Source organism: Rhodothalassium salexigens DSM 2132, assembly GCF_004341375.1.
Lineage (GTDB): Bacteria > Pseudomonadota > Alphaproteobacteria > Sphingomonadales > Rhodothalassiaceae > Rhodothalassium > Rhodothalassium salexigens.
The window spans coordinates 56,364-171,706 of the sequence record NZ_SLXO01000005.1 but is presented as its reverse complement, the minus strand read 5'-3'; the positions used below and the strand labels follow the sequence as shown (position 1 = coordinate 171,706).

Annotated in this window: 92 protein-coding genes, 2 tRNA genes, 1 other RNA gene and 1 pseudogene (1 of these 96 only partly in view); 43 read left to right on the top strand and 53 right to left on the bottom strand. The window is 67.7% G+C overall.

Going from position 1 to position 115,343, the window contains the following annotated elements; translation table 11 throughout:
• Window positions 1-7 precede the first annotated feature (7 nt).
• The gene (locus EV659_RS08515) at window positions 8-508 is read left to right on the top strand and encodes a SoxR reducing system RseC family protein (RefSeq protein WP_165878799.1); all 501 of its coding nucleotides are present in this window, start codon (window positions 8-10) and stop codon (window positions 506-508) included.
• The gene (locus EV659_RS08510) at window positions 505-1,755 is read left to right on the top strand and encodes an FAD:protein FMN transferase (protein ID WP_200287980.1); all 1,251 of its coding nucleotides are present in this window, start codon (window positions 505-507) and stop codon (window positions 1,753-1,755) included. The genes EV659_RS08515 and EV659_RS08510 overlap by 4 nt, the downstream gene beginning before the upstream one ends.
• A 57-nt stretch (window positions 1,756-1,812) precedes the next feature.
• Here EV659_RS08510 and EV659_RS08505 read toward each other — a convergent pair whose 3' ends face one another.
• The 12 genes from EV659_RS08505 to nifA all read right to left on the bottom strand — a co-directional run bounded on the left by EV659_RS08505 (window position 1,813) and on the right by nifA (window position 15,417).
• Window positions 1,813-2,286: a NifX-associated nitrogen fixation protein gene (locus EV659_RS08505; RefSeq protein WP_132708446.1), complete on the bottom strand. Its 474-nt coding sequence runs from the start codon at window positions 2,284-2,286 to the stop codon at window positions 1,813-1,815.
• Window positions 2,283-2,780, bottom strand: a complete 498-nt coding sequence (gene nifX / locus EV659_RS08500) for a nitrogen fixation protein NifX (RefSeq protein WP_132708445.1) — start codon at window positions 2,778-2,780, stop codon at window positions 2,283-2,285. The genes EV659_RS08505 and nifX overlap by 4 nt, the downstream gene beginning before the upstream one ends.
• A complete protein-coding gene (nifN, locus tag EV659_RS08495) occupies window positions 2,752-4,146 on the bottom strand; it encodes a nitrogenase iron-molybdenum cofactor biosynthesis protein NifN (protein ID WP_132708444.1) in 1,395 nt (464 codons plus the stop codon). The genes nifX and nifN overlap by 29 nt, the downstream gene beginning before the upstream one ends.
• Window position 4,147: 1 nt before the next feature.
• A complete protein-coding gene (nifE, locus tag EV659_RS08490; RefSeq protein ID WP_132708443.1) occupies window positions 4,148-5,704 on the bottom strand; it encodes a nitrogenase iron-molybdenum cofactor biosynthesis protein NifE in 1,557 nt (518 codons plus the stop codon).
• A 280-nt stretch (window positions 5,705-5,984) separates the two neighbouring features.
• Entirely contained in the window at window positions 5,985-7,523 is a 1,539-nt protein-coding gene (gene nifK / locus EV659_RS08485; RefSeq protein ID WP_132708442.1) for a nitrogenase molybdenum-iron protein subunit beta, read from the bottom strand.
• Between the two features lie 85 nt (window positions 7,524-7,608).
• A complete protein-coding gene (nifD, locus tag EV659_RS08480; protein ID WP_132708441.1) occupies window positions 7,609-9,081 on the bottom strand; it encodes a nitrogenase molybdenum-iron protein alpha chain in 1,473 nt (490 codons plus the stop codon).
• 61 nt (window positions 9,082-9,142) lie between these two features.
• On the bottom strand, window positions 9,143-10,027 hold the full coding sequence (gene nifH / locus EV659_RS08475; protein WP_132708440.1) for a nitrogenase iron protein: 885 nt from the start codon (window positions 10,025-10,027) through the stop codon (window positions 9,143-9,145).
• A gap of 396 nt (window positions 10,028-10,423) precedes the next feature.
• Entirely contained in the window at window positions 10,424-11,263 is an 840-nt protein-coding gene (locus tag EV659_RS08470) for an SIR2 family NAD-dependent protein deacylase (RefSeq protein ID WP_132708439.1), read from the bottom strand.
• Between the two features lie 5 nt (window positions 11,264-11,268).
• Entirely contained in the window at window positions 11,269-11,475 is a 207-nt protein-coding gene (gene nifT / locus EV659_RS08465) for a putative nitrogen fixation protein NifT (protein ID WP_132708438.1), read from the bottom strand.
• The gene (locus tag EV659_RS08460) at window positions 11,472-11,762 is read right to left on the bottom strand and encodes a nitrogen fixation protein NifZ (protein WP_132708437.1); all 291 of its coding nucleotides are present in this window, start codon (window positions 11,760-11,762) and stop codon (window positions 11,472-11,474) included. Before EV659_RS08460 ends, nifT begins: the two co-directional genes overlap by 4 nt.
• Before the next feature lie 40 nt (window positions 11,763-11,802).
• Window positions 11,803-13,269, bottom strand: coding sequence for a nitrogenase cofactor biosynthesis protein NifB (gene nifB / locus EV659_RS08455; protein WP_132708436.1), 1,467 nt, complete (start codon window positions 13,267-13,269; stop codon window positions 11,803-11,805).
• Window positions 13,270-13,677: 408 nt separating this feature from the next.
• The gene (nifA, locus tag EV659_RS08450; RefSeq protein ID WP_132708435.1) at window positions 13,678-15,417 is read right to left on the bottom strand and encodes a nif-specific transcriptional activator NifA; all 1,740 of its coding nucleotides are present in this window, start codon (window positions 15,415-15,417) and stop codon (window positions 13,678-13,680) included.
• 473 nt (window positions 15,418-15,890) lie between these two features.
• Here nifA and EV659_RS08445 point away from each other — a divergent pair, with 473 nt between their 5' ends.
• Window positions 15,891-16,367: a YbaK/EbsC family protein gene (locus tag EV659_RS08445; RefSeq protein WP_132708434.1), complete on the top strand. Its 477-nt coding sequence runs from the start codon at window positions 15,891-15,893 to the stop codon at window positions 16,365-16,367.
• 56 nt (window positions 16,368-16,423) lie between these two features.
• On the opposite strand, the gene EV659_RS08440 is transcribed toward EV659_RS08445, so the two are convergent.
• The 6 genes from EV659_RS08440 to EV659_RS08415 all read right to left on the bottom strand — a co-directional run bounded on the left by EV659_RS08440 (window position 16,424) and on the right by EV659_RS08415 (window position 23,307).
• A complete protein-coding gene (locus EV659_RS08440) occupies window positions 16,424-16,984 on the bottom strand; it encodes a GNAT family N-acetyltransferase (RefSeq protein WP_132708433.1) in 561 nt (186 codons plus the stop codon).
• Window positions 16,981-17,925 (bottom strand): GNAT family N-acetyltransferase, encoded by a 945-nt coding sequence (locus tag EV659_RS08435; RefSeq protein ID WP_132708432.1) that lies wholly within the window; start codon window positions 17,923-17,925, stop codon window positions 16,981-16,983. Before EV659_RS08435 ends, EV659_RS08440 begins: the two co-directional genes overlap by 4 nt.
• Window positions 17,926-17,984: 59 nt before the next feature.
• Window positions 17,985-18,956: a polysaccharide deacetylase family protein gene (locus EV659_RS08430; RefSeq protein ID WP_200287521.1), complete on the bottom strand. Its 972-nt coding sequence runs from the start codon at window positions 18,954-18,956 to the stop codon at window positions 17,985-17,987.
• Window positions 18,957-19,171: 215 nt separating this feature from the next.
• Window positions 19,172-20,179, bottom strand: coding sequence for a UDP-glucose 4-epimerase GalE (gene galE / locus EV659_RS08425; RefSeq protein WP_132708431.1), 1,008 nt, complete (start codon window positions 20,177-20,179; stop codon window positions 19,172-19,174).
• Window positions 20,180-20,445: 266 nt separating this feature from the next.
• A complete protein-coding gene (locus EV659_RS08420) occupies window positions 20,446-22,494 on the bottom strand; it encodes a ThiF family adenylyltransferase (protein WP_132708430.1) in 2,049 nt (682 codons plus the stop codon).
• Window positions 22,495-22,518: 24 nt separating this feature from the next.
• A complete protein-coding gene (locus EV659_RS08415) occupies window positions 22,519-23,307 on the bottom strand; it encodes a PEP-CTERM/exosortase system-associated acyltransferase (RefSeq protein WP_242463546.1) in 789 nt (262 codons plus the stop codon).
• 608 nt (window positions 23,308-23,915) lie between these two features.
• Here EV659_RS08415 and EV659_RS08410 point away from each other — a divergent pair.
• Window positions 23,916-24,602 (top strand): S1 family peptidase, encoded by a 687-nt coding sequence (locus EV659_RS08410; protein ID WP_132708428.1) that lies wholly within the window; start codon window positions 23,916-23,918, stop codon window positions 24,600-24,602.
• Here the strand turns inward: EV659_RS08410 and EV659_RS08405 are convergent.
• Window positions 24,580-25,803: a TIGR04063 family PEP-CTERM/XrtA system glycosyltransferase gene (locus EV659_RS08405; RefSeq protein WP_132708427.1), complete on the bottom strand. Its 1,224-nt coding sequence runs from the start codon at window positions 25,801-25,803 to the stop codon at window positions 24,580-24,582. The two genes, EV659_RS08410 and EV659_RS08405, sit on opposite strands and share 23 nt — an antisense overlap.
• A 134-nt stretch (window positions 25,804-25,937) precedes the next feature.
• On the bottom strand, window positions 25,938-27,743 hold the full coding sequence (locus EV659_RS08400; protein ID WP_132708426.1) for a Kelch repeat-containing protein: 1,806 nt from the start codon (window positions 27,741-27,743) through the stop codon (window positions 25,938-25,940).
• Window positions 27,744-28,822: 1,079 nt separating this feature from the next.
• On the opposite strand from EV659_RS08400, the gene EV659_RS08395 reads away from it, so the two are divergent.
• A complete protein-coding gene (locus tag EV659_RS08395; protein WP_165878797.1) occupies window positions 28,823-33,913 on the top strand; it encodes an Ig-like domain-containing protein in 5,091 nt (1,696 codons plus the stop codon).
• Window positions 33,914-34,014: 101 nt separating this feature from the next.
• Here EV659_RS08395 and EV659_RS08390 read toward each other — a convergent pair whose 3' ends face one another.
• Entirely contained in the window at window positions 34,015-36,069 is a 2,055-nt protein-coding gene (locus EV659_RS08390; RefSeq protein ID WP_132708424.1) for a polysaccharide biosynthesis/export family protein, read from the bottom strand.
• A gap of 215 nt (window positions 36,070-36,284) precedes the next feature.
• Between EV659_RS08390 and EV659_RS08385 the strand changes: the two genes are divergently transcribed.
• Window positions 36,285-37,514 carry a TIGR03087 family PEP-CTERM/XrtA system glycosyltransferase gene (locus EV659_RS08385; RefSeq protein WP_132708423.1) on the top strand — a complete coding sequence of 410 codons (1,230 nt, stop codon included), beginning with the start codon at window positions 36,285-36,287 and terminating at the stop codon, window positions 37,512-37,514.
• 45 nt (window positions 37,515-37,559) lie between these two features.
• On the opposite strand, the gene EV659_RS08380 is transcribed toward EV659_RS08385, so the two are convergent.
• Window positions 37,560-39,281, bottom strand: coding sequence for a hypothetical protein (locus EV659_RS08380; RefSeq protein ID WP_132708422.1), 1,722 nt, complete (start codon window positions 39,279-39,281; stop codon window positions 37,560-37,562).
• Window positions 39,282-39,531: 250 nt separating this feature from the next.
• Between EV659_RS08380 and EV659_RS08375 the strand changes: the two genes are divergently transcribed.
• The 7 genes from EV659_RS08375 to EV659_RS08345 all read left to right on the top strand — a co-directional run bounded on the left by EV659_RS08375 (window position 39,532) and on the right by EV659_RS08345 (window position 47,294).
• Window positions 39,532-40,512: a sulfotransferase family protein gene (locus tag EV659_RS08375; RefSeq protein ID WP_165878796.1), complete on the top strand. Its 981-nt coding sequence runs from the start codon at window positions 39,532-39,534 to the stop codon at window positions 40,510-40,512.
• A gap of 25 nt (window positions 40,513-40,537) precedes the next feature.
• Entirely contained in the window at window positions 40,538-42,019 is a 1,482-nt protein-coding gene (locus EV659_RS08370) for a lipopolysaccharide biosynthesis protein (protein ID WP_132708420.1), read from the top strand.
• 26 nt (window positions 42,020-42,045) lie between these two features.
• Window positions 42,046-42,924, top strand: coding sequence for a sulfotransferase family protein (locus tag EV659_RS08365; protein WP_132708419.1), 879 nt, complete (start codon window positions 42,046-42,048; stop codon window positions 42,922-42,924).
• Between the two features lie 357 nt (window positions 42,925-43,281).
• Window positions 43,282-44,247, top strand: a complete 966-nt coding sequence (locus EV659_RS08360) for an efflux RND transporter periplasmic adaptor subunit (protein WP_200287517.1) — start codon at window positions 43,282-43,284, stop codon at window positions 44,245-44,247.
• On the top strand, window positions 44,247-44,942 hold the full coding sequence (locus tag EV659_RS08355; RefSeq protein ID WP_132708417.1) for an ABC transporter ATP-binding protein: 696 nt from the start codon (window positions 44,247-44,249) through the stop codon (window positions 44,940-44,942). Before EV659_RS08360 ends, EV659_RS08355 begins: the two co-directional genes overlap by 1 nt.
• Entirely contained in the window at window positions 44,939-46,099 is a 1,161-nt protein-coding gene (locus EV659_RS08350; RefSeq protein WP_132708416.1) for an ABC transporter permease, read from the top strand. Before EV659_RS08355 ends, EV659_RS08350 begins: the two co-directional genes overlap by 4 nt.
• A gap of 4 nt (window positions 46,100-46,103) precedes the next feature.
• On the top strand, window positions 46,104-47,294 hold the full coding sequence (locus tag EV659_RS08345; RefSeq protein ID WP_200287515.1) for an ABC transporter permease: 1,191 nt from the start codon (window positions 46,104-46,106) through the stop codon (window positions 47,292-47,294).
• Between the two features lie 276 nt (window positions 47,295-47,570).
• Here the strand turns inward: EV659_RS08345 and EV659_RS08340 are convergent.
• Together EV659_RS08340 and EV659_RS08335 are read right to left on the bottom strand one after the other, a co-directional pair.
• A tRNA-Ala gene (locus tag EV659_RS08340) sits at window positions 47,571-47,646 on the bottom strand.
• 132 nt (window positions 47,647-47,778) lie between these two features.
• Window positions 47,779-48,123 carry a TIGR02300 family protein gene (locus EV659_RS08335; protein ID WP_132708415.1) on the bottom strand — a complete coding sequence of 115 codons (345 nt, stop codon included), beginning with the start codon at window positions 48,121-48,123 and terminating at the stop codon, window positions 47,779-47,781.
• A 247-nt stretch (window positions 48,124-48,370) separates the two neighbouring features.
• On the opposite strand from EV659_RS08335, the gene aroA reads away from it, so the two are divergent.
• The 11 genes from aroA (at window position 48,371) to EV659_RS08280 (ending at window position 59,744) form a co-directional block, all read left to right on the top strand.
• Complete coding sequence (gene aroA, locus EV659_RS08330) at window positions 48,371-49,714, top strand: 3-phosphoshikimate 1-carboxyvinyltransferase (protein ID WP_200287513.1); 1,344 nt, start codon at window positions 48,371-48,373, stop codon at window positions 49,712-49,714.
• Window positions 49,715-49,817: 103 nt separating this feature from the next.
• Window positions 49,818-50,459, top strand: coding sequence for a (d)CMP kinase (cmk, locus tag EV659_RS08325; RefSeq protein ID WP_132708413.1), 642 nt, complete (start codon window positions 49,818-49,820; stop codon window positions 50,457-50,459).
• 193 nt (window positions 50,460-50,652) lie between these two features.
• Window positions 50,653-52,371 carry a 30S ribosomal protein S1 gene (gene rpsA / locus EV659_RS08320; RefSeq protein WP_132708412.1) on the top strand — a complete coding sequence of 573 codons (1,719 nt, stop codon included), beginning with the start codon at window positions 50,653-50,655 and terminating at the stop codon, window positions 52,369-52,371.
• A gap of 243 nt (window positions 52,372-52,614) precedes the next feature.
• The gene (locus tag EV659_RS08315; protein WP_132708411.1) at window positions 52,615-52,908 is read left to right on the top strand and encodes an integration host factor subunit beta; all 294 of its coding nucleotides are present in this window, start codon (window positions 52,615-52,617) and stop codon (window positions 52,906-52,908) included.
• Between the two features lie 41 nt (window positions 52,909-52,949).
• Window positions 52,950-53,726, top strand: coding sequence for a LapA family protein (locus tag EV659_RS08310; RefSeq protein ID WP_132708410.1), 777 nt, complete (start codon window positions 52,950-52,952; stop codon window positions 53,724-53,726).
• Window positions 53,723-54,520: an orotidine-5'-phosphate decarboxylase gene (gene pyrF, locus EV659_RS08305; protein ID WP_165878795.1), complete on the top strand. Its 798-nt coding sequence runs from the start codon at window positions 53,723-53,725 to the stop codon at window positions 54,518-54,520. Before EV659_RS08310 ends, pyrF begins: the two co-directional genes overlap by 4 nt.
• Window positions 54,517-55,173, top strand: coding sequence for a phosphoribosylanthranilate isomerase (locus tag EV659_RS08300; RefSeq protein WP_132708409.1), 657 nt, complete (start codon window positions 54,517-54,519; stop codon window positions 55,171-55,173). Before pyrF ends, EV659_RS08300 begins: the two co-directional genes overlap by 4 nt.
• Entirely contained in the window at window positions 55,170-56,402 is a 1,233-nt protein-coding gene (gene trpB, locus EV659_RS08295; RefSeq protein WP_132708408.1) for a tryptophan synthase subunit beta, read from the top strand. Before EV659_RS08300 ends, trpB begins: the two co-directional genes overlap by 4 nt.
• Complete coding sequence (gene trpA, locus EV659_RS08290) at window positions 56,399-57,220, top strand: tryptophan synthase subunit alpha (RefSeq protein ID WP_132708407.1); 822 nt, start codon at window positions 56,399-56,401, stop codon at window positions 57,218-57,220. Before trpB ends, trpA begins: the two co-directional genes overlap by 4 nt.
• Entirely contained in the window at window positions 57,217-58,392 is a 1,176-nt protein-coding gene (gene accD, locus EV659_RS08285) for an acetyl-CoA carboxylase, carboxyltransferase subunit beta (RefSeq protein ID WP_132708406.1), read from the top strand. The genes trpA and accD overlap by 4 nt, the downstream gene beginning before the upstream one ends.
• 11 nt (window positions 58,393-58,403) lie before the next feature.
• On the top strand, window positions 58,404-59,744 hold the full coding sequence (locus EV659_RS08280; protein ID WP_200287511.1) for a bifunctional folylpolyglutamate synthase/dihydrofolate synthase: 1,341 nt from the start codon (window positions 58,404-58,406) through the stop codon (window positions 59,742-59,744).
• 110 nt (window positions 59,745-59,854) lie between these two features.
• Here EV659_RS08280 and EV659_RS08275 read toward each other — a convergent pair whose 3' ends face one another.
• From EV659_RS08275 to ffs, 6 genes are all read right to left on the bottom strand, one after another.
• The gene (locus tag EV659_RS08275; protein WP_132708404.1) at window positions 59,855-60,253 is read right to left on the bottom strand and encodes a hypothetical protein; all 399 of its coding nucleotides are present in this window, start codon (window positions 60,251-60,253) and stop codon (window positions 59,855-59,857) included.
• 72 nt (window positions 60,254-60,325) lie between these two features.
• The gene (recR, locus tag EV659_RS08270) at window positions 60,326-60,928 is read right to left on the bottom strand and encodes a recombination mediator RecR (protein WP_132708403.1); all 603 of its coding nucleotides are present in this window, start codon (window positions 60,926-60,928) and stop codon (window positions 60,326-60,328) included.
• A 167-nt stretch (window positions 60,929-61,095) separates the two neighbouring features.
• Window positions 61,096-61,599 carry a hypothetical protein gene (locus tag EV659_RS08265; RefSeq protein ID WP_132708402.1) on the bottom strand — a complete coding sequence of 168 codons (504 nt, stop codon included), beginning with the start codon at window positions 61,597-61,599 and terminating at the stop codon, window positions 61,096-61,098.
• 190 nt (window positions 61,600-61,789) lie between these two features.
• The gene (locus EV659_RS08260; protein ID WP_132708401.1) at window positions 61,790-62,116 is read right to left on the bottom strand and encodes a YbaB/EbfC family nucleoid-associated protein; all 327 of its coding nucleotides are present in this window, start codon (window positions 62,114-62,116) and stop codon (window positions 61,790-61,792) included.
• On the bottom strand, window positions 62,113-63,990 hold the full coding sequence (locus EV659_RS08255) for a DNA polymerase III subunit gamma/tau (RefSeq protein ID WP_132708400.1): 1,878 nt from the start codon (window positions 63,988-63,990) through the stop codon (window positions 62,113-62,115). Before EV659_RS08255 ends, EV659_RS08260 begins: the two co-directional genes overlap by 4 nt.
• 130 nt (window positions 63,991-64,120) lie before the next feature.
• An RNA gene (gene ffs, locus EV659_RS08250) (signal recognition particle sRNA small type) lies at window positions 64,121-64,216 on the bottom strand.
• Between the two features lie 193 nt (window positions 64,217-64,409).
• On the opposite strand from ffs, the gene EV659_RS08245 reads away from it, so the two are divergent.
• From EV659_RS08245 to argJ, 3 genes are all read left to right on the top strand, one after another.
• Window positions 64,410-65,747, top strand: a complete 1,338-nt coding sequence (locus tag EV659_RS08245) for an MgtC/SapB family protein (protein ID WP_132708399.1) — start codon at window positions 64,410-64,412, stop codon at window positions 65,745-65,747.
• A gap of 72 nt (window positions 65,748-65,819) precedes the next feature.
• Window positions 65,820-66,788, top strand: a complete 969-nt coding sequence (gene nudC / locus EV659_RS08240; protein WP_200287901.1) for an NAD(+) diphosphatase — start codon at window positions 65,820-65,822, stop codon at window positions 66,786-66,788.
• A gap of 1 nt (window position 66,789) precedes the next feature.
• Window positions 66,790-68,028: a bifunctional glutamate N-acetyltransferase/amino-acid acetyltransferase ArgJ gene (gene argJ / locus EV659_RS08235; protein WP_132708398.1), complete on the top strand. Its 1,239-nt coding sequence runs from the start codon at window positions 66,790-66,792 to the stop codon at window positions 68,026-68,028.
• Between the two features lie 6 nt (window positions 68,029-68,034).
• Here argJ and EV659_RS08230 read toward each other — a convergent pair whose 3' ends face one another.
• On the bottom strand, window positions 68,035-70,242 hold the full coding sequence (locus EV659_RS08230) for a hydantoinase/oxoprolinase family protein (RefSeq protein WP_132708397.1): 2,208 nt from the start codon (window positions 70,240-70,242) through the stop codon (window positions 68,035-68,037).
• A gap of 4 nt (window positions 70,243-70,246) precedes the next feature.
• Window positions 70,247-70,387 (bottom strand): annotated as a pseudogene (locus EV659_RS15040) (SDR family oxidoreductase); the annotation flags it as partial.
• 553 nt (window positions 70,388-70,940) lie between these two features.
• Here EV659_RS15040 and EV659_RS08220 point away from each other — a divergent pair.
• Window positions 70,941-74,291, top strand: a complete 3,351-nt coding sequence (locus EV659_RS08220) for a TonB-dependent receptor (RefSeq protein ID WP_132708396.1) — start codon at window positions 70,941-70,943, stop codon at window positions 74,289-74,291.
• Between the two features lie 143 nt (window positions 74,292-74,434).
• Here the strand turns inward: EV659_RS08220 and EV659_RS08215 are convergent, their stop codons facing one another.
• Both EV659_RS08215 and EV659_RS08210 read right to left on the bottom strand, forming a co-directional pair.
• Window positions 74,435-75,283, bottom strand: a complete 849-nt coding sequence (locus tag EV659_RS08215) for an SAM-dependent methyltransferase (protein ID WP_132708395.1) — start codon at window positions 75,281-75,283, stop codon at window positions 74,435-74,437.
• Entirely contained in the window at window positions 75,276-76,100 is an 825-nt protein-coding gene (locus EV659_RS08210; RefSeq protein WP_132708394.1) for a glycine/sarcosine N-methyltransferase, read from the bottom strand. Before EV659_RS08210 ends, EV659_RS08215 begins: the two co-directional genes overlap by 8 nt.
• 565 nt (window positions 76,101-76,665) lie before the next feature.
• Between EV659_RS08210 and EV659_RS08205 the strand changes: the two genes are divergently transcribed.
• Both EV659_RS08205 and EV659_RS08200 read left to right on the top strand, forming a co-directional pair.
• Window positions 76,666-77,253 (top strand): UbiX family flavin prenyltransferase, encoded by a 588-nt coding sequence (locus EV659_RS08205; RefSeq protein WP_132708393.1) that lies wholly within the window; start codon window positions 76,666-76,668, stop codon window positions 77,251-77,253.
• Window positions 77,254-77,256: 3 nt separating this feature from the next.
• Window positions 77,257-77,943, top strand: a complete 687-nt coding sequence (locus EV659_RS08200; RefSeq protein WP_132708392.1) for a TIGR02444 family protein — start codon at window positions 77,257-77,259, stop codon at window positions 77,941-77,943.
• 150 nt (window positions 77,944-78,093) lie between these two features.
• Here EV659_RS08200 and EV659_RS08195 read toward each other — a convergent pair whose 3' ends face one another.
• Together EV659_RS08195 and cysQ are read right to left on the bottom strand one after the other, a co-directional pair.
• On the bottom strand, window positions 78,094-78,723 hold the full coding sequence (locus EV659_RS08195) for a Tll0287-like domain-containing protein (RefSeq protein WP_132708391.1): 630 nt from the start codon (window positions 78,721-78,723) through the stop codon (window positions 78,094-78,096).
• A 255-nt stretch (window positions 78,724-78,978) separates the two neighbouring features.
• Window positions 78,979-79,815 (bottom strand): 3'(2'),5'-bisphosphate nucleotidase CysQ, encoded by an 837-nt coding sequence (gene cysQ / locus EV659_RS08190; protein ID WP_132708390.1) that lies wholly within the window; start codon window positions 79,813-79,815, stop codon window positions 78,979-78,981.
• A 181-nt stretch (window positions 79,816-79,996) separates the two neighbouring features.
• Between cysQ and EV659_RS08185 the strand changes: the two genes are divergently transcribed.
• The 6 genes from EV659_RS08185 to EV659_RS08155 all read left to right on the top strand — a co-directional run bounded on the left by EV659_RS08185 (window position 79,997) and on the right by EV659_RS08155 (window position 86,969).
• Window positions 79,997-80,623, top strand: coding sequence for a histidine phosphotransferase family protein (locus EV659_RS08185; RefSeq protein ID WP_132708389.1), 627 nt, complete (start codon window positions 79,997-79,999; stop codon window positions 80,621-80,623).
• Window positions 80,624-80,830: 207 nt separating this feature from the next.
• Window positions 80,831-83,944 carry a chemotaxis protein CheW gene (locus EV659_RS08175; RefSeq protein ID WP_200287903.1) on the top strand — a complete coding sequence of 1,038 codons (3,114 nt, stop codon included), beginning with the start codon at window positions 80,831-80,833 and terminating at the stop codon, window positions 83,942-83,944.
• Entirely contained in the window at window positions 83,941-84,444 is a 504-nt protein-coding gene (locus tag EV659_RS08170) for a chemotaxis protein CheW (protein WP_132708388.1), read from the top strand. The genes EV659_RS08175 and EV659_RS08170 overlap by 4 nt, the downstream gene beginning before the upstream one ends.
• A gap of 74 nt (window positions 84,445-84,518) precedes the next feature.
• Window positions 84,519-84,884 carry a response regulator gene (locus EV659_RS08165; protein ID WP_132708387.1) on the top strand — a complete coding sequence of 122 codons (366 nt, stop codon included), beginning with the start codon at window positions 84,519-84,521 and terminating at the stop codon, window positions 84,882-84,884.
• An 85-nt stretch (window positions 84,885-84,969) separates the two neighbouring features.
• Window positions 84,970-86,160, top strand: coding sequence for a protein-glutamate methylesterase/protein-glutamine glutaminase (locus EV659_RS08160; RefSeq protein ID WP_132708386.1), 1,191 nt, complete (start codon window positions 84,970-84,972; stop codon window positions 86,158-86,160).
• The gene (locus EV659_RS08155) at window positions 86,157-86,969 is read left to right on the top strand and encodes a CheR family methyltransferase (RefSeq protein WP_132708385.1); all 813 of its coding nucleotides are present in this window, start codon (window positions 86,157-86,159) and stop codon (window positions 86,967-86,969) included. The genes EV659_RS08160 and EV659_RS08155 overlap by 4 nt, the downstream gene beginning before the upstream one ends.
• A 392-nt stretch (window positions 86,970-87,361) precedes the next feature.
• Here the strand turns inward: EV659_RS08155 and ctrA are convergent, their stop codons facing one another.
• The gene (gene ctrA, locus EV659_RS08150) at window positions 87,362-88,081 is read right to left on the bottom strand and encodes a response regulator transcription factor CtrA (protein WP_132708384.1); all 720 of its coding nucleotides are present in this window, start codon (window positions 88,079-88,081) and stop codon (window positions 87,362-87,364) included.
• 246 nt (window positions 88,082-88,327) lie between these two features.
• Here ctrA and fliI point away from each other — a divergent pair, with 246 nt between their 5' ends.
• The 3 genes from fliI (at window position 88,328) to EV659_RS08135 (ending at window position 91,558) form a co-directional block, all read left to right on the top strand.
• Window positions 88,328-89,665, top strand: a complete 1,338-nt coding sequence (gene fliI, locus EV659_RS08145) for a flagellar protein export ATPase FliI (RefSeq protein ID WP_132708383.1) — start codon at window positions 88,328-88,330, stop codon at window positions 89,663-89,665.
• The gene (locus EV659_RS08140; protein WP_132708382.1) at window positions 89,662-90,099 is read left to right on the top strand and encodes a flagellar FliJ family protein; all 438 of its coding nucleotides are present in this window, start codon (window positions 89,662-89,664) and stop codon (window positions 90,097-90,099) included. Before fliI ends, EV659_RS08140 begins: the two co-directional genes overlap by 4 nt.
• Before the next feature lie 67 nt (window positions 90,100-90,166).
• Window positions 90,167-91,558 (top strand): aminotransferase, encoded by a 1,392-nt coding sequence (locus EV659_RS08135; RefSeq protein WP_132708381.1) that lies wholly within the window; start codon window positions 90,167-90,169, stop codon window positions 91,556-91,558.
• 51 nt (window positions 91,559-91,609) lie between these two features.
• Here EV659_RS08135 and EV659_RS08130 read toward each other — a convergent pair whose 3' ends face one another.
• The 15 genes from EV659_RS08130 to EV659_RS08060 form a co-directional block, all read right to left on the bottom strand.
• Window positions 91,610-92,614, bottom strand: a complete 1,005-nt coding sequence (locus tag EV659_RS08130) for a DMT family transporter (protein ID WP_165878794.1) — start codon at window positions 92,612-92,614, stop codon at window positions 91,610-91,612.
• Window positions 92,615-92,873: 259 nt separating this feature from the next.
• The gene (locus EV659_RS08125) at window positions 92,874-93,395 is read right to left on the bottom strand and encodes a hypothetical protein (RefSeq protein WP_132708379.1); all 522 of its coding nucleotides are present in this window, start codon (window positions 93,393-93,395) and stop codon (window positions 92,874-92,876) included.
• Between the two features lie 8 nt (window positions 93,396-93,403).
• The gene (locus EV659_RS08120) at window positions 93,404-94,201 is read right to left on the bottom strand and encodes a nucleotide-binding protein (protein WP_132708378.1); all 798 of its coding nucleotides are present in this window, start codon (window positions 94,199-94,201) and stop codon (window positions 93,404-93,406) included.
• Complete coding sequence (locus EV659_RS08115; RefSeq protein WP_132708377.1) at window positions 94,201-95,247, bottom strand: flagellar biosynthesis protein FlhF; 1,047 nt, start codon at window positions 95,245-95,247, stop codon at window positions 94,201-94,203. Before EV659_RS08115 ends, EV659_RS08120 begins: the two co-directional genes overlap by 1 nt.
• A 46-nt stretch (window positions 95,248-95,293) precedes the next feature.
• Window positions 95,294-97,444: a flagellar biosynthesis protein FlhA gene (gene flhA / locus EV659_RS08110; protein WP_132708376.1), complete on the bottom strand. Its 2,151-nt coding sequence runs from the start codon at window positions 97,442-97,444 to the stop codon at window positions 95,294-95,296.
• 65 nt (window positions 97,445-97,509) lie between these two features.
• The gene (gene flbD / locus EV659_RS08105; protein WP_132708375.1) at window positions 97,510-98,904 is read right to left on the bottom strand and encodes a sigma-54-dependent transcriptional regulator FlbD; all 1,395 of its coding nucleotides are present in this window, start codon (window positions 98,902-98,904) and stop codon (window positions 97,510-97,512) included.
• Between the two features lie 84 nt (window positions 98,905-98,988).
• Window positions 98,989-99,750 carry a motility protein A gene (locus tag EV659_RS08100; RefSeq protein ID WP_132708374.1) on the bottom strand — a complete coding sequence of 254 codons (762 nt, stop codon included), beginning with the start codon at window positions 99,748-99,750 and terminating at the stop codon, window positions 98,989-98,991.
• A 34-nt stretch (window positions 99,751-99,784) separates the two neighbouring features.
• Window positions 99,785-100,093, bottom strand: a complete 309-nt coding sequence (gene fliN, locus EV659_RS08095; RefSeq protein WP_420877598.1) for a flagellar motor switch protein FliN — start codon at window positions 100,091-100,093, stop codon at window positions 99,785-99,787.
• 65 nt (window positions 100,094-100,158) lie between these two features.
• Complete coding sequence (locus tag EV659_RS08090) at window positions 100,159-100,929, bottom strand: FliH/SctL family protein (protein WP_165878793.1); 771 nt, start codon at window positions 100,927-100,929, stop codon at window positions 100,159-100,161.
• The gene (gene fliG, locus EV659_RS08085; RefSeq protein ID WP_200287773.1) at window positions 100,919-101,932 is read right to left on the bottom strand and encodes a flagellar motor switch protein FliG; all 1,014 of its coding nucleotides are present in this window, start codon (window positions 101,930-101,932) and stop codon (window positions 100,919-100,921) included. Before fliG ends, EV659_RS08090 begins: the two co-directional genes overlap by 11 nt.
• A gap of 33 nt (window positions 101,933-101,965) precedes the next feature.
• Window positions 101,966-103,684, bottom strand: a complete 1,719-nt coding sequence (fliF, locus tag EV659_RS08080; RefSeq protein ID WP_132708370.1) for a flagellar basal-body MS-ring/collar protein FliF — start codon at window positions 103,682-103,684, stop codon at window positions 101,966-101,968.
• A gap of 228 nt (window positions 103,685-103,912) precedes the next feature.
• Window positions 103,913-104,206 (bottom strand): CtrA inhibitor SciP, encoded by a 294-nt coding sequence (sciP, locus tag EV659_RS08075; protein ID WP_132708369.1) that lies wholly within the window; start codon window positions 104,204-104,206, stop codon window positions 103,913-103,915.
• A 139-nt stretch (window positions 104,207-104,345) separates the two neighbouring features.
• Window positions 104,346-105,710 carry a flagellar hook protein FlgE gene (locus tag EV659_RS08070; protein ID WP_132708368.1) on the bottom strand — a complete coding sequence of 455 codons (1,365 nt, stop codon included), beginning with the start codon at window positions 105,708-105,710 and terminating at the stop codon, window positions 104,346-104,348.
• A gap of 91 nt (window positions 105,711-105,801) precedes the next feature.
• Window positions 105,802-106,515, bottom strand: coding sequence for a flagellar hook assembly protein FlgD (locus EV659_RS08065; RefSeq protein WP_132708367.1), 714 nt, complete (start codon window positions 106,513-106,515; stop codon window positions 105,802-105,804).
• A 15-nt stretch (window positions 106,516-106,530) separates the two neighbouring features.
• Window positions 106,531-108,297 carry a flagellar hook-length control protein FliK gene (locus EV659_RS08060; protein WP_132708366.1) on the bottom strand — a complete coding sequence of 589 codons (1,767 nt, stop codon included), beginning with the start codon at window positions 108,295-108,297 and terminating at the stop codon, window positions 106,531-106,533.
• Window positions 108,298-108,557: 260 nt separating this feature from the next.
• On the opposite strand from EV659_RS08060, the gene mnmA reads away from it, so the two are divergent.
• The 4 genes from mnmA (at window position 108,558) to EV659_RS08040 (ending at window position 113,697) form a co-directional block, all read left to right on the top strand.
• Window positions 108,558-109,739, top strand: a complete 1,182-nt coding sequence (mnmA, locus tag EV659_RS08055) for a tRNA 2-thiouridine(34) synthase MnmA (RefSeq protein WP_200287776.1) — start codon at window positions 108,558-108,560, stop codon at window positions 109,737-109,739.
• Between the two features lie 156 nt (window positions 109,740-109,895).
• A complete protein-coding gene (locus tag EV659_RS08050; RefSeq protein WP_132708365.1) occupies window positions 109,896-111,725 on the top strand; it encodes a sensor histidine kinase in 1,830 nt (609 codons plus the stop codon).
• 258 nt (window positions 111,726-111,983) lie between these two features.
• Window positions 111,984-112,060: transfer RNA gene (locus tag EV659_RS08045), tRNA-Met, on the top strand.
• A gap of 380 nt (window positions 112,061-112,440) precedes the next feature.
• A complete protein-coding gene (locus tag EV659_RS08040) occupies window positions 112,441-113,697 on the top strand; it encodes a sensor histidine kinase (RefSeq protein WP_132708364.1) in 1,257 nt (418 codons plus the stop codon).
• A 127-nt stretch (window positions 113,698-113,824) separates the two neighbouring features.
• Here the strand turns inward: EV659_RS08040 and EV659_RS08035 are convergent, their stop codons facing one another.
• Window positions 113,825-115,343, bottom strand: the 3' portion of a protein-coding gene (locus tag EV659_RS08035) for a BCCT family transporter (RefSeq protein WP_132708363.1). It continues 446 nt past the right edge of the window; only the last 1,519 of its 1,965 coding nucleotides appear in the window; its start codon lies off the right edge, out of view; it ends in the stop codon at window positions 113,825-113,827.

Genomic DNA, 115,343 nt, shown 5'->3' with positions numbered 1-115,343 from the left:
TCGCGCCATGTCCGAGCGGCCCGCCCCCTGCCCCGCACCGAGCGACGGCGACCCTCGCCGCGCGCTGCGCCAGACCCTGGCGGTGGTGGCGGTGGACGGCGACCGGGTGCGGCTGCGGGCCGAGCGGCTGACCGGCTGTGCGCAGTGTGCCGCGCGCGCCGGGTGCGGTGCCGGCGCGTGGGCGGCGGTGCTCGACAGCGCGCCGCTTGAAATCGCCCTGGCGTGCCCCGAACCGGTCGCGCCCGGCGACCGCGTCGTGGTCACCATGGCCGGCGGCCGGTTTCTCCGCGCCGCCGGCCTCGCCTATCTGGTGCCGCCTTTGGCGTTGGCGCTGACGGCGGGGCTGGCGGCCGCACTCGGCCTGTCGGACCTGACCATTGCCCTGCTCTGCGGGCCGGTTTTGGCGGCGTCCCTGCTGCCGGCGCGGCTGGCCGAGCGTCGCGGCCGGGCCGCCGCCGAACTGCGCGTCGAAGCGGTGTTCCGGCAACCGGCGGGCGATCCGCCATGACACGGGCCGGACGCCACCGGCGCACCCTCGCCGGCCTTGGCGCGCTTCTGGCGCTGGTGGGGCTGGCGATCGCGGCGCTGTGGGGCGGGCCGATCCCGGTCCACCGCGACACCTTCTATGTCTTCGGCACCCTGGTGGAGATCGAGATCCGGGGCGTGCCGAAGACCGACGCGCGCGCCGCGGCGACCCGCGTCGGCCGGCTGCTGCGCGAGGTGCACGACGACTGGCACGCCTGGCGCCCTGGCGGGGCGTTGAGCCGGCTCAACGCCGCGATCGCCGAGGGCCGGACCACCATTATGGTCGACCCTCGGCTGGCTGCGGTGCTGCACCGGGGGCAACACTTGTCGCGCGCCAGCGGCGGGCTGTTCGACCCGGCCATCGGCCGCCTCGTCGCGCTGTGGGGGTTTCACGCCGACACCCCGCCCACCGGCGCGCCGCCGGCGCCCGACCGGATCGCTGCGGTGCTCGCCGAACGGCCGCGCATGACCGACCTGAGCATTGAGGGCCTGGCGGTGACGTCGACCAACCCGGCGGTGCAGTTGGACCTGGGCGGGTTCGCCAAGGGCGCGGCGTTGGACCTGGCGGCGGCCGAGTTGCGCGCCATGGGCATCGCGGACGCGGTGCTCAATGCCGGCGGCGATGTGCACGTGCTCGGCCGCCATGCGGGGCGCCGGGGCGGCCGAACCGGGGGCCGGCCGTGGCGGGTGGCGATCCGCGACCCGTTCATGTGGGGGGCGGTCGCGGCGGTGTCGCTGCGCCCCGGCGAGGGGCTCTACACCTCGGGCAATTACGAACGCTATTTCGACCATGACGGCGAGCGGTTCGCCCATATCATCGACCCGCGCACCGGCACGCCGGTCCGCCATATCGTTTCGGTGTCGGTGCTCGACACCGACGGCGCGCGCGCCGACGCCGCCGCCACCGCGCTCAGCGTCGCCGACGCCGGCGATTGGGCCCGGGTGGCGGCGGCGATGGCGGTGGAAGCGGTGCTGATCATCACCGACCAGGGCGAGATCTGGGCGACCGAGGCAATGCGCAACCGCCTCGACCCTCAGATCGCCGCCACGGTGCGGGTATTTGGGCACCGCCATGGACCGGCATTCAGACCGGGCCCAGGAGCCGACGAAGGAGCCGACGCAGGGCCGGGCGCTGACGGGGCGCAGCAAGCCGCTGCCGCCGGCCCAAACGGTGCCGGTCCAGACGTCGCCCTGCCAACGCCGGCCATCCAGACGCCGCGCGGCGGCTGAACCGCGCCCAGGCGGCCCAAGCGCGCCCCAACCGCCCCAGCGCCGTCGCTGACCGGGTCAGGCTTGCGCGGCCTCGGGAAAGCGGGCGATGGTTTTCACCGCGTCCTGCACCGCCGCTTCGCCCGCTTCGGCGAGCTTGGCATAGCTCTCGAAGCCGAACCGGTTCAGGTCGCGCACATGCTTCGACAACACCACCAGCCGCCCGGCGATCAACACGATGCGGCCGAAGCCCTCATGGTGGATCTTCGACATCTGGGCGGCCATGACGCCGCTGTGGCGCTCGACCGCCAGGCCCACGGCATCGTAGAATTTCTCCACCCGCCACAACAGGTCGGGGTCGGGGTCGCCGATGATCGGCATGTCCCGGCGCTCCTGCCGGGTGACGATGAAATCGGCCAGCAAATCGGTGTCGGGCTTGTCGTCCCAGGAGCCATAGCCGTCCTCGGCCCGGATCACCGCGATCAGTTGGGCGAGGAACGCGCTGGCGGGCATGTCGCCGCCGCGTGGCAGAGACACGATCTCGGCGGTCATTGGGCGCCCTCCCCGGCATAGTCGATGCCGCCGGCATCGGCGTCGAAATCGCTCGGGCGGCGTCCGAGCGCCTTGCGCAGAAACGGCGGCGGCGTGCCGGCGAGCATCGCCTGGGTCTGGGCGATCAGGTCGGCGATCGGTTCGGGCGCCTTGCGCTTGATCGGGTGGATGCCGGCGCGCACCACCTTGGCCGCCGCCGGCCCGCCGATCGCCAGCACGAACAGCAAGGCGCAGCCGGCCAGCGCGTCGACCTTGGGCGTGATGCGGTCGTCCACCGGGTCGTGCTGTCCGTCCTGATCGGTGGCGTCGTCGAAGGCCAGCACCTCGACCATCCGGCTCGCCGTCGGCGTCACCTCATAGACGGCGAACGTCCGCGCCGAGCCGAAATGCGCGTCGAGGGTCTCGCGGTCGTTGGTGGCGATGGCGATCTTGAGAGGCGTTTCGCTGGTCATGGTCTCCTCCGGCTCAATGAGGCACAATCTGCGGGCCGTCATGCTCGAACTCCGGGCTGATGGGGGCGGCGCCGAATGCCTCGGGCCGCGGCTGGTGGGATTGGGCGAGCACCGCGTTGGCGACCTCGAACAGGAACGCGCGGGTGCCGCGATAGCCGACCCGGCAGGCGTCCTGGGCGCCGAGCCGGTCGTTGATCGGGAAGCCGGCGCGGAGCAGCGGCAGGCCGAGCGCCGCGGCCACATGGCGACCATGGGCGTGGGCGATCAGCAGCGTGGCACCGCCGGCCCGGGCGCCGGCTTCCAGGTCGCCCAGATCGCCCACCGTCGCTTCGTCGGCGGGGATCAGGTCGATGATCGGATTGGCCGCCGAGGTGGTCACGCAACACACCGCCTCGGCGCCCATGCTCTCCAAGGCGGTCGACAGCGCATAGGCCAGGTCGGGCTCGGCGGCGATGGCGTAGCGCAGCCCGCCGGTGTGGAAATGCGCGTCGAGCATGGCGTCCTGCAACCGCGCGCGCTCGCGCTTGATGGCCGCCGGGGCGTCGGTGACGCCGGCCAGCCCCATCAGTGCCGACACGAAAGCGTCGACCGCGGTCAGCCCGGTGAGTGCGGGGAACACCCGCACCGGCATGTGGCCGCGGTCGCCCAACAGCGTCGCCGCCTCGGCCATGCTTTCGCCGATCGCGAAGGTGGCTTTGGACCGCGCCATGGTCGGGATGATGTCGAGCGGCGTGCCGCCGAGCGACCGGCCCGACCAGTCCTCGGCCAGGTGCCCGTCGAGCGAGGTCGACAGGTCGGGCAGCATAATCGGCGTCAAGCCGAAGGCGCGGACCAGGCGCGCGATCTCCTCCACCTCGGCCGGGGTCAGGTAGGCGGCGGGCAGGATGTTGACCTGGTGTTGCTCGACCTCGCGGCGGCACGGCTCGGCCTGGGGCACCAGGGCGTCGACGATCGCGGTCACCGCCTTGGCCCATCCGTCCTCCAGCGCGCCCTCGAAATCCGGGGTCGAGGCGTAGACCAGGCGCACATCGTCGAAATCCGGGCGGCGCGCGCGGATGTCTTGCAGGTCGCCGGCGATGTCGTCGCCGCTGGTCTCGGTGAGCGCGGTGGACGCGATGCCGATGAATTTGGGCGCCGCTTTCTTTTTGAGGTTGGCGATCGCCTCCTCGATCTGGTCGGCGCCGCCGAGGATCGTCGAGACCTCGTTCATGGCGGTGGTCTGAAGCGGGATCGCCTCGCGGAAGTGGCGCACCATGTGGACCATCGCGAAGGCGGTGCAGCCCTGCGCACCGTGGAGCAGCGGCACCGCGCCCTCGATGCCCAGATAGGCCATCGCAGCACCAAGCGGCGCGCTGGATTTCAACGGGTTGGTCGACAGCGCGCGGCGCGGGCGGATCAGGCGGGCCATGTCAGCAATCCTCGAAATCGCTTGCGGGATCGGCGGGATCGGCGGGGTTGGCGGTGTCGGCGGGCTCACCGGGCGCGAGACGATCTTGCCCCGACGCGCAGTCGTTGGCCTGGGGCGCGCCGGGCCCGTCGGCCCCCTCTGCGGCGCCCAGACCGGGGGCGGCGGGGCGCGTCGTCTCCCAAGGCGCCGGGCGGTGCAGTTGCGCCCACATGGGGTTGTTCACCGACCGGTCGATGGCGCGGACCAGATCGACCATGCCCATATAGCCGGCATAGGGCTCGTGCTTTTCCTGGTTCACGTCGATCCAGGCGGTCCGCGCCTTGAGTGCCACGAACTGGCTGCGCGCCCCCGACATCAGGATATCGGCGCCCGACGCCTTGAGCGTCGCGTACATGTCGCGCGGCGCCATGTTCTCGTACATGTGCGCCTCGGTGCCCATCACCTGGATCACGCGCGCCTTGTCATTGTCGGTCGCCTTGCGCACCGAGGTGCCGACCACCTCGACGCCCAGTTCCTGGAGCGCCGAGACGATCGACCAGGTCTTGTGCCCGCCGGTGTAGAGCAGCACACGCTTGCCGGTGACGCGGGCGCGATAGGGCTCCAGGGCGGCGCGCACCTTGGCTTCTTCCTCGGCGATCAGGGCCTCGCACCGGTCGAGCAGATCGGCGGACGCGCCGCGCTTGACCAGCAGCGCGCACAAGCTCCGCAGCGCCGCCGAGGTGTCCGAGATGCCGTAGAACGAGCCCTCGAAATACGGTATGTCGTAGGTCTCTTCGAGCTTGCGGGCGAGCCCCTGGAGCGCGTGCGAACAGACCAGCATGGTCACCCGCGCCCGGTGCATCTGCGCCACCTGGCGATAGCGCGCGTCGGCCGACAGCGAGCCCAGGATGCGGATGCCGAGCCGGTCGAGCAGCGGCTTCACCTGCCACAATTCGCCCGACAGATTATAGTCGCCGATGATGTTGATGTCGGTATCGGTGGTGTGCGCGGGCTCGCGGGTGCCGATCACATGGCGGAACATCATCTCGCCGGCGAGCTTGCAGCCGAGATTCTTGGAGCCCGCAAAGCCCGGCACCTCGACCGGGATCACCGGGGTGGCAAAGGCTTGGGCGGCCGCCTTGCAGACCGCGACGATGTCGTCGCCGGTCATGGCGGTCACGCAGGTGGCGTAGACGAACACCGCCGGCGGCGCGTGCGCCTCGACGATCTCGCCGATGGCGCGGTAGAGCTTGCGCTCGCCCCGGCCCATGACGATGTCGAGTTCGGTCAGATCGGTGGTGAAGCCGGTCTTGTAGAGCATCGAGCCCGACGAGGCCGAGCCGCGATTGTCCCAGGAATTGCCGCCACAGGCGAGCGGCGCGTGGACCAGGTGCGCCACGTCGACGATCGGTTGCAGGGTGATCATCGCACCGTCGAAGGCGCAGCCGCCCGCCGCCGCCCCGGGCGTCAGCGGCTTGGCGCAACCGGCCTTGCGCGCGGTCGCCGATTTGGCGCGGTTGGTGGCACACGCCGGCTCGTCGAAGGCGTCCTGGACGGTGCGTTTCAAGGTGCCGGACATGCGCGCTGCCTCCCGCGGTTCGATAAGGGAAGAAGCAGCGAGCGTGCCAAGTGCGCGACGGCCCGGCATGGGCGCGGTTCGCCGCTTGGCGGTGGCCCGATTGGGCGGTTTGGCGCAGCGATTTGTCGGACCCGTGTCGGGTCCGCGACAATTTCGCAGCGCCCGCTGCCCGCGCCGCCCCCAGGCCCGCGCCGAGCCCGCCAGAACGGCAAACGGCGCGGCGGGAAAGCCCCTGCCGCGCCGTTGCCTGTCGTTGCGCGTGCGTGCGCCCGAAGGCGGTCTATCGGGTCAGGTCGAACGAGATATCGGTCTCGCCCAGGCTGCCGGTGTCGGTGTCGAGCTTGTCGAACACGGTGTCCAGGATCTTGACCAGCACCTGCAAGCCGCCCTGATAGCCCCAGGTGGGGAAGCGGTGGTGATGGTGCCGGTCGAAGATCGGGAAGGTCAGCCGGATCAGCGGGATCCCCAGATCGCGTTCAAGATACTTGCCATAGCTGTTGCCGATCAGCAGGTCGGTGGGCTCGGTGGCCAGGATCGAGCGCAGGTGCCACAGGTCGCGCCCGGCCCAGACCTGGGCGTTCTTGCCGAACGGCGACGACGCCAACAGCGCCTCCATCTGCGCCTGCCATTCCTTGCCGCCATTGGTGGCCAGGCAGTGGCTGGGCTCGCCGCCGGTCTCCATCACGAACCGGGCCATGGCATAGACGAAGTCCGGGTCGCCATAGATCGCATAGGTCTTGCCGTGCAGATAGGCCTGGCTGTCGGCCATGGCGTCGACCAGGCGGCCGCGCTCCAGGGTCAGGCTGTCGGGGATCGGCCGGCCCGACACCTCGCTGACCTTCATCAGCAACGCGTCGGTGCCCGCGACACCCATGGGATAGTGGAAGGCGGCGGTCTCCTGGCCCTGTTTTGCGCAATAGTCCAGGGTGCGCTTGGTGTTGTACTCCTGCATGGACAGCGTCGCCCGGGCGTTGAGCGCCGCCTTGACCGCATCGAGCCCGGTGCCGCCCGCATACATGCGGAAGGTGCCATCGGACGGCGTGTCGAAGACCTCCGAGACGTCCGACAACAGCGTGTACTCGACCCCCATCTCGCCCAGCATCCGGCGCAATTCGCGGTTGTTGCCCACCGCATAGCCGTCGAAACCGGGGATGATGTTGATCGAGGCGTTGGGCGTGCGCTCGGCGTCGTCCCAAAAATAGCTCAACACGCCCTTCATCATATTGTCGTAGCCGTCCACATGGCTGCCGACGAACGCCGGCGTGTGGGCGTAGGGGACGGGGAAGTCCTCGGGCACGCTTTCCTTGGCCTTGGCCTGAAGGATGAACGAGTTGAGGTCGTCGCCGATCACCTCGGCCATGCAGGTGGTCGACACCGCGATCATCTTGGGCTCGTAGAGCGCATGGGTGTTGGCCAGCCCGTCGACCATGTTGACCAGGCCGCCGAACACCGCCGCATCTTCGGTCATCGACGACGACACCGCCGAACAGGGCTCCTTGAAATGGCGCGACAGGTGCGAGCGGTAATAGGCCACGCAGCCCTGCGAGCCGTGCACGAAGCTCATGGTGTCTTCGAACCCGGCGGCGGCAAACACCGCGCCCAAGGGCTGGCAGGCCTTGGCCGGATTGATCACCAGCGCCTCGCGGGCCAGGTTTTTCTCGCGATAGTCCCAGGACTTGGTCCAGTCGAGGATTTCCGTCACCTGGGGCGCGGACGGGGCGTCTTCGTACCGCTCGCGCTTGGTCTTGAGCATCTGCTGATATTCGGGCTCGTGGAACAGTTTGTTGTGATCGAGCACCTGGTCTACCGATTGCGGCATTGGTTTGATCCTCTTCAAGGCCTGCGGCAATCCGGGCGCCGGCCGTCGGGGTGAGAAGGAGCGGGGGCGTCCCCCGCCCTGGCGGTCAGGCCGCTTGACGCCACGGCGCGTCGAACAGACCCCAGACCGGGTTGTTGATCGCCATGTCCATGTCGCGCGCGAAGATAGCGAAGCCGTCATAGCCGTGATACGGGCCCGAATAGTCCCAGCTGTGCATCTGGCGAAACGGAATGCCCATCTTCTGGGTCGAATACTTTTCCTTGATGCCCGAGCCGACCAGATCGGGGCGGATCGTCTCGATGAACTTTTCGAGCTCGTATCCGGTCACGTCGTCATAGATCAGCGTGCCGGTCTTGATGTATTCGCCGGTGCGCTTGTAGTCGTCGCCATGGGCGAATTCATAGCCGGTGCCGGCGATTTCCATACCCAGATCGTGATAGGCGGTGACCACGTGGCGCGGCCGCAGCCCGCCCACATAGAGCAACACCGACTTGCCTTCGAGGCGTGGGCGATACTTTTCCAGCACCGCGTCGACCAAGGGCTGATACTTGGCGATCACCGCTTCGGCGCGATCCTGGATGCTCTGGTCGAAGCGCGCGGCGATGGCGCGCAGGGACGCTGCGATCTGGCTCGGACCGAAGAAGTTGTACTCCATCCACGGCACGCCCTGGGTCTCTTCCATGTGGCGACAGATATAGTTCATCGACCGGTAGCAGTGGATGAGGTTAAGCCGTGCCTTGGGCGCGTTCTCCATTTCGGCCAGGGTCGCATCGCCCGACCAGCAACTGACCACATTGAGGCCGATTTCTTCGAGCAGGATGCGCGACGACCAGGCGTCGCCGCCGATATTGTAATCGCCGATGATGTTGATGTCATAAAGCCCGGGTTCGTAGTCCGAACCTTCGCCGCCCATCACCCAGTCGCGGATCGCGTCGTTGGCGATGTGGTGGCCGAGCGATTGCGAGACGCCGCGAAAGCCTTCGCAGCGCACCGGCACGATGGTCTTGTTCAGGTCCTTCTTCTTCTTGCGCGCCACCGCGTCGATATCGTCGCCGATCAAGCCGATCGGGCATTCCGACTGCACGGTCACGCCCTTGTTGAGCGGGAACAGCGTCTCGATCTCGTCGATGGTCTTCTCAAGCTTCTTGTCGCCGCCGAAGACGATGTCCTTTTCCTGGAAATCGGTGGTGAACTGGAAGGTCACGAAGCTGTCGACGCCGGTGGTGCCGGTGTAATAGTTGCGCCGCTGGGACCAGGAATAATGGCCGCAGCCCACCGGGCCGTGGCTGATATGCACCATGTCCTTGACCGGCCCCCAGACCACGCCCTTCGATCCGGCATAGGCGCAGCCGCGGATGGTCATCACGCCGGGCACCGACTTGATGTTGGATTTGACCGTGTCGCACTTGGACAGGATCTCGGTGTCGCCGTCTTGCGCCGGTTGGGCGGTCGACAGGTGCTTGGCGCGCTTCTTCTGCGCCTTTTTCGGATAGGCCGCGAGCACCTCTTCGATGAGAGCCTCGTGGTCCGGCCGGTCGTCCAGTGTTTTCGTTGCCATCTTGGCGGTCCTTGGCTGAAACGGGGCGGTTTGACGGGGCGGCCGAAGCGTGCCGGCGGCCTCAGGCCGTCTGCGCTTCGGCCTTGGCGATCGCGGCCAGGCGGTCTTCTTCCGACTGCATCAGGCCGAAGTCCAAGAGCATCTGTTCAAGCTCGTCCATCGACACCGGGGTGGGCACCACGCCCTTGCCGGAATTGTCGTGGATCTTGCGGGCGAGCTGGCGATACTCCTCGGCCTGCTGGCTTTGCGGATCGTATTCCAGCACCGTCTGGCGGCGCAGTTCGGCGTGTTGGACGATGTTGTCGCGCGGCACGAAGTGGATCAGCTTGGTGCCCAGCCGCTCGGCCAGCGCCTCGGCCAGTTCCAGCTCGCGATCGGTCTTGCGCTCGTTGCAGATCAGCCCGCCCAAGCGCACGCCGCCGGAATTGGCATACTTCAAGATGCCCTTGGAGATGTTGTTGGCGGCATAAAGCGCCATCATCTCGCCCGACATGACGATGTAGATTTCCTGCGCCTTGTTCTCGCGGATCGGCATGGCAAAGCCGCCGCAGACCACGTCGCCGAGCACGTCGTAGGAGACGTAGTCGACATCGTCATAGGCGCCGTTTTCTTCCAGGAAATTGATCGCGGTGATCACGCCGCGCCCGGCACAGCCGACCCCGGGTTCAGGGCCGCCGGACTCGGTGCACTTGATGCCCTTGTAGCCGACCTTGAGCACGTCTTCGAGTTCCAGGTCCTCGACCGAGCCCATTTCGGCGGCCAGGTGCAGCACCGTGTCCTGCATCTTGGTGTTGAGGATCAGGCGGGTGGAATCGGCCTTGGGGTCGCAGCCGACGATCAGAATCCGCTGGTCCATCTCGACCAGGGCGGCCAGGGTGTTCTGCGAGGTGGTCGACTTGCCGATGCCCCCCTTGCCGTAGAAGGCGATCTGTCTCAGCGCGCTCATGGGATTGTCCTTTGCAATTGTCTCGTGTCCGGTGTCGCGAGAAGGCGTCGCGCCCACTCTCGCCGGTTCTTCAGCAGCAAGCGTGCCAAGCGGGCGCTGGGCGAAAAGTGCTTTTCAGCCAACAGGTTTTGCGATTTCGGCTGGTCTGTGCCGGCTGTGACGAACCCGACAATGATCCGACAATTGGCGGATCGTGAGCGGCCGCACCGCGCTCAACAGCCTGGGCCCCCGGGCGGGGCGCGGCCCACGGTCGTGCCCACAGCAGGGCCAAGCGCCGGTACGAGCGGTCGCGACGCAAGAACGGCGGCGGGGCGGGGGTGGGCGTTCGATGCCGGCGCCGGCGGATGCCGGCGCCCGGATTGTGGCACCCGAACTCCGGCGTTCCGGGGCGGGCGGTCAGGCGGGCGTGGCGAGGGCGTCGGTGACCGCGGACAGCGGCAGGTCCAGGCGCTCGATGTCGAGTTCGTCCAGAAACCGCGCCTCCATCCGGGTCAGCGGTGCCTCGATCACCGCCGCGTGGCCGGGGCCTGAGCGTTTGGCGATCTGGCGCGCGAACAGGCGCAGCAACTGATCGTCGAACCGGCAGCCGAGGAACAGAAACGGCCGCCCGGTGCGGCGCGCCTGCACCTCGGCGGGGATCGGCGACTGGATGTCGATTTCGGTCAACACCTCCACATAGTCGCTGTCCGAGATCAGGAACGAATGACCCGGCCGGACCAGACCGTGGGGCTTGTAGATCAGCGTCTGCCAGGCGGGGTCGGGCGCGTCGCCGACCAGCGCGCCCCGGGCGTCATAGGCCCGCGTCCAAATCGGCTCCCAGGCGCCGTTGCGGCTGACGCCCTGGACCCAGCCCCACCGGTCGCCACCCTCACCCATCTCGGCGGCGGCGTCCAGCAGGGCGCTGTCGTACCAGGCATCGACGATCAGCGGCGGCCGGACCCGCGCCAGCCAGCGGTGCAGCGGCCCCGGCGGCGGCGCGGCGGCGAACGCCTCTTGAACGAGGCCATCCAATGTCTTGCGAAAGCGCCGACTTTCGACGAACTGCGCCACCGCCCACAGATTGCCCCGGGCGCGTTTGGGCGCAGTCACCCGGGCCTCGATCGCGGCGCAAAGGGCCGCCGGCGAGGCCGGTTGGCCGCTAGCCAAGGCGGCCGCGACGCCAGCCCCCAGATAGGGCACCCGCGCGCCCGCGGCGACCTGGTCGAGAAGCTGCGCCAGGCGTTGATGGGCGGTCATCGGCGTCACTCCACCGACAGGCGGCGCGCGTCCACCGTGATCGGCAGTTTCGGGGCGTCAAGGTCGGGCATGGCGAAGGTCCAGCCATTGGACAGCCGCGCCCAGCCGCCCCAGACGCCGGGCTTTTCCGACGCCACGATCAGCTCTTCCAGGTCCTTCTTGGCCACATAGACCTCCATGCCCTTGGGCGTGTCGCGCACGGTGATCTTCATGTCCCGGTCTCCTGGTCGAGGCTGACCAGTTCGTCGCGGCGCATGCCGACGACCGCCCGGCGGTCGATGAATTCCACCGCATAGACATAGAACCGGTTCAAAAAGGTGCCCACGTCGCGCACATAGCCGACCTCGCCCTTGGCCACCACGATGGCGCCGATATCGCTGCCCGGCACCGTGCCGTCATTGCGGATATATTTGCGCGACAGGACCTTTTCGCCGGGCTGGAAGACCGGCGGGCGGTAAAGCTCGATGTCGTGATCGTCCGTGGTTCTAAGGCTGGTCATGGGGCGGGGTCTCGCTTCGGTCATGGGGGGGGGAGTTGGGTCAGGCGCGTTGCGCGGTTTGGGCGGTGCGCGCTTGCACGACCGCGGCGATGGCGGTTTCGATATAGTCGCTGCCCAGATCGTCGATCGCCTCGATGCCGGCGCGGGCGAGCGTCTGGCGCGGCCGCTCGCCGATCTTCTGGCACAGCACATAGGCCACGCCGTCGAGCACTTGTACGATGTGCGCCATGCGCTCTTCGTCGCCGATGCCGCCGAGGCAGTAATTGTCGGCCCGGCGGTGGCCGACGAAGCGGATGCCATCGCCGTCGGCCTCATAGATCTGGAACTCGGTCGCCTTGCCGAAATGCTGGTTGATGCGCCCCGACCCGCGGGTGCAGACGGCAAACAGCACCCTGTCCGCGACCCCGGCGGCGGCGCGGTCGGCGCGCTCGGCGGCGGCGGCCCGGTCGGCCCGTTCCCCGGCCACCCAGGCGCGATAGGCGGCGCGCGCTTCCGGCGCGTCCTCGACCTCATCCGGCAGGCTGTCGAGGCTGAACTCGCCGCCCCGGTCTTCGCCCAACAGGCCCACCGCGTCGGCCCGGCACTGCCGGCAATGGCGCATCAACCGGGCGCCGCCGTCGCAGGCGTCCTGCACCTGCTTGAGTTCCGCAGGCGTCGGCCCGCGCTGCCCGGTCAGGCCGAAATGGGTGCCGTGGGCGGGGTCCGAAATCAGCGGCATGATGTTGTGCAGGAACGCACCGCGCGCCTTGACCGCCCGGTTGACCTCGATCAGATGGGCGTCGTTGATGCCCGGGATCAGCACCGAATTGACCTTCACCAGCACGCCGCGGTCGCGCAGCATATCCAGGCTTTGCAATTGCCGGTCGCGCAGGATCGTCGCCGCCTCGACGCCGGTGTAGCGCTTGCGGTTGTGGACGATCCAGCCGATGATCTCCGCGCCGATTTCGGGGTCGATGGTGTTGATGGTGACCGTCACATGGTCGACGTTCATCGCCACGATCTCGTCGATATGGTCGGGCAGCGCCAGGCCGTTCGACGACAGGCACAGTTTGATGTCGGGCAACCGCTCGGCAACCGCTTCGAAGGTGGCCTTGGTGCGACGCCAGTCGCACGCCGCGTCGCCCGGCCCGGCGACCCCCAGCACCGACAATTGCGGCACCTGTGCGGCCACCGCCAGCACCTTGTGCGCCGCCTGCTCCGGCGTCAGCCGCTCCGAGACCACGCCGGGGCGGCTTTCATTGGCGCAATCGAACTTCCGGTTGCAGTAATGGCACTGGATGTTGCACGCCGGCGCCACCGCCACGTGCATGCGGGCGAAATAGAGATGCGCCTCTTCGGAATAGCAGGGATGGTCCTTGACCTTGGCCCAGACGACCGGGTCCATGTCCGCCGGCCCGGCCGACGATCCGCAGGCGGACTTGGAACACCCCGCTTGGCCCAGGGTCGCGCTCATCTTCTGCCGGTTGGCAACCGTCAGGCCGGAAATCGGGATCAAGGGAGCGGACATGGGCTGTCTCCTTCGCCGGTGGCTGTCGAAGCGGAGAGAGCAGCAAGCATGCCAACCGGGAGACGCGGCCATGGCGCGAGTGCCGGGGCCGAGCCAAGGGCCGGCGCGGCGGGGCTTTGACGCGCCCAAGGCGGTGCGGCGCCCTGGCGCGCGCGATGCCGGTGGCTGTCGGGGCCGCGACAGGACGTCGGAAAGGCGACACTTGGCGTCGGGACGCGGTCGAAGGGGGCGGGGCGGTCATGGGCGCAGGCCGCGATGGTCTGGGCCGGTTTCAGGCGCTGGGTGCTCGCACCGCGGGGTGACGGCGACCCGATGGCGTGGCAGCGCTCGCCATTGTCTGGTGGCGCTGGTGAAGGCTGGGCGTCGCGGGCGGTGCCAAGGTGGTCGGGCGGGGCCGGTGGCCATGGCTTAGAACTTGCGCACCTCGATGCCGTGTTTCTTGAGCGCATAGCCGATCTGGCGCGGCGTGATGCCGAGCAGCCGTGCCGCCTTGGCCTGGACCCAGCCGGCGCGCTCCATGGCGTCGACCAGCCGCGCGCGGTCGTCTTGCGGCGCAACCGGGGCAGGGGGCACCGGGGCGTAGGCCGCCGGCGATGCGGGCTGGGGGAAGGGGGCCGGCGCGTCGCCGCTGCCTCGGCCATTGGGCTGGCTCAAGGGTGGGCGCTGGCCGGCGGCGCTGTCGACCACCGGCAGCGGCGTCGGGATCGCGGCCAGTCCGCCGATTGGCGAGTTGTCGCCGGTCTGCATCCGCCACAGTTCGGCCGACAGGCAGATCCCCTGATTGCAGGCGAGTTCCTTGGCGTCGATCACCTTGCCCGCGGACAGCGCGGCCACCCGGCTGATGCAGTTTTCAAGCTCGCGCACATTGCCGGGAAACTGACAGCGCGCCAGTTGCGCCAGGGCATCGGGCGTGATCGTCTTGTCCATGCCGTTCTGCCGGTTGAACCGGTCGAGGAACGTCCGCGCCAGCACCGGCACATCCTCCAGTCGCTCGCGCAAGGGGGGCAGGACGATGGGGACCACACAGATACGGAAATACAGATCAGCACGGAAATCGCCCCGCGCGACGGCGGCTTCCAGGTCCTTGTTGGTGGCGGTGACCAGCCGCACGTCAACCTTGAGCGTGCGCGTGCCGCCGACCCGTTCATATTCGCCCTCCTGCAGGATGCGCAGCAGCTTGGCCTGAAATTCGGGCCCGATCTCGCCGATTTCATCGAGGAACAGCGTGCCCTTGTCGGCCAGTTCGAAGCGGCCCTTCTTCTGCGCCACCGCGCCGGTGAACGAGCCTTTTTCATGGCCGAACAGTTCCGATTCCAGCAGGCTCTGGCTGAGCGCGGCGCAGTTCACCTTGACGAACGGCTGGTCGCGACGGTCCGATAAATCGTGCAGCGCGCGCGCGAACAACTCCTTGCCGGTGCCGCTTTCGCCGCGCAGCAGCACCGGCGTCACGGTCGGCGCCACCTTGTGGATCTGGGCGGTCACCGCCTTGATCGCCGGGCTGTCGCCGATGATGCCGTCGATCGGCGGCGCCGACGCCGCGGCGGTCTCGGCACTCTTTTCGTTGGCCTTGCGCAGCGCCATGCTGGCCTCTTCCATCAGCCGTTCGCGATCGCGGGCGACCAGGCGACGAAACTTGATCGATTGTTCGAGGATCGCGGCGATCATGGTCATGACCCGCTGGTCTTCGTCGAGCCGGCCGCGCTCGCCCTCGGCGAGGCCGCGCCAGGCGCCGAGCACGCCGATCACATAGGGCGAGTGCACCTGCTCGCGGATCGGCACGGCGATGAAGGCATAGCGGTCGTGGCCGGCGGCCTGGGGCACGGTCTCAGGCCCAAGGTCGGACGCCGCATCATGGGATACGATCGCCACCCCGGTGCGGAACACCTTGCGTGCCACGTCGACGGGCAACACCGCCGTCGCGTCGGCCTGCCCCAGCGGCCCGCGCGTCGAGGCGACGATCACAAACGGGTTGACCGTTCCCTTGTCCTTGCCGGTGTCGTCGAGCAAGGCCAGCGCGCCCATCTCCAGCCCCATGAACGAGGACAGCATCCTCAGCACCGAGGGCATGGCCGATACGGGATCGGCGGCGCCGGTCAGGATCTTCGCGGCCTCGCAAACGGTGACGAGTGGAAATCGTTCTATCTGCATTTTTGCGTCTTCGCACTTGCGAAAGCTCAAGTCAGGGTAGGTATAGCGACCGGCGCTGTCCAGTTTCCACCCGCGTGCGGCCCCGGGAGGTGCGTCTCGCTGCACGCGGGCAGGCCGTTTTGCTGCGACTGCACAAGACTTATGCCGGCGTACAAAACACCACCCGCCAACCCACGAACGCGCCGCACCGGGGCGTAATGGACGACCGGAGAGCGAATCGTGTCGTTGCGAGGGGGGATCGATGGCCCCTTGATCCTCTCTGCTGCCATGGCTTGGTAACGGGGAAGGCGACAGGCTGTATCGGGGGCGAAAAGTCTACCGTTGCCTCTATCCGAGCTGCCGCCTGCCCGGGCCAAAAATCGGGCCTGTTTCGCCGTCGCCCCGTCAGGCGCGCCGACGGCTTGACCGGTGGGCGCATCGGTCCGCACTCTCTCGGCGCGCGCCGCCGGCACGAATCGAAGGGGGAGAGGACAATGTCGAAAAGCGTCAAGCGGGTGGAGCAGGCGGCCGAGCGGGCCGGTCTTGAGATCGCGATCGTGCGGATGCCGGGGTCTACGCGTACCGCCGGGGAAGCAGCGGCCGCCTGTGGCTGTCTTGTAGCGCAGATCGCCAAATCGATGATCTTCGAGGGCCGGGTTTCAGGGGCCTTGAAGCTGCTGCTGGTCAGCGGCGCCCACCAGGTGGCGCTCGACCAGACTGAGACATTGTTCGGCGAACCGCTGGCGCGCGCGGACGCCAAGCGGGTGCGCAGCGAAACCGGTTTCGCCATCGGCGGGGTGGCGCCGATCGGTCATTTGGCCCCGATCGACACCTGGATGGATCGGCGCCTGTTGGCCCATGACACGATCTGGGTGGCGGCCGGGGCACCCGACGCCGTGTTCGCCGTCCGGCCCGATACCTTGCGGCGAGTTATCGACGCGCGGCTATTCGATGCGCCCGTTGACGGTTGAAGCCGCTGCGGACGCTCGGGTTTGTCCGGCGAGATGAGGAGGCTGCGCGGGTGCCGTCAGGGCCGCAGGCGTCCGAATGTCAGGCGCAGGCGCGGGGCGATGTTGAGAACGCGAAGGCCGACCACCCATGCGCACTGCTCCCAGCCGGCGGCGACAAAAGCCTTTTGGGAGGCTTGGTGGCCACGCCAGACACGGGCATAGAGTCGAACGAAGCCGCGTTTGGCCATGGCTGAGGATGCAGCGGCGATCAAGGTTCTGGCCGCGCCTTGGCCGCGGGCGGCCGGAGCGGTGGTGATCTGAACCAGCTTCGCCTCGCCATCCGCCAGAGGGATGAAACCGCGTTCGCGGGCGTATCGCCGGCCCCATTGGAACGCGCATGCGGCCACGTAATTCTTACCGACCCGAAGACCGAACAGGGCCGCCTCCGGCCCTGCATAGGCGGCCACCTCGGAGAGTTCGGCGGGCAGTTGCTCGGGCCCGTTCAACGGGACGAACATTGCCTGGCCGGGCGCGTCGCCGACCGGTCTGCGGCCCGGTGCGGTGTCGATGGCATAGATGGCGTACAACTCGTAGTCGCCGAACAGCGCGCGCCCGACCGCCCTGACGAGGGGGCTCACGCGTTCTGCTTTCGAACCAGTCGCTTGAGCGCCGTCTTGACGCCTAAGCGCGTCGCCACCTGGTCGGCGCGATCGGACAGCACCCGAACGGTGCGATGCGCAAACAGGAACAGCGATGTGGTCATCGTTCGCCGTAGATAGAGGACGTTCGCGCACGCCATGCTGTCCGTGCTGAACAGGCGTTTGTGCGCCCCCTCTCCCTCGGAGAAATCGAACAATCTGAACCGCTGCTCTTCAAACAGGTCCTCGAAGGCCAGCATCTGAAGGACGGTTCCTGGAGAAAGTTTATGGTATTCAGGTAAAAATCCGAGGAAGTCATAATTGAGCTTATCGCCCGTCGCTGAGCAATAGAGGTAGCTTATCGGCTTATTATCAAGGAATAATATCCAAGCTCGCACCCTGTCTTTCGCAGCCAAGGATTTCGCCTCATCAATGAACCGCCTGTCGCTTGGTAGGCCGGCGTCGTACAGGCGTTCCTGGTAGGTGTGTTGAGAAATCGTGCGGGCTTGGTGCCAGAATGTCTCGACCTGCTCTGGTTTGGTGAAGGCGCGCTTGTCGATCGTGCCTCCTGACGCTTTGGCGAATTTGCGCATCTTACGTCTTAGGGTCGAACGGGTTTTCGGTGAAAATCGTTCGAGATATGTTTCCATGGTGCCGGTGAGGGTGGCGAATTGGCGATCGTAACGGGATAATTCGTAGCGCACGAGACCGCCGGTATCCGCGTCTGCGGGAGCATCGCCGTCGGCCGGCAGGGGTTCGGACCGGCGCAATACGCCGTGGGCCGAGGCGGGCAGGCTGGTGTTCGTGGGCGGCGGCTTGTGCACGCGACGCGCGGGGTCGACGACGACCGTGTCGACCACGAGTTTCAGCGGCCAGCGCGCCAGCGGCACCGGGCCGAGCCACAGCGGTTCCCGGTGCGTGACAACCCGTGAATCATCCATGTTGCGCCCTTGATTGACCAGTGGAAGCGGCGTCGCGGCAGCCGCGCGGGAGGGCGACGCTAACGCACCCGGCCCAAACTCCGTTCGTAGACGACCGTGTCGACAGCTTGTTTGGCAAGCCGTGCGCCGGTTCTCAAGGGGTTGGCTGGGAGCCGCCGGGCGCTGCCCTGTGTGGCGAGAACCCGATCTGGCACCAGATCGTCAAAGCCGGCTGATGTGAGCCCGGGATCGTGGGCAATGCGCCGGCACAGCGCCTTGAACCGGCGCATGAGCGAATGGTTCGGACGTTCGCGGTCGCGGGAGAGCATTTCGAAACTGTGGGTCACGATCACAAACGGGGCTTCGCTGGATTTGGCGCGGTTCAATGCGGCGTCCATTTCCCACATTGATAGCGCGCAAACCTGCGCCGGCCGCACGTGCCCGGGTCGGTCGAACAGATCCGATACGGGCAGTTCGATGACGCCATGGCGGCGCACCGGCCCCACATGCGCCGGATCAAGGCCGATCCGGCTGGTGCTGGTCGCATAGGCGGCGTTAAAGCTGGAATCATACACGATGCCCAGGCTGTGGAGTGCCCGCAGCGTGTTGTCGTCTGCCCCGTAATTGCCGGCGCGAAAGGCCGTCGGCACAGGCGCTCCGGCGTCGACCAGCAGGCGTCGGGCCGCATCGATCAGTGCCGTCTGGTCGTTGACGTGGAAATCGCCGATGTTCGTCCCCCGGCGGTCGCCAACGGGTGACGTCGTCGCCGCGGCGAGCCATTCCGTGTGAATATGGAGTTGGACCTCATGGCCGCGCGCGACGATGGTCTCGACGATTTCCTCGACCACAAAGCGACCGTGAACCAACGCCGGCATGGGGTCGACGAAGAAGACGCCGGTCAGCCCGTAGCGGTCGAGTTGGTCCATCTGCCAGCCGATCCCGAAGGCGCCGGCGCGGCAGCGGCCATGGATTGAACTATCCAGGTTGGCCCGGGCTGTCAGACCCTGCTTGTGCAGGCTGTTCGACAACTCCGTATCGATGGTGATGAGCACCGGGGTCAAGGGCATGGCGAGAGCGGCGGCGACACGTCCAAAAGGGATCGGGCGCTGTAGGCCCCTATCCACAGGGTTCTATCGACGGAGGATAGCCTCCTCGTTTGTCGAATCGCTGTCAATCGCTTCGGCCGGGATAATGGCGGACCAAGGGGTGCCATTGTCGGGCGGAACCACACACGGCTTCCAGTGCATGCAACGGTGTCGGCGCGCCGCTAATCCGCGAAGCGTTCTTCCCAGGCGATCGACGAAGCGATGATCGTGTCCAGATCGGCCAGGCGCGGCGACCAGCCGGTCGCCCGGCGCAGTTGGCTGGAACAGGCGATCAACGCCGGCGGGTCGCCCGGGCGTCGCTGGCCGGTCTTGACCGGAATGCGCCGGTCGGTGACGCGCTCGGCCGCGCGCACCACATCGCGTACCGAATAGCCGTTGCCGTAGCCGCAATTGAAAACCCGGGCGCGCTGCGCGTCGTCGCTGAGGGTGTCCAGCATCATCGCATGGATATCGGCCAGATCCATCACATGGATGAAGTCGCGCACGCAGGTGCCGTCGGGGGTGTCATAGTCGGTGCCGAAAATTTCCAGATGGTCGCGCTTGCCGGTCGCCACTTGGCTGACCACGTGGATCAGGTGGGTGGCGTTGCGCGTGCGCTGGCCGGCGCGGCCCTGGCCCTCGGCGCCGGCGACGTTGAAATAGCGCAGGATCGCCACGTCGAACGCCGGCACCGCCTGGGCGGTATCCCGCAGCATCTGTTCGGTCATCAGCTTCGACCAGCCATAGGGGTTGATCGGCTGGACCGCCGCGCGCTCGTCGACCGGGATGTGCGCAGGGATGCCATAGGTCGCCGCGGTCGACGAAAAGATGAACCGCCGCACGCCGCCGGCCACGCACGCGGCGATGAAGCTGCGCGATTTGGCGGTGTTGTTCAGATAATATTTGAGCGGGTCGGCGACCGATTCTTCGACCCGGACGCTGCCGGCCAGGTGGATCACTTCGCGGACCCGGTGCTCGGTCACCAGTTTGGCAATGCGCTCCTGGTCGGCGATGTCGGCCACTTCCAGGTGCGCCGGCGCAGGCACCGCGTCGCGATGGCCGCTGTCCAGATTGTCGATCACGATCACATCGCGACCGCGATCCAGCAGCGACAGCACCACATGGCTGCCGATATATCCCGCCCCGCCTGTGACCAGAACCGGGGGAAGCGACGACGACTTATTCGACATGCTTGGCCTCACGCGGAAAGGACGACGGCGGACCGGTCGCGCGGCGCCGATGAACCGGCGCAGCGCGGCCTGCGGGGGCGTCGGTCCGACCGCTTGCGCAAGTTGGCCGGCCGGCGTTGACCGCCCGTGCGGGGACGCGACCCCTCAGGGTTTGGTTACACCATGTTTCGTTAACAAAGTCATGACCATATCCGTGCACTGGCGGCGCACCGTGTCGGTCGGGGGCCCAAGACGGGCCGGTCGGGCACGGCGCGATGCTGGATGGCTCAGGCCGTCAGCAGGTCGGACAGCGGCTTGCGCAGTGACCGCGAGGTGGACGGCGCCTTGGCGCGGCCGATGCGGCCGGTGAACACCACCGCGTCGCCCGGCGACACATCGCCCGCCAGCCCATGCAGGCGGCGCGTGTGTGCGAGCAGCGCGTCGGCGGCGGGCGCCATTTTGGGGTCTTGCCAGCGATGGTCGGGGTCGGCGGCGTGGCTGGAAAAGATGATCGGCGCATAGGCTGGCTGCATCACCAGTCCCTCGGCCTCGCCCACTAGCCAGAAGTCCTGGAGCACCCGGCCGGCCTTGAGCCAGTCTTCCAAGGGGCGGTCGGACGCCGGGTCGGGCCACTGGATCGAGAAGTGGCCGGCGCATTGCAGACCGGGGATCAGATCGAGTTGGATGCTGGCGGTCCAGGCGCCGCCGAGCGTCCGGTTGAGCAGACGCGAGCGGTCCCAGCGCGCCATCGCCCAGCGCATCAGCCGCCGGGTCGCCGGGTCGAGCCCGGTGGTTGCCACCGGCAGCCCGGTCTGCACATAGGGGCCATCGAACTTGAGTACCCGCTGGTGGGTCGGATGCGCCTCGGGCAGCCCCAGGCGCACATAGGTGGACCGGGCGTTGAGCCGCGCCATGGCCCAGCGCTCGGTGGGGCTCTCGTACCACTTGACCGCAAAGCCTGCGGCTTCGGCGCAGCGGGTCAGTCGGCTGCGCTGCCGGTGGGTCAGCGGCACGGCGCGGTATGGGCGCCGGTCGACCGACCGGGTGGTGATGAACGGCAACAGATCGTCGGGCTCGGCCGAGCCGTCCGCGCCCAGCCGGGCGGTCAGGACCAGCGGGTCGCGGCTGTCGATGGTCCAGGACACCGAGCGGTTGAAGCCCGACGCGGCGATCTCCAGCGTTCGCAACAGGCCGCCTGCCGCCAGCACGATCGGCCGACCGCCGGCATATTCATAGATGTTTTCGCCCGGTACGATGCGCACATGGATCCGCACGGTCCGGTCGTCGACGATCTCGAAGCGCCAGGGCTGTTCGTTGTCGCCTGACGGTGCCCAGCGGGTCAGGTCGAGAATACGGTGCACAAGCGGCGCATCGAGGGCCACGTCGCCGGTGTCGGGACGGCGGGTCTCGGCCATCTTCTGCGCCCAGCGTTCGGCGAGCGCGATCTTGAGCCGGCGCCAGGGATGGGCGTTGCCGCTGGGTAGCGCACCCGAGACGAAGCGGCCGGTGAACGGGTCGAACTGGTGATAAGCGGGCGCGGGCCGCACCTCGCCCCGGCCGGTCAGGATCTTCAGTGCCTCGGCGCCGACCACGGCGCTGGCCATCTGACAGCCCATGGGCGTCGACGGGCCTTGGCGGTCGCGCAAGTTGATGCGGCTGGGGTCGACTAGCGAGCGGCTGTGCAGCGCCTTGGGCGCCAGACCGACCATGAATTTGACCCGGCGGCGGGCTTCGCTTTCACCCTCGAAACGGAAATAGTCTTCGAACGTCATCGAGCCGGGCATGAAGGTGAGATAGGCGGTGCCGCTGCCCAGCGGGGCGGCGGTGATCGCCGGGATATGTGCCTCGGCGGCCTTGGCGAACAGTGCGGCGCGCTCGTCGAGGACGAAGAAGTCGAGCCCGTCCACATAAAGGTCGGCGTCGGCCAGGAACGCGTCCATGGTCGCGGCTGTGACACCGGCCTCGAACGTGTCGATCTCGGCCTCGGGATTGATGTCGCGGACCATGCGGGCGATCACGTCGAGCTTGGGCTGGCCCATGGTGCTCATGAACGCGCCGGCTTGGCGGTTCATGTTGGCCAGATCGAAGCGATCGAAATCGGCCAGGGCGAAACGCCCGATGCCGAGCCGTGCCAGGGTCAGGGCGTGCGAGCCGCCGACGCCGCCGAGCCCGGCGATCGCCACCTTGCGCCGGCGCAGCATGGCCAATTCGGCGGGGCTGACCCAGCCGAGCGTGCGCGCGAAGGCGGTGTCATAGTCGAACGGGCGCGCGGCGGGCGTCGTGGCTTCGGTCTCGCCCGGTCCGGCGGAGCCGTGGGCTTGGGCGTCGGTCTTCATCGGCGGATGTCCTGAGCCGGTCGGCTACTCGGTGTGGAGGGCAAGGCGGGCAGTGGGATTGTGGCGCTCGTGGGGCGCGCCGTCCAGCGGCCAGACCTGGCCGTATTCGGTGATCGTTTCCCACACGTCCGGCTGCTTGGCATGGGCGTCGTGCAGCAGGGTGGTGATGCCGCGATAATTGGGTATGCGCCGGCCATGATACTCGATGATTTCGCCGGTCTTGGTGAACACCAGGCCCAGCGACGACAAGCGGCGATACAGGAACGGCTCGATCACCGTGATGAGGTGGGTCTGTTCGGCCTCATAGGCCATTTGGAACACGCCGCGGATCAGCCCCAGCACCATGTTCGGGAGAACTCTTTTGTGGTTGTCGACCTCGTCGACCTCGCCGTTCAGCACCCGTTCGTTGTTGTCGGGGTAGAGCCCGTCGGCGAGTCTTTTGCGGAATTCCTTGGAGATTGCGAAGCGTGACGCCTCGGCCGAGGTGGCGCCGGGCAAAACCGCCTCGTCGATGTCACGCAACACCGGCGAGACCTGGCGCGCCGGCAGGGCATAGTCCGCTTGGTGCTCTTGGGGCAGGATCAGCCGCACGCAGCCGGCCACCGTGCCGCTCTGCCGATGGATCAGCAGGCTGTGCAGGGAGTGTTCGTCGAACGCGTCCCGTTCCATTTCGCCGGGGTTGGCGGCCGGATCTTCGAACCCGGTTTCAACGCAGTAGACCTGGTAGCGAAGACGAAACGCTTCTTTCAGCGTGGCGTCGCAGTTACACCGCACTACATCAAAATAATTATTATAAATCTCGCAAAGCCCCATAGGTCGAATCCCGTTCAATTTCAGCCCGATGCTGCGCGGCAAGAGCGATTTGAAGCGCGTGGCACGATCGTTTTGCGTGAAATATGGAGTGGTTTGTCCGCCCACAGCCTGCCCAGACTTAGCGGATAAAGCAACAAGTTTAATAAAATATAAATGGTTGTTTGGCGATTGGTGCCAAGTCTGCGAGCTTATCGGTTTTTTGGGCGAGGGTCGTGCGCCCGGTCTGATTGCGGTCTGGTCCGGTCGAACCGCCGGCCATGGACTTGTCGGGTTGGCTATGGCGCGTCAGAGTGGCGATGAGCCGTGGCTGATGAGGACGAGGGAGAGGTGGCGTGATCGGGGGCGGTCGGCGACGCTTGCGCGCAGACGGTGCGGACGATGCAGACGACGGTGGGCCTGCGTCCGGTGGCGGGCGCCGCGCTGCCCGGGCAACCGGCGCTCCGTGGTACTGGGTCGGTGCTGGCCTCGTTGCGCTGGTCGCGGCCAGCGCGCCGGCACGGGCGCAGCAGGGGGCGGTCGCCTGCTATGATCCCGACCGCCAAATCGTCCAACAGAAACTGGCCCACGAATGCAGCGGCCGCGTGTTGAGCCCGGCGGAGGCCGAGGCAATGCGTCGCCGCCTCCGGCGCGCCCGTGCGGAGCGGATCGCGCCGTCGCCGGACCGCAGGGGCGACGGCCCGCCCGATCGGCGCCACCCCCCCGCCAAACGTTATGGCTCGGCGTTCGCCTTCGGACCGGCCGGGCACTTCATCACTGCGGCCCATGTGGTGACGGGCTGTACGCGGATCGATTTGGAGACCGCGGCGGGCGACCGGTTCGCCGCCGATTTGCTCGCCGAGGCGATGGATATGGACGCGGCGTTGCTCCGCTCGGACTTGCAGGTGGTGCCGGCGCCGTCGGTGCGGGATGTTCTGACCAAGGATCGCCCGGTCAAAGCTGTCGGCTATCCCGAAGAGGGGTTGATGCGGCTTACCCCGCGTGTCCGTACCGGTCGCATCGCCGGGCACGGGCGGCTGGATGCCTATGGCCCCTTATACGCCGTTCGCATAGCCGTGCGGGGCGGCAATTCGGGCGGCCCCTTGTTCACCGACGACGGACGCCTGGCCGGCATGGTGGTCGCGAAGGTGGATCGCTCGATCGTCTTTCGCCGAACCGGGGAGCGCGTGCCCCAGGTCGGCTATGCGGTGCCGGTCCAGCGCTTGGCGTCGTTCCTGGCCCGCCATGACCTGGTCGCACCGACGGACAGCGACGGCCCCGCTGAGGCACAGCGGGTTATCTGTACGCCCTCCCCATGAGCCGTTCGTAGACCGGGGCGTAGTTGGCGGCGCTGCGGGCCCAGGTGCGTTCTTCCTCGACGAAGCGGCGGCCGGCCGCCTTCAGGCTGTCCCGGCGCGCCTCGGAGGCGCCGAACAGATCGGTGATGGTGTCGGCGAGCGCTTGGGCGTCGCCGGCCCGAAACAGCAGGCCCGTTTCTCCGTCGCGCACCAGTTCGCGGTGGCCGCCGACGTCGGAGGCCACAAACAGGCGGTGTTGCGCCATGGCCTCCAGGGGCTTGAGCGGTGTGACCAGATCGGTGATGCGCTGGGGCGTGCGCGGGTAGGCCAACACATCGATCACCGAATAGTAGCGTGCCACCTGGTCATGGGCCACGCGCCCGGTGAAGATGACCTTGTCCGCTACGCCGCGCGCCTCGGCCTGTGCTTTCAGGTCGGCCTCCATCGGTCCGCCGCCGACCAGAAGCCCCCGCACCTGGGGATCGGCATCCAGCATGGACGGCAGGGCGTCGACCAGGAGATCGAGGCCCTCGTAGCGATAGAAGGACCCGATGAAGCCCACGGTCTTGCAACCGGCGACACCGAGGGCGGCGGCGAGGGCATCGTCTCGGGTGTCGATGCGGTTGAAGCGGTCGGCGTCGACGGCGTTCGGGATCAGCGTGATCTTGTCGGCCGGCACGCCGCGGGCGATCAGGTCTCCCCGGATGCCGTCGCAGATGGCCATCACGGCGTCGGCGCGACGGACCGCCCAGGATTCCAGGCCGCGGGTCAGGCGATAGCGCAGATTGCCTTCGCGGGCGGTGCCGTGGCTGACCGCTGCGTCCTCCCAGAAGCCGCGGATTTCATAGACCACCGGCACGCCGCAGCGGCGTGCGGCGCGGATTGCCGCCACGCCGTTGAGGGCCGGCGAATGGGCGTGGACGATATCGGGCTTGAGCGACCCGATCAGGGCTGCCAGCCGGGCTTGCAGGCCGACGATGGTGCGCCATTGGTCGATGCCGGGGACGAAGCCCGGGCCGGCGGTCGACGGTGCGGTGCGGTGAAACAAGAGGCCGTCGGCTTCTTCGGTGCGCGGGGGGACGGTGTCGGGATTGTGTTTGGCACTGGTGACGTGGGACGTGGTCCAGCCCAACGCGCGCTGTTCGCGCAGCAGGGCGCGTGATCGAAACGCATAGCCGCTGTGCAGCGGCAACGAATGGTCATAGACGTGAAGGATATGCATGGCGTCGGCCCAGCGCCTCGTCGATCGGGAACGGCAAGGGATCTCTTGCACCTACGGGCAATTGTCGATCGATGCAATCGCCCACGCGGTGTGCGGCCACAACCCGAGGGCGGGCCGGCCGGGGTGCGGTGGGCTTATCGGCGTGGCACTCGGGGGCACCCGACCACGGCTTCGGGGCGCCAGTCCATCGCCGGGCGGCGCAGCCGGTCGGGCCAGGTGTGCACGGTGTGATAGGTCCGCCCGGCCGAACAATCGAGCACGCCGCCGTCGACCACCAGGCGGTTGTCGTCGAAGCGGGTCCGCATTTCGCCGCCATAACCGATCAAATCGCCATTGCCGCCATCGGCGCCGACCGTCAGGTCGGTGTCGCGCAGGATCAAGACGCCGCCATTGAACGCGTCGACGACCCGCGAATAGGCGCGCTCGCCGCCGGCAAGGTCGCTGTTTTCGACCACGGTGCGTTGCATGCCGGTCTTGAGCACATGCCCCTCGTTGCCCGGGTCGGCGATGCGGGTGTTGCGGATGACCGCTTCGCTGCCCGATACTAGATAGAGCACATGGCCGTAGTTCTTGCCGTGGTCGAGGGTCGATTCGAACACCGAGTCGGAAATTTCGATGCGATCGCCGCGACCCAGCAGGCCCATGTCGGCGCCGCGGCAGGTGACCCGGTTCACGCGCACCGATCCGCCGGCCCAACGGATGCAGGCACCGTTGATGCCGATCGTGATGTCCTGGATGTGGACGTTGCGGATATCGGCGCCGTCGCGCGCGATCAGCGCCGCCTTGCTGCCGCAGACCCGGTTTTCCAGGCGTGCGCCGTTGAACTCAACCGGCCCGTCGACGCGCGCGCACTGGCGATAGACGCCCTTGACGACGCGGCCTTGGGCGACTTGCTTTTGAAGGTTCGGGCAGGTCCAGCCATTGACCGTATCCGCACATTCGAAGCCTTGGGCCTGAAGAGCGCGTTTCTTGTCGGCCATGGTGTTGGCCAGGGTGTCCTCGTCGGGCAGGCGATAGACCCACAAGCCGTCTTCGGGGCGTGCCATGGCCACGAATGCGTTGACCTGGGGAATGTGGATGAATTTGGAAAACACCTTCGGCTTTTCGGGTAGCACCGATTGCGGCGCCGGGCCGTCGGTGTTGGGAAAGCGGGTCCAGTGGTCTTCGACCGGGTCCCAGGTCCAGGTGACCCGGCCACCGGGCCAGAATACCAGCCGCCGGCTCGTCGGGTCGTAGGCGACGCCGCTTTGGTCCATGATCTGGGTCGACCCGAACGCTGTGGGAACCTGCGCCACGCCCTCGCGAAAGTCGGTGCCGTCGGCGGCATAGCTGTCGATCCGGCCTTGTCGGAACGTGTAGGCGCGTCCGGTGACCGGCGCCCAGGCCAGGGACGTGTAGCTCGCATTGGTCGGCCCGGGGGCGGAATAGGTTTCCGTCTTGGGGTCGAAGATCATCGCGCCGCGACCGCGGCCCTGGCGGACGAGGAGGACGCGTCCGTCGGGCATCAGCGCCGTCATGTGCAGGTGTAGCCGTTGCGAGTCTTTGTTGGGTGGGTCGGGCAGGATCTGCCAAGCTTTCCAGGGGTCGCCGGTTGCCTCGAACAGGGCGATGTCGAACTTCCAGGCGTGGCGAGCATAGTGAGCCCACATGTAGAGCGCGTTCGTTGTGGGAACGTAGATGATGCCATCATAGGTGTGGAGCGATCTGGGGCCATGGCGGGGCACGTACCGTCGGGCAGCCACGAACGCCTCATCGGTCACGTAGGAAGGGTCATAAGGGCGCGACCAGGCGAAGGTCTTCAGGTCAAAGACCTTGAGGTCGTTGCCGCGATAGTGGTGATGGCCACCGCCGAAGAAATACAGGCGCCGGCCGTCGAAGGCGGCGCCGCTGAACGCTTCGAAGGTCTGACGCGGGCCGCCCCAGCCCCACAGGCGATCCATGGCGGCCTGATCGCCCTCCGATATCGCGAGCGCTTCTTTCTTGCTGATATAGGTTGCCGCCGGATCGCCGGGGATCTGTTGCCACTGACCCGGTGGCACTCGATCGACGAGGCGGGCGAGTTGCGGTAACTCGGGACGTGCCAACAACAGGTCCGGATCGGTGCCGGTCGTCGCAACGGCGTCGGCGGTGAGCGGCGGCGGCGGCGCTTCGATACCCGGGGCGCCCAATAATGGCGGCGGCGCCGGCCCGGTCTCCGGTGTGCTCGGCTCATTGCCGGGACCCGTCGGGCTCGACGGCGAAGAACCGCCGTCGGGCTCTGGCTGCCCCGCCGAACTCGGGCGGGCGATTTGGTCGACCAAGCGCTGTCGACGCAAGGCGCGTGACAGCGCTTCACCCCAGGACCTGAGATCCTGCTCGGTTGCGCTGTCCTTGGCTTCGAGTAATCGCTGTGCCGGCGGTGTGGCGTCCGTCTTGGCTGATTCGCTCGTCGGCGCAGGATCGGTCGCGGACTGCGCCGCGATGAGAAGAAAAGCGGCGGGGAAAACCGGCCACCCGGCCGAGCCTTTGGTGCCGCGGACCGGCGCCCGGCCTATGACGGAGCGGCATGATCGTGCCGTCGCTGCGAAACGAGCGCTCCTGAAAAATCTCATAACCCAAGGATACTTACCCATCTTGGCCTTGACAAGGCTTCCGGTATCCGGCGACCCGGCGACCGCTTTTCGCCTCGGGTGATCGCTATTCGAGCAATTCGATCTTAAATCCGCAAAGTCGTATTCCTTTTTTTAAGCGCCTCGCTGCTATCGGTGCCCACCAACGCGAAATAAGTCGGCGCAATTGTGGTCCTTTGGTAAGAAGGCGAGCAGTTAAAATGATGAATGAAACCGATCAGGCACCCGAAAACTTGTTCCGGCAAGTGAATGATCTCCGCCCGGGCGCGTGGGCTCAAATTGATGCATCCAATATGTTCTTCGATATATCCGTGACGCGGGAAGAACACGACCGGATTGTCGAGCGGGCCGGTGCAATCGAGGATATCTATCTGGGCAGTAATTTCTGGGGATGGGGTGGACCCAAAATTGTGTTCCAGTCATGGAATAGCGGCGCCTATGACACGGCCGAGAACCGGATGTTCTTTTTTGGTGGCGGGCGCAACAATTATGGCGGGAACGAGATCTATTCGTTCGATTTCGACACTCTGGAATGGGCCCGTCTGAGCGACCCGGTGCCTTATACGCTCGCTGACCAAAGCAGTGATGATACCAATGATCCCGGCGATGCCGGGCGCTCGGGCTTTGTTCCCGACCGGGATGGCGACGGTGTCCAGGATGCGCCCGGCGCGCCGCATACTTATGACGGCTTGGTGTGGAACCCGGTCACCGAGACGCTATGGCTGACCACCCAGGGGGGCACGACCTTTCCCTATAGCCGCGAGCCGTCGTTCAAGGCGGCCTGGGAGTTTGACCCCAAGACCGGTGAATGGACGGCCCACGAAGGGCCATACAACCATTATTTCGGCAGCACGACGTTTCTAGAAGAAACGGGTCAGATCCTGGCGATCCAGCACGAAAAGCAACTGGCCTTTCTGATCAACCCTGACGGCAGCACGGTTGAACTCGGCGAGATCGAGGGCGACACCAATTTCGGTCGCCGCCAGGCAACCACCTTCACCAATCCCGAGACCGGTGACATCTACACACTCAGCGACAATGGTATCTTCGCCCTGAGCCTGGAAGACGGCCAGCTGGTGTCGGAGCGGGTCACCGAATTGCCTGACTTTCGTCGCGAGGGATTTGTTGGCGACTTCGTGGGCGATAACGGCTTGGTGCAATCCGGTGCCGCTTACCGGACAGTCGATGGTAAGTTCTACTTTTGGAACGGGCTGAAAAAGATCGTCACCTGGGATCCTGAGACCAACGAGTTCGAGTTGGTGCATAATGGTGCCTCCGAGGAAGCGCCGTCGGGTCAGGCGATCGGCAGCGGCCGAGTGTTCGAAAAATGGGTTTATCTCGAAGATGTGGACGCCTTCGCCGGCATCGCCGAGGCCCAGGGCGTGCGGGGCGAAGGGGAAGGCGGTCTGTTCATCTACAAGCCCGGCGACAATGCGCTCGAATCCGTGAGGCTGGCGGTCGATACCATCTCGTTGGACACCCGTGGCATCGATACGCTCGGCGTGATCGTGCCGTTGGCGGGGGGCGACGAGGATTTCGATGCGTCGGCCACCCTGGAGTATCGCGAGGTTGGGGCTGCAGTCTGGGAACAGGGGCCCGACCCGGTTCGCCTGCGCCCGGATATGGTCAGCACGCCGCAAGAGTTAGAGGCGAGCCCCGCAGGGTTCGCGGCAACCATCGCGGGGCTCGATGCTGATACAAGCTACGAGATCCGGGTCACCATCGACGATCCCGACGGCTTGAGAAGCGACAGCGCGCCAGCCGTCCAGACGCTGCAAGCGATCACACGGGAGATGCCCGCGGATTTGCCCGAGCAAGCGCGCACCATCCAGGTGGACAGCATGAAGGCGCTCCAGGCGGCGGTCGACCAAGCGCAGCCGGGCGACGTGATCCTGGTCGCACCGGGGCTTTATGAAGGCTCGCTGCGCATTCGGGCCGACGGCACCGAAGACAATCCCATCGTTATCAAGGGGATCGACCGTGATGGCACCGTCCTGGACGGTCAGGGCGGGCAATTCGTGGTCCGGGTCGACGGCGACAATGTCCATGTGGAGGACCTGTCGCTACGCAATGCCGACGCCGGCATCTGGGTGCGCGGCAACACCTATGTCGGCGAGCGTACCACGGGCGTGGCCATTCGCGGCAACAAGATCGACGACGTGTCCGATGGCATCAGTGCGATCGGCGGCCATGAGGATCTCTATATCGCCGACAATATTCTGCAAGGGCGTTTTGAGCCGCTGGAGACGGTTGGGGGTGGCAATGATGAAGGCATCGTCGTCACCGGGACCGGTATCCTTGTGGAGCACAACACGGTATCCGGCTTCATCGACTCGCTTGGGATCAGCAAACAGACCGACATCGCCAATGTGGGCATTTCGTTCCGCAACAACGCGGTGCTGTGGGGGGCCGACGACGCGATCGAGTTCGATTTCGCCATGCGCCATGTGGTGGCCTATGACAATATGGTTGCCAACCACGCCAACGGCCTGAGCTTTCAGCCGGTCTACGGTGGCCCGGCCTATGCGTTCGACAATATTTTTTACAACATCGAGCGCGGTCCCATAAAGATCAATCCGGAAACCGATGATCCGGCCGGGATCTTCGTGATCAACAATACATTTGTTCGAAGCGGTACGGCTTTGACCGGGTCTTCCGGGTCGGTCTTCAATGTTGAGATCTTGAACAATCTTTTCATCGGTGACGGCGAACAGGACGGTAACCAGTACACGACGTTGGCGATAAGAGACCTGACCGAGTTCGCTTTCGATGCCCGGTTCGATCACAACGCCTATCTGCAGGACGGCACCTTCCGGTTTTCCGGCGAGCGCGGCGAGACCTTCGAGGCATGGCGCTCGACCGGTCAATTCGGACGCAATGACGTGTTGTTGGCCGGCGAAGCGGTGTTCGAGAACGTGCCGCTGGATTTCGAGGACACGGGCTTCGCCGGCCGGTTCCGGGACTTGTTCGATGCGTCGCTGGATTTCGGCCTGGCCGACGGATCAAGCGCCATCGACGCCGGTGTGGTGGTCAATGGCATCAATAATGATTATGCGGGCGATGCGCCCGATATCGGCGCGCTCGAACGCGGCGAGCAGGCCCCAGAGGTTGGCGCGCGGATCGACGTGCGCGATCCCGAAGCGCCGTTCGCCAACCGCGACAGGGTGTTGGCCGAGCGCGACACGCCGATCACCTTCGACCCCGCAGCCAACGATCTGGATCTTCAAGGCGATCCCTTGACCGTTGTCGCCATCGGCGCGGTCGAGAATGGCCGGTTGTCGCTCGGCGCGGACGGTCAGGTGACGTTCGTGCCCGAAACGGGCTTCCTTGGCGATGTGAGCGTCAGCTACACCGTGGCCGACGACCAAGGCAATGAAACGGTCGGCGACATCGACATCACGGTCCTGCCGCCCAATCGCGCGCCGACCGCCGGCGCCGACACCGCACAGACGTTCGAGGGGGAGACCCTGTCGGCGCCGCTGTCCAGCTTGTTGGCGAACGACAGCGATCCCGATGGCGATGCCCTGACGGTCGTTGCCATGACGGCGCAGGCCGGGGGGGCGATCGACCTCGATGGCGCGTCCTTCACTTACACGCCGAAGGCGGGTTTCTTCGGCACCGAGGTGATTACCTATACGCTCGCCGACGGGCGCGGCGGAACCGACACCGGTACACTGACCGTCTCGGTCTTGTCCGACGGGTCGGTGATCGGAACCGCCAGCCCCGACACGATCGACGTGTCCGGTGAGCGGCAGGCGATCACGGTGCTGTCGCGCGGCGGACCCGACGCCGTTACCGGCAGCCCCTTCGACGACAGGATCAGCGGCGAGGGCGGGTCGGATACGCTCATCGGCGGCGCTGGCGACGATACTTTCCTCTACAATGGCGATCATGTGGGCGGCGGTGACACCATCGACGGCGGCGCCGGCTTCGACCGTATCGAGGGCAGCGCCGGCGACGATGTAATTTCGCTTGTGTCTCTGACCTCGGTGGAGGCCATCGACGGCGGCGCCGGCGTCGATGTGATCCAGGCTTTCGGGGTGCTCGACCTGAGTGCTGTCGAGGTTACCGGCGTGGAGCGGATCGACGGTACCTGGGGGCCGCAGTCCATCGTCGGCAGCAGCGGGCGGGACGTGTTCTACGGCGACGGCGGCAATGACCGTTTCGACGGCGGCGCCGGGGTCGATGCGGCGCGCTTCGATGGTGCATTTGCCGACTATACGGTGACGATTGCCGATAAGGGCCCCTGGACGGTGCGTGCGGATGTCACTGACGAGGGCAGCGATACGCTCGTCAATGTCGAAGAACTGATCTTCAAGGACGGCACCTATGTGCCCGATGGCAAGGGTGGTTTCGTCAAGGTCTCCGACGCACAGAAGATCAACAACCGCCCGCCGGAAGCCGAGGATGCGACCCAGGTGACCGGGCTTGGCCAGCCGGTGCTGTGGGATCTGGACGACTTGGCGGTGGACCCGGACGGTGACGCGATCCGGATTGAGGAACTGGGGGCGGTCGAGCATGGCGAGGTGGTGATCGAGGCGGGCAATGTGGTGCGCTTTACACCCGACCCCGATTTTACCGGTCAGACCAGCTTCACCTATCTGGTTTCGGACGGCAACGGCCACACGGCCAGCGGTACGCTCACCGTCGAGGTGCGCGGCGATCTGGTCGCCGGAACGCCCGGTGATGACGTCTTTGTGCCGGCTGATTTGAGCGCCGCCGATGGCTTGGCCGCTGGCGCCGGGTTCGACCAGTTGCTCGGGTCCGACAACCGCTTCCGGGCCGACAGCATCGATCTGTCCGATATGGTCGTGTCCGGCCTGGAACTCATCGACGGCCGCCAGGGCTTCGATACCATCATGGGCTCGCCGGGCGACGATACCATCCGTGGCGGTGCCCAGGACGATACTCTGTTCGGTGTGGCGGGCGACGATGTCTTCCTGTTCGAGGGCAAAAGCGATGGCACCGACCGCATCGACGGCGGGGAGGGCTTCGATACTGTCCAGGGGTCGAGCGGCGACGACGTCATCCGTTTGCGGTCGCTCGACGGCGTCGAGCGGATCGACGGCGGCGATGGCGAGGATGTTCTGGGAACGTGGGACAACCGCTGGAACCGGCATCGCCTGGATCTGTCCGAGGTCGAGATCACGGGCATCGAGCGGATCGAGGGCGGTGCGGGGTTCGACACCATCGTCGGCTCGTCGGGTGATGACGTGATCGCCGGTGGCGGGCGGGCCGACACGCTGACCGGCGGGCCGGGCGACGACCGGCTCGACGGTGGTGAGGGCATGGATACCGCCGTGTTTTCCGGTGCGCGCAACGCCTATCGCTTCGAGCGCGGCGCCGATGGCGCGCTGGTGGTTGTCGATACGCGGACCGACGGCGACGGTCGCGACCAGTTGGTTGGTATCGAGACCCTGGCCTTCGCGGACGGCGATGTCGCCGCCACCGATATCCTGGGCGTTTCCTTGGCGATTGACGATGGCGACCTGATCGGCTGAGGGGCGCGTGCGGCCCGGCGGTTGCCCGGGATGGCAACCCGGCGCGCGTGTTGCGATCGGATTGAGGCCCCTGTGGCGGCTCAATCCGGTCGCCCGTTTCTTTAAAACTGGGCGTTTAGCGACAGGGTTACGCTATTCTCGGTAAACGAGTTGACCCCGAACGATGAATCGCGTGTGGCATAGGCGTAGGCGGCGGTGACCGAAAAGCGCTCGAAGCCCAGATAGGTCAGGCTGACCCGTCCGTTCACATTCTCGTCGCGCCGGAACGCACGCAGTCCGTCGATGGCCGAGAAGTCGTTACGCTGGTAAAGTCCGGTGACATTGATGCTAACGTCGAACGGGAACAGATAAGACAGACCCGCCTCACCGATCAGGCTCTTCTGGTCGCGGTCGCCGCCGACCACGCCGAGGCGCCGCTCTTGACGCGAGCCGCTGAGGTCGACCGACAGGCGCCCGAACAGGGCCTTGACCGAGCCGCGCAGCATCTCGACCCGCGTCGGGTCGCCGGTCAAGGCGAACGGCGGCGCGGTGGGGACGCCATCCTCCACCTCGTCGGACGTGCCGGGCAAATTGTCCAGAAGACCTTGTTGGCCGACTTGCGGCCGGTTTTCGTAGCGAAACGCGACTTCCAGCCGCTCGTTGAGCGTGTAGGCCAGATCGGCCTGGACGGTCTCGTCGCCGTCACGGCGTCCGCCCAGCACCTCGACTTCGAACGCCTCATTCGGCGCCCACCGAAAGCCGCCGAAGATCTGCGCATCGTCCACGCTCACCGCGAAATCATCCGCATCGAAGTACTGATAGCCTGCCTCAGCGACCAGAAAAAACCCGCCAGCGACCGCGTATTCGGCGCGCGCGATCGCTTCGCGCCGATAGCGGACCGCCTGGTTTTCGGGGTCGATGGACGACCAGAAGGCGTTCAGCCTCAGGCTCAGGCGTTGCCCGACCGGCACGCTCTCCAGCATCAATTCGCCGCGATGGCTCACCGTGTTGCCGGGCTGGGCGGTCGGCACCGGCAGATTGTCGTTGGTCAGCGCCGTGTCGCCGATCAACACCACCCCGCCGCGATAGCGCAGTTCATAGCGCGCCAGATCGCCGAGCGTCCCCTTGACGTGTGGGCTGACCCGATAGCTCTGGAGGATGCGCTGGTTCTGAACATTGGCCTGATTGAACGAGCGTGGCGCACCGGGGTTGATCTGGGCGCGGGTGACGGCCGCCGAGGCGTCGACGAAGAACAGATCCTCCAGGGCTTCCAGGTTGAGCGATCCCTGGGCGTTGGGGGCGACGCGGATGTCGTTGTTGTCGGTTTGGGTGATGAACTGAAGGCCGGCCGAGCCGAACGCCGCGGCGTCAAGCCGGTCGGTATCGGCGCTGAGGGTGAAGGACGGCGTCACGCTGGTGATCATGCCGTCGTCTTCGAACCCCTCGGGCGCCAAAAACAAATTGTCAGAATAGGACTGGCTGACCCCGAGGCCGAGGCTGAACTCCGTGTCGCCGGCCAGAAAGCCTTTCGGGATGACCAGGGTGTCGCCAGGCAGGACTTCGAAGCCAGCGGCGAAGCGGGCGCCTTGCACGCCACCGCCCAGGTCGAGCGGAATGCGCTTGTCGCCGGCGTCGGTACGGCGAATCAGATAGACCGACGACAATGCGGCGCCCTCCGGCGCCCCGCCGATGGCGTCAAGGACCGTGGCCACCACCATGCCGTCACGATACGGCACGGCGCGCGGGTCGACCGCCGATCCCACGACCCGCACCCGGTCGGGCAGCAGGCCGGCGGCCTCGACCACCTCCACGGACACCTGCGGGCTTTGGATGAAGCGCGCCAAGGCCCGCGTCAGGTCGGCTGCCAAGGCTTCGGTGGTCTTCCCCGCGACCGCGATGTCGCCGATCAGCGGCAGGGCCACGAAGCCGTCGGGCCGGACCGGATAGCTGCGCGACAGGTCGGGCTCGCCGCGTACCTGGATGTCGAGCGTATCGTCGGGCCCGATGCGATAGACATAGGCATCCTGGTCGGTGGCGACCCCCGGCGGGCTCTCCTGGGCTCCGGCCGCGGGCGCAAGCGATGGCCCGGCGAGCAGGCCGGCGGCGATCGTTCCCACGATCGGCAGGCCGGGCACGACAAGAGCGGGCAGGGGCAGGCTGAGAAGAGGCCGGGTCATGGGATTCTGACCGTCTGAGGAAGGTGGGACAGGGACAGGGCTCGCTCGGGCCTTGGGTCCGGGTCACTCCGGGTGCCAAGAACTCGTTATTAGCACACTATTTTGTAGGTGCAAGAAAGCCACCCGTCTGATATCCCAGGCGCATCTTAGTGATCCGCATCGGCACGCCAGCGTCGCGGTTCGTTCGCCTCTTTATAGACCGGTCCGATTTCACGATGCCTTCGCTGCTGTTCCTGGTGCATCGCCTGCCTTATCCGCCCAACAAGGGCGATAAGATTTCCTCCTACAACATCCTCAAATACTTCGCCCGCAGCCACGACGTCTATCTGGGCACCTTCGTCGACGACCCCGACGACCGCCAGCATGTGGACACGGTGCGGGCCATGTGTCGCGACGTGTGCGCGGTGGAGATCGCGCCGCGCCTGCGCAAATGGGCGGCGTTGCGCGGCCTTCTCGACGGGCGGGCGCTGAGCGCGTGCTATTACGCCGACCGTCGGCTGGCCGCCTGGGTGCGCCACACGCTCGCCAATGTGCGCCCCGACGGCGTGCTGATGTATTCGGGCGCCATGGGCCAGTTTGTCGACCCCGCCTGGTCGCCGGCCACGCGGACCATCTTCGAACTGGAGGACGTGGATTCGGCCAAATGGGAGAGCTATGCGGGCACCAAGCCGTGGCCGCTGTCCTGGCTTTATGCCCGCGAGGGGCGCGTGTTGTCGGCGTTCGAGCGGCGCATGGCGGCACGCTTCGACGTCAGCGTGCTGATCTCGAAGGCCGAAGCCGACCTGTTCCGGCGTCGGGCGCCCGAGGCGGCGGGCCGGATCATGCACCGCACCCAGGGCGTGGACGCCGACTATTTCGACCCCGACCTGACCTTCGCCAATCCCTATGGGCCGGACGAGCGGGTGTTGTTGTTCGTCGGCGCCATGGACTATTGGCCCAATGTGGAGGCGGTGACCTGGTACGCGCGTGAGGTGTTGCCCTCGGTGCAAAGGGCGGTGCCGGACGCGCGGTTCTACATCGTCGGCCGCAACCCCGACGAGGCGGTCCGGGCCCTCGCCGCCGTGCCCGGCGTGGTGGTCACCGGCGGCGTCGACGATGTGCGCCCCTATATGCAGCATGCCCTGGCGTCCTGCCTGCCGTTGCGGATCGCGCGCGGGGTCCAGAACAAGGCGCTCGAAGCGATGGCCATGGCGATGCCGCTCCTGGTCTCGCCCGAGGCGCTGACCGGGATCGCCCGGCACCCGGGCTTCGAGCCCTGGATCGCCCCCGACGCCGAGACCTTCACGGCGCAGTCGATCGCCCTGTTGCGCGCGCCGCCGGGGCGCCAACCCGGTGCGCGCACGGCGGTGCTGGCGCGCCACGCCTGGGACACCAACCTCAAGCGCCTGGCGGCGATCATGGCCGGCGACGCCGATATCGAGGACGCCGCCGACGCGGTTTACTAGGCGCCGTGCTGTCCAGGCCCGCCGTGTGCGCCTTTCAAGCGGCGGTCAGGACAGGCCGAAGCGTTGCGCCAGATATTCCATGGTGGCGATGCGGTTGAAGGTGTCCTCGTCCTCGACCCGGTCGACGGCGAAATAGTCGCCCATGACCGGCCAGGTCGCGTCCATGACCGCGCTCAGATAGGGGCGGGTCAACTCGGTCGGCATCGGTCCGCCGGCCGGGCGCCGCAACTGGGCCAGATAGCCGCGCAGTGCCACCGGGCGCGCGATGCTGCGCACGGCATCGAAGCGATAGCGCAGGCTTGGCGGTTGCGAAAACGCGAAGCCATAGCTCGACGGCAGGTCGGCGATGCGCGGGCAGACCTCGGCGATCATCGCCGCCTGCAAGCGGCCGAAATTTTTCTGGCTCAATGGCAGGCTCTGCGCGGCCGCGATGGCGCTGTGCTCCAGAAACGGGAACGCCATCGGTCCGAAGCGCTGGTTGATCTCGGCCTCGCGCGCGGTCCAGAACCGGCCGCGGAACAGCGGATAGAGCAATTGCGCGTCGAGCGCGCCGAGGCGTTCCCCGCGCCCCGGCAATTGCGCGCGCATCTGTTCGGCCATCTGCTGGCGATAGTGTCGAGCGGCAAAATGCGCGCCGGCATGGGCCGGGTCGAACTGGGCGTAGAAGGCATCGACCACGTCTTCGGCGCGATAGCGGCGGTCGCGTAGATTGAAGAAATTGCGATAGATTTCGCCCAAGCCGCCGTTGAGCGGCACCATGGCGTCCACATGGCGGCTGCGCCGGTCCTGGGCGTCGGCGCCGCTGTCGAACAGGCCCGGCGTCTTCCAGCCGTCGAACAATACCATGTCGCGGTCCAGTTGGGCGGCGAAGCGCTCGGGCGGCGGCGGGGCGGTTCGGGCCTTGTCGATCCGGTCGAGCGGCAGGTCCTCGGCCGCGGCGACGCGCTTGGCGATCTCCACGTCGATATCGCCGTCGGGGCCATAGACGAACAGGCTCGGCCGGACGCCTTGTTCGAGCAGCAGGCCGAGCAACAGCCGCGAATCGTAGCCGCCCGAGAAGGACAGCCGCACCCGCCCGTCGGCCGACCGGGCGATGCCGGCGATCACATGGCGCAGCGGCGCGAGCGCCTGTCGGGCGGCCTCGTCCAAGCGTACCGGGGCTCGGCGCTCGATGGCCGGCCAGGGCACCGGGTCGGTGACCGTCACCTCGGCGCCGTGCACGATCAGGTCGGTGCGCGCGGGCAGGCTGGTGACCCCGCGGGCGAGCGTCCGGTTGCCGTGGAACGCGCCGGCCCAGGCATAGGTATAGACCCCGAACGGGTCGAGCCGCCGGTCGTCGGTGAGCGCCAATGCGGCCAGGAAGGAGTTGGTGAACACGCGCCGGCCGGGGTCGTGATAGACCTTGTGGGCGCCGAGCCCGTCGGTGCGCACCAGCACCCGGTCGCCGGCGATGTGCAGCAGCGAGAAGTGTCCGGCGGTGTCGCGCCAGTCGGGGGCGCCCGGCACGATGTGGGCGGCAAGGCGGCGCAGTGCGGCCGCGCCGCCGGTCTCGCCGCTCAATAGCGGACCGACGGCGACCAGGTCGGCTTGGGGCGTGGCCGCCTCGGCGATCACGCTGTGGTCGGGATTGTCCACCAGGATCAGGTGCCACGGCCCGATGGCCGGACGGCGGCGCGGGCGAAAGCCGTGCGCCTCGACCAGCCGCAGAAACGCCGGCAGGTCGGCCTGCCCGGGCGCGTCGTCTCGGATCAGAACGTAAAAACTCATCGCTGCCCCGCGTGTTGCGGCACCCCGCGCCGGCGCCCCCTGCCGGTATGGAAGGCTCGGCGGGCTGTTGCAACTCCCTATCGATCTGGTCAGTGTGCGGCCGGGCTGTGGCCGAGCCGGTCGACGCCGGCGCGATGGGGGGGGGGCGTGCTCCCGACTTGACCGGGGCGGCCCGGTCGGACACCGTGCAAACGCGGCGCCGGGGGGCGTGGTCTGGGTGGTGAACCCGATGTGGAGGCGGCCGGAGACGATGGCTCACGAGACGGATGTGGTGGCGGGTGCCGCCGGTATCGACCAGCGCGGCGGAGCGGCGACGGCGTTGCCCACGCTGCCGAACTTCTTCATCGTCGGCGCGCCCAAATGCGCCACCACGTCGATGGACGCCTATCTCGCGGCCCACCCCGAGATCTACATGGCGCCGCGCAAGGAGCCGCATTTCTTCGCCCGCGACCTCTATCCCGAGGGCGTCGGCTGTTCGGCCGAGGCTTATGGGCGCCTGTTCGAGGGTGTGACCGGCGAACCGGTGGTCGGCGAAAGCTCGGTCTTCTACATGCTGTCGCAGACCGCAGCCCGCGCCATTCACGACGCGCGGCCGGACGCCAAGATCCTGATCATGCTGCGCGACCCGATCGAGGTTGTGGCCTCGCACCACTCCCAGATCATCTTCGAGGGGCTGGAGGACGAGCCGGACCTGGCCCGCGCTCTGGCGCTGGAAGCGGCGCGGCGGGCCGAGCACGGTGCCGGTGCGCTGACCTATCAGGAAAAGGTGCTACATTATCGCGACGTGGTGGCGTTCGCCGACCAGGTGGCGCGTTTTCAGGCGCTGTTCCCGCCCGAACAGATCAAGGTGGTGCTGTTCGAGGACGTCAAGGCCGATCTGCCCGGCGTCTATGGCGAGATCCTGGAGTTTCTGGGCGTCGACCCGACGTTTCAACCGACCTTCAAGGTCCAGAACGCCAACAAGCGTCTGCGCAGCGCCCGGCTCGGCGCCTTTTTGCGCGAAACGCCGGGCTGGGTGACGGCGCTTGGCCGGGTGGTGCTGCCCAGTGCTGCGTGGCGCTACAAGACGCGCATGTTTCTCAAGCGCCTGAACACCGATTTTCGCCGCCGCGAGCCCATGGCGCCGGCGCTGCGCGCGCATCTGGCCACTGAGTTGGGCCCCCAGGTGCGCCGGCTGGAAACGTTGTTGGATCGGGATCTGAGCCACTGGGCGCGGGCCCGCCGCGATTGAGCGGCACCGAAAGGGCAGGGAACGCGTGACCGAGGGCACCTCTTCCACCAATCGCGACATGGCGCGCGGCGGCGCCTGGATGGTCGCCATGCGCTGGGCGATGAAAAGCGTTGGCCTGGTCAGCACGCTGGTCCTGGTCCGCCTGCTCGACCCGGCGGATTTCGGCGTCATCGCCATGGCGATGATCGTCGTCGGTTTCCTCGAAGTGTTGACCATGGCCGGGGTCGACCTGGCGGTGATCCGGCATGAAAACCCGGAGCGCGCCGATTATGACGCGGCGTGGACGCTGCAGGTGATGCTGGCCGCCGGGATCGGCGCGCTGCTGCTGGTCTGTGCGCCCTATGCCGCGGCGATGTTCGACGAACCGAAATTGGTCGCGGTGTTGCGGGCCTTGGCGCTGCGGGCGGTGATCGGCGGTTTTCAGAACATCGGGGTCGCGCAGTTCCGCCGCGATCTGGCGTTCCACAAGGACTTTCAGTTCAACGTCTACAAGACCCTGCTGACCAGTGGTGTGACCGTGATCGCCGCCCTGATCCTGCGCAGCTATTGGGCGTTGGTGGTCGGGATGATCGCCAGCCAGGTGTTCATGGTCGCGCTCAGCTACACCATGCACCCCTACCGGCCGCGTTTGACCCTGTCGCGCTTGGGGCAGTACTGGTCGTTTTCCGTCTGGTTGATCGTCCATCACCTGGCCCGGTTCCTCAATCGGCGGCTCGACCAGTTCATCATCGGCAATGTGGCCGGCACGCAGTTCATGGGGCGCTATTCGGTCGCCTTCGACGTGGCGACCCTGCCGACCAATGAACTGGTGGTGCCCATGAACCGGGGGTTCTTTCCGGTCTACGCCCGTCTTCAGGGCGATCCGCAGGCCTTGGCGGCCGGCTTTGTCCGCGCGTTGAGCACCGTGGCGCTGCTGTGTTTCGCGCTCGGTTTCGGCCTGTTCGCGGTTGCCGAACCGGCGGTGTTGGTGCTGATGGGGTCGCGTTGGGCTGACGCGGTGCCCTTGGTCGAAGCGCTGGCGGTGTTCGGTGTGTTTCTGGCTCTTGCCACCAGCGTCGAGGCCTTGTTGATGAGCGTGGGGCGGACGCGGCTTCTGGCGCTGTTCGGGATTGCCAATGTGGCGCTGTTGGCGGTGGCGCTCGCGGGCACGGTCCGCTATCTCGATATCGACGCCGTGGCCTGGGCGCGTTGTTGGACTGCCCTTGCCGCGCTGCCGTTGGTCTACGCTGTGGTGCGACTGGCGGTGCCGGTTTCGGTTCCGGCGGTGGTCGGGGCGTTGTGGCCTCGGTTCGTGGCGGCGGCGTTGATGGTCGGGGCGGTCAAGGGCGTGCCGTGGCCCGATTTGGCGCCAATCGCCTTGCTGGCGTTGCAGGTGGCCACCGGAGCCGCTGTCTACGGGCTCGCCACCTGGGGGCTGTGGCGTCTGCGCGGCGCGCCCGACACGGTGGAAAAATCGGTGCTCGACCGGGTTTCCGGGCGCCTGACCCGGTTCCGCGCGGCAGGGTGACACCGTGGGGAAACCAAGGGAACCGCATGGCCAAGGATAATCGTGCCCAACGCCTGACCCGTTTCGACGGGCTCGGCCTGCGCGTCACCAAGCAGCTTTGGCAGACGGTTGCCCGGCCGTTCGATCGGCGGGCGAAGTCGGTTTTGATCATCGCCGGGGTGCAGCGCTCGGGCACCAATATGATGGTCGAGATCCTGGAGCGGTTTTTCCGCACCGCCGTCTACAACGAGAACCACCCGGCCGCCTGCACCGACTTCGAACTGCACGATACGCCGACATTGCGTCGTCTGGTCGAGCGTGCGCCCGGCGACACGGTGGTGTTCAAGGCGCTGTGCGACCTGGATCGGGTGCCGGCGTTGCTGGACGATTTGCCCGGCGCGCGGGCGGTCTGGGTCATGCGTCGGGTCGAAGACGTGGTCAATTCCCACGGTCACACCAAGTTTTTGAGCGCGCGCAACAATCTGTGCAGCACGCGGATGAACAACATCGCCGTTGACGCGCTGAGCGAGGGCTGGCGCGGGCGCGGCATGGTGGCCGAGACCCATGAGGTGGTGCGCCGCCATGCGCACCCCGAGATGACCAACCAGACGGCGGTGGCGCTGTTTTGGTACATGCGCAATGCGCTCTATTTCGACCTGGGCCTGGACCGCGACCCTCGGGTGCGGCCGTTGCTTTATGAGCATCTGGCGCGCGCCCCGCACCGGGAAGGCGCGGCCTGGCTCGCCTGGGCCGGCCTGCCGCCGTCGCGGTTCGCCCTGGCCAAGGTCAATGCCCGCTCGGTCGGCCGACAAGCCGCGCCGGCGATCGATCCGGCCGTCGAACAGATATGTAACGACCTCTACAACCGGTTTGCCGCCCAGGCGCCGGCCACCGAGCCGGCGGCGTCGATGGCCACCGCCGGCTGAGAAAACGCCTTCGACGCCACAAACTAACGCGCTTTGAGGGCCCATGGATCGGGGATTACCGGGACCGGGCTGCGGTGATTCAACGGCGGCAAAACACGCCGGACCAACCGGATTGCCCTTGTTTGTCAGGATCGAAGCACAGTATCATCATATTGAGAGATTGCTTGCTGTTATCAAATGATGAATGATGAGCGGCGAGCGGTGGTTTGCGGAGAAAGCGTGCCGCGGAGGCGCTGGCCGTTGAGGTAGAGGGGTATGACCGACAACCGCGCGGCCTTGTTACACTCACTGCGTGTGGACCGCACGGAGCGGCCCGATGTCGGGCCTCGGCCGCGCCGACCGGTGGTGACCGGGCTTATGCTCCTGCTGGCCTTTGTCGCCGGTGGGGCGGCGGTTTTGCTGTTCCGGCCGGCGCCCGATCCATCGGCCGTGGCGACGCCGGGTCCGCCGGCGTCGACCACGCCGTCGACCACGTCATCGCCAGTGCGCCCGGAACCGGCGGCCTCGGCGCCCGCCCCCGCCGCTGTGCAGACCGCGCCCAGCAGCTTGATTGCGTCGGGCTATGTGGTTGCCCGGCGGCGGGCCACCGTGTCGCCCCAGGTCAGCGGCCAGTTGCTCGCCCTGTTCGTCGAGGAAGGCGCCGAGGTGGCCAAAGGCCAGCGGCTTGCCCAGTTGGACGCCGAGTTGGCGGAACACGATCTGGCGCTCAACCGGGCCCGGCTGAAGGCGGCCGAGGCGGCGGTGCAGCGGATCCGGGCCGATCTGGCCGAGGCCGACCTCACCCTGTCGCGCACCCGCGATCTGCAGACCAACGACTTTTCATCCCGCGCGGCTCTGGATCAGGCAACAGCCCGGGTGGGCAGTCTGCGCGCCCAGCTTGCCGGGGCCGAGGCGGAAGTGGCGGCGGCGCAGGCGACCGCCGAACGTCAACAGGCGTTCGTCGAGCGGTTCACCGTGCGCGCGCCCTTCGACGGCGTGGTGATCGACAAGAACGCCCAGCCCGGCGAGTTCGTGGCCCCGGCCTCGGCCGGCGGCGAGTTCACCCGAACCGGCGTCTATACCCTGGTGGATATGGCCAGCCTGGAAATCGAAGTGGACGTGAACGAAGGCCAGATCGGGCGCGTGGGGGCCGGCCAGCGCACCGAGATCGTGCTCGACGCCTATCGGGACTGGACCATTCCGGGCCATGTGCTGGCGATCATTCCAACCGCAGATCGCGACCGGGCGACCATCCAGGTGCGCGTGGGCTTCGACAATCGCGATGGCCGGGTGTTGCCGGAGATGGCCGCCAAGGTGGCCTTTATCGATCGAGAGGACTCCTGATGACTGATCCGATCATGCGCCTGGAGGGCGTTTGCAAGGGCTACCGGCGGGGCGGCGAGGAAATCCAGATCTTCGACCGCCTGACCATCGATATCGAGACCGGCGCCTTCATCTCGATCATGGGGCCGTCGGGCTCGGGCAAGACCACGTTGTTGAACCTGTTGGGCGGGTTGGACAAACCCGATGACGGTCGGATCGTTTTCGACGGTCAGGAGATCCAGGGGTGGGGCGAAAGCCGCCTGGCCAAGTGGCGGGCCGCCAATGTGGGCTTTATCTTCCAGTTCTATAATCTGATGCCCAGCATGTCGGCGGCGCGCAACGTGGAACTGCCGCTGCTGTTGACCAACTATTCGGCCAAGGAGCGCCGGCGTCGGGTCGCCACCGCGTTGGAGGTGGTCGGCTTGAGCGATCGCGCGCGCCACCGCCCGCGCGAGTTGTCGGGCGGACAACAACAGCGTGTCGGCATTGCCCGCGCGATCGTGGCCGACCCGCGACTGTTGCTCGCCGACGAACCCACCGGCGATCTTGACCGGCAAAGCGCCGACGAAATCCTGTCGATCCTGTCATTGTTGAACCGGGATCTGAACAAGACCGTCGTCATGGTGACGCACGATCCGCAGGCGGCCAGCCGGGCCCGTCAGGAACTGCATCTGGACAAGGGCCGGTTTACCGATGCCCAGGTGGCGGCTCAATGACCGATGTTCGGCTGATCCTGCACAATCTGTTCCGCAAGCTGGTGCGCACGCTGTTGTTGATCACCGCGACGATGATTGCGTTTCTGATCTATGGGACGCTGGCGGGTTTCGATGAGTCGATCGAGCAAGTCTACAGCAAGATCCCCGCCGACCGCCTGATCACCGTGAACACCATCAACTTCACCCAGCCGCTGCCCTATGCCTATGTGAACCGGGTTCGCGCGATCGAGGGGGTGGAGCGGGCCAGCCACGCCAACTGGTTCGGCGGCTATTACCGGGAAGAGCGCAATCAGGTCGCCACCTTTGCGGTGGACCCCGAGACCTATATGGACGTCGCGCCAGAGATCCGGGTCGACCCGCAGGTGCGCGACCGCTTTGTGGGCACCCGCGGCGCGATGATCGCGCCGCGCCGGTTGGCGGAACAGTATGGCTGGCAGGTCGGCGATCAGGTGTCGTTGTTCTCCAACATCTTCCCGCGCGAGAACGGCTCCTATGCTTGGCCGTTCGAGTTTGCCGGTGTGTACGATATCCGCGCAGAGTATGGTGAGGGCGGTGGCGCGGTCCTGATCCACTACGACTATTTCAACGAGGCGCGCCGGTTCGGCCGCGACGATGTGGGCTGGATCACCATCGATGCGGTGTCGCCCGAGGCGGCCGATCGGATTGCCGAGGAAGTGGACGCCCTGTTCGCCAACTCCCGGGCGCAGACCGAAACCAGTTCGGCGGCCGCCTTTCAGCGTGGCTTTCTGGAACAGTCGATCAGTATCGCGTCGGTGGTCACGCTGGTCAGCACGGCGGGGTTTGCCACCATCCTGCTGATCGTCGGCAATGCGATGGTCGTGGCGATCCGCGAACGAACCCGCGAAGTCGCCGTGCTGAAGACGCTGGGGTTCGGCGGCGTGCGCATCTTCCGCCTGATCCTGGGCGAATCCTTGGCGTTGGTCTTGATCGGCGGCGCCTTGGGGCTGGGGCTGACCGCATTGATCTTTTCGATGCTCTCGCAAGTTCCGGGTAACCCCTTGCCGCCCTTGAAACTGTACCCGATCACCATTGCCACGGCGGTGGGTTATATGGTGCTGCTGGGCATCGTGACCGGGCTGATCCCGGCGGTCGGCGCGTGGCGATTGAAGATCGTCACCGCCCTGGGGCGGGAGTGAGGCGATGGGATCGCTGTTTCGACAGATCCGCGCGGCCATCGCGCTGAACATTCTCAGCATCCCGCAACGGTTATGGCTGTCGGTGGCGACCGTCGGTTCGATCGCTCTGGCGGTCGGGGTGCTGATGGCGTTTCTGAGCCTGGCCGAGGGCTTTCGCAACATGCTCCAGGGGACCGGCTCCGACACGGTGGCTATACTGTTGCGCGACGGTGCCACGGTGGAGATCAACAGCGGTATCTCACGCGATCAGGTGCGCCTGGTCGAGGCGGCGCCGGGGCTTGCCGTCGATGCCGCCGGCGACCCGCTGCTATCGGGCGAGGTCTATGTGACGGTCGATGCCAAGAAGCGCAACAGCGGCGCCTCGGCGAACCTGTCGCTGCGCGGCGTGACGCCCGCTGCCTTGCAGGTGCGCGACGGGGTGCGCGTCGTCGACGGTCGGATGGTCGCGCCGGGCAGTAACGAATTGATCGTCGGCCGGCGGGTCAGCGATCAATTCGTCGGCTTCGACCTCGGTCGCGAATTGGTGCTGGGCAATAGCGTCTGGCGGGTTGTGGGCATCTTTGCCGCGGAAGGTGTTTTCGAATCCGAAGTCTGGGCCGACCTGGATACCGTGCGCAACCTGTTCAACCGCGGGTCGGGAGTGCAGTCGGTGCGCGCGCGTTTCACCGGTGCGGACGGTCTGGCGGCGTTACAGGCTTATGTCGAGGCGGAACCGCGTCTGAACCTGGATGTCCAGACCGAGGCCGAGTTCTATGCCGACCAGAGCTCGGGGACGGTGACCCTGATCTCGTATTTCGGCTGGCCGCTGGCGATCTGTCTGGCGATCGGCGCGCTGGCCGGGGCGATCAACGCCATGAATTCGTCGGTGGAATCGCGCGCGCGGGAGACCGCAACCCTGCGGGCGATCGGCTTTCGCGGCGTGCCGGCGTTCTTCGGCGTTATGGTCGAGGCGTTGTTTCTGGCCTTCCTCGGGGGGCTGCTGGCCACACTATGCGGGTATCTGGTCTTCAATGTCGCAGGCTGGAGCGTCTCCACCCTTGGCGAAGGGTTCACCCAGGTGGTGTTCGACTTCACCTTGACGCCGGCGGTGGCGCTGACGGGGCTTGTCGCGGCGCTGGTGATCGGCCTGTTGGGCGGTCTGGCCCCGGCGGTGCGCGCGGCCCGGTTGCCGATCCTGCAACTGGGCGCTCGCTGACGGTCGGCAATGTCAGGCGGTATCGATGCCGATCTGGGCGACAGCGCGGCGCCCCACATGCCGACGACGCCAGAGGGCGGCGCCATCATTCGTGGCCGGCGTTTGAAAGCGACGGTGGTGCGCGTGAAAAGGATCGTCTCCGAGCGCAGAAACAGCGGCTAGTCGGCCGAACAGGGGTGCCGGACGGCCAGTTCGCCCCGCCGGCGGTGCCGCGCTAAAGCCTGAACGGGGAGCCCCAAGGAACCCCTGAAATCCGAGAAAAACATTTCAGAGAAATGGTGGAGCCGAGGGGAATCGAACCCCTGACCTCTACAATGCCATTGTAGCGCTCTCCCGACTGAGCTACGGCCCCAAAACTGACGGGATCGACTTGGAAGTAGAGCCCCCGCGTCGTTCGGTGCACGCCGTGTAGTCCAACTGCGGGCACCGGGTCAAGCCTGCGGACGAAACTTTTTTCGCCCGATCCGACGAGCGGCTTTGACGCCTAACTGTCGCTGTCGTCGCTGGTCGGCGATTCGATCACACCAGAGACGTCGTCGTCGGTGTCGTCCAAGCTCACATCGCCCAGCACGTCATCGTCGCTGCTGCTGTCGTCGTCCAGATCCAGATCGCCGTCGTCGCTCTCGGTCTCGGCCTCGTCGGTCTTGGTTTCGGCCACCTCCGGCGTGCCGGCGACGGGCAGAATCGGTTGTTTCGACTTCAGAATCGGCTCCGGCAGCCATTCGTGCTGGCACGAGATGCACACCACCGGATTGGCGTTCTGAAGGTCGTAGAAGCGGGTGCTGCACTTCGGGCAGGTCCGCTTGGTGCCCCACTCGGGTTTGATCACACCCAATCTCCCTGTTGAAAGCCATCGGGCGCGGGCGGGATATGGCTCTCCGGCCGGCGCCAAAGCGGCGCTTGCTTGCCATGATCGGCGGGGCCTGTCAAAGACTGGTTGGCGACCCGTCGGCGGGTCGGTCGGCGCCGCCCGGTCCGGGGGCCGCCGCCGGTTCACGCAGCCGGCCTCGCAGCCGTTCTGGCCGCCCATGCCAACCGCCCCGTTTCCACGAGCCTTAGCGCAGGTCCGAGCCCCCATGTCCCACCTGATTGCCCGGCCGGTCGACGGCCTGTCCGGCCGCACCCATGTGCCCGGCGACAAATCCATCTCGCACCGCGCGCTGATCCTGTCGGCGCTGACGGTCGGCCGCTCCACCGTCGAGGGCCTGCTCGCGGCCGAAGACGTGCTCGCCACCGCCGCCGCCTTGCGCGCGCTCGGCGCCCGCATCGAGGGCCCGGACGCGCACGGCCGCTGGCAGATCGACGGCGTCGGCGTCGGCGGGCTGACCAGCCCCGCCGGCGCGCTCGACATGGGCAATAGCGGCACCGGGGCGCGGTTGTTCCTCGGCCTGCTCGCCACCCACGCGGTACGCGCGACCTTGATCGGCGATGCGTCCCTGAGCCGCCGGCCCATGGGCCGGGTGCTCGACCCGCTGGCGCCCACCGGTGCCCGCTTCGAGGCTGGCGAGGGCGGCCGGCTGCCGGTGACCGTGGTCGGCAGCGCCGATCCGCTGCCGCTCGAAACCCGGCTCAGCGTGCCCTCGGCGCAGGTCAAGTCGGCGCTCCTGCTCGCCGCTCTCAATACCCCCGGGCGAAGCCGGGTGATCGAACCGGTGCCGACCCGCGACCATAGCGAACGCATGTTGGCCGCCGCCGGCGCCGAGATCAGCGTGACCGCCGACCCTGCGACCGGCGAGCGGGTCATCGACCTGATCGGCCAGCCGGAGCTGACGCCGGTGGATTGGGCGGTGCCGGGCGATATCTCGTCGGCGGCGTTTCCGTTGGTCGCCGGGCTGTTGGGGGCGCCGGGCGGCGCGCCGGTGACGGTCAACGGCGTCGGCGTCAACCCGCTGCGCACCGGCCTGCTCGACGCGCTCGACGCCATGGGCGCGCGGATCGAGCGGGTCGACCCGCGCAGCCGGGGCGGCGAACCGATCGCCGACCTGGTGGCCTATCCCGGCCGGCTCGACGCCATCGAGATGGACCCGGCCCTGGCGCCGCGGCTGATCGACGAATGCCCGATTCTGTTCGTCGCGGCAGCGTGCGCGCACGGCACCAGCCGCTTCACCGGCTTGGGCGAACTGCGGGTCAAGGAGAGCGACCGTTTGGGTGCCATGGCCGACGCCTTGGCGGCCAACGGGGTCGGCGTTGAGGTGCTCGACGACGGCCTGGTGGTCGAGGGCGCGGGCGGCCGGCCGCCGGGCGGCGCCACGGTGGCGACCCATCTGGACCACCGAATCGCCATGTCGGCGCTGGTGCTGGGCGGTGCGTGCGCAGCCCCGGTGGTGATCGACGACGCCGCCGCCATCGCCACCAGTTTCCCCGGCTTCGTCGAGGTGATGACCGGGCTCGGCGCGCATTTCGACGCGGGCCGCCGGTGACCATGGCGGGGCAGGGCGCCTTCGCGTCGTGGGCGACGCGAGGCCCGGGCGGCACGGCATCGAGACGCTTGATCGGGATCGCAGCGGCGGCTAAGAGGCTGGCATGATTGTCGCTATTGACGGGCCGGCGGCGTCGGGCAAGGGCACCCTCGCCCGGCGGTTGGCCGCCCATTTCAACTTCGCCTATCTGGACACGGGGCTGCTCTACCGCGCCGTGGGTCAGGCCGTGCTCGACGCCGGGGGCGATCCGGCGAACGCCGACGACGCCGAAGCCGCCGCGCGCGCCATGAACCCCGAGGCGCTCGACGACGACCGGCTGCGCTCGGACGCCGCCGGCAACGCCGCGAGTCAGGTCGCCGCCATCGAAGGCGTGCGCGACGCGCTGCTCGACTTTCAGCGTGTGTTCGCCCGCCTGCACCCGCACGAGCGCGACGGCGCGGTGCTCGACGGCCGCGATATCGGCACCGTGGTGTGCCCCGACGCCCATGTGAAGTTGTTCGTCACCGCCGATGTGGAAGAGCGCGCCCGGCGCCGGGCGGCGGAGTTCGCCGCGCGCGGCGCTGCGGTCGAGTTCGACCAGGTGCTCACCGACCTCAAGGTGCGCGACGCGCGCGACGCGGCGCGTGCACAGGCGCCGCTCAAGCCCGCCGCCGACGCGCACTTGCTGGATACGACCGATTTGGATATAGAGGCGGCGTTCGAACAGGCGCGCGACATTGTCGACGCGGCCTGGTCGCCCGACTGATTTGGGCCAGGGCACGCTGCCTGCTGCCGCCCGTCAATGTGACGGTGCCGCAGGACGCTATCCTTTGGGCTTCCGGGTTGATGGGGAAAGGGGTCGATGGTCGGCCCCTGAAGCATATGGCTAGCCCCCGGAAGAAGACCGCCGGAGACAACCGGCCGGCCCGCATAGGCTAAGCACGAAAAGGAACGACTGCATGAGCACTGCAACCGCAGCGCCGAGCCGCGACGATTTTGCGGCTTTGTTGGAAGAAAGCCTCGGCGAAACCGACGGCTTCGAAGGCCGCGTGGTCAAGGGCACCGTGACCGCGATCGAAAACGACCTGGCGGTGATCGACATCGGTTTGAAGGCCGAAGGCCGCGTGCCGCTGAAGGAATTCGGCGCGCCGGGTCAGGACAGCGAACTCCAGCCGGGTGACATCGTCGAGGTGTTCGTCGACCGGGTCGAGAACGCGCTCGGCGAGGCGATCCTGAGCCGCGACAAGGCGCGCCGCGAGGAAGCCTGGGAGAAGCTCGAAAAGGCGTTCGAAAAGGACGAGCGCGTCGAGGGCATCATCTTCGGCCGGGTCAAGGGCGGCTTCACCGTCGACCTGTCGGGTGCGGTGGCGTTCCTGCCGGGCAGCCAGGTGGACATCCGCCCGGTGCGCGATATCACGCCGTTGATGAACATTCCCCAGCCGTTCCAGATCCTCAAGATGGACCGTCGCCGCGGCAACATCGTCGTGTCGCGCCGCGCGGTGCTGGAAGAGACCCGCGCCGAACAGCGCACCGAACTGCTCGCCAAGCTCACCGAGGGCGACGTGGTCGAAGGCGTGGTCAAGAACATCACCGATTATGGGGCGTTCGTGGACCTGGGCGGCATCGACGGCCTGCTGCACGTCACCGACATCGCCTGGAAGCGCGTCAACCACCCGAGCGACGTGCTGTCCATCGGCCAGACGGTCAAGATCCAGATCATCCGGATCAACAAGGAAAACCAACGCATCAGCCTGGGCATGAAGCAGCTTGAGGCCGATCCGTGGGAAGGCATCGCCGCCAAGTATCCGAGCGGGGTCAAGTTCAAGGGCACGGTCACCAACATCACCGACTATGGCGCCTTTGTGGAGCTGGAGCCGGGCGTCGAGGGCCTGGTGCACGTCTCCGAGATGAGCTGGGTGAAGAAGAACGTCCATCCGGGCAAGATCGTCTCGACCAGCCAAGAGGTCGAGGTGATGGTGCTGGAAGTGGACCCCGACAAGCGCCGCATCTCGCTGGGTCTCAAGCAATGCCTGGAAAACCCGTGGGAATCGTTCGCCGAGAACTTCACGCCGGGCACCCAGGTGGAAGGCGAGATCAAGAACATCACCGAATTCGGTCTGTTCATCGGCCTGCCGGGCGACGTGGACGGCATGGTCCACCTGTCCGACCTGGACTGGAACCGTTCGGGCGAAGAGGCGATCGACGAGTACAAGAAGGGCGATGTGGTCAAGGCCGTGGTGCTCGACGTGGACGTCAACAAAGAGCGCATCAGCCTGGGCATCAAGCAGCTTGAGGGCGACCCGTTCGCCAGCGTCGCCGGCCTGAAGAAGAACGCCCGCGTCACCTGCACGGTCAAGGAAGTGAACGACGGCGGCATCGAGGTGGAAGTGGGCGACGAAGGCTACACCGCCTTCATCCGCCGCTCGGACCTGTCGCGCGACCGCGCCGAACAGCGCCCCGACCGGTTCTCGGTGGGCGACAAGGTGGACGCCATGATCACCTCCATCGACCGCTCCAGCCGCAAGGTGGGCCTGTCCATCAAGGCGCTGGAAGTGGCCGAAGAGAAGGAAGCGGTACAGCAGTACGGCTCCACCGACTCGGGCGCGTCGCTCGGCGACATCCTCGGCGCCGCGCTGCAACGCGCCCAGGACACGGCCGACGACGACAAGGCCAACTAAGACAGGTCGGCTTGGCCCGGCGGTCGATGCTGCCGGCCGCCCGCCAACCCGCCGCAGACGGCGCCAGGGCTTGCCTTGGCGCCGTTTTTTGTTCGCCCAGCCCCGTCTCGGCCGGGGCTGGGCGGGCAAAAGGCTTTAACTCAAGGCACTTGGCCGACGCCTCCCGGGGCCGATACGCTTGACGTTGGCGCACATGCTTGGCACAGTAATTTGTCAAATAACACCCGACCGGTCGCCCGCCCCATGATCAAATCCGAACTGATCGACAAACTGAGCCGCGATAACCCGCATCTGTTGCGTCGCGATGTGGAGATGATCGTGGCGACCATCTTCGACGAAATCGTCGACACGCTGAAGCGTGGCGGGCGCGTGGAACTGCGCGGTTTCGGGGCTTTTTCGATCAAGCATCGACCGGCGCGGCAGGGCCGCAACCCGCGCTCGGGCGAGACCGTCGCGGTGGACGAAAAGTTCGTGCCGCACTTCAAGGTGGGCAAGGCGCTCAGGGAACGCTTGAACGCGGACGGATCGCAGACGTAATCTCGGGTCGGTTCTGATTCTCTAGCCCGCGCGGACCCCCGATGTTTCGTTTGCTTCGCAACATAGCCGCGATCGTCATCGCGCTGGCCCTGGTGCTGTTCTCCATCCGCAGCACCGACCGGGCCGAGATTGGTCTCTTCCCACTCGATTGGACGGTGTCGCTACCGGCCTATCTGTTGTTGTTCGCTGGTCTGTTTTTCGGCCTGATCCTGGCTTGGGTGGTGCCGCTGACGTCGCAAGTGTCGCGGCGGATGCAGTTGCGCCGCGCCAATCAGAAGATCCGGGCGCTCGAAGCGCAGATCGCCGAGTTGCAACAGTTCAAGAACGAGGTCTCGGCGGAAAAGGTGCGCCAGATGACCGCCGAAGCGGAAACCGCGCCGCCGGTACCGGTCGGCCCGGCCCTGGCCCCGCCCACTGCCGAGATCGCCGGCGAGGCGCCGCCCCCATCGTCGGCGTCGGCGGGCTCCCCGCCGGCATCGGACGCAACGGCACCGCCGACCGCCAGCGGCAATGCGTGGCCCGGCGGCGTGCGACCCGGCGACCGTACCGCACGGTCCGGTCGGGCGAAGCCGGCGTCCCGGACCGGCGCGTCCCAGGCTGGCGCACAAAAAAATGCGGGCTCCGAGGCCGCGGTGGACGTGACGGTCGAACCGGCGGAAATCGCCGATGTGACCGAAGCCGCGCCGGCGTCGGTCGAGGCGACCGGGACCGCCCGGTCCGGTTCGGACGCCAAGGACGCCAAGGGTGACAAACAGGGAGCGACCGGTGCCGACCGTGCAGGCACCGGCAAGACCGCCGGCACGGGCGGCCGAACATGACCGCGATGCGGCGTGACGTTACCGGGCGGGTCGGCGGGCCTGACCGGCGGCCGCAGTTGTTCTGCGCCCTCGATACCCCCGATGGCGACCGGGCGGTGGCCCTGGCGCGGCAGGTGGCCGGCCAGGTGGACGGGCTGAAGGTGGGGCTTGAGCTGTTTTGCGCGGCCGGTCCGGCGGCGCTCGACCGGCTGTCCGCCACCGGGCTGCCGCTGTTCCTCGACCTCAAGTTGCACGACATTCCCAACACGGTGGCCGGTGCGGTCCGGTCACTGATGTCCCGGACGCCGGCGCTCATGACCCTGCACGCCCAGGGCGGCGCGGCGATGATGACCGCCGCGGTCGAGGCCGCCGGGGCCGAGGCCGCGCGGCTCGGCGTGGCGCCGCCGGTGCTGCTTGGCGTGACCGTGCTGACCAGCCTCGACCGGGACGATCTGGCCGCCGTCGGCGTCGCCGACGCGCCGGCCGACCAGGTCTTGCGCCTGGCCCGGTTGGGTCGGGCGTCGGGCTTGGGCGGCCTGGTCTGTTCGTCGCGCGAGGTGGCGGCGGTGCGTGCCGCGGTCGGGCCCGATATGACCCTGGTGGTGCCGGGCATCCGGCCGGCCGGCGCCGCCATCGGCGACCAGAAGCGGGTGATGACCCCGGCGCAAGCGGTTGCCGCCGGCGCCGACCTGTTGGTAGTCGGCCGGCCGATCACCCAGGCCGACGACCCGGCCGCCGCCGCCGCCGCTGTGGCCGACGAAATCCGAACCGCTTGGGAGGCCGGGCAGGGGGCGGCCTCCGCCGGGCGGCCATGACCGGCGGCGTGGACGTCAAGCTGTGCGGCTTGTCGACGCCGGCGCAGGTGGCCGCCGCCCTCGACGCCGGGCCGCGCTGGCTGGGCTTTGTGGTGTTTGCGCGCTCGCCGCGTCATGTGGCGCCCGATGACCTGGCGGCGCTGACGGCGCCGGCGGCCGGCCGCGCCGAGCGGGTCGCGGTGCTGGTCGACCCCGACGATGGGCTGGTCGACCGGGTTGCCGGTGCCGTCGACGTGCTGCAACTGCACGGCGGCGAGACCCCCGAGCGGGTCGCCGCCATCGCCCGGCGCAGCGGCCGGGCGGTGTGGAAGGCGTGGGCGGTGGGCGACAGGCTGGACGTTGAGGCCGTGAATGCGTATGCCGGAGCGGTCGACCGGTTCTTGTTCGACGCCAAGCCACCCAAGGATGCCGCCCTGCCCGGTGGCAACGGGGTCGCGTTCAACGCCGCCTTGTTGCGCGGCGTCGCCGTGGCCCGGCCGTGGATTCTGTCCGGCGGTCTCGACGCCGCCTCGCTCGGCCCGGCGGTCGCCCGGTCGGGCGCGCGCGCGGTCGACGTCTCGTCAGGGGTCGAGGAGGCGCCCGGGGTCAAGTCCGCGTCCCTGATGGCCGCCTTCGTGGCCGCCGCCCGCACATTGGAGCCTGCCAACGCATGACCGACGCACCCGCCAACAGCTTCACCCAGGGGCCCGACGAGCGCGGCCATTTCGCCGATTATGGCGGGCGCTATGTGGCCGAGACGCTGATGCCGCTGATCCTGGAGGTGGAACGCGCCTATGAGGCCGCCACCCGCGACCCCGCCTTCCAGGCGGAGTTCGACGATCTGCTGACCCATTATGTGGGCCGGCCGAGCCCGCTTTACTTTGCCGAGCGGCTGACCGAGCATCTGGGCGGCGCCAAGATCTACTTCAAGCGCGACGAGGTGAACTTCACCGGCGCCCACAAGATCAACAATGTGGTCGGCCAGATCCTGCTGGCCCGGCGCATGGGCAAGACCCGGATCATCGCCGAGACCGGCGCCGGTCAACACGGTGTCGCCACCGCCACGGTGGCGGCGCGCTTCGGCCTGTCGTGCACGGTGTTCATGGGCGCGGTGGACATGGCCCGCCAGCGTTCCAACGTCCACCGCATGACCCTGCTCGGCGCCGACATCCGGCCGGTGCACAGCGGCAACGCCACCCTCAAGGACGCCATGAACGAGGCGCTGCGCCACTGGGTGGCCGAGGTCGACGACACCTTCTACGTGATCGGCACGGTCGCCGGCCCGCACCCCTATCCCGCCATGGTGCGCGACTTTCAGTCGGTGATCGGGCGCGAGGTGCGCGAGCAGATCCTGGACCGCGAAGGCCGGCTGCCCGACAGCCTGGTCGCGTGCATCGGCGGCGGCTCCAACGCCATGGGGCTGTTCCACCCGTTCCTCGACGAGCCCACGGTGCGCTGCCGGGCGGTGGAGGCCGCCGGGCGCGGCGTCGACACCGGCGAACACGCCGCCAGCCTGACCCGGGGCCGGCCCGGCGTGTTGCACGGCAACAAGACCTATCTGTTGCAGGACGCCGACGGTCAGATCATCGAGCCCTATTCGATCTCGGCCGGGCTCGACTATCCTGGCGTCGGCCCCGAGCACGCCTGGCTGCGCGACCAGGGCCGGGTCGAATATGTGCACGCCACCGACCAGGCGGCCCTCGACGCCTTCCAGTTGTGCGCCCGCACCGAAGGCATTCTGCCGGCCCTTGAGCCCGCCCACGCGCTCGCCCATGTGGCCGAGTGGGCGCCGACCCTGCCGGCCGACCATCTGATGGTGATGAACCTGTGCGGACGCGGCGACAAGGACATGGATACGGTGGTCGAAGCCCTGGGCCTGACCGCTGGGGAGGCCAAACGATGAGCGCGCGTCTGACCCGCCGGTTCGAGGCCCTGGCGCGCGCAGGCCGCGCCGGGCTGGTCACCTTCGTCACCGCCGGCGACCCCGATTACGAGACCGGCCTGGAGATCGTCCGCGCCTTACCCCAAGCCGGCGCCGACGTGATCGAGCTGGGCATGCCGTTCACCGATCCGATGGCCGACGGCCCGGCGATCCAGGAAGCCGGCTGCCGGGCGCTCGACGCCGGCATGACCCTGGCCCGCGTGCTCGACCTGGCCGCCGCGTTCCGCGCCGGCGACGCCGACACGCCGGTGGTGCTGATGGGCTATATCAACCCGATCCTGGCCATGGGGCTGGAGACCTTCACCGCGCGCGCCGCTGCCGCCGGCGTCGACGGGCTGATCGTCGTGGACATGCCGCCCGAGGAGGACGCGCCCTTGCGCCGGGCGGCGTCGGCCCAGGGGCTTCACCTGATCCGGCTGGCGACCCCGACCACCGACGACGATCGGTTGGTGCGAGTGCTCGACGGCGCGTCCGGGTTCCTTTATTACGTTTCTGTTGCCGGCGTCACCGGGTCGAAGAGTGCCGCCGGCGCCGACATCGACGCGGCGGTGGCGCGGCTGCGGCGCCAGACCGACCTGCCGATCGCGGTCGGGTTCGGCATCCGCACCGCCGAGCAGGCCGGCGCGGTGGCGCGCAGCGCCGACGCCGCCGTGGTCGGCTCGGCCATCGTCAATGTGGTCAAGGCCCATCTGGGGCGGCCGGACCTGGTGGACGCCGTGTCTCGGTTTGTCGCGGACCTGAGCGCCGGGGTTCGCGCAGCAAGGAAAGAGCATTCATGAGTTGGCTGACGAGCTATGTGAAGCCGAAGCTGGAGCGGGCCTTTTCGCAGAAGGAGACGCCCGACAATCTGTGGCACAAGTGCCAGGGCTGCGGCGAACTCATCTATATGAAGGACTATCTGGCGGCGTTGCGGGTCTGCGGTAACTGCAACCATCACGGCCGGATGGGCCCGAAGGAACGCTTCGACGCCCTGTTCGACGGCAGCACTTATGAGACCCTCGAATGCCCGAAGGTGGTCGAGGACCCGCTTAAATTCCGCGACCAGAAGCGCTACACCGACCGCCTGCGCGACGCCCGGTCCAAGACCGGCGACGCCGACGCGGGCCATGTGGCGGTGGGCCGGCTTGGCGGCATCGAGACCGTGGCGTTCGTGGAAAACTTCTTCTTCATGGGCGGCTCCATGGGGCTGGCGGTGGGCGAGGCGTTCGTCGCCGCTGCCGACGCCGCCATCGCCCGGCGCGCCCCCCTGGTGGCGTTCGTCGCGGCGGGCGGCGCGCGGATGCAGGAAGGCATCCTGTCGCTGATGCAATTGCCGCGCACCACTGTGGCGGTCGAGCGCATGAAGGACGCCGGGCTGCCCTATATCGTCGTGCTCACCGACCCGACCACCGGCGGCGTCACCGCGTCCTTTGCCATGCTCGGCGACGTGCATCTGGCCGAGCCCGGGGCGCTGATCGGCTTCGCCGGCCCGCGGGTGATCAAGGAGACGATCCGCGAGACCCTGCCCGATGGCTTCCAGCGCGCCGAATATCTCAAGGACCATGGCATGGTCGACAAGGTGGTGGCGCGTGGCGAGATGCGCGCCACCCTGTCGCGGCTGATCGCGCTGATGACCCATGACGGGGCGGCCCAGGCCGATCTCGCCCGGACCCGCGCCGCCGAGGCCGAGACGGCGGCCGCCGCCGGACCGGCCGACGAGACGCCGGCGGCCGAGGACGAGCCGCGCAAGGCCCGCAAGGCCAAGGCGGAAAAGCCGCGCAAGACCGAACGCGCCGACAAGACCGAGCGCAGCGACCGGGCGGACAAGACCGATCGGGCGGACCAGGCGGGACAGGGCGACCGGCCGGCGGCGCAAAAGGCGGGGGCTGCGCGCCCGGCCGAGGCCGAACCGGGACGGTCGGACGGCGCCGGCGACCGGGACGACCCGCCGATTTCCCGCGCGGCGGAATAGGGGCCGGGTGGGTGTCCACGGTGTCCGAACCCGATGGTGTCGAGGCGGCGCTCGCCCGGCTCAAGGATCTGCATCCCAAGGTCATCGACCTGTCCTTGGGGCGCATCCGGACACTGCTGGACAAGCTCGGCAATCCCGAGCGTCGGCTGCCGCCGGTGCTGCACGTGGCCGGCACCAACGGCAAGGGCAGCGTGGTGGCGACGACGCGCGCCATCGCCGAGGCGGCGGGCCTGCGGGTCCATGTCTATACCTCGCCGCATCTGGTGCGCTTCAACGAGCGCATCCGGCTCGCTGGATCGCTGATCGCCGACGCCCATCTGGTGGCGCTGATCGACGAGGTGGTCGCGGTCAATGGCGACGATCCGATCACCTTTTTCGAGGTCACTACGGCGGCGGCGTTCAAGGCGTTCGCCGACGTGCCGGCCGATCTGGCCATCGTCGAGGTGGGCTTGGGCGGTCGGTTCGACGCCACCAATGTGATACCCAAGCCCGCGGCGTGCGCGATCACGCCGGTGTCGCTCGACCATAAGGAATATCTGGGCGAGGACGTGGCCGGCATCGCGGCCGAGAAGGCGGGTATCCTGAAGCGTGAGGTGCCGGCGGTGATCGGTCCGCAACTGGACTGCTCGGCCGCCGCGATCCGCCGCATCGCGCGCGAGGCGCGCGCGCCCTTGCACATGATCGACCAGGACTGGACGATCTGCCGCCAGACCGACGACCGCGGCGCGGACTATCTGGTCTATCGTGACACCCTGGAGCGGTTCGACCTGCCCATGCCCGGCTTGCCCGGCGCGCACCAGATCCAGAACGCCGGCGTCGCGGTGGCGTTGCTGCGCCATCAGGATGAGGTGGTGGTGCCGGCGGCGGCCTATCGCGCCGGCTTGGAATGGGTGCGCTGGCCGGCGCGCCTGCAACGGCTGACCCAGGGTAGCTTGCGCGAGGTTCTGCCCGAGGCGGCCACGCTGTGGCTCGACGGCGGCCATAACGAGGCGGCGGGGCAGGTGTTGCGCCGGCATTTCTCGTCGCTCGACCCGGACCGCGACGCCTTCTTCCTGGTGGTCGGCATGATGAAGGGCAAGGAGCACGCCGATTTCCTTGGTGCCTTTTCGGGCCTGGCCGAACAGTGCCTGACCGTGCCGATCCCGGGCCAGGAAAACACCATGCGCGCCGGTGAATTGGCCGGGATCGCCTCGGCCGCAGGATACCCGGCGCAACCGGCCGCCTCGGTGCGCTCGGCGCTCAAGCGGCTGGGCGACGCCTGCCCGCCGGGCAAGCGCCCGGTGGTGCTGATCACCGGCTCGCTCTATCTGGCCGGCGAGGTGCTGCGCGAAAACGGCACGCCGCCCGTCTGACCCTCGGGGCCATACCCCACACCGCACCAGGGCCACACGCACCAGGGTCACGCGCATCGGCTGAGGAGCGCTGCGGGCCGCCAACCGACCGGATCGTCAACGCCGGATTGTCAGGCCGGCGCGCTGCCGTCGTCGTCCTGGTCGTCGCTGGCGGTGCGGCACGCGGCGTGGCAGGGCGCGCCGCCGCCGGGCGCGCGCTTGACCGGCTCGCCGGTCTCGGGGTCCACATAGACCAGCCCCAGGGCGGTGCAGATGGGGATCAAGCCGTCGGTGTCGGGCGGCGCCGGCGCCTGGGCGTGCACCGGCATGGCCAGGGCGGCGGTGAAAGCCAAGGCGGCGGCACAGGACGACGGCACCCGCCGCCAGCCGCGCCGCGCGCCTGACCCGTTCGGGCTGGGCGCGTCGTCGCTTACCGCTTCGTCGCCTATGGCTTCGTCGCGTACCGCCGTGTCGTCGCCCGCTGCGTCGATCGGCATTCCGGCCCAGTGGCTTTCAAACTCACGTTTCATGCCTGAACAATAGCCCGGTTTGGGGGCCGTGTCTTGTCTTGCATCACCATGCGCGGCACACCGCCGCCGGGGTCAGAGCGACTTGCGCGCCTGCAGGGCGGCGGCCAGGGTGCCGTCGTCGAGATAGTCCAACTCGCCGCCCACCGGCAGGCCGTGGGCCAGCGCGGTCACCCGGACGCCGGTGCTGGCGAGCCGCTCGGTCACATAGTGGGCGGTGGTCTGGCCGTCGACGGTGGCGTTGAGCGCCAGGATCACCTCTTCGATGGCCTCGCGGCGCACCCGGTCGACCAGCGGCGCGATCGACAGGTCGTCGGGTCCGATGCCGTCGAGCGCCGACAGCGTGCCGCCGAGCACATGATAGCGGCCGGTGAACAGGTCCGAGCGGTCGAGCGCCCACAGATCGGCCACGTCCTCGACCACGCACAGCGTGCCGGTGGCGCGGCGCGGATCGGCGCACAGGCTGCACGGGTCGACGGTGTCGGCATTGCCGCACACCGAGCAGGTGCGCACCCGGTCGCGCACCGTGGCCAGCGCCTCAGCCAGCGGCACCAGCAACGGGTCGCGCTTCTTGATCAGGTGCAGCACCGCGCGCCGGGCCGACCGGGGGCCAAGCCCCGGCAATTTGCCCAGCAACTGGATCAGGCGGTCGATATCGGGAGCGTGGCCGGTGGACATGGGCGCGGTCTAGCTGTTCAAACCCGGGCTCTAGCACAGCCGCGCGGTCGCGTCATCCGGCGTCATGACCCAGGGTCGCCACGGGCGTTCGGGCGCCGGCGAACGCCTGCGCGACGCACCGGTGGTTGGGCCGGGGGGCGGCCGCTGGAGGCTGGAAGGCGCCGGGGTCAGCCCTCGCGCACCTGGAAAATGGGCTGCCAGTCGTCATGGGCGTCATGGACCAGCAGGCGCCAGTTGGAGAACACGCGCGCGCCGTGCAGGGCCTCGGCGGCCAGGGTCGGTGTGTCGCTGATGCGCAGCCATCGCGGTGCGCCGTCATTGTCCAGGCAGCGCAGATAGTGACCGTCCTGGGCGATCGCCAGCCAGCCGGGCAGGGCGTTGTCGCGGCCCAGGATGTCGCTTTCGCCGAGCGTCACCGCCAGCCGCGTGGTGCCGAGCACCAGCAGCGGCACGTCGCCGAGGGTGTCGGCGGTCAAGGCCCGGGCCTCGACGCGGCCGTCTTCGCCCGGCGCGATCAGCACGATGTCGCCGGGCTCGTCGCCGCTGCGCGCCGCCTTGGCACCGAGCGCGATACCGTGATGGTCGCCGACCACGAAGAAGTCGCCGGTGCGCAGGGTTTCGGCGGTGCGCAGCTTGAGTTTGAGCAGATTGAGGTCGCGGTCGATGAACATCGAACAGCCTTTCGAAACGCAGAAAACACCAGTGGCGCCACGCCTAGCAAAAAAATGCTAAAAAGACGTATGCGCAGGGCATTGGGGGGGTCTGCGGCCCGTGCCCTGCGTCCCCAGCCTGTGTCCTCAGCCTGTGTCCCTGGCCGGTGGCCCGCGTCCCCGATCTGCGTTCGGTGCGACCGGGTGGCGATCAGCCGCCGAACGGCATCTTGAAGCCCGGCGGCAGGCCCATTCCGCCGGTCATTTCCTTCATCTGTTCGGCCATGTGCTGGTCGAGCTTGTCCTTGGCGTCGCCATGGGCGGCCACGATCAGGTCTTCGACCACCTCGGCCTCTTCGCCGCTCAGCAGCGACGGGTCGATCGACACCCGCAGCAGCTTGTGCTTGCCGTTCATCGTCACCGAAACCATGCCGCCGCCGGCGCTGCCGGTGATCTCGGCCTCCTCAAGCGACGCCTGCATGTCGGCCAGCTTCGACTGCATCTGCTGGGCCTGTTCCATCATCTTCTTGATATTCATTGCGGATTCTCCTCGGTGTCGGTGTCGTCCGGGCCCTGGCTCTGGGGGCCGGCATCGTCTGGGGCGCCGAGCGTCTCGGCGTGGCGGTGGGTGACCTTCAACAGCCGCGCGCCGGGAAAGATCTCGCGCACGGTTTGTATCTTGGGATGGGCCTCGGCGGCGGCAAGCTCCGAGCGGCGCTGCCGGGCTTCCTGCTCGGCCAGGGTCTCGCCGCCGCCGCTGGTCTGGACGTCCACCGTCCAGGGCTCGCCGGTCCAGTCGCCCAGGCAGGCCTTGAGCCGCTTGGCGAAGGTCGGGTCGATCCGGTCGACAAGCGCCACCACCAGATGGCCGGGCGTGTAGGACACCAGCCGCGCCCGATGGCGCAGGGTGCCGGACAGCCGGCCCTCGCGCCGGTCCTCCACCAGCCGCACCAGGGCGGGGAAGTCGGCCGGTATGGCCGCGTGGGTCGGCGCCGGGGCGCTCTCGGGCGGCGCGGTGACGGGATTTGGGGCCGGGCTCGACGCGGTTTGCGCGCGCGCCTCGGCCAGCGACACCACCGACGCCTGCGCCCGGCCGGGCGGCGGCGCGCCGGCTTGACCATGAGGGGCGCCGGCGGTGGTGTGCGCGGTGGCGCCCGCAGCGCCCGCCGGCCCGCCGCCCGCCGGGGCGCCGCCGCTGGGACCGCCGCTGGGGCCGCCGTCGCCGCCCTGCGCCCGGGCCACCAGGTCGGCGGGGCTGGGCAGGTCGGCGGCGTAGCACAGGCGGATCAGCACCATCTCGGCGGCGGCCAGGGGGGCGGGGGCGTCGCGCACCTCGCCCAGGCCCTTGAGCAGCATCTGCCAGGCCCGGGTCAGGTGCGCCATGGCCAGCGCGCCGGCCATGTCCGCGCCGTCGCGCCGTTCGGCTTCCGAGACCAGCAGGTCGGCGCCGGCGTCGGGCGTCACCTTGAGCCGGGTCAGCCAGTGCACGGTTTCCAGCAGGTCGCCCAGGACCACCGCGGGGTCGGCGCCGGCTTCGTGCAGGCCGCCGAGGATCGCCAGCGCCTCGGCCGCGTCGCCCTTGAACAGGGCGCGCGCCAGGTCGAGCACCCGGGCACGGTCGGCGAGGCCCAGAATGTCGCGGGTCAACGCCTCGGTGACCGCGCCGCCGGTGTGCGCGATCGCCTGGTCGAGCAGGGACAGGCTGTCGCGCACCGAGCCTTCGGCGGCGCGCGCGATCATCGCCAGCGCCGGCGCCTCGGCCTCGACGCCCTCGGCCTGGGCGATGCGGGCCAGATGGTCGACCAGCGTCTGGGTCTCCACCCGGCGCAGGTCGAACCGCTGGCAGCGCGACAGGATGGTCACCGGCACCTTGCGGATCTCGGTGGTGGCGAAGATGAACTTCACATGCTCGGGCGGCTCTTCAAGCGTCTTCAACAGGGCGTTGAAGGCGTTCTTCGACAGCATGTGCACTTCGTCGATGATGTAGATCTTGAAGCGCGCTTCGGCGGCGCGATAGCTGACCCCGTCGATGATCTCGCGGATGTCGTCGACGCCGGTGCGGCTGGCGGCGTCCATCTCCATCACGTCCACATGGCGCGACGCGGCGATGTCCTGGCACGGCCGGCAGACGCCGCACGGCGTGGTGGTCGGCCCGCCCTGGCCGTCCGCACCTTCGCAGTTGAGCCCCTTGGCGATGATCCGCGCGGTGGTGGTCTTGCCGACGCCGCGCACCCCGGTCAGCACGAAGGCGTGCGCCAGCCGGCCGGTGCGAATCGCGTTCTCCAGCGTGCGCACCATCGCCTCCTGGCCGATCAGTTCGGCGAAGGTCTGCGGGCGGTATTTGCGCGCCAGAACGCGATACGGCTCCTGGCCGTCGGTCTCCGGGCGATGGGGCTCGTTGGGTTGGTCCACCGGGTGATCCGCTGGGTTGCTGCTGGCGATGCTCCAGACCTAGCGCTTAGGCCACCCTCAAGGCAACGCCCGAGCGCGGCCAGCGCTGGATCGCCACGGCATCTGACGGGAGAAGGGGGGGAGGCCAATGATAGAGAGACCGGAGCGACCCAGACCGAAACTCGTTACGGCTGCTTCCTTCCGGACCTGACCGGGTTGGCGAGGGGCCTGTCCACTCCGGCCTCCCACCACCTATATGCGAAAACCGCGCGCCCGACGCAAGGGGGGACATGACCGGATCGTCAGCGCGCGCCATTGTCGACCAGGCGGCTATGTGACAATTTGGTTACATCGCTGCTGTGCCTGGGGTTCGGCCTTGGTCGGCCGTGGCCGGGCAGCGCCCCCTTGGTGGCCGCGCGGCGGCCCGGCCGGAGACTGCCATGACCCCCTTGCCGACCCGGCTCGACCCGGTTCTGGCGCTGGCCATCGCCACCGCGCTGGGGCTTCTGATCGGGCTCGAACGCGGCTGGCACGAGCGCACCGACCCCGAGGGCCAGCGCGTCGCGGGCGTGCGCAGCTTCACCCTCATCGGCCTGCTCGGCGGCGTCACCGGTTTGCTGACCGCGCCCGGTAGCTTGCCGGTGCTGCCCGCGGTGGGGCTGGTGGCGGTGGCGGCGGCCCTGGTGGGCGGGCAGATGGCGCGCGCCACCTGTGCCCATGATCTGGGCGTGACCAGCTTGTTGGCCGGCCTGTTGACCTTCACCCTCGGCGCAGCGGCGGCCTTGGGCTACGCTACCGAAGCGGCCATGGCCGCCGTGGCCGCGGCGCTGCTGCTCGGCTACAAATCGGTGCTGCACCGCTGGGTGGCGGCGATCTCGGCGGACGAACTGCATGCCGGGCTCAAGCTGGTGGCGATCAGCGTGATCGCCCTGCCGGTGCTACCCGACCAGGGCTTCGGGCCGTGGGATGCGCTCAACCCGTTTCGGATCTGGTGGATGGTGGTGCTGATCGCCGGCATCTCGTTTTGCGGCTATGCGGCGATGAAGATCGCCGGCACCGAGCGCGGTGCCTTGCTCACCGGGCTGTTCGCCGGCCTGGCGTCCTCGACCGCGCTGACGCTGCATTTCGCGCGTCTGGCGCGGCGTTCGGACAGGGCCGGGCGGTCGGCGCTGGCCGGCGGTGTGCTGTTGGCGTGCGGGACCATGTTTCCGCGCATGATCGCGGTCTCCGCCATCGTCTATGCGCCGCTGGCCGGTGCCTTGCTGGTGCCGATGCTGGCCATGGCCGGGGTGGCCTATACGGCGGCGGCCGGGCTGTGGCTGGTCAATCGGCGGCACAAGGCGCCGGCGCCCGCGCCGCTTGCCAACCCGCTCGCACTCGGCGAAGCGCTCGGCTTCGGCGCCTTGTTGGCGCTGGTGATGCTGGCGGCGGCGGGGCTCAAGGCGGTCTATGGCGGTCAGGGCTTGGTGGCGCTGGCCGCGGTGTCGGGGGTGGCCGATGTGGACGCGATCACCCTGGCGCTCGCCCAGATGGGCCGCGAGGGTGGGCCGGTGGCCTGGCTCGGCTTCGCGGTGGTGGTGGCGGCGGCGGTCAACAGTCTGGTGAAGGCGGCGCTGGTGCTGGCGCTCGGCGGTCGCGGCATGGCGCTGCCGGCCGGGCTGCCGCTGGTCGTCGCCGCCCTGGTCGGCCTGGGCGTCGCCTGGGGGGTGGGATTGCCGCAGGACCTGGTCCCCGACTGGCTGATGCCTGACTGGGCGGCGGATATCGACGACGACTGAGGCGGTGCGCGGGGCCTTGGCGCCATCGGCGGCCGGGGCTATGGTCGGCGGCTTGAGTTGGAAAGAGTGCCCATGTCGCCGTCGATGCCGCCGCCCGCGCCCGCCATCACCTGTACCTTCGCCGGTCTGGCGCTCGACCGGGCCGACGCGTTGCGCGCCGACCCGGCCTGGGTTGCCGCCCGTCTGGCCGACCCGGCGAGCCGGTTTCTCACCTATGCCGAGATGAAGCCGGCGATGCGCGTCGACGGCGCCGACCGGGTGCCGCGCCCCGACTGGCAGGCGCGCGCGGCGATCGCTGGTGCGCTCGACGCCGGTTGCACCACCGTGTTCCTGGGCCTCGACGACCGCGGCCGGGCGCATTTCGCGCTCGACCTGGACAGCGCCCGGGCGCCGGTGGCCGCCGACCCCGAGGCGGTCAAGCGCCTCGACGTGCGCTCGGCGGCGGAGCAGTTGTCGACGCTGGCCCTGGGCCATGGCGACGCGGCGGCGGTCGGGCTCGGCCGCACGCTGCTCGACTGGCACGCCCGGCACCGGTTTTGCGCGCGCTGCGGCGGCGCCACGATGCTCGACAAGGGCGGCTATGCCCGGCTGTGCACCGACGCCGACTGCGCCGCCCAGCATTTCCCGCGCGTCGACCCGGTGGTGATCATGCTGCCGGTGGCCGGCCGGCGCTGCATCCTGGGCCGCCAGCCGCGCTACCCCGAGGGGATGTATTCCGCGCTCGCCGGCTTCGTCGAGGCCGGCGAATCGCTCGAAGAGGCGGTCGCGCGTGAGACCCGCGAAGAGGCCGGCATCGCCACCGGTGCGGTGCGCTATGTGGCGTCGCAGCCCTGGCCGTTCCCGTCCAACCTGATGATCGGCTGTCTGGTCGAGGCGCGCTCCGAGGCGCTGACGCCGGACACCGCCGAGTTGGAGGACGTGGCCTGGTTCTCGGCCGACGCGGTGGCCGCTGCGCTCGCCGGTCGCGGCGACGGCTTCTTTCTCCCGCCGCCCATGGCGATCGCCCATCAGTTGATCAATGCTTGGTTGGAGACCCTGTAACATGGCCCAAGACCTGCCCGTTTCGCCGCTGGCACCCGCCGGCTTTCCCGACCTGCCCGCCGTCGCCGGTGTGCGCACGGCGACGCTGGCGGCCGGGCTTCGATACCAGGGCCGCCCCGACCTGTTCCTGGCGGTCTGCGACGAGGCGACCACGGCGGCGGGCGTCTTCACCACGTCCAAGACCGCCTCGGCGCCGGTCGACTGGTGCCGGCAGGTGGCCCCCCACGGTGCCGGTCGGGCGCTGCTGGTCAACGCCGGCAACGCCAACGCCTTCACCGGCCGGGCCGGGCGCGACGCGGTGGCCGGCGAAGTGGCTGCGGTGACCGGCGCGCTGGGCTGTGCCGAGACCGGCGTGTGGCTCGCCTCCACCGGGGTCATCGGCGAGCCCATGGACGCCGGCGGCTTTCCGGGCCATCTGGCCGCCCTGGTCGAGCGGCTCGGCCCGCCCGACTGGCGCGCCGCCGCCGATGCCATCCGCACCACCGACACCTTCGCCAAGGGCGCCGGCGGCAACGCCCAAATCGACGGCACCCCCGTGGCGCTCGCCGGGGTCGCCAAGGGCTCGGGCATGATCGCGCCGCACATGGCCACCATGCTGGCCTTTCTGTTCACCGACGCGGCGATCGCGGCGCCGGTGCTGCGCCAGTTGGTGGCCGACGCCGCCGACCACGGCTTCAACCGCATCACCGTGGACGGCGACACCTCCACCTCCGACAGCGTGGTCGTGTTCGCCACCGGGCGCGCCGGCAACCGGGTCATCGACGACCCGGCCGACCCCGCGCTCGACGATTTCCGGGCCTTGCTCCAGCGCACCTGTCTCGACCTGGCGCAGCAGATCGTGCGCGACGGCGAAGGTGCCAGCCGTTTCGTCGAGGTGCGGGTGAGCGGTGCCGAGACCCCGGCGGCTGCCCGGCGCATCGCCTTCGCCATCGCCAATTCGCCGATCGTCAAGGCGGCGGTGGCCGGCGGCGACCCCAATTGGGGCCGGGTGGTCATGGCGGTGGGCAAGTCGGGCGAGGCGGCTGATCGCGACCGGCTGGCGATCCGCTTCGGCGACCTGCCGGTGGCCGAGGCCGGCGCCCGCCACCCCGCCTATGACGAGGCGGCGTGCGCGGCCTATTTCAAGGGCGCCGAGATCGTCATCGCGGTCGATGTGGGGGTCGGCACCGGCACCGACACGGTGTGGACCTGCGACCTGACCCACGGCTACATCGCCATCAATGCCGACTATCGCTCCTAAGCGCCCCTAGGCCGGCTGGCCGGCTGCGGCGCGGGTCAGCACCAAAGCCCCGCGCGCGTCGACCGCCAGCGAAAAGTCCGCCGGCACCACGGTGGTGGTCTGCGCCTCGGCCACCAGGGCCGGCCCCGCAAGCACGGTGCCGGGGGCGATCTGGGCGCGGTCGATCACCGGCACCTCGGTCCAGGCTTGGCGCGCCGGGTCGAACAGCGGCTGGCGGGCCAGCGGGGCGGGCGGTGCCGGCGCGGTGTCGGGCAGCGGCGGCGGCGCCGGCGGCAGCGTCGCGGGCGCGCTCAGGCTCAGCGTCCAACTGAGGATCTCGATATCCTGGCCCGGGATGGTGCGGCCGTAGAGCGCTGCATAGGCGGCGTCGAAGGCCCGGGCCAGGGTGTCGGCCAAAGTCTCGGGCCGGGCTGGGGCGTCGCCGGTATCGAGCAACGGATCGGGCAGGGCGACGGCGATCTCGTGGCCCTGGCCCCGGTAGCGCATATGGGCGTGGGCCCGGGCCTCAAGGGGCCTGTCGGGGGCGGCCTGGCGCACCACCGTGCGGGCTTCGGCGTCCATGGCGGCGAGCGTTGCCCGCGCGGCCGCGGCGTCGAACCCGTCCAGGGTCATGAAGCGCGAGCGCACCACCTGGTAGGACACCGGCGCCAACAGAAAGCCGATCGCCGAGCCGACGCCCGCGCCCTTGGGCACCACCACCCGGTCGCAGCCCAGTTTCTGGGCCAGCCGCGCGGCGTGCAAAGGCGCCGCGCCGCCGAACGCCACCAGGGTGCGCCCGGCCATGTGGCGACCCCAGTCGAGCCCGTGGGCGCGCGCCGCCGCACTCATGGTCTCGTCGACCATTTCCGAGACCGCGTGGGCGGCCTCGCGCGCGGCGGCGGGGCTGTCGCTGTCGGGCGGCGGGGCGCTGGCGTCGGCCCGCTGGCCCAGCGGTCGGGCCACATGAGCTGCCAGGGCCGAGGTGCTGGCGCCCGGGTCGAGGCTGAGCGCGCCGCCGGCGAAGCCCGCCGCGGGAATGCGGCCCAGGCACAGATCGGCGTCGGTCACCGTGGGCCGGTCGCCGCCGCGTGCATAGCAGGCCGGGCCGGGGTCCGAGCCGGCGCTTTCCGGGCCCACCTGGACCCGGCCGAGGGCGTCGACCCGGGCGATGGAGCCGCCGCCGGCGCCGATCTCGACCATCTCGATCACCGGGATGCGCACCGGCAGGCCGCTGCCCTTCTTGAACCGATAGACCCGGTCGACCTCGAACTGGCGGGCGGACAGGGGCTCGGCGTCGTCGATCAGGCACAGCTTGGCGGTGGTGCCGCCCATGTCGAAGCTGAGCACCCTTGGGGCGTCGCTGTCGCGTGCCACTTGGGCGGCCAGGATCGCGCCGCCGGCGGGCCCCGATTCGACCAGTCGGATGGGGAAGCGCGCGGCGGTCTCCACCGTGGTCAGGCCACCGCCCGAGGTCATCAGCAGGAACGGGCACGCCAGGCCCCGGTCGCCGAGGGCTGCGGCCAGCCGGGTCAGATAACGCGCCATCACCGGGCGCACATAGGCGTTGGCGACGGCGGTGGACAGGCGCTCATATTCGCGGATCTCGGGGCACACCTCGCCGGCGCGGGTGATCCACAGATCGGGCAGCTCGGCGGCCAGGATCTCGGCCGCGCGGGCTTCGTGGGCGCCATTGGCATAGCCGTGCAGGAAGCCGATGGCGACGCTTTCGACACCCTGGTCGCGGAGGGTGCCCAGATGGGCGCGCAGGCTCGCCTCGTCCAGCGGCACGCGCACCCGGCCGGCGCTGTCCAGGCGCTCGACCACCGGCAGCCGCAGGTGGCGCGGCACCAGCGGCACCGGGCGCTCGATCGCCAGGTCGTACTGCTCGAACCGGTCCTCGTGGCCCATGGCCAGCGCGTCGCGGTGGCCCGCCGTGGTCAGCAAGGCGGTGCGCGCGCCGCGCCGCTCGATCAGCGCGTTGGTGGCCAGCGTGGTGCCGTGAATGATCAGCGCCACCTCGGCGGGCGCGCGGCCGGCCTCGGCCAGCACCGTCGCGATGCCGTCGAGCACGCCTTGCGCGGGGTCGGCGTGGGTGGTCAGCACCTTGGTGGTGGTGTGCCGGTCGCCATGGGCCAGCGCCACGTCGGTGAAGGTGCCGCCGATGTCGACGGCAAGCCGGAGGCGCCGGTCGCCGCTGTCTCCCGCCGAAGCCGTCGGGTCGGTTGCGCCGGGCATGGCGTCAGGCCCCGTCGGCCACGGCGACGGTGTAGTTGAGCGCCGAGCGCCCGCCGTCGACGGTCAGCGTGGTGCCGGTGATGTAACTCGCCCGGTCGCTGGCCAGGAACAGCACCGCCTGGGCGACCTCGCTCGGCCGGCCGATGCCGCGTGCGGCGCCGGTGACCAGGGCGACCTTGCCGGAAAAATCCATGTCTTGGTCCTCGCTTCCATCGGATGTGGCTGGCGGCGTCGGTAAGAGGGGCGGTGTAAGCGGAGTCGCGACCGCTCTATGGGCACCATAGGCGGGCGTTGGAACGGCTGCAAAGCCCCCCGTTCGGGCGCGGTGCGGGGCTGCCACAGCCGTCTGCGCTGGGGCGGCGAAACTGTGGCAAAAAAGCATCAAGCGCGAGGAAAACAGCGTTCGGAGACCATAGCGGCGGTCCTGTCGGCAGCCGGTCGGTCTTGGAGGACGGCAGGAAAATTACCCGGAATTTGGCAGTTTCGCGAGGTTGCGAAGAGGTTGGCTTACGGCGCGCAACGAATAGGTAGTCAGCGTCACAAATCTGTCATTAGAGAATCTACAAAGACGCATTCAAGGTTCACGTATCTGTCATCTTACCCGCCTATCGCAAGCGGCGGTCGCGCCGGGTCGGGACGTCTCGGCGGGTGACGACAATGAATAATCGTCGACGGGTTCATTTCAGGAGGAAACCGCAATGCTTCGTTCCGCCCTCAAGTTGTCGCTGTTGACGACGGCGGCGGCGCTGATGGTCACGCCCGTGGCCGAGGCGCAGCAGATCGCGTCGACCGTGCGCGGCACGGTGACGACCGATGATGGTGCCGCGATCGCCGGCGCCACCGTGACCATCCGTGACACTCGCACCGGCCGCACCACGGTGCGCGCCACCGACAAGGACGGGGCGTTCCTGGCGCCCAGCCTGCAAGTAGGGGGGCCTTACACCGTGACCGTCGAAAGCAGCGGCTATCAGTCGCGGCGGATCGAGGGGGTGCAGGTGTCTCTCGGCTCGACCACCGACCTGTCGGTGCAGCTCGATGTGGCCGGCCAGGCGATCGAAGAGATGGTGGTGACCGCGTCGTCGATCCAGACGGTGACGCAACTGGCGGTCGGCCCGAGCTCGCTGTTCACCGAGACCCAGATCGAGGCGCTGCCGTCGATCGGCCGCGACTTCCGCGATATCCTGCGGCTCGACCCGCGGGTGACCGTCAACCCCGGCGGCGACAATGCGATCTCCTGCGGCGGTAACAACAACCGCTTCAATACCTATACCATCGATGGCGTGAATGTGACCGACGGCTTCGGCCTCAACGCGTCGGGCCTGCCGTCGCGCAACACCACGCCGGTGCCGCTCGACGCCACCCGCGAGGTGTCGGTCGAATTCGCGCCGTTCGACGTGGGTTACGGCCAGTTCACCGGCTGTAACATCAACCTGGTGACCAAGTCGGGGACCAACGAATTCCACGGCTCGGCGTTCGGGGTTTACAACAATGAGGGCCTGACCGGCTCCAGTATCGATGGCGAAACCGTCAACCAACAGCCGTTCGACGATTGGAACTGGGGCGCCGAACTGGGCGGTCCGATCATCAAGGACAAGCTGTTCTTTTACGTCGCCTATGAAGAGACAGACGACGCCGACATCCAGATCGAAGGCCCGGCCGGCGCCAGCGGCTTCGCCAACTCGTCGAGCGTGACCCTGTCGCAGGTGGAAGAGATCCAGGAAATCCTGGAGACCACCTATGGTCAGAACACCGGCGGTATCCAGCGCACCCTGCCCGAGAGCACGCGGCGCATCTTCAGCCGGGTCGACTGGTTCATCAACGACAAACACCGGGCGGAATTCAGTTACACCCGGGTGCGCGAAGAAAACACCGAACCCGACGATTTCGGCTTCGAAGACTTCGCCTTCTCGAACAATTTCGAGGTCGAAGGCAGCAAGGTGGACATCTTCTCCGGTCGCCTGTTCTCGCAGTGGACCGACAATCTGACCACCGAAATCCGCTATTCGCGCAATGACAATGACGACATCCAGGGCCCGTTGGGCGGCGGCGAACGCACCGGCAGCGGCGACTTCGTCAACCGCTTCCTGATCAATACCGGCAATGGCACGGTGATCAGCGGTCCGGGCTTCTCGCGCTCGACCAATCAGCTCAACACCACCCGCGACCAGGTCCGGATCAAGGCCGACTACACGCTGGCCAACCACCACTTCACGGCGGGCTATGAACTCGACCGGTTCGACGTGTTCAATGCCTTCCTGCAGAACAGTGTCGGCACGCTGGAGTTCAACTCCATCGACGATCTGCGCAACGGCATCCTCAATACCGGTTCGCGCACCGACACCGGCGCCGCCGACAGCTTCTCGGGCGACATCACCGACGCGGCGGCCGACTTCGCGCGGTCTTTGCACTCGATCTACTTGCAAGACGAGTGGCAGGCGACGCCGGACCTGAGCGTCACCCTGGGCCTGCGCTATGATTTCTACACCTCCGGCGACAGCCCGACGCGGAACCCGCGCTTTGTCGAGCGCTATGGCTTCGACAACACCCAAGCCTATGACGGGCTCGACATCTTGATGCCGCGTTTGGGCATCACCTACGACGCGCCGTGGGATTTCGCGGGCCAGACCACCTTCCGCGCCGGCGCCGGCGTGTTCTCGGGCGGCGACCCCACCGTTTGGTTCTCCAACGCGTTCACCAACTTCGGCGCCAGCAACGGCCGCGGCCGGATCGTCGACCCCGCCTGTACCGCCGCCGACGCCGTGGTGCTGGACGCCAACGGCAACTTCACCGGCTTCCCGAGTTGCATCTTCCAGTCGGCCCAACAGCAGGCCCTGGGCAATAACGGCCCGGTGGACGCGGTCGATCCGAACTTCAAGCTGCCCTCGGTGGTGCGCGGCAATTTCGGCTTCACTCACTTCACCGACTTCGGTGGTGCCGCCAGCGGGGTGTTCGACGACTGGACGATCAATTTCGACGTCATGCACACCCGGCGCCGCAACGCGCCCGACGTGATCGACCTGACGCTGACCCCGGTGGGCTTCGCGCCCGACGGGCGGCCGATCTTCAACCGCATCGACGCGCTGCTGCCGGGCTGTAACGCCACCTTCGTCGGCCCGCGCGACGGCTATTCCGGCCCGCGCGACCAACTGGCCGAGGGCGGGGCGTGCGACGACCCGACCACCGACCAGGACACCCTGCTGACCAATGTGCGCGGGTCCAATGGCGGCGACACCTCGGTGACCATCCGCTTCGACCGTGGCTTCGACTACACCATGTTCGACAAGCCCGGCGGCTTCAATGTGGGCTTCGGCTACACCTATGTGTCGGCTAAGGACGTCAACCCGACCACCAGTTCGACCGCCGGGTCAAACGTGGAGGAAGTGGCGTTGAGCGTGGTCAACAATGCCCCGCTGGCCAACTCGTCGTTCCTGATCCGCCACAATCTGGTGGTCAACGCCACCTGGCGTCAGGACTTCTTCCGCGACCTGACCACTTCTGTGGGGCTGGTCTATCGCGCCACCGAAGGCAATCCGTTCAGCTACACCTTCAACGATCGGACCACCGAGAACCTGTTTGGCGACACCGACAACGAAGCGCGCCAACTGCTGTTCGTGCCCACCGGCCCGAACGACCCGCGCTTCGACTTCTCGCAGTTCACGCAGGGCGAGGTGAACGCCTTCTTCGCCGCGCTCGAAGCCCAGGGGCTGAACCGCTATGCCGGCCAGATCTCGCCGCGCAACGCCTTCTTCGACCCCTGGCAACACGATCTGGACCTGCGCTTCCAGCAGGACTTGCCGACCTTCTTCGAGGGCCACCGGTTCCAGTTCTTCGTCGACATCGAGAATGTGCTGAACCTGATCAACGACAGTTGGAATCTGCGCGAGCGGTATGACCGTGGCGACGTGGGCGAGGCGGTGCCGTTGATCGGCGCGACCCTGAGCGACGATGGCGGGACCTATATCGTCAACGAGTTGGACACGCCGGTGCTTCAGCGCACGTTCAATGCGTCGCTGTGGTCGGTGCAGTTCGGGCTGCGCTACGAGTTCTAAGGTCCGCTTTCGCAGGCTGACCAACACGGCGCGGGGCGGTCTTCGGACCGCCCCGTTTTTTGTGGTGCCGGCGCGGGGGCACAAAAAAAGGCCCGGCGCGCCGTTCGTGCGCGCCGGGCCGCTGGCTCGATGGGGTGGCCGGTTTAGGCGGCCGGCTTGCGGAAATGCAGGATACCCCAGGCGAGTTGGCCTTCCTGCTCCTTGGTCACCCAATGGGTCAGGCCCTCGATCATCCGGTCCATATAGGTCGGGTCGATGACGTTCTTGAGTTCGTCATACCGCGCCTTGAGGTGCTCGCGGACCTGATAGTAGTGGCGCCCCAAATGCGGGGTCAGGTTGTCGACCTTGACCTCCTCGAAGCCCAGTTCCTTGCAGACCTGCCGGTAGAAACCGATCGAGCCCAGATTTTCCAGGTGGATGCGGTCATAGACCGGTTGCAGGGCGGCGCGATCGGCGTCGTCGGCTTCCATCGGATCGGTAAAGATCAACTGGCCACCGGGCTTCAGGATCCGCCAGCATTCGGCCATCACCTGGTCGCGCCGGTCGGAGTGCAGGAACGCATCCTGGCTCCACACCACGTCGAAGCTGGCGTCGTCGGCCGGCACGTGCTCGAAGCTGCCATGGCGGACGATCACCTTGTCGTCGAGGCCCTGCTCCTTGTTCAGGCGCTGGTTGTAGGCGTTTTGCGTGCGCGAGATGTTGATGCACTCGACCGTACAGCCGAAGCGCTTGGCCAAGTGCCGCGCGCCGCCGCCATAGCCGGCACCGAGGTCGGCGACACGATCGTCCGCCGACAGGCCGCCAAGGCTTTTCAGCATTCGCTCCATGGTCTTGACCGAGGCACCCTTGATGTCGGTTTCGCCCGGCTCATAAAGACCGATATGGATGTCCTCACCGCCCCAGACTGCGGAATAGAAGCGGTCGGCGTCGTCGCTGTCATAATAGGTTTGGGCAGCCTGACTGCCTTTGGAATCAACCGCCGCTTCAGTCATCAGCCACATACTCCTTTTTCGCCACATGAATGAAGAAGTCCGGATCTTCAGTCTTGTGGGTTTCTTGGAAGTCGCTGTATGTGGTGATGGTCTGGAAGCCGTGCGTCTTGAGTAGGTCAGCCACATACTGACGACGCAACGGGAACATGTTCAAGTGGTAAGACGATCCATCGGGGAAGTCGTACTTGAACCGAGCCAGATTGTCTTCAAGCAGGTCGGGCGCTGCCGAGACCTGTTCGCCGCAATAGTAAAATTTGTGGCTGGACGAATACTCGCGGTCATCCAGCATCTGGTCGTAATTGCGCTGGTCGATGATCAGGATGCCGTCATGCTTCAGCGCGGCATAGAACTCGGCCAGGGCGCGATGCCGGTCGACTTCTCTGAACAGGTGGGTGAACGAGTTGCCCAGGCAGATGATCGCGTCGTACTTGCCCTGGATGTCCTTGTTCAACCAGCGCCAGTCGGCTTGGACGGTTTTGAGGATGTGGCCGCGGGCCTTGCCGTTCTCGAACGCCTTGGCGAGCATTTCGGCATTGCCGTCGCAACTGGTCACATCGAAACCCGCCTCGACCAGGCGCACGGTATGAAAGCCGGTGCCGGTGGCGACATCGAGAACGGTTTCTTTCCCCTGTTCCTTCAGAAGATCGATGAAAAACTGACCTTCCGTCTTGGAACGCGAATCCCAATCAATCAGCTCATCCCACTTTTCCACGAAGCTGCTGACGTACTGCTTCTGGTAGAAGTTGGATTCTTTCGCCGCAGACGGTTTCGGCTGTTCGGTGGTCGCACCTGCGACCGGCGAGCCGTCATTCGCCATACTAGGTTCTCCTATTCAATATGTCGTCAGTAGAACGAGCGAGGCGCCGCCGGAACAAGTGTTTCGGTCAAGTAATCGTTTCAGGCGCACAGAGAGAGCGTAAGGGGAGAGTGAAAGACGCTCACACGCTCGTTACAAAAATGCGACATGCGTGAATGCCCGATCCCTAGCCGGACAGCGGCGAGTGTACAGAGTTTGTTAGGGAAATCAACCGGCTCGGTCATATCAGCGTTTGGGCATTGGGCTAAGCGCTTCAGATACAGCGCCTCTTCACGCCGGTAAACCGCGCGCTCATGTCTCATCGATACGCGATCATTCGGTGGCGACTCGCGCATTGCGAACAAATGGTGTCATGGCGGGCAAAAGCATTAATCTTCAAGCAATAGCGGTGCTGATGATCGCCGACGTGCAGCGCGGCGTTCGCTCCGGGGCGCGCTGCCGGCGCCGAGCGGCCATGGGCGCGCGGTGACCCGGCTGCGACGGCTTGGCCGGGCGGTGCTGTTTTGCTTGATCGGCAAGGGTCGGGCGCGCAACACAGTCGGCCGGACCGTAGAAAGGGCTGACAATGCGATTGATCATCGGCATCGGTGGCGCGAGCGGCGCGCTCTATGGCATCCGGCTGTTGGAGGTGCTGCGCGACGCCCCGGAGGTGGAAACCCATCTGGTCATGTCCAAGACCGCGCGCATGAATGTCGGCCTCGAGACCGACTGGCCGCTGGCCGAGGTCGAGGCGCTCGCCGATGTGGTGCACAAGAACACCGATATCGCGGCGTCGGTGGCCAGCGGGTCGTTCCGCACCGACGGCATGATCGTTGCCGCCTGTTCGATGAAGAACCTGGCCGGCATCGTCCACGGCCTGGCCGACGACCTGCTGACCCGCGCTGCCGACGTGGTGCTGAAGGAACGCCGCCGGCTGGTGCTGATGCCGCGCGAAACGCCGTTGCATCTGGGGCATTGCGAGGCCATGGCGGCGGCGTGCCGGCTCGGCGCCATCGTCGCCCCGCCGATGCCGGCGCTCTACGCTCGACCGGCCAGCATCGACGCCATGGTGACCCAGACGGCGGTGCGGGTCTTGGACCTGTTCGACCTGGACTTGGGGCTGGCCGAGCGGTGGGTCGGCGCGGCCCGGGGCACCGTGCGCGACGCCGGTTGAGCGATGGCTGAGGTATCCGGTCCCCCGCCCGACAGCGCCTTGCCGGCGCCGCCTGACGATCCCGGGGCGGCCGCCTTCTGGGCGTTCTCGCTGGCGCTCTATGGCCGGCCGGGGGTGGCCGAACTCTGCCTGACGCTCCAGGACGAGGCCGGTGTCGACGTCAATCCGTTGCTGCTGTGCTGCTGGCTTGGTGCCGAACGGGGGGTGCGGCTCGGCGACCGGGCGCTCGCCGATCTGCTGGCGGCGACCGAAGCCTGGCGGCGCGAGGTGGTGATCCCGGTGCGCACCGCGCGGCGTCGCGCCCGGGATTGGCGGGACCGCTCGGCCGGCGGCGCCGCCGCTTATGCCGCCCTGAAACGGACCGAATTGATTCTCGAGCAGGCCGAACAGGGCGACCTCGCCCGGCTCGGCGCCGCTCTGGACGCCGCCGGCGAACCGCGCCGATCGCCGCCGACGGCGGTCGAGGCCCGGGCGGCCGCGCGGCACAATCTGGGCGTTTATGGCCGGGTGGCGGGGCTGGGCCCGGGGTTCGCCGAGGCCATGGTGCCGCTGGCCAGGGCGGCCGCCAATGTGGCCGCTGGCGATGCGTCAGCGCCTGGCCCGGGCGACGCCTCCGGGGACGCCCCCGACGGCAAGCCTGGCGACGGCTCCGCCGGTGGGGATCGGGATGCGGGCGCGGCCGGCGATTAAGCCCGTTGTCGATGACCGCGGCTTGTGTTGCGGTCACCGCACCGCCCGCACCGCCCGCACCGCCCGCACCGCCCGCACACCGGGCGACACGGCGCTTCTGCGTCGATCGATGGCCGCGTACCCGGTTGGCGCCGTCGGCTGCGGGGTGCCTCAGTCCTCGGCGTCGAGCGGGATCGACACCGTGAAGGCGCCGCGCAGGTCGCCGACCGCGAAGCCGGTGGCGCGGTCTTGGGGATAGGTCTCGTCGATGGCCGCCTGGACCTCCGGCGTCAGGTCGGCGCCATGGCAGTTGAGGCACAGCGGCTTGGTGGGGATGCCCTTCATATAACGGAAATGGCGGCCGTCGTCGCCGTCGACCACGGCCGCTTTTTCCAGCGTGGCAATCGGGGTGCCGGCCTCGGCGGCGGCGAGAAAGGCGTCCAGCACCTCGGTTTCCCATTCGTCGGGGAGGTTGTTCGGGTTGCGCACCTTGTGGCTGGTGCGGCCCACCGAGAGGTTTTGACGGGCGCTGGTCTCGTCGGCGATGCGCGGCGCGATGGTGTGGCACACGTCGATGGCGTGGACCGGCCCTTCGGCCTCGATGGCGGCCTTGAGTTCCTGCACCAGTTGTCCGCCGAGGGTCTTGATCGCCGTGCGCGCCCGCGCTTCAAGGGCAGCGGTGTCGGCTGCGGCGGCGGCCGGCTCGGCCTCGTCGGTCGCGGCATGGGCGGCGCATGGCAGCGCGGCGGCAAGGCTCAGGGCGGCGCCCAAGAGGCGCAGGCAAGGGGTTGGACCCGGCATGATGGCTCTCCCAATTCATGATCGTGTGTGGGGCGGCCAAGACACCGGCACGCGCCGGCTCTCGCCGTTCACGTTATAGTGTATCATTCACGCCGCCATGGGCCCAAAACTTGCCGCTTTCGACAAGCATTTGGCGCAAACGCGGTCTTGGTGGAGCGGCCAGGGGGCACCCGACGCGTCGGTCGGCTGCCTTGATGGCGGCGTTTTGCCGCTTGGAGGGGGCGCGGACGTCGTGGTCGTCCGGCGCCCGGCCGGTCAGCTTGCGGCCAGCACCGCGTCGGGCGCCGGCGGCGGGGGTGCGTCGCCGTCTCCCCAGGCGACGAAGAAGCCGTTGCGAAAGCCCGGCTTGGCATAGGCCAGCGGTTGTCCGGCGGCGTCGATCACCGCGCCGCCCGCCGCCCGCAGCACGGCGTCGCCGGCGGCGGTATCCCATTCCATGGTCGGGCCCAGACGGGGGTAGATGTCGGCGCTGCCCTCGGCGACCAGGCAGAATTTCAGCGACGAGCCGACCGAGACGCAATCGGCCTTGGGGTAGTGGGTCAGATAGGCTTCGGTTTCAGGGGTCCGGTGCGACCGGCTGGCGACCACCTTGATGGCGGCGGCGTCGACGGGCTGGGGGCGGGCCTTGAGCGGTTGGCGCGCGCCCGGCTGGCCGTCGTCGACCCGGGCGAAGGCGGCGCCGGTCTCGGTGCTGCCCAGATAAAGCCGGCCGTCGGCGGGCGCGTAGACGAGGCCCAAGACCGGCTGCCGGGCGCGGACCAACGCCACGTTGACGGTAAAGTCGGTACCGCCGCGGATGAACTCCTTGGTGCCGTCGAGCGGGTCGACCAGCCAGAAGTCGCCGGTGGCAGCGTCGGGCACGCCTTCGCTGGACGCGCGTTCCTCGGCGACCACCAGGGCGCCGGGCGCGATGTCGGCCAGGGCGCGCAGCAGAATGTCTTCGGCCCGGCGGTCGGCTTCGGTCACTGGCGAGGCGTCTTGCTTTTGGTCCACGTCGATGCCCTCGGCGCGCACCGCCAGCGTCGCAGCACCGGCGGCGATCACGGGGGCGACCAGTTGGTCGAGCAGGGCACGAAGGTCGGCGGCGGTCATAAACTGTCTCCGATGCGGCAGGAACCGGCGTTGCGGCAGGATGTTCACCGCTAGCTACGGGGTCGCCCTGTGTCAATCGCGGCGGGCTTCGTTTCGTCTTGTCGGCGCTCCGGCTTGGGAATGATCGCTTGAAGCCGGGCAGGGGCTATGTCATGGCTAGTGGTCGTGGGAGATTGCCGCGATGAAAGACACCGATTTGGCTGCGCTGTTGTGTTCGAAGCTTTGTCACGACTTGGTAAGCCCGGTCGGGGCACTGTCCAATGGCGTCGAACTCCTGTCGGAAGACGGTCAGGATGCCAGCATGGTGGAGCAGGTGGTGCCGCTGCTGGAGAGCAGCGCGCAGCAGACCGCCAATCGTCTGCATTTCTTCCGTCTCGCCTTCGGGGCCGGCGCCGCCTTCGGGGCCCGGATCGATGCGCGGGAAGTGCAGGCCACGCTCGACCGGTTGTTCGCTGGCAGTAAGGTTGATCTGGTCTGGCAGCTTGATTGGGCGACGATCGAGAAGGATCAGGCCAAGATCCTGCTCAACCTGGCGATCATCGCGGGCGAGGGCCTGCTGCGCGGCGGCCGCCTGACGATCCGCGGACGCGAAGCCGCGGCGAGCCTGACCATCGAGGCGGAAGGCGCGCGCGTGCTGATCGCGCCGGCGAGCCGTGCCGCCATCGAACGCGGCCAGGCGCCGTCGCTGGAGGACGCCCGCGCCGCGCCGGCTTATCTGGCCCGTCGAATCGCCGACGAGATCGGCGCGCGTCTGGATATGGTCGAGCCCGCCGACGGTCGCATCGCCTTCACGGTGACCGTGCTCTAGCCCGGTCCCCGGCCTATGCTGGCGCCGGAGCCGAGCCGGTCGCCGCCCATGGCCGCGGCGGGTCGAACCGCCGCTTCCGCCGCTGAGAAACGGTCGCGTGGCGTATCGGTATTTTACATCATCTTAACCTGTTTTCCCCACAAAGAGCGTCCGATGTAAGCGAGTCCGGGGCGGTCCTGCGTGACTCAGACGGTAAGAGGGTGCGTGATGGATGATCTGCTAAACGAGTTTCTCACCGAGACCGCAGAGAGCCTTGAGGTGGTCGACGTCGAGCTCGTGAAACTGGAGCAAGACCCCGAAAACGCGGACGTTTTGGATAATATCTTCCGGCTCGTCCATACCATCAAGGGGACCTGCGGCTTTCTCGGTTTGCCGCGGCTCGAAACGGTGGCCCACGCGTCCGAGAACGTGCTTGGTAAATTCCGTGACAAGGAATTGACAGTCACGCGGGAAGCGATCACCGTCGTGCTGCAAAGCCTGGACCGGATCAAGGAGATCTTGGCGGAGCTTGAGGCGAGCGCCCAGGAGCCGGCCGGCAGTGACGATGATCTGGTCGCCAAGCTCAACAGTATTGCCGACGGCAAGGCGCCCGAAGCGGCTCCGGCGCCGGCCAAGGACGCAAAGTCCGCCCCCCAAGCCGGCGCGCCGAAAGGCGACGAAGCGGTGGATCCGACGCTCGGGCGCGAGTTGAAGCCGGGCGAAGTGAGTTTGGACGAGTTGGAACGGGCGTTCCTGGAGGCCGAGGGGCCTGAGGACGTGCCCGCGCCGTCGACCGCATTGACCGAGACCCGCCCCGGCGACGCGTCGCAGGGCGCGGTCAGCTTGTTCGATCGCGCCGGCGGGGCCGACTCGGTCTCGGTGGCTGCACACCTTCTGGCGCAGCGGATCGGCCGCTATTCGGCACTGGCCGAATTCTTCGAGGATGTGCCCGAAGATGTGCGGAAGGCCAAGTTCACCGGCCTGCTGACCGCGCTGCTGAAGGAAGACGAGAAGGCGGCGGAGAATGTGGGCAAGGGGCTGGTGACGCGGCCCGGTTTCGAGGATCGCAATTTCGACGCTCTGTCGACGCTGGTGAAGGACGTACTGGAGGAGATCCAACTCGACGCCGACACCCGCGACGACGCGGTGATGGCGCTTGAACTGGTGCGCGACCCGATCAAGGCGGGCAGCGACAAGCACGCCAAGCCCAGCGCCACCCAGGCTGCGCCGGCCGGTCAGGCGCGCCAGGCGGGCGGCGAGAAGAAGGGCCAGAACCAATCGATCCGGGTGTCGCTCGACCTGCTTGAAGACCTGATGAACATGGTCTCGGAATTGGTCCTGACCCGAAACCAATTGCTGCAGTTGGTGCGCAACCAGGAAGACAGCGATTTCGCGATCCCAATTCAGCGATTGAGCCAGACCACCAGTGAGTTGCAGGAAGGCGTCATGAAGACGCGCATGCAGCCGATCGGCAATGCCTGGTCGAAGCTGCCGCGGATCGTGCGCGACCTGAGCGTCGATCTGGACAAGAAGATCGACCTGCAGATGAAGGGAGCCGAGACCGAGCTCGACCGTCAGGTGCTTGAACTGATCAAGGACCCGCTCACCCACATGGTGCGCAACTCGGCCGACCACGGCATCGAGAGCCCGGCCGAACGGGTCGCCGCCGGCAAGTCCGAGACCGGCACCATCCATCTCAACGCCTTCCACGAAGGCGGCCATATCATCATCGAGATCAGCGATGATGGCGGAGGGATCTCGGTCGAGAAGGTGCGCAAGAAGGTCCTGGAAAAGGGTCTGGCCAGCGAAGCCGAACTGGAGGACATGACCGACGGTCAGATCCAGAAATTCGTCTTCCATGCCGGCTTTTCCACCGCCGCTCAGGTGACCAACGTGTCGGGCCGCGGCGTCGGCATGGACGTGGTGCGTACCAACATCGAAAAGATCGGCGGCACCATCGACATGACGTCGGTGGAGGGCAAGGGCAGCACGTTCCAGATCAAGATCCCGCTGACGCTGGCCATCGTCGCCGCGATGATCGTCGAGTCCGCTGGCGAGCGGTTCGCGATCCCGCAGATCTCGGTGCTCGAACTGGTGCGTGCCAATGAGGGCTCGGAACACCGGATCGAGCGGATCAAGGACAGCCCGGTGCTGCGCCTGCGCAACCGGCTGCTGCCGCTGGTCTATCTCAACGAGGTCCTGGGCTTCACCACGCGCGCCGAGATCGAAGCGCGCGAAAACCCCGACGATTTCGTGGTGATCACCCAGGTCGGCGCGTTCACCTTCGGCCTGGTGGTCGACCAGGTGTTCGACACCGAGGAAATCGTCGTCAAGCCGGTGGCGCCGATCCTCAAGGATTTGGACATCTATTCGGGCAACACGATCCTGGGCGACGGCAGCGTGATCATGATCCTGGACCCCAATGGGGTTGCCAATCACGCCAGCGCCCATCTGGGCGACACCGGCGAGGTGCAGGCCCAGCAGGAGGAGGCTGCCGTGCTCGACGCTGCCGACCAGATCAGTGACAAGGAAAGCCTGCTGGTGTTCCGCGCCGGGTCGGCCGGGCAGAAGGCGGTGCCCTTGTCGCTGGTGGCGCGGCTTGAGGACATCGAGCGCGCCGAGGTCGAGGAGTCCGACGGCCAGTTCATGGTCCAGTATCGGGGTGCACTGATGCCCGTCGTGCTGGTCGAGGGACTGTCCAAGTTGGTCGACGATGGCCGCCAGCCGGTGCTCGTGTTCACCGACGGCGACTACACCATGGGCCTGGCGGTCGACGAGATCCTCGACATCGTCGAAGAGGATCTGGACATCAAGTTGGCCTCCAACCATGCCGGCATGGTCGGCAGCGCGATCATCAACGGCCACGCCACCGAATTGATCGATGTGGGCTATTATCTGGGCAAGGCGTTTTCGGATTGGCTGCGGTCGCGCGACACCATGGAAGACGCGCCGCCGGCCAAGCAGACCCGGCTGTTGCTGATCGACGACAGCGCCTTTTTCCGCAACATGCTCAAGCCGCTGCTGCAGGTGGCCGGCTATCGGGTCAAGGCGGTGGACCGCGCCAGCCAGGCGCTGGAGCTGCGCGAGGCTGGCGAGCGCTTCGACCTGATCGTGTCGGACATCGACATGCCCGAGATGGACGGCTTCGAGTTCGCCCAGATCGTCAAGAGCGGCGGCCTTTGGGCCCATGTGCCGCTGATCGCCCTGTCGAGCTATGCCAGCCCCAAGCATCTTGAGCGCGGGCGCAAGGTGGGCTTCGACGACTATATCGCCAAGTTCGACCGCGACGCCCTGCTGCACAGCCTGTCGCAACAGCTCAAACTCCACGGAGACGCGGCATGACCACCGGCCGAGATACGCTTCCCACCACCACGACACGCGGCGGTCTGTCGGTGGTCAGCAACGCCGCCCAGGAGTATGTCACCGTGCGTCTGGCCGGCCAGCTTCTGGGCATCCCGGTGCTCAGCGTGCACGATGTGCTCGGCGCGCAGAAGCTGACCCGGATTCCGCTGGCGCCCAAATGGGTCGCCGGCGTGCTCAACCTGCGCGGCCGGATCGTCACGGCGATCAATCTGCGCCAGCGCCTGGGGCTTGAGTTGCGCGAAGACAGCAGCAAAGATATGTCGGTGGTGGTCGAACACAACGAGGAGTCCTACAGCCTGCAGATCGACAATGTAGGCGAGGTGCTGACGTTGAACGACGCCGATATGGAGAAGAATCCGGTGACATTGGACCCCCGTTGGCGTGAGATTTCTCGCGGCATCTTCCGTCTTGAGGCCGAACTTCTCGTGATCATGGACGTCGAAAAGCTGTTCAACTTCGAATCGGCAGCCGCGGCCTGACCCCGTCCCAAGGGATGGGGCTGGCGCGCGACCCTGGTGTGTGAGGCCGCGGGCGGCCAACGCGAGGAGGCGTAATGAAAACCTGTCTGGTCGTGGATGACTCGAAAGTCATCCGAACCGTGGCACGCCGTATTCTCGAAGAACTGGCGTTCGAGATCACCGAGGCCGAAGATGGCCGTCAGGCGCTTGCCGCCTGCGACGCCAGCGTGCCCGATCTGGTGTTGCTGGATTGGAACATGCCGGTGATGGACGGCTTGGAATTCCTGAAGGCGCTCCGGGCGCGCGAAGGGATCGCCCAGCCGGTGATCGTGTTCTGTACCACCGAAAACGATATGAGCCACATCCGCGTCGCCATGGAAGCCGGGGCCAATGAATACATCATGAAGCCGTTCGACCGGGAGATCATGGAAGCCAAATTGTCCCAGGTCGGTCTGCTTTGACCTGGGTCTTCCTGGATTGATCGCTGTGCCAACTACGACTCCCAGCACGTCAGACGCGGCGTCCGAGCCTGGCCCGTATCGGGTCATGGTGGTTGACGACAGCGCGGTGATTCGCGGCTTTCTGACCCGTTTTCTCGAAGAGGATCCGAAGGTCAAGGTGGTGGCGTCCGCCGCCAATGGCGAGATGGCGGTGCGCAACATCAAGCGCTCCGGCGCCGAAGTGGTGTTGCTGGATATCGAAATGCCGCAGATGGACGGCATGACGGCACTGCCCAAGCTGCTCGCCGAGGTGCCCGACCTGCGCATCGTGATGGCGTCGACGCTGACCAAGCACAATGCCGAGATCACGCTGCGCGCCTTGCGGGCCGGGGCTGTGGACTATGTGCCCAAGCCCGAGTCCAACCGCGAGGTCAACGCCAATGTGGATTTCCGCCGCGAGATCGTCGAGAAGGTCCGCGCTTATGCATCGGCCCGGCGCAAGGACCGGGGCGAACCGCTGCCCGACGAGGGCCGCACGCCAAGCAGCTTTCGCGGCCGCGGTCCGGCCTCGTTCGTGCGCAGCGCCGGTCGCGGTTCGAGCCCTGCCGCCGCCCGTCCAGCCGCCCGGCCCGGGGCGACGCCGGCGGGTGTGCGCAGCGAGGTGGTCGACCGGTCCAAGCCGGTGGAACTGCGCGGCGCGTCGCGTCAGCGACCGACGATTCTGGCGATCGGTGCGTCGACCGGCGGACCGCAAGCGCTGATCAAACTGTTCGACGACTTCAAGATCGCGCGCACCGTCCCGGTGCTGATCGTTCAGCACATGCCGGCGACGTTCACCAGCATCCTGGCCGACCATCTTGGGCGCGCCAGCGGTATGCCGACGCGCGAGGCGACGCAGAGCGGGCCCAATCGGGTGGTTGCCGGCGAAATCCTGGTGGCGCCGGGCAATTATCACATGGTGGTGCGTCAGGACGGCACGTCGGTGGTCGCCGAATGCAACCAGGACCCCCCCGAGAATTTCTGCCGCCCGGCGGTCGATCCCATGTTCCGGTCGGTCGCCCGGGTCTATGGTGACCGGGCGCTGGGTTTGGTTCTGACCGGCATGGGGCACGACGGCCTGCGCGGCGCGCGCGAGTTGGTCAATGCCGGCGGCACACTGTTCGCCCAGGACGAGGCAAGCAGTGTCGTCTGGGGCATGCCCGGGGCGGTCGCGACGGCGGGGCTGTGCCACAAGGTGCTGCCCTTGGCGGAGATGCAGACCGCCTTGTCGCGTTTTATTGAAAGGGCACCGGCATGAAGACCGCGGACTTTGAGTTTCTGGCCAAGATGTTGAGCGAGCGGTCCGGCCTTATGTTGACGCCCGACAAGGTCTATCTGCTGGAGAGCCGGTTGACGCCGCTGGCGCGGCGGCTCGGGCTCAATGGGCTCGACGACTTGATCCAGCGCCTGCGCACCCGCGGTGACGAGCAGCTCAAGCGCGACGTCACCAACGCCATGACCACCAACGAATCGTTCTTCTTCCGCGATCAGACGCCGTTCAAGCTGTTCGATGAGGTGGTGTTGCCGGCGATGGCCCAGGGGCGGGCGCGGGAGAAGCGCGTCCGCATCTGGTGCGCCGCCGGGTCGACCGGCCAGGAACCGTATTCGCTGGCGATGATGCTCAAGGAACGCCAGCACAAATGGGCCGGCTGGACCTTCGAGATCCTGTCCACGGATATCGCCGATCATGTGCTCGCCAAGGCCAAGGCCGGTCGCTACAGCCAGTTCGAGGTGCAGCGCGGGCTGCCGATCCAACTGCTGATGAAGTATTTCGATCAGGAAGGCGAGAGCTGGCTTCTCAAGCCCGAGATCCGCAACATGGTGCAGTTCCGCAACTTCAATCTGTTGGACCGGTTCTCCGGGCTCGGGCGGTTTGACGTGGTGTTCTGCCGTAACGTGTTGATTTACTTCGACACCACGCGCAAGGCGGAGACCTTGGAGAAGATCCACGGCACCATGCCGTCGGACGGATTCTTGTTCCTTGGCGCCGCGGAAACCGTGCTGGGCATTACCGAACGGTTCCGCCCGGTCAAGGGCCAACGCGGGCTCTACAGCCCCGCGTCCTGACGCGAGCCGCCGCCGACGGGATCGGTGGCGACGCGCCGCGGCATGGGCGCCCCGTGCGTTGCACTCGCCCGCCGCCCTGGTCTGTGGCACCCGCCCGGCGACCCGGCGCGCAGCCGATGGCGGATAACGCGGCGACTGGCTGGGGGCCTTCTTTGCAGTCGACCCTTGTCGCGGCCCTGCCCGGGTGGCAGCGCGTGGCCGCAGCGACACACGGACCGCCGGCGCGGCCGGCTAAACCGGCCCGATCCGATCGCCCGATCACAGGTGGCAGATGGTCCCCGGCGCCCTTGGGGGGACCAGATCGCGCCGGCGCCATTGGGGGGGCGGGGCAGGCCGGGCTGGTCGCATTCGACCGCCGGGGCCGGCAGCCAGGAGCGGCCAGAGTGGGCCGATCAGGCTTGGGCGGCCTCGTCAAGCATGGCAGCGTCGTCGGTCGCGTTCGGATCGCGCAGCACATAGCCGCGCCCCCACACGGTTTCGATATAATTGATGCCGTCGGTGGCTGCCGACAGCTTTTTGCGCAGCTTGCAGATGAACACGTCGATGATCTTGAGCTCGGGTTCGTCGATGCCGCCGTAGAGATGGTTGAGGAACATCTCCTTGGTCAGGGTCGTCCCTTTGCGCAGGCTGAGCAGCTCCAGCATGGCGTACTCCTTGCCGGTCAAGTGCACCCGCTGGCTGTCGACCTCCACCGTTTTGGTGTCGAGATTGACGCTCAGCTTGCCGGTGCGGATGACCGATTGGGAATGCCCCTTGGAGCGCCGCACGATGGCGTGGATGCGCGCCACCAGCTCTTCTTTGTGAAACGGTTTTGTCAAATAATCGTCAGCACCGAACCCCAGCCCCTTAACCTTGTGGTCCATTTCGTTCAGGCCGGACAGGATCAGGATCGGGGTATTGACCTTGGACATGCGGAGCTTGCGCAACACGTCGTAGCCGTGCATGTCCGGCAGGTTCAGATCGAGCAGAATAATGTCGTAGTCATATAGCTTTCCCAGATCGAGCCCCTCTTCGCCCAGATCCGTCGCATAGACATTGAATCCCTCGGCGGACAGCATCAATTCGATGCTCTTGGCGGTCGTCGGATCGTCTTCCACCAGCAACACACGCATGGTCGTGCTCCGTTGGCTGTCTCGACGCGCAGCGCCCGGGATCGAAAGCCGGGATGTCGTCATCGTCAATTAATATTTACCTAGCATGTTAATAAATAGCCGGACAGCTTGGCAAGACTTTCTTGCGGCGTCTCAGCATTTAGAGAGGATTAACCGTCTCGGTGCAGGGTATGCTGCGGAGAAACATGCCCGCGGGTCTGCATGGTAGCAGGCCGGCGGCTGGATCGGTGGAGATGCGCAGCGGCGATGACATCGCGATTGGATCTTCTGGCCCGCGACGTGGCGGCCTTGACGCCGGTGCGCACCTTCGGTCGGGTCGCCAGTGTGCAGGGCCTGCTGGTGGAAATCCGCGGCGCCGAACGTGCGCTGTCGGTGGGCAGCCGGGTCGAGATCGAGGCCCGCGACGGCCAGGTGATCCCGGCCGAGGTGGTCGGCTTCAAGGATGATCGCGCGGTCGCCATGCCCTATGCCGGGCTCGACGGCGTCGGCGTCGGCTGCCGGGCGTTCGTGCTCGACACCCAGCAGGCGATCCTGCCGTCGCCGGCCTGGCTCGGCCGGGTGATCGACGGGCTCGCGCGGCCGGTCGACGGTGCCGGGCCATTGGCGCGCGGCGACGTGGCGTTCCCGCTGCGCCGCCAGCCACCGCGCGCCAGCGACCGCCAGCGGGTCGGCGCCAAGCTCGATCTGGGCGTGCGGGTACTCAACACCTTCACCAGCTGTTGCCGCGGTCAGCGCATGGGCATCTTCGCGGGCTCGGGCGTCGGCAAGTCGGTGCTGTTGTCGATGCTGGCGCGCTACACCCGCGCCGATGTGATCGTGCTCGGCCTGATCGGCGAGCGCGGCCGCGAGTTGCAGGAGTTTCTGGAGGACGATCTGGGCCCGGAGGGGCTCAAACGCAGCGTCGTGGTGGTGGCGACTTCGGACGAGCCGGCGTTGATGCGCCGCCAGGCGGCCTATACCACCATGGCGGTGGCCGAGTATTTCCGCGACCAGGGCCATGAGGTGCTGTGTCTGATGGACAGCGTCACCCGGTTCGCCATGGCCCAACGCGAGATCGGCCTGGCGGGCGGCGAGCCGCCGGCGTCCAAGGGCTATACCCCGACGGTGTTTTCCGAACTGCCGCGGCTGTTGGAACGCGCCGGCCCGGGCGTCCCCGGCACCGGCAACATCACCGGCCTGTTCACCGTGCTGGTCGAGGGCGACGACCATAACGAGCCGGTCGCCGACGCGGTGCGCGGCATCCTCGACGGCCATATCGTCATGGATCGCAAGATCGCCGAGCGCGGCCGCTATCCGGCGATCAACGTGCTGCGCTCGGTGTCGCGGACCATGCCGGCGTGCAACACCGACGAGGAAAACCAGCTGGTGCGGGCTGCGCGCCGGCTGTTGTCGGACTATGACGATATGGAGGAACTGATCCGGCTCGGCGCCTATCGCCGGGGCAGCAATGCCGATGTGGACCGGGCGATCGACCTCTATCCGGCACTCGACGCGTTTCTCGGCCAGTCGAAGGACGAGGGCACGCCTCTTGACGAGGGCTATCGCCGGCTGGCCCAGATCCTCGCCGGCCAGGCGGCGGCATGAAGCGCACCCTGCGCCAACTGATCCGGCTGAGCCGCCAGCAGCTTGACGAAAAGCGCCGCGAACAGGCGGAGATCTACGCCCGGATCGACCAGGCGCAGGGGCAGTCCGAGGCGCTGGCGCAGCAGATGGCCGACGAGGCGGTGTTCGCCCAAGCCGACACCATGGCGCGCATGGCCTATCCCGCCTTCGCCCGCGCCGCCATGGACCGGCGCGCCGCCCTCGCCGAGCGGGTCGCCGCCCTGGAGCGCGAGGCCGAGGCCAAGGCCGAAGAAATCCGCCAGATCTTCGAAGAGGCCAAGCGCTACGAGATCATGCTCGACCGCCAGGAGGACGCGGCCAAGCGCGCCGCCGACCGGGCCGAACAGGCGGACCTGGACGAAATCGGTCTGACCCGTCACGATCCGGCGGCCGGACCGCTGGCCCCGGACCCTTGAGCCGAGACTACTTTTCCAGGCCGGGCGCCGATCCCGGCCCGCAGACCCAACGCGCAGGAGACCATGAATGGCGCAGGATTCCGCCGCCGACACCCGGCAGCAGCAACTCAATCTGATCAAGCAGGCGGACCTGACCCACCACCTGCACCCGTTCACCGACGACAATGCGCTCAAGCAGCACGGGCCGCTGGTGGTCACGGCGGCCAAGGGCACCCGGCTGTTCGTCGAGACCGGGATACAATTGCTCGACATGGTCGCCGGGCTCGGCTGCGTGAACATCGGCTATGGGCGCGAGGACATGGCCGAGCGCGCCGCCCAGGTGGTCGGCGAGTTGAGTTTCTACCATACCTTCCAGGGGGCCACGAACCCCTACACGGCGGTGCTGGCCAAGAAGCTGTCCGAGATGACACCCGGTCATCTCAACAAGAGCTTCTTCACCAATTCGGGCTCCGAGGCCAATGAGACGATCGTCAAGCTGGCGCGCGCCTATTGGCGGCTCAAGGGCAAGCCCGAAAAGATCCAGGTGGTGGCGCGCGAATACGCCTATCACGGCTCGACCCTGATGACCGCCAGCCTCAACGGCCTGCCGGCCATGCACCAGGCCTATGGTCTGCCGCTCGACGGCGTGCACCACATCCCGTCGACCGCCTGGTATCGCAATGGCGGCGACCAAAGCCCCGAAGACTTCGCGCTCACCTGCGCGCGCGCGCTCGAAGCCAAGGTGGAGCGCATCGGCGCCGACCGCATCGGCTTGCTGTTCGTCGAGCCGGTGCAGGTGGGCGCCGGCGTGGTGTTCTCGTCGCCGGCCTATTGGGCGGAATTGCAGCGCATCGCCAAAGCCCACGACATTCTGATCGCGGTCGACGAGACGGTCACCGGCTTCGGCCGCATGGGCGAGTGGGTCTATCACCCCAAGCTCGGGATCGAGGCCGATTTCGTTTGTCTGGCCAAGGGCATGTCGTCGGGCTATCAGCCCGTGGGCGCGGCGATGGTCGCCGACCATGTGGCCGAGGTGCTGGCCGAGGGCGGCGTCACCCAACACGGCTTCACCACCTCGGGCCACCCGGTGGTCGCCGGCCTGTGCCTCAAGAACATCGAGATCCTGGCCCAGGAATACCTGCTCGACACGGTACGCGAGAGCTTGGGCCCGCGCTTCCAGGACCGGCTGCAAAGCCTGGCCGACCATCCGCTGGTCGGCGAGGTACGCGGCGAGGGCCTGGCCGCCGGCATCGAACTGGTCGCCGACAAGGCGACGCGCCGGCAATATCCGCTCGACCAGGGGGTGTGCGGTCAGATCAGCAACGCCGCGCTCATGCAGGGCGTGGTGGTGCGCCCGGTGGGCAACGCGCTGGTGCTGTGCCCGCCCCTGGTGGTCAATGACGCCGAGATCGAACACACGGTCAGCGTGCTCGAAAGTGCGCTCGACGAGGTCCACGGCCGCTTGACCGGCGGCGACTGATCGGGCTTCGGTGGCTCGCGGGGCTTCTGTGGCTCAGGGGGCTCCGCAGGCTCAGGAGGCCTGGCGGTCTTTGGGGGCGGCGGGGTTGGCAAGCGGCGCCGGTGTCGTGCCGCCGCCGTCCGCGCCGTCCTGCCGGGCGGTGTCCGGGGCGGTGTTCGGGGCGGTGTTGCGGGTTTGCCGCAACCGCCGGGTCGGTCGCTTGATCAGCAGATTGCCCAGCAGCACCAGCGCGATGCCGGCGAAGCCGGTGGCGTGCCAGGTATAGCCCTCGAACAGGGTCGAGATCAGCAGGGCGACCAGCGGCGTCATCACCGCCACATAGCCGGCGCGCGCCAAGCCCTCGCGCTGCACCAGCACCAGATACATGGTGAAGGTCAGCACCGAGCCGGCGATCACCAGATAGGCATAGGACAGGAGATAGGCGGGGCTGGTGTCGATCACCGGCGGCCCCTTCCAGATCAGCGCGGCGAGCGCCATCGCCCCGCCGCCATAGAGCATCGCCCAGGCATTGAGCGCCAGACCGGGCACCCGGCGGGTGCGCTCGGCGGCCAGGAGCGTGTTGCCGGTGGACGCCAGATAGCCCGCCACCAGGATCAGCGCCAGCCCGACCAGCGTGTCGTCGGCAAGCGAAAAGGCGCTCACCTCGCGCCAGAACAGCAGCACCACCCCGCCCAGGCCGGCGCCCGCCCCCGCCGCCGTGGCGCCGGAGATCCGCTGGCCCAGATAAAGCCGGCCATTGACCAGGTTGAACACCGACAAGGCGGAAAACGCCACCGCCACCAGGCCCGAGGTCAGATAGCCGGTGCCCAGATAGACGAACAGATAATTGGCCGAGAACAGAAACAGCCCGACGGCGGCGAACAGCGCGTGGTCGGCCGGGCGCCAGGTCAGCCGCACCCGACGGGCCAGGCAAACGCCCATCAAGATCAGCCCGGCGCCGGCGAAGCGATAGGCCACCGACCAGGCTTGCGGCACGGCCCCCAACTGGAATTCGATCGCGTACCAGGTGGAGCCCCAGATGAGCGAGCAGGCGACAAACAGCAGGGCGTTGACCATGACGGCTCCGGGGCGGACGGGCGACGACGGGACGGTCAGCCTTGCCCCTCTTCCCGTCCGATAGAGGGGGGGAACGGACGACAGCGTGGGATGCGGCTCGTGGCGGTGCAACCCAGCGTGACGCTGCCGCGTCGGTCCGGGGCGGCGGCGCCCAGGCCGGCGCGGCGCGTCCAAAGGCGCCGACGCCATGGCGCCGAGGCCGCCGGGTCGGTCTTAGACCGCCGAACCGGCGGTCACAAGCGGGGAAACGCTGCCGGTTTCAGCCTTCGAGGGCCGCCGCGGCGCCGGGCGCCGGCCCCGGAACCGTGCCGTGCCAACCGGGTTGACGGTCTTCCACGCGTACTTCCGCGCGCACGCCCGGGCCGGTTTCGGCGGCGAGGCGCACGTGCAGATAGCGCGGCAGCACGGCGTCGGCCAGGTCGGCGGCGATGGTCGCGGCCAGGCGGTGCAGGTCGACGGCGCCGGTCGTCGCCTCCGCGCACAACGCCACGCCATAGGCGTCGAGGCTCGCCGGGTCGAGCACCAGGCGCGCCGGCACATAGACCAGATCGGCCTCGGCCGGCGCGGTGAGCGCGCCGAGCGGCAGCGACAGGGTCAGTGCCACCGAACAGGCATGGCCGCCGAGCGGGCTTGCCCCGGTGGTCAGATGAGCGCGCCGGGCCTTCAGGTGCGGGTCGTGCAGCGGCGGATGTCCGAACGCCGCCGGGCGGTCGTCGTCCGCCGGTTCGGGGTCCGCCGGTTCGGGGGCGTCGTCGCGGTCGTCCTGGTCGAACCGGGCCATCGGGGGGCTCAGGCCGGGACGCCGCTGCGCAGGCCGCGCGCGAGTTCGACCACCGAGGCGCCGCCGACCGAATTGGGGTGGCGGGTCAGGATCGGCGTCTGGTGGCGGATCGCGTCGCGCACCTTGTTGTCGAACTTGACCACCCCGGCCAAGGGCGGCGAGATCTTCAGGAAGCCCTGGCAGGCGCGGCGGATCGCCTCGTACATCCGCTCGCCTTCCTTTTGCGAACTGGCGGCGTTGACCACGATGCGGATGTCGGCATCGGGCAGGCGCATGGTCAGCATCTTGATGAACGCATAGGCGTCGGTCAGCGATGTCGGGTCGGGGGTCATCACCACCAGGATGATGCCGCGATGCTGGGACAGCACCAGCACCGAATTGTCGACCCCGGCGGCCATGTCCAGCACCACCCGGTCATACTGGTTGGCGGCCTGGATCAACTGGCTGCGCACGCTGAGCAGCCGTTCGCGCGACATGGCGCCCAAGGCGCCCGAGCCCGACTTGCCGGCCAGGATGTCGAAGCCGCCATTGCCGGCGCGCGCGCCGTCGTTGAACGGCGTCACCGCCGAGCCGATGTCCTGGGCGCCGTTGATGATGTGGCCGATGTCGTAGCGCGGCATCAGGCCCAACTGGATGTCCACATTGGCCAGGCCGAGGTCGCCATCGAACAACAACACGCGCTCGCTCTGTTCGGCAAGCGCTTGGGTGAGGGTCACGGAGAACCACGTCTTGCCCACACCGCCCTTGCCCGAGGCGACGGTGATCAGCTTCTTCTCAGGCGTCAGTTGCTGCTGCACGGCGGTCATCAAGCGATCCGCTCCGGTTTCTTGTCAGGATAGGCGGAAAAGGGCAGGGCCGCAAGCAAACGCGCCAGGGCCATGTAGCTCGGAGTCTCCACCCCATCAGCCACATAGGGCGAGCGGGAGACGCCTGCAAGCGCCAACGGTCCGGCGCGCGCCGCCGACAGCACGCTGGCGAAGCGCCGCGCCGTGTCGAGCCGCGTGACGATCAGCCGCCGGGCGCCCATGGAGGCGAACACCTCGCTGACGTCGGCGGCGTCCTGCGGGTCGAGCCCGGCGGCCATCAGCGCCACCGGCTCGGCCTGCGACGCGCGCACCAGCCGGGCCAGGTCGTGCAACTCCTCGATATTGAAGGGATTGGTGCCAGTGGTGTCGATCAGCGTCAAGTCGGCCTCCTCGCGCGCCTTTGCGGCGGCGTGGCGCAGCGACGCCTCGTCGAGCGCCAGCACCAACTCGATCTGCATCAGGTCGGCCAGGCGGCCCAACTGCTCGATGCCGCCCGACTTGACCGCGTCGGACGAGATCAGGCGCACGGTCTTGCCGTTGAGCCGTGCCTCGGCGGCCAGCTTGGCGCAGGTGATGCTTTTGCCGACCCCGGGCGCGCCGACCAGCATGATCGGCGTTTCCTGGGCCAGCGCCATGGGCGACACCGGGATCACCGTTTCGAGCGCCAGCGCCAGCGCCTCGACCAGCGAGGCGGCGTCGTTGGCGGTGGCGGCCTCCTGCAAGCGTGCGGCCAGTTCGTAGGGCACGCCGTGATGGCTGAAGATCGCGGTCAATTCGGCGGTGTCGTAATAGCGCTCGGTGGTGCCGAATTCGGTGCGCGCGGTCAGGTCGCCGGCGGCACCGTCGGCGCCGGGGATCGACACCGTGTGGGTGCCGGTCTCGCTGCCGCCGCCGCCATAGCCGCCGCCCTCGGCCGCGGCGGTGACGCGCACGCCCGATTTGTCGTTCTGGTCGATCGACACGATGATCGCGTCGGGGCCCATCTCGGTGCGCACCCGCGTCATCACGTCGGACATGGTCCGGGCGTTGAAGGTCTTGAGCCTCATGGGCGCGCCCTACGACAGCGGGGCGACGGCGGGAAGCATGGATACATCAGACTTGCCCCAGCGTGCGGATTTTGGCCTTGGGGTGGATTTCGGCCTGCGACAGCACCACGGTCGCGGGTCGGAACCGCTCGACGATCGAGCGGACATAGGGCCGCACGCCCGGGCTGGTCAGCAGCGCCGGGCTCTCGCCCTGGTTGGCGGCATTGTCGAACGCCTGGCGTACGGCGCCGATGAATTCCTGCACCTTGCTCGGCGGCATGGACAATTGCTTGTCCTCGCCCGGGCCGGTGAGGTTCTCGGCGAACGCCTGTTCCCACTGCGGCGACAGCATCAACAGCGGGATAAAGCCTTGCGGGCCGGCATTGTCGTGGCTGATCTGGCGGGCCAGCCGGGCGCGCACATGCTCGGCCATCATCACCGCGGAATTGGTGAAGCTGGTGGCCTCGGCAATGCCTTCCAGGATCGTCGGCAGGTCGCGGATCGACACCCGTTCGCCCAACAGCGTCTGCAACACCCGCTGCACGCCGGCCACGGTGACCGTGGTCGGGATCATGTCCTCGACCAGCTTCTGGTGTTCGCGCGGCAGGTCGTCCAGCAGCTTCTGGGTTTCGGCATAGGACAACAGCTCGGGCATATTGTCCTTGACGATCTCGGTCAGATGGGTGGTCACCACTGTGGCGGCGTCGACCGCCGTGTAGCCGCGGAAATTGGCTTCCTCGCGCATGGTGCCGTCGACCCAGGTGGCGGGCAGGCCGAATGCCGGTTCGGTGGTCGTCTCGCCCGGCAGCGCCACCTGCTGGCCGGTCGGGTCCATGACCAGCAGCATGCCCGGCTTGACCTGGCCGTCGCCGACCACCGCTTCCTTGATCTTCAAAAGATAGGTGTTGGGGTCCAGGTTCATATTATCGAGGATGCGCACCGAGGGCATGACGAAGCCGTAGTCGCTGGCCAGTTGCCGGCGCAGCGCCTTGATCTGATCGGTCAGCCGGAAGCCCTGTTCCTCGTTGATCAGCGGCAACAGCCCATAGCCCAGTTCGAGCCGCACCTGGTCGAGCGCCAGCGCGGTGGTGATCGGCTCTTCTTTCGGGGCCGCAGGTTCGAGCGCCTGCGCCGCCTCGGCCGCCACCGTCTCGGCTTCTTGGGTCTGGGTGCGCTTGTGGATCACCCAGGCGCCGTAGGCCAGGCCGCCGCCCAGGGTCACGAACGGCACGAACGGCAGGCCGGGCAGCAGGCCGAGCGCCAGGATCATCCCCGATGCGATGGCCACCCCCTTGGGGTAGTTGGACAATTGCTGGACCAGCGCCTGGTCGGTGTGGCCGTCGACGCCCGCCTTGGTGACCAGGATGCCGGCCGCGATCGAGATCATGATCGCCGGGATCTGGGTGACCAGCCCGTCGCCGACGGTCAGGATGGTGTAGCGGCTGGTCGCCTCGCCGAAGCTCAGATCGTTCATCACCACGCCGATGACGATGCCGCCGACGATGTTGATCAAGGTGATCAGGATGCCGGCCATGGCGTCGCCGCGGACGAACTTGGACGCGCCGTCCATGGCGCCGAAGAAGGTCGCCTCCTGCTGCAATTCCTCGCGCCGCTGGCGCGCTTGTTCCTCGTCGATCAGGCCGGCGGACATGTCGGCGTCGATCGCCATCTGCTTGCCCGGCATGCCGTCGAGGGTGAAGCGCGCCGCCACCTCGGCGACCCGGGTCGCCCCCTTGGTGACCACCATCAGGTTGATGATCACCAGGATCGCGAACGCGATGATGCCCAGCACCACATTGCCGCTCATCAGGAACATGCCGAACGACTGGATCACCTGGCCGGCGGCGTCGGTGCCTTCGTGGCCCTTGCCCAGGATCAGCTTGGTGGACGCCACGTTGAGCGCCAGGCGGATCAGGGTGGCGACCAGCAGCATCACCGGAAACGCCGACAATTCGGTGGATTTGCGGATGAACAGGGTCTGCATGAGGATCAGCACCGACAGCGTGAACGAGCCGGTCAGCGCGAAGTCCAGCAGCCAACTGGGCATCGGCAGGATCATGATCACCAGGATCACCACCAGCCCCACCGGTACCATCACCTCGGTGTTGGACAGGTTGCGGACCAGCTTGCCCAGATCGACCGACGGCGCGCGCCGGCCGCCGCCTTGGGCGTCGGTGCCGGCCTGGGCCGGGGCGTTGTCGCCCGCTGCGTCACTCATTGCGTGTTCCTCTCAAGGGCCGCCGGGGTTCACGCCCCCCGGGCGCGGCCGATCCGCCGGGCCGGTCAGACCGGCGTCTTGTCGCCCCAGCCGGGCTGCGGCACCGACAGCCCCGCCGCCTCGTACTGGTTGAGCTTGTTGCGCAGGGTCCGGATCGAGATGCCGAGAATGTTGGCGGCATGGGTCCGGTTGCCCAGGCAGTGCTTGAGCGTGTCGATGATCAATTCCTGTTCCACCTCGGCGACGGTCTTGCCGACCAGGGCTTGCGCGCCGGCGTCGCCGTCGGCGGCGGCGCTATTGGCTCGATGGTCGGCGCTGTCGCTGCCGCCCGCCGGGGCCGTTGCTTCGACGCCTTCGGGACGGCTACCGTCGGGCAGCATGATGGCGTCCGGGCCGATCTCGTCGCCCTGGGCCAGCAGCACCGCGCGGTGCATGGTGTTTTCCAACTCGCGCACATTGCCCTGCCAGCGGTGACGCTTGAGGAACCCCATGGTGTCGGCGGCGATCGGCCGGTCGGGCATGGCGTTGGCTTCGGCGTACTTCTTGGCGAAATGCTGGGCCAGGGCGACGATGTCGGCGGGCCGGTCGCGCAGCGGCGGCACCCGCAGATTGACCACATTGAGGCGGAACAACAGATCCTCGCGGAACGTGCCCTCGCGCACCTCATGGGCCAGGTCGCGGTTCGACGTGGCGACGATGCGGATATTGACCTTGACCGGCTTGTTGCCGCCGACCCGGTCGATCTCGCGTTCCTGGATGGCGCGCAGCAGCTTGGCTTGCAGGCGGATGTCCATCTCGGAGATTTCGTCCAGCAACAGCGTGCCGCCGTCGGCTTCCTCGAACTTGCCGATGCGCCGCGCCACCGCGCCGGTGAAGGCGCCCTTTTCGTGGCCGAACAGCTCGCTTTCCAGCAGGTTCTCAGGGATTGCCGCGCAATTGACCGAGACGAAGGGCTTGCGCGACCGGTTCGACTTTTCGTGCACGTAGCGCGCGAACACCTCCTTGCCGGTGCCGCTTTCGCCGGTAATCAGGATGCTGGCGTCCGAACGCGCCACCTGTTCGGCCAGCTTGACCACCGCCAGGCTGTTCGGGTCTTCGAAGATGAACGACTTGCTGTCCTCGGCCACCGCTTCGAGCACCGCGGCGATCAATTCGGCCTCGGGCGGCAGCGGGATGTATTCCTTGGCGCCGTCGCGGATCGACTGGGCGGCCGACCGGGCATCGGTGCCGATACCGCAGGCGACCACCGGCACCGAGAAATGCTCGGCGCGCAGGTCGGCGATGATCGGCTTGATGTCCAGCGCCACATCGACCATCAACAGGTCGGCGCCGCGGCTGCGCAACAGCGAGAACGCCTGTTCGGCGTCGGGGGCATGGGTGACCTGGGCGCCATTGTCCATGGCGATCTGGCTCGCCGCGCCCAACTGGCCGTTCAACGTGCCGACAATGATCAACCGCATCTTCGTCTCCTCATCCGGCCTGTCATCCGGCGGTTTCGGTTCGGCGCCCGGCTTGCCGCACGGGCGTTCCCTGGCCGACCGGGATCAATCGAAATAGGCGATCCGGCGGGCCGGCGGCAGGATCGCGTTGATGGCCATTTCCAGACGGCGCGGGTTTTCCTGCCGCCCGATCGAACTCATCGCCAGCCTGTAAACCTCGTTGACCTGGGCGGTCTCGTCGGCGGCGCGCTGCACCTTGGTGGCCAGCGGGATCATCACCATGTGGGCCAGCACGATGCCGTAGAAGGTGGTCAGCAGCGCGATCGCCATGGCCGGGCCGATGGTGCTGGGATCGTTGAGCGAGGTCAGCATGTTGACCAGCCCGATGAGCGTACCGATCAGCCCCATCGCCGGCGCCACCTCGCCCAGCCGGCGCAGCACGTCGACCGCGAACAGATCCTTGGCGTTCCAGGTCGCCGCCTCGCGGGCCATGTGCGCGTCCACATCCTCGGGCGTGGCGCCGTCGATCAACAGCGCCAACCCGGTGCCGAGCAGCGAGCGCTCGTCGACCAGGGGCAGCGAGCGCTCCAGCGCCAGGATGCCGTCGCGGCGCGATTCCTCGGCCAGTTCCAGCGCCTGGACACCGGCATGGCCGGCGTCGGGCGCGTGCCCGAACGCCAGCCGCGCCAGCGCGCCGGGCAGGGCGGCCAGCTCCGCCGGCCGAAAACTGACCGCGGTTACCGCCGCCGAGCCGGCGACCACCACCACCAGTCCCACGGCGTTCAGATAGGCCAGTGGCTGTCCGCTCATGACCAGGGCCGCCACCAACAGGGCGAGCGCCAGGATCAGGCTTACCAACGTGCTCATACGGTTTCGTCCCGCCTGCTTGGCCCGCGTCCGGTCAAGACCGGTCGCTCTTGATGATCTCGGTCATGGTGACGCCCAGATGGTCCTCGACCAGCACCACCTCGCCGCGCGCCACCAGGCGGTCGTTCACATAGATGTCGATCGCCTCGCCGACCTTGCGGTCCAGCTCCAGCACCGCGCCCGGACCGAGCTTGAGCAACTGGCTGATTTCCAGGCGCGACTTGCCGAGCACCGCCTGCACCTTGACCGGCACGTCGTAGACCGGTTCCAGGTCCTGGGCCACGCGCTGGCCCTCTTCGGACGGCCCCAGCCCCTGGCTGCTGCCCTGGGTGGTGGTCTCCATCTCTTCCAGGTCCATGTCCTGACCACCGGTCTCGTCATTGTTCGCCATCGGCCCCGGTCTCCCGTTCAGGTCTTGTCTGGCCGGCCGGCGGAGGTGCCGTCCGGGGTGGTGGTGTCGCCAGGCGCGCCGTCGGCGGCCGGGGCGTCGGCGGCGCTGTGGCCGGTGACCGGCCCCTGGTCATCGGCCCCGTCGATCGAGCGGAGCAGGCTGTGGACGGCGTCGTCGACCGCCTTGGCCAGCCGGTCGCTGCTGAACTCGGCGCCGCCATTGTGCCATTCGACCCGGGCGTCGCCGGTGGCGAGTGTGCCGTCGCCGGCCAGGCTGACCTGACCGGTATAGCCAAGGCCCTCGATCACGTCGCTCAGGCGCTCGCGCACCGGCTCGACCAGATCGGGGGCGACGAACAGAGTCAGGGCCGGCGCGTCGCGCGCGTCGCGCACCGCCTGGGTCAGCACATCCTCGACCGCGGCATCGGCGAAGCGTTCCAGGGCGGCGGGCGCCATGGCGCGGGCCAGACGGTGGCCCAACTGCACAGCGCCCATTTCCAGCCGCTCGACCACCTGGGCGTGCTGGTGCAGCAGATGGGCCAGCGCGCGCGACACCGCGTCGACGGTTTGGGCGATCTGGGCTTCCAGCCCCGACACGGCGGCCTGCTGGCCTTCGCCGCGGCCGGCCTCCAGACCCTCAGCATAGCCCGACCGGTGCGCCTCGTCGACCTGCCGGCGCAGGCGGTCGATCTCGGCGGCGGCGTGGTCGACCTCCTCCTCCGCCGGCGCCTCGCCGAAGCGCTCGTCGAAGGTGAATTTGACCGGTTCGGCGGTGACCTTAATAGACAAGTTCGTCCTCGCCCTTGTTGTCGGCCAGGATGATCTCGCCGGTCTCGGCCAGATCCTTCGCCTTGTTCACCATTTCCACTTGTGCCTCGTCCACGTCGCGCAGGCGCACCGGACCCATGGCCTCCATGTCCTCGCGCAGGATCTTTGCCGCGCGCTCGGACATGTTCGAGAAGAACAGGTCGCGCACGCCGTCCGATGCGCCCTTGAGCGCGATCGCCAGGCGGTCCTTGTCCACGTTGCGCAGCAGGGTCTGCACGCTTTGCGGGTCCAACTCGCCCAGATCCTCGAAGGTGAACATCAGCGCGCGCACCTTTTCGGCGGACTCGCGGTTGCGGTCTTCGAGCGCGGTCAGGAACCGGGTCTCGGTCGACCGGTCCAGATAGTTGAAGATCTCGGCGATGGTCTCGTGGCTGTCGCGCTGGCTGGTGCGCGCCAGATTGTTCATGAACTCGATGCGCAGGGTCTGTTCGACCTTGTCGAGGATGTCCTTTTGCACCGATTCCATGCGCAACATGCGCATCACCACCTCCATGGCGAAATCCTCGGGCAGCACGCCGAGAACCCGCGAGGCATGTTCGGGGCGGATCTTTTGCAGCACCACGGCGACGGTCTGGGGGTATTCGTTCTTCAGATAGTTGGCCAGCACCACCTCGTTCACATTGCCGAGCTTGTCCCACATGGTGCGCCCGGCCGGCCCGCGGATCTCCTCCATCACCGAAGACACCCGGTCGGGCGGCAGGATCTTGCGCAGCAGCCGCTCGGTGCTGTCGAACGAGCCCTGCAGGCTGCCGGTGGTGGACACGCCGCTGGTGAACTCGATGAACAGTTTCTCGACCACCTTGGAATTCACCGAACCAAGGCTGGCCATGGCCTGGGACAGCTCTTTGACCTCGTCGTCGGAGAGCTGTTCCCAGATCGGCCGACCATAATCTTCGCCGATCGCCAGCATGAAGGCGGCGGCCTTGTGCGGGCCGGACATCTTCGCCAGTTCGGGATGTTTCATCAGGTTCATCTCCCCTGCCACGTCGTGCCGGCCCTACTCGCCATAGATCCAGTTGCGGACGATGGCGGCGGATTCCTCGGGGTGGTTCTGGACGATGTCGCCGACCTTTTTGAGGGCCGATTCCTGCACGCGGCCCTCGATCTGGGCCACGTCGATCTGCGATTCGATGCCGCGGGTTTCGGTCGACGGCAGGGTCTCGCCGCCGCCTTGCGCCTGCTGGAAGGCGGCCAGCGCCTCTTCGTCGCCGGATGCGGCGCGCGCCGCCAGTTCGGCACTGCTCAGACCGGCGCCGGCGGCCGGCGCGGCCAGCCGCGGCGCGCCAGGCGCGGCTTCCAGTGCCCCGCCGGTGGCCATCGCCTCGTCACCCTGCGCCGGCCAGCTCTCGATCAGCTTGCGCACCAACGGCAGCACGATGGTGAAGAAGATGACGAAGAAGACCACCGCGATCAGCACGGTCTGGATCAGCGGCACCAGATTGCGTTGCGCGAAGCCCATGATGGTGTCGGTGGGCAGTTCGGGCGCCACCCGTTCGGGCTGGGCGAATTCCATGTTGACCACGTCGACGGTATCGCCGCGTTCGGGGTTGTAGCCGATCGCCGATTGCACCAGCCGTTCGAGCGCCTGTAACTCCTCCGCCGTGCGGTCGCTGTAGGTGGCGTTGCCCTCGGCGTCGGTGCCGCGCTTGCCGTCCACCAGCACCGAGGCGGTGATGCGGTCGACCTCGCCCGGCTCGCGCACCCGGGTGCGCTCGGTGGTGGAGAACTCGAAGTTGGAGGTCTCCACCAACCGCTCGGAGCTTTCGGTGATCGATGCCGAGGCGCCGTTGCCTTCGTTTTCCGGCAGGTTCTCCGCCACCGATACGCTTTCCAGCGGTTCGTTGGAGTTGGTGGTTTCCTCGGTGATCGAGGACGACCGCGCCACCTGGGTGTTGGGGTCGACGATGCGCTCGGCCTGGGTGGTGCGGGTCATGTCCAGGTCGATGGCGACCTCGGCGCGCACCCGGTCGCGCCCGACCACCCGTTCGAGCTGCTGTTCGATCTTGCGGCGCAGTTGGGTTTCCATGGCCAGCCGGCGCTCTTCCATCGACCCCATCATCATGGTGGTGGGGTCCTGGGGCTCGCCCTCGGCCAGCAGTTCGCCGTTCTGGTCGACGATCGAGATGCGGGTCGGCTTGAGCTGCGGCACCGCGCCGGCGATGATGTTCTGGATCGCGCGCACCTGCGGGCGTTCGAGCGCACCGCGGGTTTTCAGCACCACCGAGGCCGAGGCGGTCTGTTCGTCGCGGCTGAACAGTTCGCGTTCGGGCAGCACGATGTGCACGCGCGCGCCGGCGACCTGGTTCATGGCCATCAGCGTGCGGGTGATCTCGCCTTCAAGGGCGCGCAGGCGGTTGATGTTTTGCACGAACGAGGTGGTGCCGAGACCTTGGGATTCGTCGATGATCTCGTAGCCCATTGGCCCGGCCAGACCCTGGCCGGCGAGCGCCACGCGCAGATTGTCGACCCGGTCGCGCGGCACCATGACCGTGGTGCCGCCGTTTCGCAGTTCGTAATTGACCCCCTGGGCGTCGAGTTCCTGGACGATCTGCTGGCTCTGGGACAGTTCCAGATCGGTGTAGAGCAGCCCCATGGGCGTCTCGGAAAACTGAGTGGCGAACAGAAAAATGCCGGTGAACACCGCGATGACGGTGGCGATGCCGGTCACCAGACGGCCGATGCCGATCTGTGCCAAAAGGTCGGATAAGCGCTCCAACGGACAACTCCGCGGCCGGAGGGGACATTCCCGCGAGCCGCTGACGGCCCGACGTTGGCAGCCACGCTAGAGGGCTTGTGTAAAGAGACGGTTAAAGGTGGGCAGAAATTGCCTATTTAGCTCAAACGGTTCGCAACTTTGCCGGAGCAGGTGGCAGCGCCCGCGGGAGGATGGTCGGTGGGCCGGCCGGGTCGGGTGCGGCCGGCGGCCGGGCGGCACGGGGCGGCCTCAGATCGGGTGGGGGTCGTCTTCGCCCGAGCCGCTGCGGTACTCCTGGGCCCGGGTGACGCGCAGGCCGGGCAGACCGTTGCGGTCGATGGCCTGCTGCCAGGAAAGAAACTCTTCGACCGAGAGCGAATAGCGCCGGCATGCCTCTTCGAGGGTGATCAGCCCACCGCGCACCGCGGCGACCACCTCCGCCTTGCGCCGGATCACCCAGCGCTTGGTGCTTGGCGGCGGCAAGTCGTCCCGCGTCATGGGCTCGCCCGTCGGACCGACAACATACTCAGGCGTGTCATTCATGCTCGGGTCTCTCCTTACCGGATGCAAGGTACTGACCCCGATTTTAACAAAGCCCTAAACGCCTTGGTTAATGCCGGTTAAACGAGGGCCGGTGCGGCGGTTTTGCGCGCCGCACCGGAAACCTTCAAGGCGCCTGAGCCTAGATGATGTTGGTCAATTCCTGCAAGATCTCGTCCGAGGTTGAAATAACCCGGGCATTGGCCGAGAAACCGCGCTGGTTGACGATCAGGTCGGAAAACTCCTGGGCCAGGTCGACGGTCGACTTTTCGACCGCGCCGGATTTCAAGGTGCCGCTGCCGCCGCGCCCGGCGATCGAGAACTGGGCGTTGCCGCTTTCGGCATTCTGCCGGAACACGCCGCCGTCGTCGGCGGTCAGCCCATTGGGGTTGTTGAAGGTGGCCAGCGGCACCTGGAAGATATCGCGGCTGACGCCATTGTCGAAATTGGCGGTGACCGTGCCGTCTTCACGGATATCGACGCCGATCACTTCGCCGAACACGGCGCCGTCGGTGTTGTCGAGCACGCTGAACAGGGCGTCGTTCTGGTTCAGGCCGTCGGGGCTGGCGATGGTGCCGACGCCGAAATCGACGGTCTGGGTGTTACCGCTGGCCGCATAGGTGACGTCGACACCGATGCTGGCCAGGTCGCCCGGCGTGTTGACGGTGGTGCCCGGTGTGGTCTGCGCACCACCGGCGGCCACCGAGTCCGTGACCAACTCTTGCAGCGTGCCGTCGGCGTTGAAGCGCGCCGTGGCCGAGAACAACAGGCCGTTGGGGTGCGCCGTGGCGTCGAGCAGGCTGGGGTCCTGGGCGACCGCCTCGATGCGGTATTCGTCGGCGCCGGTCTGGACGAAGCCGACGTCGACCAGCGTCTGGTTGCCCTGGCCGTCGAAGATCGACACCGTGGTGGTCTCTTGGGCGGTGACCGTGCCGTCGGCGATCTGGCCGATGGCTGCGGCCAGCGAGCCGCCGGTGGGGTTGGCGGGCAGGTTGCCGAACAGGGTCGAGGTCTGGGTCGGGTCGGCGGTGCCGGCGATCGCCTGGGTGTTGATCGGCTGGTAGCTGTTGGTGTCGGTCGGGCTGGCGGTCAGGTTGCCGTCGGCGTCGAGCGGGATGCCCAACAGCGTCTTGCCCGAGGTATTGACCAGATTGCCGTTCACGTCGGGCACGAAATTGCCGGCGCGGGTGAACTCGATCGAGCTGTTGTCGGTGGCGATATTGTCGCGCACCACGAAAAAGCCGCTGCCGCGGATGGCCACGTCGGTGGAACGCTGGGTCGGCTCCGGCAGGCCCTGCTGGTCCACATAGCGCCGCGCCGAGATCGACACCCCGCCGGGGTTGTAGCTGGTCGTGCGCGTGCCGTCGTTGATGAGCGATGCGAACGTGCCTTCCGAGCGCTTGTAGCCCACCGAATTCACGTTGGCGATATTGTCCGAGACGATGTTGACGCCCTCGCTGAAGGCGGACACACCGCTGACGCCGGTCGTCAAAGCTGCAAAGGCCATGGGATTCTCCTAGTTCAAGGCGGTGTCGGTCATGGTTCGGTCATCATGGGGCCGGCCCGGCGGCTGTGCCGGAGCGGCGAAACGGGTTGGTTCAGGGCGCCGCCACGGGCGTCGTGCGCGGGGTCGACAGGGCCAGCACGTCGGCCATGTCGACGCTGCGGCCGCCGATCGACAGCTTCGGGTCGGTGCCGCTGGTGTCGACCGCGGTCACCTGATCGGTGACGAACAGGCTCGGCGTCACATCGCCGCCGCCGTCGGCGGCTTCGGCCTTGACGCGCAGGGTGTAGGCGCCGGGCGGATGGCGGTCGCCGTTCTTGTCCAGCGCCGGGAAGAACAGATCGTGTTCGCCGATGCCGGTCTTGCCCTCGGTGTCGAACACCACCCGACCGTCGGCGTCGAGCACTTCAAGCTCGGTCTCGCGGGCCTGTTCGGGCAGGCGGTAGCTGAACCGGATGCCGTCGTCGGTGGCGTCCAAACGCCCGGTATCGCCGGCGATCTTGGCTTCGTTGCCGAGGAAGCCGACGGCGGAAAACGCCTGGTTGCCGCCCAGCTTGGTGCTGATCTCTTCGAGATAGTCGTTGGCCCGGATGTCCTGTTCGACGCCGGCGAATTGCACCAGTTGCTGGGTGAACTGGTTGCTGTCCATGGGCGCGGTCGGGTCTTGCTGCTGCAACTGCGTGGTCAGGATGGTCAGGAAGGTGTCGAAATCCTGAGCGAAGCCGATCCCCGAGGTGGACGACCCCTGGCCGTTGGCCGCAGCGGTGGCCTGGGCGGCGGCACTTTGGGTGCTGTCGATGGCGGTCATGGCGCTGTCCTCTCGTTAAACCGTGATGTCCACGCCGTTGGCGATGCGCGGGTCGATGAAGTCGCGAACGTCGATCACATGACCGGTCATCGGCTCCGCGTCGGCGCCGTTCTGGCGCGCGGCACCGCCCGGTCCCGGCCAGCCGGCGCGGTTCTCGCGCCGGCCAAGGGCGGTTTCGAGGGCGGTGTTGGCGTCGTCCGACAGCGTGAATTCCAGGCTGTCGCCATTGGTCTCCAGCCCCGCATCCTGCAGGGCGCGCTCCAGCGATCGGGCATCGCGCTGAAGCAGATCCAGGGTCTCGCGACGGTCGGCCGTCACATTGGCGCGCACGCGGCCCTGGTCGAATTCAAGCCGCACCGCCACCCGGCCCAACTCGGCCGGCTGCAACTGAACGGTGAAGCGGGTCTGGCCTTCGGCGACCGCGCGCTGTACCTGAACCGCGGTCTGGTCGGAGGCAGGTGCCCGACCGCCCTGGCGGTCGTAGCGCGCGGGTGTGCCGCCACGCGCCAGGGCATTGAGCACGCCGGCGCCGGCCTGGGCCTGTTGGGCGGTCATGCCGGTGATCGACTGGGCGCCCTGGGCGCCGTCGCCCTGCACGGCGCCGGTCAGCGACCGGACCGCGGCCCCTTGCCCTTGGCCGTAGCCTTGACCGCCGGCCTGGCCACCGGTTTGTCCGCCCTGGGTCGGCACCGCCCGGACGACCGGGCGCGGCGGCGTGAACATCAGGTCGGCGATGGTCTGGCGCAGCCGCTGCGCGTCCGCTTCGCCGCTAGCGCCGGCGGTTTGTGCCGGTCCCAACGGGTCGCCGCCGCCCAGCAAGCGCTTGAGCGCGGCGTCGCCCCCGCCGGCTGTCAAGCCGTCGAGGCCGATGCGCAGCGCCTGGGCGTCCGAGCCGCTCAACAACGCGCCGCCGCTGCCGGTAGCCGTAAGGTCCGCGATCCCCGCGCCGGTCGGACTTGTGCCTGCGAATGCAGCGCCGTGACCGGCATCGCCGCGTCCGGCGGCCGACGCGATCAGGCTGCCCAAAAAGGTCAACTTGCTGTCCGAGGCCGCGCCGGTGCCGGCGCCTGCCAGCGGCTCGGGCGTCCGGCCGACCTGGCCGTGCGCCTCGCGCGCTTCGGCGCGGGCTGTGTCGCTACGGGTCGCGTCGGCCGCCGCATCGGTTCGGGCTGTCTTGGCGGCTTGCCCGGTGGCCGGCCCCATGGTGGCTTGATCGGTGGCGTCCGCGCTCGCTGCCGCGCGGTCGGGCGCAATCCGGGCGACGATCATGTGTCCGGCGTCGAGCCCCAGGGCCTGGGCGGTCTCGGGCAGCATCAGAATGCCGACGCTGGCGGGGTCGCCGGGGTTGGCGGGTGGGATCTCGACCATGGTAATCTGGTCGGCAAGGCTGGTCGGCAAGCCCATATCGGCCAGGACTTGCTTGACTTCTTCGTCATTTAGCAGATTGACGCCGTCGGCCTGGGCCAACGCGCGGGTGAGCCCCTGCGGATCGTTCTGTCTCGTCGAGGCGAGGCAGAACGCGTCGAAGGCACTGCGCAGACCGGTCGGCAGATCGGCCCGGTTGGCGGTGTCGGCGGCTGGGCGCTCGGCGGGCTGACCTGCGCCGGTTCGGGCCTCGACCAGGGCGGGGTCGACGACCCGGAACACCGGCGCCGCGCCGAGCGCCTTGGCCGACCCGGCGTCCGGCCGCCCGGTGCTCGCTCCAGGCGCGAAGGTGCTGGCAGGGGCGCTGTGGGTGCCGCCGATGGCGGACAAAAACGGGTTCATCTCGGTGCCTCGCATACAATCGCTCGACCGCACTGAAGCAAAAGGCGGGCCAAGTGCCGTTTGCCCGCTCGTCGTTTGGGAGGGCGCGGTTTTCCGGTCTCGGCGCAATCGGTTCGGGCGTGCCGGCCGGATTGCTCCCGGCGCCGGTGGCGGAGCTTGCCGGGTCGGATTTGCCGATGCCGAGCGGTGGTGCGGGACCGGGCAGCCGAGCGAAGGCGGTCCGTCGGCATCCTTCTCTTGAGCTTGAAGGACCGGTGCCTTACATGACGGGCATTATGATGACCGCCGATGACCTGTCCGATCTGTTCCCGGCCTGGACGCCGGGCACACCCAATGCGCTGGGGTTCGACCGCGCGCCCGGTGACACCCGCGTGGTCGTCGCCATGTCGGGCGGCGTCGACAGTTCGGTGACCGCGGGGCTGTTGCACGCGCTCGGCTTCGAGGTGATCGGCATCACTCTGCAACTCTATGACCACGGCGCGGCGGTGCAGAAGAAGGGCGCCTGCTGCGCGGGCCAGGACATTCACGACGCCCGCCGGGTCGCCGAGCGGCTGGGCATCCCGCACTATGTGCTGGACTATGAAAGCCGGTTCCGCCAGTCGGTGGTCGACGATTTTGCCGACAGCTATATTCGCGGCGAAACCCCGATCCCGTGCGTGCGCTGCAATCAGACGGTGAAGTTTCGCGACCTGTTGGGCACCGCGCGCGACCTGGGCGCCGATTGTCTGGCCACCGGCCACTATGTGCAGTGCGTGCCGGGGCCGGACGGCCGGCAGTTGCTGCGCGGCACCGACCGCAACCGCGACCAGGCCTATTTCCTGTTCGCCACCACCGCCCAGCAGCTCGATTTCCTGCGCTTTCCCCTGGGCGGGCTGGAAAAGGACCGGGTCCGGCAATTGGCCGACGCCATGGGCCTGCCGGTGGCCGACAAGCCCGACAGCCAGGACATCTGTTTCGTGCCCAATGGCGACTATGCCCGGGTGATCGAGGGCCTGCGTCCCGGCGCCGCCGAGCCGGGCGATATCGTCCATGTGGACGGCCGACGGCTGGGCAGCCACCAGGGCATCATCCACTACACCATCGGCCAGCGCCGGGGCCTGGGCGTCGGCGGCGAGGGCGAGCCGGTCTATGTGGTGCGCCTGGAGCCCGACACCCGGCGGGTCGTGGTCGGCCCCAAGGAGGCCTTGCTGGCCGCCGGACTCGACGCCAAGGAAGTGAACTGGCTGGCCGAGCCGCCGGGGCCCGAGGGGCGCGCGGTGACGGTCAAGATCCGCAACACCGCCGAGCCGGTGCCGGCGCGCGTGGTGCTGACCGGCACCGGTGCCACGGTCACCTTCGACCGCCCCGAGGCGGGTGTGTCGCCGGGTCAGGCGGTGGTGTTCTTTGACGGCGAACGGGTCTTGGGCGGCGGCTGGATCACCCGCGCGGAAAGCGCCTACGCCATGCGCGCCGCCTGATCGAGCCCGGCGCCGGCGGCGCTATCGGGGGGGCGGCGGTTCCGCTGGCCGGCGGGTGCACCTGGGCCGACGGCGGGGCGGGATATTTACCTCTTCTAAGAGCATGTAAAAAGCTTTAAGGTACCCCATTGAGCGGCGTAGCTGAGGGGGTGGTGGATGCTGACGCGGGCAATCCTTCGACTTGGTTCGGGGCTGCGCGCGCGCTGGACCGGCAACCGGCCGGAGCTGGGCGATTTGGCCGACATGCTCCGCAACCGCCAGTTCATCCACCTGGTTGAGCAGATTCCGCTGTTCTCGCTGGCCAACGCGATCAATGCCTGCCTGCTTTTGTGGCTGTTGTGGGGCCGGGTGCCGGCGGAACCGTTAGCGCTGTGGGCGCTGGCCATCGTCGGCGTTAGCGGCCACCAGCTTTGGCTTTATGTACGCAACCGGCACAAGGCGTTGCCGCTGGTCATCACTGCGCGGCCGCTCAACCGCGCCATGGTCTGGTCGCTGGTGATCGGGGCCATCTGGGGTCTGGGGGTTGCGTTTTTGTTCCCGGCCGGAGACCTGGCGGGGCAGTTGATGCTGATCCTGTTCCTCGGCGGCACCTGTGCCGGCGTGGTCGCGCTCGCCGCGCCGCTGCCGATGGTCACCAACGCGTTTCTGGTGACCGCCCTCGGCCCGGTGTTCGTGCGTCTGGTAAGCGAGCCCGGTAGCACCCATCTGCCGATCACCGCGGCGTTGCTGGTGTTCACGGCGGGGCTCGTGTTGGCCGCCCGATCGGGCTTCGAGACCTTCGTGCAGATGATCCGCGCCACCGATCGGGCGCAGACCGCGCACAGCAATCTGGTCGATGCGCTGGAGTGCAGTTCCAAGGCATTTGCGGTCTACGACCGGCAGGGCCGCACCGTGGTGCGCAACCGCCTGCACCGGCAGTTCTTCCCCGGCGATCCGGTCGCGCCCGCGCCGTTCGAGGGCAGCCGGTGTCGCGCCCACGGGCCTGGGCGCTGGCTGCAATCGTCGGTTCGGCGGACTAGTCGCGGCGGCATCGTCGAGGTGCATGGCGACGTCACTCAACTCAAGGACAGCGAGGCGGCCTTGCGTGAGGCGCGCGACGCCGCGGCGGCGGCCAGCCAGCTCAAATCGCATTTTCTGTCGCTGATGAGCCACGAGTTGCGCACGCCGCTCAACGCGATCATCGGTTTCGCCGAGGTGCTGCGCGACCGCGCCCGGGGCGGTATGCCCGATGACCAGACCGGCGAGTTCGCCGACCTGATCGTCGACAATGGGCGCAGTTTGTTGACCATGGTCAACGATGTCTTGGAACTGTCGCGCGTGCGTGCCGGCGCCTTCGAGGGGCGGGAAGAAACCGTCGAGATGCACCGAATGGTCGCGCGCGCGATCGACGGCGCCGCGCGCCCGGGTCCGGGGGTCGAGGTGGCACCGGTGGATGTGGCGGACGATCTGTTGGTGCGCGTCGACCGACGGGCGCTGCGCACCGTGCTTGATAAGCTTCTGGAACGGGCGGTGATCGCCTGCGGGGCGTCGGGGCGGGTGACCGTGGTCGGTGGTCTGGTCGAGTCCGGTCCGGACACCGGCGGCCTGTGGCTGACCGTCGACGATACCGGTGCGGCACCGACCGCCGAGGAAGCGGCGGCGGCGCAAACCCTCGATGGTGTCGGCCTGGCGGACGTCGCGCGCGACCTGGCGCGCACCGGCGGCCCCCGTGGCCCGGTTGGCCCGGTTGGCCCGGTTGGTACGGGAGGGGCGGCCGATTTGGACCTGGACGACCGGCACCGCGCCGGGGCGTTGCACATCGGATTGTCTCTCGCAGCGGCGCTCATGGCCCATCATGGCGGGCGTCTGACCTTGACCGCAGCCGACCGCGGTGGGGCGCGCGCCCATCTGGTGTTCCCGGCCGAACGGGTGCGCCGGCGTCCCGCTGACGCTGCGGCTGCCGACGGCGGTCGGCCCGTGCCCACCGTGGTGACGTTCCGGTTCTGATCGGGCGGGATGCGATCGGGCTGGCGGGTGGCCGGGCGGGATGCGGGCCCGCGACGGTGTGCCCGGCCGGCGGCGCCGCCCGTGCGCCCAACCCGCGGCGGTACTCAGAACCCGCGGTGGCTCCCTCAGCCCGTGGCGGCACAGGAGGGGGCGGTTCAGGGGAGCGGGGTTTTTTCTCTTGAAAGGCTTGACGCGCCCGCGGCGACTGGGTACTAGGCCGGGTCTCAGGCGGGCGCGTTCGCGCCGCCCGGCCATCGGGGCGGAGTAGCTCAGCTGGTTAGAGCAGTGGAATCATAATCCATGTGTCGGGGGTTCAAGTCCCTCCTCCGCTACCACCCCACCCCTGTCCTCGTCGCTTCCTCCCAGATCTCCTCGCCGCCTGTGCGCCGTGCTGGCGTCGTGCGTCGGCGCGGTCCGGTCACCGGCCGCTCCACGGCGCTTGGCGTTCTTTGCTCTCATGCCCGCGCGTGTCCGCTCCTGGCGCCGGCCTCGCCGCCGCAGGCATGACGGCACATGACGGCATGTGGCGGGCGATCTGTCCCCTATCGGGCCGGACACGCTTCGATTGGTGGCAATAAAATGATAAAAGCACCTGGAAGATGTCATTCAACGGGCAGCTTTTTCCTTAATCCTGGCGTTGATTTACTTCATGGTAACGCGACCGGTGGTTTTCTTGACGATCAGTTTCCCGTGTCGCATCAAGGAATTTGTGTGAATGGACTTCATCGATTGGCTGTTCGACACATCGGGTTTTGCGCCGCATGGCTACTGTCTGATCTGGGACCCATGGCTGCTGGCCATGACCGTCACGTCCGACGGGCTGATCGCCGCGTCCTATTTCGCCATTCCGGCGGCGCTGCTGGTGATTGCGCTCCGGCGCCCGGATTTGGGCGGGCGGCGGTATCTCTGGTTGTTCGCAGTGTTCATCATCACCTGTGGGATCACCCATGTGATGTCGGTGGTGACCTTGTGGGAGCCCTATTACGCTCTGGCCGCCAGCTTCAAGGCGTTGTGTGCCGTCGCCTCGGTGATGACCGCGACGATGATTTGGCCGTTCCTGCCGCGTGTGCTTTCGGTGCCCAGCGTTCATACCCTTGAGGCCACCAACGCCCGGCTGTTGCGCGAGATCGCCGAGCGCGAGCAGGCCGAAAAACAACTGGCCACCGTGAACGCGACGCTTGAGGAGCGCATTCGCAAGCGTACCGAGGATTTGCACCGGCTCAATGACCAGTTGGAACAGGCCTATCTCAAGGCCGAGTCCGACCGTGCGGCAAAGAGCCAGTTCCTGGCCCAGATGAGCCACGAATTGCGCACGCCGCTCAACGCCATTCTCGGCTTTGCCGAGATCCTCAAGGACGACGCGCTAAACCGCGACCTGGCTGCCCCCTATCGCGACTATGCCGACAACATTCACCGCTCGGGCAGTCACCTTCTGGCGATCATCAACGATCTGTTGGAGATGTCGCGGATCGAGTCCGGTCGATACGATCCCAATCTTACCGATCAGCCGATCGTGCCGCTGATCGAGGAGCATGTGGAGATGCTCGCGGTCACCGCAAAGGATGGCGACGTCACCTTGGAGGAGGACTATGACGACGATCTGGGGACCGCGTGCGTGGATGCCAAGCTGATCCGTCAGGTGATGGGCAATCTGATCAGCAACGCCATCAAGTTCACCGAGCCCGGCGGCTGGGTTCGCGTGTTCGCCCGGCGCAAAGCCGATACCTTGACGCTCGGCGTGGCGGACTCGGGCATCGGCATCACGCCCGACCAACAGGAAAACGTGTTCGAGCCCTTTATCCAGGACCGCCAGCGCCAGGGGCAGGTGCAGCAAGGCACCGGGCTCGGTCTGGCCATCGTCAAGGCCGCCGCGGAGATGCACGGCGGCGATGTGGGCATCAAGAGCCGCCCCGGCCAAGGCACGACCATCTGGATCGACTTGCCGCTGGCGTCGGAGGACGAGCGGGTTTGAGCCAGTTCGCCAGCCGCCCAACGAACGAGCCCCGGGGCAAACGCCGCGCCGCCGGGTCGCCGCCGCACCTCACCCGCTGGGTGGCGTGCCGCCGTCGCCCCAACTGCGGCGGCGATCGCCCGGGGCGCTAAACCGCCAGATGCAGCACGTGCATGTGCTTGTCGTATTGCGACAGAATGTCGGCGATCACCTGGTCTTTCGAATAGCCCATCACGTCGTAATGCTCGGGCCCGGTCTGCAGATAGACCTCGGCGCGGTAGTGCAGGCGGCTGGTGCCGCCGCCACTGGGCATTTCGGGGAACGCGAAGGACGGCGTGCGATAGCCGCGGGTGCGGATCTCGTAGACGAAATCGTCTTGTTCGCCGTGGCGCACGTCAAGCCGCACCCGGCCGTCGGTGTGGGTGACGTCGGCGGTCATGCCGCTGGCGCGCACCTCTTTGGCAACCGCGTCGAGCGCCGGCTGGGCGGTGTCGGCCAGGAACCGCGCCACCGCGTCGCGTGAGTAATGGCGCACGATGTTGCGCAGTCGGGTCTGCCAGGTGGCCGACGCCCCCGAAATCGGCACCCGCGGCGGCGTCGAGCGGGTCACGCGTTTGGCCGCCGCTTCCATACGCAGCCCCTTGAGCAGCGAAAAGCAGATCGCGATGATCACTACCGTGAACGGCAGGGCCGAGCCGATAGCGGCGCTCTGCAACGCCACCAGTCCGCCGGCGAGCAACAGGGCGGCGGCCACCACGCCTTCCGAAACCGCCCAGAAGACGCGCTGCCAGACCGGCGGTTCGGCGCTGCCGCCCGAGGTGATCATGTCGATCACCAGCGAGCCCGAGTCCGACGAGGTGACGAAAAAGGTGATCACCAGCGCCGTCGATAGCCCGGCCGAGATCGACGATAGCGGTAATTCTTCCAGCATGACGAACATGGCGGTTGGCATGTTGTCGCGCGCCGCCGCCGAAATCGCGCCGCCATTGCCCGACAGTTCGATCGACAGCGCGGTGTCGCCGAACACCGTCAGCCACAGGAAGGTAAAGCCCACCGGCACGAACAGCACACCCATGACGAACTCGCGGATCGTCCGGCCGCGGCTGATGCGGGCGATGAACATGCCGACGAACGGCGACCAGGCGATCCACCAGCCCCAGTAGAACAGCGTCCAGCCGCCGACCCAGTCATTGGGTTCATAGGCGTAGAGCTGGAAGGTCAGGTCGGCCAGGTCGGACAGATAGGTGCCGGTGTTCTCGACAAAGGTCTGCAGGATGAACTCGGTCGGGCCGACCACCATCACGAACAGCAACAGCCCGAGCGCGAACAACAGGTTCAATTCGCTCAACCGCTTGATGCCGCCGTCCAGCCCCATGACCACCGAGATGGTCGCCAGCCCGGTGATGCCGGCGATCAGCACGATCTGCATGGTCGTGTTGTCGGGAATGCCGAACAGATGGGCGAGCCCGGCATTGACCTGCATGACCCCGACGCCGAGCGAGGTGGCGACGCCGAACATGGTGCCGAGCACGGCAAAGATGTCGACGGCGTGGCCGATGCGGCCGTGGATGCGCTTGCCGAGCAGCGGATAGAGCGCCGACCGGATGGTCAGCGGCAGGTCGTGGCGAAACGCGAAATAGGCCAGCGACAGGCCGACCACGATGTAG

What these genes read in the sequence shown, in the direction of transcription:
- EV659_RS08515 (WP_165878799.1), top strand. Translation starts at nt 8, where the DNA reads ATGTCCGAGCGGCCCGCCCCCTGCCCCGCACCGAGCGACGGCGACCCT.
- EV659_RS08510 (WP_200287980.1), top strand. Translation starts at nt 505, where the DNA reads ATGACACGGGCCGGACGCCACCGGCGCACCCTCGCCGGCCTTGGCGCG.
- EV659_RS08505 (WP_132708446.1), bottom strand. Translation starts at nt 2,286, where the DNA reads ATGACCGCCGAGATCGTGTCTCTGCCACGCGGCGGCGACATGCCCGCC.
- nifX (WP_132708445.1), bottom strand. Translation starts at nt 2,780, where the DNA reads ATGACGGCCCGCAGATTGTGCCTCATTGAGCCGGAGGAGACCATGACC.
- nifN (WP_132708444.1), bottom strand. Translation starts at nt 4,146, where the DNA reads ATGGCCCGCCTGATCCGCCCGCGCCGCGCGCTGTCGACCAACCCGTTG.
- nifE (WP_132708443.1), bottom strand. Translation starts at nt 5,704, where the DNA reads ATGTCCGGCACCTTGAAACGCACCGTCCAGGACGCCTTCGACGAGCCG.
- nifK (WP_132708442.1), bottom strand. Translation starts at nt 7,523, where the DNA reads ATGCCGCAATCGGTAGACCAGGTGCTCGATCACAACAAACTGTTCCAC.
- nifD (WP_132708441.1), bottom strand. Translation starts at nt 9,081, where the DNA reads ATGGCAACGAAAACACTGGACGACCGGCCGGACCACGAGGCTCTCATC.
- nifH (WP_132708440.1), bottom strand. Translation starts at nt 10,027, where the DNA reads ATGAGCGCGCTGAGACAGATCGCCTTCTACGGCAAGGGGGGCATCGGC.
- EV659_RS08470 (WP_132708439.1), bottom strand. Translation starts at nt 11,263, where the DNA reads ATGACCGCCCATCAACGCCTGGCGCAGCTTCTCGACCAGGTCGCCGCG.
- nifT (WP_132708438.1), bottom strand. Translation starts at nt 11,475, where the DNA reads ATGAAGATCACCGTGCGCGACACGCCCAAGGGCATGGAGGTCTATGTG.
- EV659_RS08460 (WP_132708437.1), bottom strand. Translation starts at nt 11,762, where the DNA reads ATGACCAGCCTTAGAACCACGGACGATCACGACATCGAGCTTTACCGC.
- nifB (WP_132708436.1), bottom strand. Translation starts at nt 13,269, where the DNA reads ATGTCCGCTCCCTTGATCCCGATTTCCGGCCTGACGGTTGCCAACCGG.
- nifA (WP_132708435.1), bottom strand. Translation starts at nt 15,417, where the DNA reads ATGCAGATAGAACGATTTCCACTCGTCACCGTTTGCGAGGCCGCGAAG.
- EV659_RS08445 (WP_132708434.1), top strand. Translation starts at nt 15,891, where the DNA reads ATGTCGAAAAGCGTCAAGCGGGTGGAGCAGGCGGCCGAGCGGGCCGGT.
- EV659_RS08435 (WP_132708432.1), bottom strand. Translation starts at nt 17,925, where the DNA reads ATGGATGATTCACGGGTTGTCACGCACCGGGAACCGCTGTGGCTCGGC.
- galE (WP_132708431.1), bottom strand. Translation starts at nt 20,179, where the DNA reads ATGTCGAATAAGTCGTCGTCGCTTCCCCCGGTTCTGGTCACAGGCGGG.
- EV659_RS08420 (WP_132708430.1), bottom strand. Translation starts at nt 22,494, where the DNA reads ATGAAGACCGACGCCCAAGCCCACGGCTCCGCCGGACCGGGCGAGACC.
- EV659_RS08415 (WP_242463546.1), bottom strand. Translation starts at nt 23,307, where the DNA reads ATGGGGCTTTGCGAGATTTATAATAATTATTTTGATGTAGTGCGGTGT.
- EV659_RS08410 (WP_132708428.1), top strand. Translation starts at nt 23,916, where the DNA reads ATGCGTCGCCGCCTCCGGCGCGCCCGTGCGGAGCGGATCGCGCCGTCG.
- EV659_RS08405 (WP_132708427.1), bottom strand. Translation starts at nt 25,803, where the DNA reads ATGCATATCCTTCACGTCTATGACCATTCGTTGCCGCTGCACAGCGGC.
- EV659_RS08400 (WP_132708426.1), bottom strand. Translation starts at nt 27,743, where the DNA reads ATGGATCGCCTGTGGGGCTGGGGCGGCCCGCGTCAGACCTTCGAAGCG.
- EV659_RS08390 (WP_132708424.1), bottom strand. Translation starts at nt 36,069, where the DNA reads ATGACCCGGCCTCTTCTCAGCCTGCCCCTGCCCGCTCTTGTCGTGCCC.
- EV659_RS08385 (WP_132708423.1), top strand. Translation starts at nt 36,285, where the DNA reads ATGCCTTCGCTGCTGTTCCTGGTGCATCGCCTGCCTTATCCGCCCAAC.
- EV659_RS08380 (WP_132708422.1), bottom strand. Translation starts at nt 39,281, where the DNA reads ATGAGTTTTTACGTTCTGATCCGAGACGACGCGCCCGGGCAGGCCGAC.
- EV659_RS08375 (WP_165878796.1), top strand. Translation starts at nt 39,532, where the DNA reads ATGGCTCACGAGACGGATGTGGTGGCGGGTGCCGCCGGTATCGACCAG.
- EV659_RS08365 (WP_132708419.1), top strand. Translation starts at nt 42,046, where the DNA reads ATGGCCAAGGATAATCGTGCCCAACGCCTGACCCGTTTCGACGGGCTC.
- EV659_RS08360 (WP_200287517.1), top strand. Translation starts at nt 43,282, where the DNA reads ATGCTCCTGCTGGCCTTTGTCGCCGGTGGGGCGGCGGTTTTGCTGTTC.
- EV659_RS08355 (WP_132708417.1), top strand. Translation starts at nt 44,247, where the DNA reads ATGACTGATCCGATCATGCGCCTGGAGGGCGTTTGCAAGGGCTACCGG.
- EV659_RS08350 (WP_132708416.1), top strand. Translation starts at nt 44,939, where the DNA reads ATGACCGATGTTCGGCTGATCCTGCACAATCTGTTCCGCAAGCTGGTG.
- EV659_RS08345 (WP_200287515.1), top strand. Translation starts at nt 46,104, where the DNA reads ATGGGATCGCTGTTTCGACAGATCCGCGCGGCCATCGCGCTGAACATT.
- aroA (WP_200287513.1), top strand. Translation starts at nt 48,371, where the DNA reads ATGTCCCACCTGATTGCCCGGCCGGTCGACGGCCTGTCCGGCCGCACC.
- cmk (WP_132708413.1), top strand. Translation starts at nt 49,818, where the DNA reads ATGATTGTCGCTATTGACGGGCCGGCGGCGTCGGGCAAGGGCACCCTC.
- rpsA (WP_132708412.1), top strand. Translation starts at nt 50,653, where the DNA reads ATGAGCACTGCAACCGCAGCGCCGAGCCGCGACGATTTTGCGGCTTTG.
- EV659_RS08315 (WP_132708411.1), top strand. Translation starts at nt 52,615, where the DNA reads ATGATCAAATCCGAACTGATCGACAAACTGAGCCGCGATAACCCGCAT.
- EV659_RS08310 (WP_132708410.1), top strand. Translation starts at nt 52,950, where the DNA reads ATGTTTCGTTTGCTTCGCAACATAGCCGCGATCGTCATCGCGCTGGCC.
- pyrF (WP_165878795.1), top strand. Translation starts at nt 53,723, where the DNA reads ATGACCGCGATGCGGCGTGACGTTACCGGGCGGGTCGGCGGGCCTGAC.
- EV659_RS08300 (WP_132708409.1), top strand. Translation starts at nt 54,517, where the DNA reads ATGACCGGCGGCGTGGACGTCAAGCTGTGCGGCTTGTCGACGCCGGCG.
- trpB (WP_132708408.1), top strand. Translation starts at nt 55,170, where the DNA reads ATGACCGACGCACCCGCCAACAGCTTCACCCAGGGGCCCGACGAGCGC.
- trpA (WP_132708407.1), top strand. Translation starts at nt 56,399, where the DNA reads ATGAGCGCGCGTCTGACCCGCCGGTTCGAGGCCCTGGCGCGCGCAGGC.
- accD (WP_132708406.1), top strand. Translation starts at nt 57,217, where the DNA reads ATGAGTTGGCTGACGAGCTATGTGAAGCCGAAGCTGGAGCGGGCCTTT.
- EV659_RS08275 (WP_132708404.1), bottom strand. Translation starts at nt 60,253, where the DNA reads ATGAAACGTGAGTTTGAAAGCCACTGGGCCGGAATGCCGATCGACGCA.
- recR (WP_132708403.1), bottom strand. Translation starts at nt 60,928, where the DNA reads ATGTCCACCGGCCACGCTCCCGATATCGACCGCCTGATCCAGTTGCTG.
- EV659_RS08265 (WP_132708402.1), bottom strand. Translation starts at nt 61,599, where the DNA reads ATGTTCATCGACCGCGACCTCAATCTGCTCAAACTCAAGCTGCGCACC.
- EV659_RS08260 (WP_132708401.1), bottom strand. Translation starts at nt 62,116, where the DNA reads ATGAATATCAAGAAGATGATGGAACAGGCCCAGCAGATGCAGTCGAAG.
- EV659_RS08245 (WP_132708399.1), top strand. Translation starts at nt 64,410, where the DNA reads ATGACCCCCTTGCCGACCCGGCTCGACCCGGTTCTGGCGCTGGCCATC.
- nudC (WP_200287901.1), top strand. Translation starts at nt 65,820, where the DNA reads ATGTCGCCGTCGATGCCGCCGCCCGCGCCCGCCATCACCTGTACCTTC.
- argJ (WP_132708398.1), top strand. Translation starts at nt 66,790, where the DNA reads ATGGCCCAAGACCTGCCCGTTTCGCCGCTGGCACCCGCCGGCTTTCCC.
- EV659_RS08230 (WP_132708397.1), bottom strand. Translation starts at nt 70,242, where the DNA reads ATGCCCGGCGCAACCGACCCGACGGCTTCGGCGGGAGACAGCGGCGAC.
- EV659_RS08220 (WP_132708396.1), top strand. Translation starts at nt 70,941, where the DNA reads ATGCTTCGTTCCGCCCTCAAGTTGTCGCTGTTGACGACGGCGGCGGCG.
- EV659_RS08215 (WP_132708395.1), bottom strand. Translation starts at nt 75,283, where the DNA reads ATGACTGAAGCGGCGGTTGATTCCAAAGGCAGTCAGGCTGCCCAAACC.
- EV659_RS08210 (WP_132708394.1), bottom strand. Translation starts at nt 76,100, where the DNA reads ATGGCGAATGACGGCTCGCCGGTCGCAGGTGCGACCACCGAACAGCCG.
- EV659_RS08205 (WP_132708393.1), top strand. Translation starts at nt 76,666, where the DNA reads ATGCGATTGATCATCGGCATCGGTGGCGCGAGCGGCGCGCTCTATGGC.
- EV659_RS08200 (WP_132708392.1), top strand. Translation starts at nt 77,257, where the DNA reads ATGGCTGAGGTATCCGGTCCCCCGCCCGACAGCGCCTTGCCGGCGCCG.
- EV659_RS08195 (WP_132708391.1), bottom strand. Translation starts at nt 78,723, where the DNA reads ATGCCGGGTCCAACCCCTTGCCTGCGCCTCTTGGGCGCCGCCCTGAGC.
- cysQ (WP_132708390.1), bottom strand. Translation starts at nt 79,815, where the DNA reads ATGACCGCCGCCGACCTTCGTGCCCTGCTCGACCAACTGGTCGCCCCC.
- EV659_RS08185 (WP_132708389.1), top strand. Translation starts at nt 79,997, where the DNA reads ATGAAAGACACCGATTTGGCTGCGCTGTTGTGTTCGAAGCTTTGTCAC.
- EV659_RS08175 (WP_200287903.1), top strand. Translation starts at nt 80,831, where the DNA reads ATGGATGATCTGCTAAACGAGTTTCTCACCGAGACCGCAGAGAGCCTT.
- EV659_RS08170 (WP_132708388.1), top strand. Translation starts at nt 83,941, where the DNA reads ATGACCACCGGCCGAGATACGCTTCCCACCACCACGACACGCGGCGGT.
- EV659_RS08165 (WP_132708387.1), top strand. Translation starts at nt 84,519, where the DNA reads ATGAAAACCTGTCTGGTCGTGGATGACTCGAAAGTCATCCGAACCGTG.
- EV659_RS08160 (WP_132708386.1), top strand. Translation starts at nt 84,970, where the DNA reads ATGGTGGTTGACGACAGCGCGGTGATTCGCGGCTTTCTGACCCGTTTT.
- EV659_RS08155 (WP_132708385.1), top strand. Translation starts at nt 86,157, where the DNA reads ATGAAGACCGCGGACTTTGAGTTTCTGGCCAAGATGTTGAGCGAGCGG.
- ctrA (WP_132708384.1), bottom strand. Translation starts at nt 88,081, where the DNA reads ATGCGTGTGTTGCTGGTGGAAGACGATCCGACGACCGCCAAGAGCATC.
- fliI (WP_132708383.1), top strand. Translation starts at nt 88,328, where the DNA reads ATGACATCGCGATTGGATCTTCTGGCCCGCGACGTGGCGGCCTTGACG.
- EV659_RS08140 (WP_132708382.1), top strand. Translation starts at nt 89,662, where the DNA reads ATGAAGCGCACCCTGCGCCAACTGATCCGGCTGAGCCGCCAGCAGCTT.
- EV659_RS08135 (WP_132708381.1), top strand. Translation starts at nt 90,167, where the DNA reads ATGGCGCAGGATTCCGCCGCCGACACCCGGCAGCAGCAACTCAATCTG.
- EV659_RS08130 (WP_165878794.1), bottom strand. Translation starts at nt 92,614, where the DNA reads ATGGTCAACGCCCTGCTGTTTGTCGCCTGCTCGCTCATCTGGGGCTCC.
- EV659_RS08125 (WP_132708379.1), bottom strand. Translation starts at nt 93,395, where the DNA reads ATGGCCCGGTTCGACCAGGACGACCGCGACGACGCCCCCGAACCGGCG.
- EV659_RS08120 (WP_132708378.1), bottom strand. Translation starts at nt 94,201, where the DNA reads ATGACCGCCGTGCAGCAGCAACTGACGCCTGAGAAGAAGCTGATCACC.
- EV659_RS08115 (WP_132708377.1), bottom strand. Translation starts at nt 95,247, where the DNA reads ATGAGGCTCAAGACCTTCAACGCCCGGACCATGTCCGACGTGATGACG.
- flhA (WP_132708376.1), bottom strand. Translation starts at nt 97,444, where the DNA reads ATGAGTGACGCAGCGGGCGACAACGCCCCGGCCCAGGCCGGCACCGAC.
- flbD (WP_132708375.1), bottom strand. Translation starts at nt 98,904, where the DNA reads ATGCGGTTGATCATTGTCGGCACGTTGAACGGCCAGTTGGGCGCGGCG.
- EV659_RS08100 (WP_132708374.1), bottom strand. Translation starts at nt 99,750, where the DNA reads ATGAGCACGTTGGTAAGCCTGATCCTGGCGCTCGCCCTGTTGGTGGCG.
- fliN (WP_420877598.1), bottom strand. Translation starts at nt 100,093, where the DNA reads ATGGAGACCACCACCCAGGGCAGCAGCCAGGGGCTGGGGCCGTCCGAA.
- fliG (WP_200287773.1), bottom strand. Translation starts at nt 101,932, where the DNA reads ATGAAACATCCCGAACTGGCGAAGATGTCCGGCCCGCACAAGGCCGCC.
- sciP (WP_132708369.1), bottom strand. Translation starts at nt 104,206, where the DNA reads ATGAATGACACGCCTGAGTATGTTGTCGGTCCGACGGGCGAGCCCATG.
- EV659_RS08070 (WP_132708368.1), bottom strand. Translation starts at nt 105,710, where the DNA reads ATGGCCTTTGCAGCTTTGACGACCGGCGTCAGCGGTGTGTCCGCCTTC.
- EV659_RS08065 (WP_132708367.1), bottom strand. Translation starts at nt 106,515, where the DNA reads ATGACCGCCATCGACAGCACCCAAAGTGCCGCCGCCCAGGCCACCGCT.
- EV659_RS08060 (WP_132708366.1), bottom strand. Translation starts at nt 108,297, where the DNA reads ATGCGAGGCACCGAGATGAACCCGTTTTTGTCCGCCATCGGCGGCACC.
- mnmA (WP_200287776.1), top strand. Translation starts at nt 108,558, where the DNA reads ATGATGACCGCCGATGACCTGTCCGATCTGTTCCCGGCCTGGACGCCG.
- EV659_RS08050 (WP_132708365.1), top strand. Translation starts at nt 109,896, where the DNA reads ATGCTGACGCGGGCAATCCTTCGACTTGGTTCGGGGCTGCGCGCGCGC.
- EV659_RS08040 (WP_132708364.1), top strand. Translation starts at nt 112,441, where the DNA reads ATGGACTTCATCGATTGGCTGTTCGACACATCGGGTTTTGCGCCGCAT.